This window comes from Luteimonas rhizosphaerae, from assembly GCF_002849595.1.
Classification (GTDB): Bacteria; Pseudomonadota; Gammaproteobacteria; order Xanthomonadales; family Xanthomonadaceae; genus Luteimonas; species Luteimonas cellulosilyticus.
This window is the reverse complement of record NZ_NRQR01000020.1, coordinates 110,878-225,661: the sequence shown is the minus strand read 5'-3', so window position 1 is coordinate 225,661 and position 114,784 is coordinate 110,878. Positions and strand designations below refer to the sequence as shown.

Genomic DNA, 114,784 nt, shown 5'->3' with positions numbered 1-114,784 from the left:
CGAGCAGCCCCAGCGCCAGCAGCAGGGCCAGCATCCAGGGCCGCGATCGGATCGGATTCATCGTGCACCTCCCCAGCGCAGTTCGACATCGAAGGCGATGCGTTGCTCGCGTGCGCCGTCGTAGACCGGGCGCGACCAGGCGACGCCGTATTCGAGTTCGTGGCCGTCGCGGCGCCACAGATGGCGATACCCCAGCGACGGCACCCAGTGCATCGCCTGGCCGCGCTGCCAGTACGGACCGGCGGCGATCTGGACCCGCTGCTGGAACGCGGTCTCGTAGCGACGCCAGGTGATGTGGTCGGCGCGCAGGCCGAGCGTCGCCGACGCGTCGCGTTCGGGATTGAAATACGCCGTCCGGTCGCCCTGCGAGGCGCGGCCTGCGTACACCGATGCCAGCCCGTCGATCATCAGGTGCGGCCGGCTGAGCAGGCGGCGCGTCGCATCGATGCCGAGCTGGTCGCGGCGGTTGCCGTCCTCGTAGCGCAGCCGTGCGACGCGCGCGTCGATGCCGACGGTGTCGCTCGGCGTCCACGCGGCCGACAGCGTCAGGCTGTCGGCGGTGATGCCGAGCCGGCGTGCCTGCAGCGACGCCTGTGGATCGAGGCGCGCGACCGCCGCGCCGATGCGCCAGGCGTCGGAGGCGCGCCAGTCGCCAGCGACGGTCCACGCGATCGCGCCCCGGTCGTCGGCATCGCTGACGCGTGAGACGGTCGCCGATGCGCCGAGCCGGTCGTGACGGTAATAGCCGCCGACGCCGACGCTGCGATAGCGGGTGCGCGCGGCCTGGGTGTCGGCGCCGAAATCCGCCCAGGTGTCCTGTGCCAGCACGCCGACGCGCCAGCGGTCGTCGAGCAGCGGCGACCGCACGTCGAGCGCATAGCCGCCATCGCGGCTGCCGAACGGCGACTGCGGGCTGCCGCCATCGCGCGCCCGGCTGCGCCCGCGGTTCGCCGACAGCGTGGCCTGCACGCCGCGGTGGCGGTCGAGCGCGTCTTCGATGCGCACGAGGCGCGGATCGTCGGGGTAGGTCGCATCGAGCACGGCGTAGGCATCGCGTGCGGCGTCGATGCGATCGAGCGCGGTCAACGCGCCGACCCGGCCGGCGAGCGCGTCGCGATCCTGCGGATCCGCGGTCAACGCCATTCCGTAGCGCTCCAGCGCGGCCGCGGGCCGGCGACGCCGCGCTTCCACCGCGCCGATCGCCGCCTGCAGGCCCGGGTTCGCCGGCCCGATGTGGCCCAGCGCCTGCAGCATCGCCTCGGCGCGGGCCTGGTCGTTGGCGTAGGAGTGCGCGAGCGCCAGATTCACGTCGGCGCTGTAGCGGTCCCAGTTCTCGTAACCGGTGCGGGCACCGGGCTGGCGCGGCCACGCCGGCTGCGACGCCGCCAGCGATTCGAACAGCGGCATCGCGAGGTCGAACCGCTCCTGCTCCATCCAGGCGTAGGCCAGCAGGATCCGCGCGTTGACGTCGTCGGGCTGGTGTTCGACCGCGGCCTCGAGCACCCGCGACGCGTCTTCCGGGCGGCGCAGCGCGAGCAGCGAATCGCCGACCGTGCCGAGGGCGTAGGCAGGCACGTCGATGCCCTCGGCCAGCAGTGCGTCGTAGCCGTCGACGACCTCCTGGTGGCGCTGCAGTCGGTTGAGCGCCGACAGTGCGTCGACCCGCAGGCGGGTGCGTTCCCAGTTGGTCTGGCGCGGCGACTCGCGCTGCAGGGTGCGCAGGGCCTCGAGCGCGGCCTCGGCTTCGTCGAGGCGCTGGGCCGGGGTTTCGGGTTCGACCCGACCCCAGCCGATCTGGCGGGCGATCGCGTCGCCCTCGATGCGTTCGATCTGGTGGGTCGCGAACAGATCCGGGCGCGCGGCGACGGCCTCCGCGGCGAGCATCGAGCTGCCGAGATCGGCCAGCGTCAGCGCGCGTAGGCGGTAGGCGTCGTCGTCGCCGGAGTCACGGGCGAGCCGCTGTTCCAGAGCCTGCAACGCGGCGGCATCGCGAATCGTGCGCGGCGCAGGTGGCGCCGCGTCGGACGCGGGCGTCTCAGCGGAATCGACGGGGCGCGTCTGCGCCGCGACGGGGGCGCACAGCACGGCGAGCAGGGACAAGGTCAGCGCATGCGTGCGCGGGCCGGCACAACAGGAGGAATAGGGCACGTAGGTCAGGCATCGAAAGAAGGGATGGAGCTGCGTCGAGGCCCGGAACGTGACACACGTCGCAAATCAGCGCGCGATGCTGCCGAAGCGGATGTCAATGCGAGGTCGCGATCGGCGCCCTTGTGAGCGCGTGAACCGGCCGATGGCGTGCTCGCCACCTGCTGGCGTGGGGGTGCGGGCCGCTGCGGCGGCGTTCGCAGCGTCGATGCCGCCCTTGGCGCGCATCTGCCCGAACATGAATGCCTGTTTCGATTCGGGCCGTCCGATCCTGCGTGCGCGCGGTTCCGCGGGGCGAGCGCGGCCGGAACCGCCGATCGGCCCGGATCCGCCCGGCAGGGCCGGCGCCGCAATCCCTACCAGGTGTCTTCCAGCCAGCGCGGCCGGCAGGCGAGCCACCCGCCGGCCAGCAGCACCGCGACGGCGACGACCAGCATCGCGAACGGCCAGTCCCAGCCGCCGCTGAGGTCGTGCAGCACGCCGAACAGCAGCGGGCCGAGGCAGCTGATCGCATAGCCCACGCCCTGCATGAAGCCCGACAGCGCCGCCGAGCCCGCGGGCGTGCGCGTGCGCAGGTTGATCATCGTCAGCGTCAGCGGGAACGTGCTCGGCCCCAGGCCCAGCAGCACGACCCACAGCACCGGCGCGGCCATCGGCGCGAGCAGCAGACCCGTGAAGGCGGTCAGGTGGCAGGCCGCGCAGGCCAGCACCAGCGGAAACGGATTGGCGATGCGGACCGCGAGTGCCGGCATGCCCAGCGCGCCGATCAGGCCGAGGGTCGAGAACAGCGCGACCATCGCACCACCGAACGCGGGCGTCGCGCCGGCTTCGGTCAGCAGCGTCGGCAGCCAGGTGAACATCGCGTAGGTGATCAGCGAGGTCATGCCGAACATCAGCGCCAGGCCCCAGGCGACCGGCGAGATCCAGACCCGGCCACGCACCACCGGCGCAGCGGGCGCGACATCGTCCCCCGGCGACGTCGCCGACCCGCGACGCGCGCGCAGCAGCAACCACAGCCAGGGCAACGCGGCGGCAATCGCGGTCAGCGACCAGACGCCGAGCGCCACGCGCCAGCCCGCCGAGCCAGCGAGCGGTACGGCGAGCAGCGCGGGCAGCATCGTGCCCAGCTGCAGCACGGTGATGTAGAGCGTGCTGATCGCACCGACCCGCCCGGGGAAATAGCGTTTGACCAGCGGCGGCAGCACCACGTTGCCGATGCCCATGCCGGCCAGTGCGACGCCCGACCCGAACATCAGCACGGCGACGCCGTCCGCGCTCGAGCGCAGCAGCAGGCCTGCCGCGGCCAGCGCCATCGCCAGCAGCGCGGTGCGTTCCAGACCGATGCGCCGGCCCAGCGCCGGCGTCGACACGCCGAACAGCGCGAACGCCGCGGTCGGCAGCATCCCCAGCACCCCGGCGGTCGCGGACCCGAAGCCGAACGTCGCGCCGAGCACGTCGAGCAGCGGCGTCAACGACGTCACCGCGGTGCGCAGGTTGAACGCCGACAACGCGATGCCCAGCAGCACCAGCACGCGCACGTGGCGCGGGAACGGAGAAGAAGGAGACGGAACGACGGACGACGACATCGCGATGGCGCACCAGCCAGTGCCGCGGAACGGGCACGGCGGACCAAAGAAAAAACCGGCCGTTGGGCCGGTTTTCGACTTCACGCACTGCAATTGCAGAGTGGTCGGGGAGACAGGATTCGAACCTGCGACCTCTACGTCCCGAACGTAGCGCTCTACCAGACTGAGCTACACCCCGACAGGTGAGCCGCGCATTCTACTGGTGCCCTCGCGGACGGGCAAGCATCCCGACGCATAAATTTTCGCGGCGGCGGAATCCGCCTGCATGCCGCCGTCGCTTGCGATAATGCCCGGCGGCGTCGCACGCATCGCGCCGCTTCCTTTCCGCCAGGCCACCCACGTCGCATGACCCAGCCGCCGCCAGCCGTGGACCAGACCGGTCCGCAGCGACGACACCACACGCGCTGGCTCGACGCGCAACTGCAGCCGTTCCGCGCGCGGCATCGCGTCGCGCAGGCGTGCACGGTGGCGGCGGGCCTGTTGTGGATTCCGCAGGCGGGTGCGATCGCCTGGTTGCTCGATGCGCTGCTGGTCGCGGGCGCGACGTGGCATGCGCCGGGTCCGCGCGGTGCCCTGCTGCTGCTCGGGGTGACGCTGCTGGTGCGCGTCGCACTCGGCTGGCTGGCGCAGCGCGCGGCCGCCGACGCCGCCGAGGCCACGCTCGCCCGCCTGCGCAGCGATCTGGCCCGCGCCGCGCTCGCGCGTGGGCCGCTGTGGCTACGCGGACAGCGCAGCGGCGGCCTTGTCGCCTTGTCGACCAGCCATGTCGATGCGGCCGGCGCGTACTACAGCGGCTTCCTGCTGGCGCGGGCGGAAGTGATGCTGGTGCCGGCCGCGATCCTGGTCGCGGTGTTCGCCGTCGACTGGGTCGTCGGCCTGGTGCTGCTGCTGACCGCGCCGCTGGCGCCGGTGTTCATGATGCTGATCGGCATGGGCGCCGAGACCGCCGGGCGTCGCCAGCTCGCCGCGTTGGCACGCGCGGGGGCGCACTTCACCGATCGCCTGCGCGGGCTGGACCTGATCCGCGTCTACGGGCGCGGCGACGCCGAACTGGCGCAGGTCACCGAGGCCGCCGACACGATCCGCGACCGCAGCCTCAAGGTGCTGCGCATCGCCTTCCTGTCGTCGGCGGTGCTGGAGTTCTTCGCTTCGGTCAGCGTCGCCATCGTCGCGATGTATTTCGGCTTCACCTACCTGGGGATGATCGACCTGCGCGGCGTGCCGTTCTCGCTCGCGACCGGCCTGTTCTGCCTGCTGCTGGCGCCGGAGTTCTACGCGCCGATGCGCCGTCTGGCCGCGCATTACCACGACCGCGCGAACGCGCTGGCCGCGGCGGCGGAGATCGAAGCGGCGCTCGACGGCCTGCCGGACACGGTGGCGGTCCGCATGGTCGAAGACGAGGCCGCGGAACCGGACGCGCGCGCCGCCAGCGTCACGCTCGACGACGTGACGCTGCGCTACCCCGGTGCTCGCGAGCCGGTGCTGTCCGGCCTCCGCCTGCAGATTCCCGCCGGCCAGCGCCTGGCGATCGTGGGCCCCAGTGGCGCCGGCAAAAGCACGCTGCTCGACGCGATGGCCGGCTGGCTCGCGCCGCAAGCGGGCACGCTGTCGATTCCGCCAGGTGCCCGCATCGCCGCGGCCGGCCAGCGTCCGTGGCTGTTCCAGGGCAGTCTCCTCGACAATCTGCGCATCGCCGATCCCGGCGCCAGCGACGCGCGCCTGCGCGAGATCGCCGACGTCGCGCAGATCACGGCCTTCGCCGCGCGTCTTCCCGAGGGGCTGGACACGCAGATCGGCGAGCGGGGCTTCGGTCTGTCCGGCGGCGAGGCGCGGCGCGTGGCGCTGGCCCGCGCGCTGCTGCGGCGGCCGGACCTGTTGCTGCTCGACGAGCCCACCGCCTTCCTCGATCCCGGCACCGAGGCCGCATTGCTGGCGGCGCTCGCGAACTTCCTGCCCGATTGCACCGTCGTCGTCGCCACGCATAGCCCGGCCGTGATGGCCTGGGCGGATGCGGTCTGGACCGTGCCGACGTCGCCGGGGCCGGAGGACGCCGCATGAACTTGCCGGCGGATCGCATCACCAGCACGCGCGCGCTGCTGCGCCGGCATCGCGGCCGGGTCGCGCTCGCCGTCGGCCTGCTGCTGGTGACGATGGCCGCGGGCCTGGGCCTGCTCGGCGTGTCGGGCGGCTTTCTCACGGCCGCGGCGCTGACCTTCGGCACGCTCGGCACGTTCAATTTCTTCACGCCGTCGGCCGGCATCCGCGGACTGACGCTGGCGCGCATCGTGTCGCGCTATCTGGAGAAGCTCGCCGGCCACGACACCATGCTGCGGATCGCGCGCGACCTGCGCACGTGGTTCTTCGCGCGCGCGTTGCGGCTCAGTCCCGGCCAGCTCGGCCGCCTGCGCACCGGCGATCTGCTGGCGCGACTGACCGGCGACATCGATGCCGTCGACGGCCTGCTGCTGCGCGCGACCGGGCCGCTGTTCGCGCTGATCGGCATCGGTGTGGTCGCGGTCGGCGCGGCGGTCTGGCTGCATCCGCCGACCGGGTCGTTCCTGGCCCTGGTCGGCATCGCCGCGGCCATCGCCGTGTCCTGGGTCGTCGCCCGCGGCCGCGCGGCGGCGGAGCATGCCCGCACGCAGCAGCGCGCCCAGCTGCGCGCGCGCCTGCACGAACTCTATGAAGGCCAGGCCGACCTGGTCGCGCTGGGCGCGGCGGGCGCGTGGCTCGACGCCGTCGCCGGCGACAGCCGCGTGCTGGGCGAGGCCGATCGTGTGCGTCGCCGCCAGCTGGCCGATGGCCAGGCCGTGCACGGCATCATCGCGGCCTGCGGCCTGCTCGGTGTGCTGTGGATCGCCGCCGGTGCCACCGCGGCCGGCACGCTGTCGGGTCCGCGCGCCGCCGCGCTGTTCTTCATGACCGTCGGACTGCTGGAACTGTGGGCCGCGGCCGGGCTCGCGTGGCAGGCGCTGCTGTCGGCGCGTGCGTCGATCGCGCGGCTCGACGCCGTCGCCGGCACCGAGCCGTCGGTGCGCGATCCCGACGCACCGGTCGCGGCACCGGCGCATGGCGACCTGGTGTTCGACGGCGTCGGCTTCGGCTGGGCCGACGGCGGCCGCACGTTGCTCGACGGGCTCGATTTCAGCCTCGCCGCCGGCGAACGCGTCGCGATCAGCGGCGACAGCGGCGCCGGCAAGTCCACGCTGTCGGCCCTGCTGTTGCGCAGCGCCGATCCGCGCGCGGGCGCGGTGACGTTCGGCGGCGTCGCGTTGCGGGCGATGCGCCAGCAGGACTGGCACGCGCGGATCGGCTGGTTGCCGCAGAACGCGCCGGTGTTCGCCGGCAGCGTGCGCGATAACCTCGCGTTCGGCGCGGCGGAGGCGGACGACGCCGCGCTGTGGGCGATGCTCGCGCGCGTGCGACTGAAGGGCTGGGCGGAGCGTATCGGCGGCCTGGAGGCCTGGGTCGGCGAGAACGGCGCGACGATGTCGGCCGGCCAGGCGCGCCGCCTGGCGTTGGCACGCGCGCTGCTGCGCGATGCGCCGCTGATCGTGCTCGACGAACCGACCGAAGGTCTGGACCACGACACTGCCGACGTCCTGTTGCGCGATCTGCCCGCGCTGCTCGACGGGCGCAGCCTGCTGCTGATCACCCACGGCGTGCTGCCGCCCGGCCTGGTGCATCGCCATCTGTGGTTGCGCGACGGGCGCCTGCACGCTGCGCCGCCGGGGTAGGACACGCCTGCGCGCGACGCTTTCCTACCGTGGATCTCGGGATTTTCTGTTGATTTCCAGACCGACCGGTCTCGAGAGCTGCGGGTCTGCACACATCGCGCGCGAGCGCGCTCCTGCAGGGCATCGGCGTGGCGCTTTTCGATCACCGTTCGAACGCGGGGTGCATCGGGGTCGCGCACCGCTGCGCTGACTGCTCGGGAGGCCTGCGTTCTCGTCGCCACGCACCGCCAGCGCCCCGTCGAGACGCGCGCTCGCCTCCCGTCCGGTCGCCTGGGTGCGGTCATCCCGCGTTGCGCAGCCGCCGCATCGGGACAGGGGTAGGGCGGCACACTAGAATGGCGGTCCCCAACCGCATCACCGAAGAGCCCGCCGCATGATCAAGCCCCGGACCCCGCCCGGCGTCATGGAACTGTTGCCCCGCGACCAGATCGCGTTCCAGCGCATGCTGGACACGATCCGCCGCACCTTCGAGGGCTTCGGCTTCCTGCCGATCGAGACGCCGGTGTTCGAGCTGTCGGACACGCTGCTGACCAAATCCGGCGGCGAGACCGAGCGGCAGGTGTACTTCGTGCAGTCGACCGGCGCGCTCGAGAAAGCCTCGGACGGCCTGCCGGAACTCGCGCTGCGCTTCGACCTCACCGTGCCGCTGGCGCGCTACGTCGCCGAGCACGAGCACGAGCTCGCGTTCCCGTTCCGCCGCTACCAGATGCAGCGCGTCTACCGCGGCGAACGCGCGCAGCGCGGCCGCTTCCGCGAGTTCTACCAGTGCGACATCGACGTCATCGGCAAGGACGCGCTGTCGCCGCGGTACGACGCCGAAGTGCCGGCGGTGATCAGCGCGGTCTTCGCCGCACTCGACATCGGCGAGTTCACGATCCAGCTCAACCATCGCAAGCTGCTGCGCGGCTACTTCGAAGGGCAGGGCATCGACGACACGCGCCAGATGACCGTGCTGCGCGAGATCGACAAGCTCGACAAGCGCGGCGAGGACGCGGTGCGCGCGACGCTGACCGGCGAGGACTTCGGCCTGAGCGACGAAGTCGCCGAGCGCCTGCTGGCGTTCTCGCGCGTGCGCTCGATCGGCCACGACGATGCGCTGTCGAAGCTCGACGCGCTCGGCGCCGGCACAGAGCTGTTCGAAGAGGGCCGCAACGAACTGCGCGACCTGCTCCACCAGCTGCGCGCGCTCGGCGTGCCGGAATCGCGCTACGCACTGAATCTCTCGATCGCGCGTGGTCTCGACTACTACACCGGCATGGTCTACGAGACGATCCTCGATGCGCATCCGCAGATCGGTTCGATCTGTTCGGGCGGCCGCTACGACAACCTCGCCAGCCACTACACCAAGTCCAAGCTGCCGGGCGTCGGCATCTCGATCGGCCTGACGCGGCTGTTCTGGCAGCTGCGCGAAGCCGGCCTGGTCGCGACCGCCGACAGCTCGGTCGACGTGCTGGTCACGCTGTTCGACGATGCCGGCCTGCCGCATGCGCTGGCGCTGTCGCAGCAGCTGCGCGCCGGCGGCCTCAACGTCGAGACCCAGCTCGAGCCGCGCAAGCTCGCCAAGCAGATGCAGTACGCCGATCGCGCCGGCATCCGCTTCGTCGTGATCCGCGGCGAGGACGAAGCCGCGAAGGGCGTCGTCGCGGTCAAGGACCTGCGCCGCGGCGAACAGTTCGAGGTCGCCGACGACGATCTCGCGCGCACCCTGCGCGTCGAACGCGAGCAGTGGCAGGCGATGCGGTGAGTACTCGGCCGCTCGCCATGGCGGCCATCGCATTGCCGGTCGCGGAGGCGGTCGGCGCCCGTGTCCAGCCCGGCGCCTCGCCTCACCGCGTGCAGTCCGCGCGCGTGACGCGTCTGGCCGGGCCGCCGTCGCGCTGCGGCCCGATCGCCGCCGCCCCGTCCGATCCCATATTCGTGGCGCGCCGCGCGCCGTCCCGCCACCGGTCCGTCGCAGCCACGCCGTCCTGCCGCGTGCGCCCGCCCATGACCTGCCAGGAGTCCACCCGATGAAACCGATTCTCCTCGATGGCCAGTCGCTGACGCGGCTGCAGCTGGTCGCGGTCGCCAATGGCGCCCAGGTCGCGCTCGACGAGACCGCGCTGCAGCGCGTCGCGCGCGCGGCCGAATTCCTCGCCGAGCAGGTGCGTCGCGAGGAGCCGATCTATGGCGTCTCGACCGGGTTCGGCAGCAATGCCGACCGCCTGCTGGGGGCGCATCCGCTGCGCGACGAACTGCCGGGCGCGCGTCCGTCGGGACGTTCGCTGCACGAGGAGCTGCAGGTCAACCTGATCGTGACCCACGCGGTCTGCGTCGGCGAGCCGCTGGCCGCGGACGTGGTGCGGGCAATGCTGTGCATCCGCATCAACACGCTGCTGAAGGGCCATTCCGGCATCCGCGTGCAGACGCTGCAGGCGCTGACCGACCTGCTGAACTCGGGCATCGTGCCGGTGGTGCCGGCGCTGGGTTCGGTCGGCGCATCGGGCGATCTGGCGCCGCTGTCGCACCTGGCGATCGTGCTGCTCGGCGGCGGTGAGGCCTTCGTCGACGGCCGCCGGATGCCGGGCGCCGACGCGCTGGCCCGGGCCGGGCTCACGGCGGTCTCGCTGTCGTACAAGGAGGGCCTGGCGCTGAACAACGGCACCGCCCAGATGCTGGCGACGGGCGTGCTGGCGCTGCACCGGCTCGACGCGCTGCTCGACACCGCCGACCTCGCCGCGGCGATGACCATCGATGCCTTCGCCGGACGGCTGGGTGCGTTCGACGAAGCCGTGCACGACCTGCGGCCGCATCCGGGCCAGGTGCAGGTCGCCGCGCATCTGCGCGAACTGCTCGCCGGCTCCACGCTGGCCGACATTCCCTATCACCTCGTACCGCGGTTCCGGCCCTGGCTGCCGTCGAGCTGGGACACCGCCGAATCGCAGGCGCTGCGCTTCGACATCGGCTGGGATTGGGTGCCGAGTGACCAGCGCCACGGCCGCGAAAAGTTCTACCAGCGCTTCAAACCCTTCCGCGGCGGCAAGAAGCACCAGCCGCAGGACAGCTACTCGCTGCGCTGCATCCCGCAGGTGCATGGCGCCGTGCGCGATGCGGTGGAGCAGGCCAAGCGCGTGTTCGAGATCGAGCTCAATGCCGTGACCGACAACCCGCTGGTCTTCCCCGACCGCGAGGCCGAGCACGTCGAGGAGCAGGTCATCTCCGCCGGCCATTTCCACGGCATGCCGCTGGCGCTGGCGATGAGCTACGTCAAGGCGGCGATCCCGGTGCTGGCCTCGATCTCCGAGCGGCGCCTCAACAAGCTGGTCGATCCGGCGACCAGCGACGGCCTGCCGGGCTTCCTGATCGGCAACGAGGACGCGACCGAATCGGGTTACATGATCGTGCAGTACACCGCCGCGGCGATCGTCAACGATCTCGCCACGCGCGCGCATCCGGCCAGCGTCTATTCGATTCCGACCAGCGCGAATGCGGAGGACCACGTGTCGATGGGCACCAACGAGGCGCGCCACGTGCTGTCGATGGTCGACGACGTCGGCAAGGTGCTGGCGCTGGAGATCTACACCGCCGCGCAGGCGCTGGACCTGCGCACGGACATGATCAACGCCGCGCGCGATCTCGCGCGGCGCGGCGATGCCGAAGCGCTGGCGGCGAAGGTGCAGGGCGGGCCGGCGTCGGACCGCCCGACCCGCGGCGCCTTCGTCGACGAGGTCGAAGCCCTGCGTGCGGAGCTGGCGCAGGCCGAGGCCTTCCATCCCGGCACGATCGTCGCCGCCGCGCACGCCCGCGTGCGTGAGGCGATTCCGTTTCTCGATCGCGATCGCGCGCTGGACGGCGAAGTGGCCGCCGCCGTGAAGCTCGTCGCCGACGGCGCGCTGCTCGGCGTGTTGCCGCGCTGGCAATGCGTCGACGCGCCGCCGCGGACGGCCGCATGAACCTGCCGCTGCACTTCGGCCTGCTGGGCGTGCTGGAAGCGGCGATGATCGCGCTGCTGGTCGGTGCGCTCTGCTACCTGCTGTTCCACTGGATCGGCGCGCGCAACCGCTGGGCACACGGCCCCGCGCTGGGCTGGGGCTGTCTGTCGGCACTGGTGGTGGCGACCGGCATCGATGCCTGGCACCTGTTCTACATGGGCGTGGTCAAGCTGGAATCGCCGGTCTACGCGCGTATCGCGTTGGCCAAGATCCACGATCCCGATTTCCTCGGCATGCGCGTCTTCATGTCGGCGACGGCCGCGCTGTGCGGCGTGGCGCTCGCGTGGATGGCGATGCAGGCGCGCCGCCGCACGGCGTGATCTGTTCGCGGTGCGCGACGCCTTCTGCAGGCGCGCGCTCGCGCGACGGAACGCGAGGGGCCGCCGCATCGCGCGCCAGCGCGCGCCGGCATGTCCTGCGGCGATTCGAAAACCGATGCGTGCGGCATGCCGCCGTACAGGCCCGGTCCCCGTCGAGGCGAACCGTGCTGCAGTCGCGATTACGGACCCGCCGCGCTGTCGCGCGTCAGCCTGCGCAGGAACACCGCCATCTCCTTCGCCGACTGCACGTCGCCGGCGCGCGTGGCCGCATCGATGCCGTGCGTCCAGGCCTCCGCCGCGGCGTCGACCTGCGACTGCGCGAGCAGGGCCTTGCCCAGCAGTTTCCACGCAGCCGAGTAGTCGGGCTGGTGCGCGACGGCCCGCTGCAGATGCGGAATCGCGGCGGCGGCATCGCCCGTTTGCAGGCAGGCATTTCCGAGCCCGAACCGCAGCAGCGCATCGTCGCGGCCGGCCGCCAGCATCGCTTCGAGTCGTGTACGCATGGGGCACCGGGTCCGGGATGGAGGGGCGAGGGTAGCGGACGTGCTGGCGGGCGGTCGCGGATAGGGTCGTCTCGCAAGCGCCTCGCCACCCGGAACGGCAACCGGGGCGTCCGCGCGCCGGGCGTCGCGATCGCGTCCGCTCCGTGTCGCGCCTGCCGCGAGCCCGCATCACTCGATCGTTCATCCCAAGGCTTGACCGGGCCGGCTCCGGGGCGTAGCGTATTAACGCGTTAATACATTGAAACACCGACCCCTGCTTCGAGCCCCGATGAAACAGCGCACCGAACCCCTGCCGGACCGTGATGCCAGTGCCTCCCTGCGGGCGCTGGCGGACGCGTTCGCGGGACTGCGCACGGCTGACGACGCGGTGCGGTTTCTCGAAGACCTGTGCACGCCGGCCGAACTCGAAGCGCTGGTCGACCGCTGGCGCGTGGTGCCGTTGCTGCAGCAGGGCGTCCCCTATCGCGAAATCCACGACCGCACCGGCGTCAGCGTCACGACGATCGGTCGCGTCGCCCGCACGCTCGATCGCGGCGCTGGCGGTTACGCCATCGCCGCCGCGTCCCTGGCCGGTTCCCCGGCGGCGCGCTCCCCCGATTCCCATTGAGGTCATCCCCATGAGTCCCGTCACCGGCGGCGCCACGCGCGACCGCCTGCGTATCGCCATCCAGAAATCCGGTCGCCTCAGCGAACCGGCCCGCGCCTTGCTCGCGTCCTGCGGCCTGTCGTGGCGCACCAGCCGCGACAAGCTGTTCTGCTACGGCGAGACGCTGCCCGTCGACCTGCTGCTGGTCCGCGACGACGACATTCCGGGCCTGCTGGCCGATGGTGTCTGCGATTACGGCATCGTCGGCCGCAACGTGCTCGAGGAGCAGGCCGCCGATCGCGCCCAGCGCGGCCTGCCGAAGGTCTCGAAGGAAGTGCGGCCGCTCGGCTTCGGCGGCTGCCGGCTCGACATCGCGATTCCCGAAGCCCAGATCTGGGAGGGGCCGCAGCAACTGCAGGGTGCGCGCATCGCGACCAGTTATCCCGGGCTGCTGCAGCAATGGCTCGATGCGGAAGGCGTGGCGGCGAGCATCGTCAACCTGTCGGGCTCGGTCGAAATCGCCCCGCGGCTCGGCCAGGCCGACGTGATCTGCGATCTGGTGTCCAGCGGCGCCACGCTGACCGCGAACCAGCTCAAGCCCGCGGTCACGCTGCTGCGCAGCGAGGCGGTGCTCGCCGGGCCGGTGCAGGGCTTCTCCGATGCGCGCGGCGAGCTCGCCTCGCTGCTGCTGCGCCGGCTCGACGGCGTGCTGCGGCTGCGCGACAGCCGCCTGCTGATGTTCCAGTCCACGCGCGCCGGCGTGGCGGCGTTGCTCAAACTGCTGCCCGACGCGGAACCGCCGACGCTGCTGCAGGTCGACGGCGCCGAGACCGTCGCGTTGCAGGTGCTGTGCCACGGCGAGATGACCTGGCAGCGGCTCGAAGACCTCAAGCAGGCCGGCGCCGCGGGCCTGATGGTGCTGCCGGTGGAGCGGATGCTGGCATGAGCGCGATCCGGACCGAAGCCCCCCTGACGCCGGTCATCGACTGGACGACATTGGACGACGCCGCGCAGCGCGACGTCCTGCAACGCCCGACCCAGGTCGTCGCCGAGCGCACCCGCCGTGCCGTGGCCGAGGTGCTCGACGCCGTCGCCACCCGCGGCGACGCTGCCCTGCGCGAGCTGACCGAACGCTTCGACGGCGTCGCGCTCGAGGCCTTCGAAGTCGAGGACGGCGAATTCGCCGCGGCCCAGACCGCCGTGCCCGCGCCACTGCGCGCGGCGATGGTCGCCGCGGCCGAGCGCATCCGCCGCTTCCACGCGGCCGGCATGACCGCCGGCTACGGCCTGGAAACCGCACCCGGCGTGTTCTGCGAGCGCGTGGTGCGCCCGATCCGCCGGGTCGGCCTGTACGTACCGGCCGGCAGCGCGCCGCTGCCGTCGACCGCGCTGATGCTCGGCGTACCGGCGCAACTGGCCGGCTGCGCGGAGGTGGTGCTGTGCACGCCGCCGCGCGCGGACGGCAGCGCCGATCCCTCGGTGCTGGTCGCCGCGCGCCTGACCGGCGTGCACCGCGTGTTCAAGCTCGGCGGCGCGCAGGCGATCGCGGCGATGGCCTTCGGCACCGATAGCGTGCCGGCCTGCGCCAAGCTGTTCGGTCCCGGCAACAGCTTCGTCACCGAGGCCAAGCAGCAGGTCGCCCGTACCGGCACGGTCGCGATCGACATGCCGGCGGGGCCGTCGGAAGTGCTGGTGATCGCCGACACGGGCGCGGATGCCGCCTTCGTCGCCGCGGATCTGCTGTCCCAGGCCGAACACGGCCCGGACTCGCAGGTGTTGCTGCTGTCGGATGCGCCGGCCCTGCTGGCCGATGTCGCGGTGGAACTCGAGCGCCAGCTGGCCGCGTTGCCGCGCGCCGACATCGCACGCCAGGCGCTCGCGCGCTCGCGGCTGATCCAGGTGCCGTCGCTCGACGTCGCGTTCCGGATCAGCAACCGCTATGCGCCCGAGCACCTGATCCTGGCCCTGCGCGCGCCGCGCGACTGGCTGGACCGGGTCGAGGCCGCGGGCTCGGTCTTCCTCGGCGACTGGACGCCCGAAGCGCTCGGCGACTACTGCAGCGGCACCAACCACGTGCTGCCGACCGGCGGCGCCGCGCACGCATGGAGCGGCGTCAGCGTGGCCAGCTTCCAGAATTTCGTCAGCGTGCAGAGCGCGACCCGCGACGGCATCCACGCGATCGGTCCGGACGCAGTGACCCTGGCGGACGCCGAAGGCCTCGGCGCGCATGCCAACGCGGTGACCCTGCGCCTGCGCAAGGCGGCCCCGTGAGCGACCCGGCCGACACTTCGGTGCTCGATCTGGTGCGCGAGGACCTGCGCGCGTTCGGCGGCTATGCCTCCGCGCGCACGAGCGGCCTCACGGGCGAGATCTGGCTCAACGCGAACGAAGCAGCATGGGGCAATCCGGGTGACCCGGACGCGCAGTGCCGCCGCTATCCCGAGCCGCAACCCGAAGCACTGCAGCGTCGCCTCGCCGCGCTGTACGGCGTCGCGCCCGAGCAGCTGCTGATCGGACGCGGCAGCGACGAGGCCATCGATCTGCTGGTGCGCGCGCTGTGCGTGCCGGGCCGCGATGCGGTGCTGGCGACGCCGCCGGTGTTCGGCATGTACGCGGTGAGCGCGCGCCTGCAGGGCGCGGCGCTGCGCGAGGTACCGCTGGTCGATGGCGATGCGGGTTTCGCGGTCGATCTCGATGCCGTGGTCCGGTCGTCGTCGTCGACGAGGCCTATGGTGAATTCTCCGACGCGCCGTCGGCGTCCACGCGGCTCGATGCGCTCGACAATCTCGTCGTGCTGCGCACGCTGTCGAAAGCGCACGCGCTCGCGGCGGCGCGCATCGGCGTGGCGATCGGCGATCCGGCCTTGATCGCGGTGCTGCGGCGCTGCCAGGCGCCGTATCCGGTGCCGACCCCGTGCGCGCGACTGGCGCTCGACGGACTGACCGACGCCGCGCTCGACGAGACCCGCGCCCGCACCGCGCTGGTGATCCGCGAACGCGACGCGCTGGCGCAGGCCTTGGCCGGCTTGCCGGTGGTCGCGCGCGTCTATCCCTCGCAGGGCAACTTCCTGCTGGTGCGTTTCCACGACGCCGACGCGGCGTTCGCGGCGCTGCTCGCGGCCGGCATCGTGGTGCGCGACCAGCGCGCCGCGCCGCAGCTCGGCGACGCGCTGCGCATTTCCCTGGGCACCCCGGCGCAGAACGCGGCCGTGGTGACCGCACTGCAGACGCTGGAGGCCGCGGCATGAGCGCCGGAACCCCGATCCTGTTCGTCGATCGCGACGGCACCCTCATCGAGGAGCCGGCCGATTTCCAGATCGACGCCTTCGACAAGCTGCGCTTCGTGCCCGACGTGATCCCCGCGCTGCTGCGGTTGCGCGATGCGGGCTTCGAGTTCGTCATCGTCACCAACCAGGACGGGCTCGGCACCGAGGGCTATCCGCGCGCGAGCTTCGACGGCCCCAACGACCTGATGCTGCGGATCTTCGAAAGCCAGGGCATCCGCTTCCGCGACGTGCTGGTCGACAGCAGCTGGCCGGCCGACAACGCGCCGACCCGCAAGCCGGCGCTCGGTCTCGTCATGCACTACCTGCGCGACCGCGGCATCGATCTCGACCGTTCGGCGATGGTCGGCGACCGCGATACCGACATCCAGTTCGCCGACAACCTCGGCATCCGCGGCTTCAAGCTGCGCACCGCGCAGTTCGGCGGCGACTGGGACTGGGCCGGCATCGCCCATGCGCTGTGCGATGCGCCGCGCCGCGCCACGGTGACGCGCAATACCAAGGAGACGAAGATCCGCATTGCGCTGGATCTCGACGCGGCCTCCGATGCCGAGGTGTCGACCGGGCTGCCGTTCTTCGATCACATGCTCGACCAGATCGGCAAGCACGGCGGTTTCGCGCTGTCGGTGCAGGCCGAGGGCGACCTGCACATCGACGAACACCACACGATCGAGGACGTCGGCATCGCGCTGGGCCAGGCGCTGCGCGAGGCGCTCGGCGACAAGCGCGGCATCGGTCGCTACGGGTTCACGCTGCCGATGGACGAGACCCTGGCGAGCGCTGCGCTGGATTTCAGCGGCCGTCCATACCTCGTGTTCGAAGGCAGCTTCCTCCGCGAGCGCGTCGGCGGCATGCCGACCGAACTCGTGCCGCATTTCTTCCGCTCGCTGTGCGACGCCGCCGGGTTGAATCTCAACCTCAAGGTCGAGGGCGACAACGACCACCACAAGGTCGAGGCCTGCTTCAAGGCGTTCGCGCGCGCGCTGCGACAGGCGATCCGCCGCGAGGGCAATGCGCTGCCGAGCACCAAGGGCATGCTGTGATGCGCGTCGTCATCGTCGATGCCGGCGGCGCCAATACCGGCTCCGTGCGCTACGCCTTCGACCGGCTCGGCATCGACGCCGCGCTGGTCACCGATGCGGCGGAGATCCGCGCCGCGGACCGGGTCATCCTGCCGGGCGTCGGCACCGCGGCCCAGGTGATGGCGCGGCTGCAGGCGCTCGACCTGGTTGATACGCTGCGCACGCTGCAGGCGCCGCTGCTCGGCATCTGCGTCGGCATGCAGCTGCTGTACGACGGTTCGGACGAAGGCGACGTCGCAGGGCTCGGCCTGTTGCCGGGGCGGGTGACGCGGCTCGCCGGCGCTGCCGGCCTGCGCGTGCCGCACATGGGCTGGAACACGCTGCGCGCCCTGCGGGCGAGCCCGCTGACCGACGGCATCGGCGTCGAGGACCGCGCGTACTTCGTGCACAGCTTCGCCGCGCCGGTGACCGACGACTGCGTGCTGGCCTGCGACCACGGCGTGCCGTTCGCGGCGGTCGTGCAGCGCGGGCGCGTCGCGGGCACGCAGTTCCACCCCGAGCGCTCGGCCGACGTCGGCGCGCGTCTGTTGCGCAATTTCCTGTCGCCCGGCTTTCTGGATCGCACCGCATGAGCACCTTCACCGCCTATCCGGCGATCGACATCCGTGACGGCCGCGTGGTCCGCCTCGCGCAGGGCGACTACGACCAGGAAACCCGCTACGGCGACGATCCGCTGGCACAGATCCAGGCCTATGCCGGCGATGGCGCGCAATGGCTGCATCTCGTCGATCTCGATGCGGCGCGTGCCGGCGGCTACACCCTCGCGCCGCTGCTCGCGCGCATTCGTGCGACCACGGCGCTGCAGGTGCAGACCGGCGGCGGTGTGCGCACCGACGACGACGTGTCCCGGATCCTCGACGCCGGCGCGGCGCGCGTCGTCGTCGGATCGCTCGCCGTGCGCGAGCCGGCCCGCGTGCTCGGCTGGCTCGACACCTTCGGGTCCGAGCGCATCACCGTGGCGCTGGACACGCGCCTCGATCGCGACGGCAGCTGGCGACTTCCCGTGCACGGCTGGACCGAAACGGCGGACGAGACCCTCGACACGCTGGCGCAGCTCTACGCGCGCGGCGGCCTGCGGCACCTGCTGAGCACCGACATCGCCCGCGACGGCATGCTGTCGGGGCCGAACCTCGCGCTGTACGCGCATCTGCGTGCGCTGGTGCCGGCGCTGCAGGTGCAGGCCTCGGGCGGCGTGCGCGATCTCGACGACGTCGTCGCCGCGAAGGCCCAGGGCTGCGCCGGCATCGTGCTCGGCCGCGCGCTGCTCGAAGGCCGGCTCTGTGTCGCGGAGGCGGTCGCATGCTGAGCCGGCGCCTGATTCCCTGCCTCGACGTGCGCGACGGCCGCGTGGTCAAGGGCGTGCGTTTCCGCGACCACGTCGACATGGGCGACATCGTCGAGCTCGCGCTGCGCTACCGCGACGCCGGCGCCGACGAGCTGGTGTTCTACGACATCTCGGCGAGTCCCCAGGGACGGTCGGTGGATCGCGGCTGGGTGGAGCGCGTGTCGCGGCTCATCGACATCCCGTTCTGCGTCGCCGGCGGCATCCGCGATGTCGAAACCGCGCGCGCGGTGCTGCATGCCGGCGCGGACAAGCTCTCGGTCAACACGCCGGCGCTGGAGCGGCCGACGCTGATCGGCGAGCTCGCCGACGCGTTCGGCGTGCAGTGCGTCGTCGTCGGCATCGATTCGATCCGCGAAGCCGACGGCGAATGGCGCGTGCGCAGCCACACCGGCGATCCCGACCGGACCCGCGAGCTGCCGGTGCGCACGCTCGACTGGATCGTCGAGGCGCAGCAGCGCGGCGCCGGCGAGATCGTGCTGAACTGCATGGACAGCGACGGCGTGCGCCGCGGCTACGACATCGCCCAGCTGGCGGCGGCGCGCGCGGTCTGCGACGTGCCGCTGATCGCATCCGGCGGCGCCGGTGCGCCCGAGCACTTCGCTGCGGCGTTCGCGGAGGCGGACGTCGACGGCGCACTCGCGGCCAGCGTGTTCCACAGCGGCGCGATCGCGATCCCCGACCTCAAGCGCGATCTCGCCGCCCGCGGCATCGCGGTGCGCCATGTCTGATGCAGGAATTCCGATGACCAACGCCTTCGATCCCTCCGCCCTCGACTGGGACAAGACCGGTGGCCTGCTGCCGGCCATCGTCCAGGACGCGACCACGCTGCGCGTGCTGATGCTCGGGTACATGGACCGTGAGGCCCTGGCGGAAACCCGGCGCAGCGGCCGCGTCACGTTCTTCAGCCGCAGCAAGCAGCGACTGTGGACCAAGGGCGAGCAATCCGGGCATTTCCTCGATCTCGTGTCGCTGCAGGGCGATTGCGACAGCGACAGCCTGCTGGTGCTCGCGCGGCCGAATGGTCCGACCTGTCACCTGCAGCGCGCCAGCTGCTTCGCCGATGCGCCGGGCAGCACGATCGCCGGGCTTGCGACCACCATCGCCACGCGCGCGGCCGAACGGCCCGAGGGCAGCTACACCACGCGCCTGTTCGACGGCGGCCTGCGCCGGATCGCGCAGAAGGTCGGCGAGGAGGGCGTCGAGACCGCGCTGGCCGGCGTGGTCGAGGACGACGATGCGCTGCTCGGCGAATCCGCCGACCTGGTCTACCACCTGCTCGTGCTGCTGCGCGCGCGCGGGCTGGGGCTGGACGCGCTGGAGCAGCGGCTGCGCGACCGCGAGGGCTGAGCGCGCCGGTCAGTGCAGGGACGGCTGGGCGATGCAGACCCGGTCGCGTCCCGTCGCCTTGGCCTGGTACAGCGCGCGGTCGGCGCAGGCGAGCGCCTGGTCGATCGCGGCCGCGTGCGCGGGAATCTGGTGCACGCCGATGCTGGCGGTGACCGCGATATCGAGCGGGCCCGACGGACACGGCGCCTCGGTCAGCGAGCGCCGGATCGCTTCGGCGATCGCGACCGCGCCGGCGAGATCCTGACCCGGCAGGGCGACGATGAACTCCTCACCGCCGAAGCGGGCCAGCAGCGCATCGACGGGGCGCACGGTGCGCCCGATCCGGCGCGCCGCCCAGCGCAGGCAATCGTCGCCGGCGAGATGCCCGTGGGCATCGTTGATCGACTTGAAGTGGTCGAGGTCGATCATCAGCAGCGACAGCGGCTTGCCACTGGCGCGCGCGTCCTCGACGAGCTGGCCGAAGGCCTCGTGGAACCAGGCGCGGTTGTAGAGGCCGGTCAGCCCGTCGCGGCGGCTGGAATCGCGCAGGCGGCCGTGCGCTTCCTCCAGCTGCAGCAGCGTGCTGCGGACCTCCTGGGTGCGCTGCGCGACCTTGCGTTCCAGCCGCTGGTTGGCGTCGTCGACGATGCGCTGGTTCTCGTTGCGCAGCGCGGCATAGCGGTGGCCCAGGGCGATCGACAGCAACAGCATTTCCAGTGCGGAGCCGATCTGCACGCCGTATTCGGTGACGAAGTTCTTCGGCAGCAGGCCGAAGGCGAGCAGGGTGAACACCGCCGTGCCGAGCAGGAACATCGACCACGCCAGCAGCAGCAGCTTGGCCGGCGCATAGCCCTGGCGCAGCACGTAGACGGTGGCGATGACGATGCCGGCGACGCCGGCCAGCACCGCGCGCGATGCGATCGGCGTCGACAGGCGCAGCGGCAGCCACAGCGACGCGATCGCGAACAGGATGAAGAACGCCATCAGCGCGAGCAGCAGCAGGTTGCCGCGCGGCCAGCGCCGCGGCAGTTCCAGGAAGGTGCGCGAGAACTGCAGCATCGCGATCAGCGCCAGGCAGATCGAGATCGGCACCGAATGGTCCGCCACCCACGCCGAGTGCGGCCACAGGTATTCGAAGCCGAACCCGTTAAGCGTGAACAGCACCAGCCCGAACGCGGTGATGTGGCACAGGTACCAGAAATAGCTGGCGTCGCGCAGCGACAGCCACAGCACCAGGTTGTAGAAGAACAGCGCCAGCAGGATGCCGTAGTACAACCCGATCGCCAGCTGCGCGTCGCGCGAGACTTCGGTGAACGCGTGCTGCGTGTACAGGTGCAGCGGCACCTGCATCGAACTCTGGCTCTCCACCCGCACCAGCACGTCGACCGGCGTGTCGCGCGGCAGGTCGAGCAGGAAGTTCGGATGGCGGTAGCGGATGTGGTCGCCGCCGGACTGGTGGACGGTGCGCCCGTCGGGATAGCGCACGTGCACGTCGACGCGGTCGCTGAGCGGATATTCCTGCACCAGCAGCCAGCGCGTCTCGTCGACGTTGCGGTTGACCAGGCGCGCGTGGAACCAGAACGCGCCGCGCTGGAAGCCGAAGGCATCGTTGCCGGCCGGCAACGGCGCGAAGCCGCCGGCCTCGACGCGTCGCCAGGCGGCGTCGACGTCGTCGGTGGCGGCCGGGTCGTGGTGGAAACGGACATCGGGCGACAGGGCGCGGTCGGCGATGTCGGCCGTCAGCTCGACGGTCTGCGACCACGCCAGCGACGGCAGCAGCCAGGCGAACGCCATCCAGGCCAACCAGCGCCAGGCGACGCGCCGCCAACGCCACGGGCGCGCCGCGCCCCGGGAATGCTTCATGCGGTCATGCCCCAATGTCCGTCTATTCCGCGCAATGGCGGCCGATCCTTCGGTCCCAGCGAACGCACGAAGCGTAGAGCAGCGGCCGCGTGAAATCACCTGCGGGCATAATCGGCGGCCCCGACCTGCCGGAGTGCGTCCCATGTCGCGATTGCGTCGCCTTCTCCCGCCGGTGCTCTTGGCCGCCGCAGGCGCGTTCGCGATGCCCGTACTGGCCTGCGACAGCGGCCGCGTCTTCGTCGATCGGGATGGCGACGCACGCGAGGAAGCCGGCGACGCGGGATTGGCGGGCGTCGTCGTCTCCGACGGCACGGGCCTCGTGCAGACCGATGCGGCAGGGCGCTACCGCGGATTGTCGGGCGAGGCCGGGATCGTGTTCGTGGTCAAGCCGCCGGGTTACCGCCTGCCGCGCGACGGGGCGCTGCCGGCGTTCTGGCGTGCGTCGCGGGCGTCCGGGCTCGAGACGCTGGTTTTCAGTGATCCCCAGACCACCAGCATCGAGGAAGTGGGGTACTACGACCGCGCCATCGTCGACGCGGCCGCGGGCGGTCCGCGCGCACGGCTGGGGCTGACGCTGGGTGACGTGACCAACGACGACCCGGCGCTGTACGCCGCGATCAACGCGGCGACTGCGCGGCTCGACACGCCGTGGCTGCACGCGCCCGGCAACCACGACCTCGATTTCGATGCATCCGGCGATCCCGCGTCGACCGCCTCCTATCGCCATGTCTTCGGCCCCGAGACCTACGCGTGGGAAGAGCCGCAGGCGTCGTTCCTCGTGCTCGACAACGTGGTCTACCAGCCGGGCGAACAGTCCGCTTACGTCGGTGGCCTGCGCGAGGACCAGTTCGCCTTCATCGAGGCGTATCTCGCGTCGGCGCGGCGCGACCGCCTGCTGGTGGTCGCCGCGCACGTGCCGTGGTTCGACACGGCCGAGGCGGGTCGCCCGCCGACGGTACGTGCCGCCGATCGCGCGCGCCTGTTCGCGCTACTCGCCGAGTTCCCGCAGGTGCTGCTGCTGACCGGCCATCGCCACACCCAGCAGCACGTGTTCCATGGCGCGGCGAGCGGCTGGCACGGCGCGACTCCGTTGCACGAATACAACGTCGGTGCGGCCAGCGGCGCGTTCTGGAGCGGCGCCAAGGATGCCGACGGCATTCCCGACGCGACGATGGCCGACGGCACGCCCCACGGATTCGCGCGGCTGCAGATCGACAGGGACGGCGCGTATCGCCTCGCCTGGCAGCCCGCGCGTTTGTCGCCGGACGATCCGTCGACGACGGCCGCGATGGCGCTGCATGCGCCGAAGGTCCTGCGCCGGGGCGCCTATCCGGCGTGGGGCGTCTACGCGAACGTCTACATGGGGCAGGCCGATACGCGGGTCGAGTTCCGCATCGACGAAGGCGAGTGGCAGCCCATGCGGCGCGTCGCACGTCCCGATCCGCGGCTGGTGCTGGAGAACGCGCGCGACGACCAGAGCGACCGCCTGCGCGGACGCGACCGCTCACCCGAGGCCGTGCCGTCGACGCATCTGTGGCGCGGCGCACTGGCGACGGAGCTGGAGACCGGCCCGCACCAGGTGGAGGTCCGCGCGTTCGATGCCTGGCATGGCGAGCAGCGTGCGCGGATCGGGTACCGGCTCGACGATTTCGACGAACCCACCAAGTGATCGCGGCCGCGTCGCCGGGCGACCACGCGCGCGGATCGTCTGCGGATGGCGACATCCGGAAAAAACAAAAGCCCGCGTTGGGCGGGCTCTGGAGTCGACCGGCTGGCGCGCGTCGGCTGGCGGGCGGTCGTGGCGCGTGCTGGCTGGCGTCGGCTTGCTGGCAGCGCCGGCGGATTCTAGCGAGCGCATCGGCGACGTGACGAAACGAGAATCAGTCTCGCGTGTCGACGTGTCGGTCATCGGTTCCCAGCAGCGTGCAGCGGCGCGCTGGCGCGCGAATCGCGCGGCGTCGAAGCGTCGGTTGCGCATCGATGCGCGGAGATACGTGCCCGAGGGCAGTCCTGCCGTCGACGGCCAGCACCACCGCAATGCAATCGAGAACCCGTTCGCGCCAGACGCGGATCGCCCATCGCAGCGGCCCCCGGATCCCCAGTGGATGCCGGCACGTCTTCCGGATGAAACGCGGACGCCGCCATCAGACGCCCGGATGCCGCCACCGGAACCTCAAGGCGAGACCGGATACGGATATACCGCCGGTGGCAACTCGGGATACGTGGCCTGCAGGCGCGCGAGTGTCGGGGCGATGCGATCGCCGAGGTCGAGACGCGGCATCGAGCGCGGGAAGTCGAGCTTGCGCTCGCGGCGCTTGATTGCCCGCGTCGCCAGTGCATAAGCGCCGGCAAAGCCCGGGTCGGCGTTGAGGCCGTCCAGCAGCCAGGCCTGGCCGAAGAAGGTGATCGTCGCATCGCTGCCGCAACCGAACGAGGGGCGATCCTCGCGCGCCGCGGTGATGACCAGTGTGTCGGGCGAGCGCAGTGCCGGGATGAAGCCGCCGGCGTAGCACGCCGACAGCACCACGACCCGGTTAACGATGCCGGCATCGTCGAGCGCGTCGCGCAGCTGCGTCGGCGTGAGGGCTTCGTCGACCAGTGGCGGCAATCGGACGACGAGCTCGTGCGTCTCCGTGCCGTGCATCGTCATGTACAGCAGCAGCACGTCGCGGTCGGGATCCATGCGCGCCGCCAGTGCCGCCAGCGCGTGCCGCAGGTTGGCGGCCGTCGCCAACGGGGCGGGCGCGGCGTCGAGACTGTCGACATGGTTGACCAGGGGCAGGGCCCGCTGCGCGGCGCCCAGACGCGGCGCGACGTGTTCGACCAGGAAGCGCACCTCGTTGCGGAACACGTCCTCGGTGCTGTCGCCGGCCATGCCGACGATGTACAGCGCGGGCGTGCCGCCCGTCTGCGCCGGCATCGCGGCCACAGCGGCGTCGATCAGGGCGCGATCGCGCAGCGCCATCGCCCCGGCGAGCGCGCCGACGTCGAGCTTGGCGGTCTTCCCGGGCGCGGCCAGCGCCGGCGCGGCGAGGCACAGCAGCAGCGCACACAGCCATCCACGCGCGGTGCGGCGGGACGGCATCACGCGCGGCGCCATGTCAGGCGTCCAGTGTGATCTGGTCGAAGCGGACGACGCGCGGGTGGCCGTTGGCCGCGGCGGCGTCGCGCGGTTCGGGATAGTCCTCGCGCCGGTCGACGAGCACGGTGCGCAGCCCCGATGCGCGCGCGGCATCGAGTTCCTCGACCACGTCCGACAGGAACACGATGTCGGCCGGCGCCACGCCGAGCAACGCGGCGATGCGGGCGTAACTCGCGGCCTCGCGCTTGCCGCCGACTTCGGTGTCGAAGAACGCCGAGAACAGGCCGGTGAGATCGCCGGCATCGGTGTGGCCGAACAGCAGTTTCTGCGCCGCGACCGACCCGGACGAGTAGACCGCGATGCGTTCGCCGGCCGCATGCCAGCGCCGCAGCGCATCGGCGGCGTCGGGATACAGGTGCGCGGTGAAATCGGCATCCTCGTAACCGGCCTGCCAGATCAGTCCCTGCAGCGCTTTCAGCGCGGTGTGCTTGCGATCGGCGTCGATCCAGCCCTGCAGCGTTTCGACAATGACGGCGTCGTCGCAGATGCCGCCGTTCTCGACCGCCACCGCATCGAGCCAGCGCCGCACCTCGGGATCCTGGCCGTGCTCGGCGACGAACGCCGGCAATTGGCGCCGCGCGTAGGGGAACAGCACGTCCTTGACGAACGAGATGCTGCTCGTGGTGCCTTCGATGTCAGTCAGGATCATCTGCGCGTCAGCCGATGTCGGGGCGGGAAAGTGTAAGGCGTCGGCTGTCGCGCCGCCCCGCCTGCCGGCCGACGGCGAGCGCGCCGGGGAACAGAGGGTCGCTTTGACGCCGCTAGTCCGGCAAACGCGGGACTGACGGCGCGAACAGCACGCGGCCACACGGAGCGTGGCGCCGAAACAACGGCAGTCTTCGCAGCGCCCTCAGCGTGAACCGGGCTCGTAGCGCGGAAATTTCTGTGCGATGTCGGAGCCGGTGAAATGGCCGATCCAGCCGTCGGGCTGCTCGAAGAAGCGGATCGCGACGAAGCGCGGCTCGCTGCCCATGTCGAACCAGTGAGTCGTGCCGTCGGGCACGCCGATCAGGTCGTCCTTGACGCATTCGATCTCGTAGACCTTGCCCTCGACATGCAGGGTGAACAGGCCCGAGCCGTCGACGAAGAAACGGACTTCGTCTTCGTTGTGGTAGTGCTCTTCGAGGAACTTCTTGCGCAGTTCCTCGCGATTGGGATTGTCCGGCGCGATGCTGATCACATCGACGGTATTGAACCCGCGCTCGGCGCTGATGCGGTCGATGTCGCCCTTGTAGGCGGCCAGCACCTCGTCGGGCGTGGCGCCCGCGGCGACCGGACGGGTCGCCTTCCAGCGTTCGAAGGTGACGCCGATCGTCTGCAGTTCGCGGGCGATCGCGTCGCCGTCGCGGCTGTCGAACAGCGGCGTGTCGGGGGCGGTGTCGGCGAAGACGCGGAGACGGCTCATGGCGGTCGGCTCGTGGGGAAACGGGACGAGCAGCCTAGCAGGCAGGCACGGCGCCGATGTGGACCGCAGCGGAACGCAGGCGTTCCATCCGTGGTCCGGTCAGGCGCGGGCGCCCAGCCGGCGCAGTTCGAGCTCGCAATGCAGCAGGAACTCGAACGCCTCGAGATGGCGACGCGCCTCGGCCATGTCGCGGCCCCAGGCGTAGAGCCCGTGGCCATCGATCAGGTAGCCCCACATCGGCTGCGAATCGAGCAGCGCGTCGACCTGTGCGGCCAGCGTCGGCATGTCCTGGCTGTTGGGCAGCACCGGCACGTCGACGGCGATCTCGTGCGTGCTGTTGCCGGCGAAGGCCTTCAGCAGCTCGTAACCCTCCAGCCGCACGTGACCGGCGCCGGCGAACAGGCGCGAGGCGATCGTCTGGGTCGGCGAATGCGTGTGCAGGATGCAGCCGATCTCCGGATACCGCCGGTAGAGCTGCGTGTGCAGCAGCGTCTCCGCCGAGGGCCGGCGGTCGCTGCCGACGGCCTGACCGTCGAAGTCGACGACCATGATGTCGTCTTCCTTCAGGCGGCCCTTGTCGCGGCCGGACACGGTGATCGCGGCATGCTGCGCATCGAGCCGGCGCGAGAAATTGCTGCTCGTCGCGGGCGTCCAGCCGGCCTGGGCCAGCTCGCGGATGTTGACGATGAGTTCGCCGGCGAGCTCGCGCAGGCGGTGGATGTCGTAGGGCGGGGGCGGGGCGGCGGTCATGCGGCAAGTCTAGCGCGAGGCGACGGCGGGTTCGTTGCGCCGCGCCCGCGGGTCACGCGGCCGGCGGCTCGTCGCGGCGGCGCGAGAAACCGCGGTACGCCGCCCAGGCCAGCAGCGCGACGATCATCGCGCCGACCAGGATGTCGGTATCGGTCGACCACGCCAGCAGGCCGCAGGCCACCAGCGCGCCCATGCCCAGGGCCCGGTCGCTGCCGGTCGGGCGGCGGTGTCGGGTGCCGAGCAGCAGGCTCAGGCCGGCGGCGACGTAAGCCATGACGACCAGGGTCACGACCATCTCGATGATCGTGCCGAACTGCTCGCCGACCGTCGGCGCCTGGGTCAGGATCGCGATGCCGGTCATCGACAGGGCGATGATGAAGAGGCCCCAGCCCGCGGAACCATTGGCGCGCATGCGCCCGAACACGGCAGGCAGGAAGCCGCGCTGCGCCGCGCGCGCACCCGACTCGCCGGTGACCAGCATCCAGCCGCCGAGCGTGCCGGTGGCTTTCAGCGCGGCCGCGGCCGCGATCAGCGGAATCGCCCAGGGCCCGAACATCTGCCCGGCGACGAGCGCGAACGGCGCACTCGATGCGGCCATCTCGGCGGCCGGGACGATGCCCATCATCAGCACCGACGAAACGAGGTAGACCACGCCCGCGATCAGGATGCCGCCGAGCGTGGCGATCGGCACGTTGCGGTTGGGATTACGCACGATGCCCGCGACCATCGCGCCGGTCTCGAGGCCGACGAAGGCCCAGAACACCGACGCCAGCGCGCCGAAGACCACGGCGGTGTCGGAGTTCCCGCTGACGTTCCAGCCGTCGCGGTAGATGTCGGCCGACCACCGGCAGCAGGCCGAAGATCACGCACATCGACTGGAACCGTGCGATCGAGCGCGGGCCCAGCAGGTTCAGCGCGAACATCAGCCAGATCAACACGATCTGGCCCACCAGGCGCACGCCGCCGCCATCGTCGATCGGCAGCAGGATCACCAGATAGCCGAACGCCGCGACCGCGATCGCGTTGTTGCCCATCCAGGACGAGATCCAGTAAAGCGTCGTCGCCAGGAACCCCATGTCGCGCCCGAGCGCCGGCCGTACGTAGTCGTCCGGCGAATTGAGATCGGGGTACTGCCGTGCGAGACGCGCGAACGCGCCGCCGAGGATCACCGCGAGGATGGTGCCGAGCAGCCACGAGAACGCGGTGACGCCGCCGACATTGGCCAGCGACGCGGGCAGCAGGAAGAATCCCGAGCCGATCATGTTGTTGGCGACGACGAAGGTCGCCAGCACGGGGCCGATCTTCTTGGCGGAGGCGGTCATGGTCGAATTCCGTGGACGCGCGGCGCACCGCGCAATGCACACGGCCCGCGGGAAGCGGGCCGTGCGGAGACGCGGATCAGCGCGGCAGTTGCTGCCGCAGCTTGCTGTGCTTGTAGCCGTAGAGGAAGTAGATCGTGAAGCCGATGATCGTCCAGGCCAGCAGCACCATCCAGTTCAGCAGCGGCATCGTCGCGACGAGGCCGAGGCAGGCCGCGACGCCGAGGCTGCCCACGACGAACACCGCCGGCACCCGGAACGGGCGATGCAGGTCCGGCTGGGTGCGACGCAGCACCATCACGCCGAGGCAGACGGTCGCGAACGCGACCAGCGTGCCCATCGACACCACGTCGCCGAGCAGCTGGATCGGCAGGAACGCCGCCATGATCGCCGCGACGAACGCGACCAGTACCGTGCCCTTGTGCGGGGTGCGGAAGCGGGTGTGGATCGCGCTGAAGAAACGCGGCAGCAGGCCGTCCTGCGCCATCGAGAAGAAGATGCGCGGCTGGCCCATCAGCATGACCAGGATCACCGTGGTCAGGCCGGCGATCGCGCCGATCTCGACCAGGGTCTTCAGCCAGCCCAACGCGGGAAATGCCTCCAGCGCGGTCGCGACCGGCTTCGCGGTGCCCAGCACGGTGTAGGGCACCATGCCGGTCAGCACCGCGGAGACGGCGATATAGATCAGCGTGCACAGCGCCAGCGAGCCGAGAATGCCGATCGGCATGTCGCGCTGCGGGTTCTTGACCTCCTGGGCCGCGGTGGAAACCGCGTCGAAGCCGATGTAGGCGAAGAACACGATCGAGGCGCCGCGCAGCACGCCTTCCCAGCCGAAGCGGTCGCCGCCCTGGTTTTCCGGCACGAACGGCAGCCAGTTCTGGGTATCGACGTACTGCGCGCCGAAGCCCAGCAGCAGCAGGATCACCAGCACCTTGATCGAGACGATGATCGCGTTGGCGGTCGCCGACTGGGTGATGCCGACGTAGCAGAGCACGCCGACCGCGGCGATGATCAGCACCGCCGGCAGATTGAACAGCGCGCCGGTGGTGACGAACTTGCCGAACTCGCACACGCCGGCCTGGGCCGCTTCGTGGGTGCAGAAGTTGATCGGTGCCTGGGTCAGCGCCGCGGGCAGGTGCATGCCGAAACTCTCGAGGAAACTGACGGTGTAGCCGGACCAGCCGACCGCGACCGTGGACGCCGCGAACAGGTATTCGAGCACCAGGCTCCAGCCGACGAACCAGGCCAGCGCCTCGCCGAGCGTCGCGTACGTGTAGCTGTAGGCGCTGCCGGAGGCCGGGATCATCGCCGCGAATTCCGCGTAGCACAGGCCCGCCATCGCGCAGGCGAACCCGGCGATGACGAAGCTCAGCATGATCGCCGGGCCGGCATGGTTGGCCGCCGCGGTCCCGGTGATGACGAAGATGCCCGCGCCGATGACCGCGCCGAGCCCCAGCATCACCAGATGCTTGGCGGTCAGCGTGCGCTTGAAGCCGACTTCGCCGCCGAGGCTGCCTTCGACCGGCTCGCCCGCATCCACATGCGGTTGCGCCGCGATCGGCTTGGTAATCATCAGGTTCTTGAACATCGGACTCCCCGGTTGTGCTGGCGGCGCCGCGCTGCGGACAGCGCGACCACGTGACGATCTGCGACGCAGACCGGAACGGTAACCGCCGTACCTTGCCAAACGCAGCGTTCCGGCACAAGCAACGGGGACACCGCTTGTGCGCCATGCGCCGAACACCGATGCTGCGCGCTCCGCCGTGACGCGATGCAGCAAACGATGTCGAACGCGCCAACCGAAACCGAAGTCCAGACGACCGCACTCGCCGGTGCCTTCGCCGGTTACCGCCAGTGGTATCCCGAAGAGGCGGCGACGGTCGACCTGTTCGACGCACTGCTCGGCGATGCCGAGGATCCGTTCCTGCGCACACGCCTGGCCGGGCATTTCACCGCATCGGCGCTGGTCATCAGCGGCGACGGCCAGCGCACGCTGCTGACTCATCACCGCAAGCTGGGGCTGTGGCTGCAGCCCGGTGGCCACGCCGACGGCGACCGCGATCTCGCGCGCGTGGCGCTGCGCGAGACCGAGGAAGAAACCGGGCTGCGCGAGGTGCACGTGGCGCCGACGGTCTTCGATCTCGACCGGCACTGGATTCCCGAGCACAAGGGCGTGCCGGCGCACTGGCACTACGACGTGCGCTACGTGGTCCATGCGGGCGAGGACGAGACGTTCGTCGTCAGCGAGGAGTCACACGCGCTGGCGTGGCGGTCGCTCGCCGAGATCGTGGACGGAGAAGGCTACGACGCCTCACTCCGGCGCATGGCGCGCAAGTGGCGCGCGCGCGCGACGGCCTGACGCGGCACACCTTCCGGCCGCCGCAATCGCCTGTAGGACCGCGCTGGCGCGCGACCGGACCGCCGGCGCATGCCGGTCGGGCCAGCGGATGTGCGGACGAGCGCGGCAGCACATGCAGTCCGCACGAGCGCGCTCCTGTATTCAAACCCTGGACGCAGGCGGGGCGCTGCACTGAATCGCCACCTTCACGTCGCACGCGCGGCGGCGTATTGCGCAACCCGCGTCCGCTGCTGCGATCCTGCTCTCAGTAAAGAACCCGCGTGCGCAGCGTGCCGTCGATACTCGCCAGCTCGGCGCGCAGGTGGGTGGCCTGTTCTTGTCCGCATCCGTGCGCAGGTACTGCCCGTCGATGTTGATCCGCTCGCGCGAGATCACTTCGTTGATCCGCGACAGCACGCCGGGCACGTTGCGGTGCAGGTGCAGGATGCGGCGGCTGCCGAGGTGCTCGGGCAGGGTCACTTCCGGGAAATTGACTGCCGACAGCGTGCTGCCGTTGTCGCTGTAGCGGACCAGCTTGGCTGCGACCTCGATGCCGATATTGTCCTGCGCCTCCAGCGTGCTGCCGCCGACGTGCGGGGTCAGCAGCACGTTGTCGTGCGCCAGCAGCGGCGATTCGAACGCGTCGTCGTTGCCCTTGGGCTCGACCGGGAACACGTCGATCGCCGCGCCGCCGATCTGGCCCGAGCGGAGCGCGGCATCGAGCGCATCGATGTCAACGACGCTGCCGCGGGCGGCATTGATCAGGTGCGCGCCGGGTTTCATCGCCGCGAGTTCGGCGGCGCCGAACATCCGGTGTGTCGCCGGCGTTTCCGGCACGTGCAGGGTGATCACGTCGCTGCGCGCCAGCAGGTCCTCGAGGCTCACGGCGCTGCGCGCATTGCCGAGCGACAGCTTGGTCTCGATGTCGTGGAACAGCACCTGCATGCCCAGCGATTCGGCCAGCACGCCGACCTGGGTGCCGATGTGGCCGTAGCCGACGATGCCCAGGGTCTTGCCCCGCGCCTCGTGGCTGCCGAGCGCCGACTTGCTCCAGCCGCCGCGATGGCATTCGGCGTTCTTCTGCGGAATCCCGCGCAGCAGCATGATCGCCTCGGCAACGACCAGCTCGGCCACGCTTCGGGTGTTGGAGTAGGGCGCATTGAACACGGGAATGCCGGCGCGTTCCGCGGCCTCGACGTCGACCTGGTTGGTGCCGATGCAGAAGCAGCCGATCGCCATCAGCCGGCGCGCGTCGGCCAGCACCTCGGCGCTCAGCTGGGTGCGCGAGCGGATGCCGATGATGTGCGCCTCGGCGATGCGCTGCCGGAGTTCGTCCTCGGGCAGGGACTTGGCGTGCAGGTCGATCTGCGAATAGCCGGCGGCCCGGAAGGTGTCGACGGCGCTCTGGCTGACGCCTTCGAGCAGCAGCACGCGGATGTCCCGCTTCGGAAACGAGGTCTTGTGCATCACGGACTCGGTCGGGGAATTCGGCCCGGAAACCCGCACGGAAACGCGGCTGCCGGTGGGCCGGCCATGGTGACAGAATCGCGGCACCGCTGTCGTGGCACGGCGCTGGACGGCACCGGACGCGGCTGGCAGGCTGGCCGTCCCCCGTTTCCCTGGTTGCCGCCCGCATGTCCGAACCGACCGCGTCCGATCCGCGCATCGCCAGCCTGCAGGCCGCGGTGCCGGCGCTGCAGCTCAAGACCGACGCGGCGGATCTGGCGCACTACGGTGTCGACTGGACCCGGCGCTGGACGCCCGCGCCGCTGGCGATCGCCCTGCCGGCCGATGTCGAGGAAGTGCAGGCCGTGATGCGCTGGGCGCACGACAACGCCGTGGCGGTGGTGCCGTCGGGCGGGCGCACGGGCCTGTCGGGCGGCGCGGTCGCGGCCGATGGCGAGCTGGTGCTCAGCCTGCAGCGGATGCAGCGGGTGCTGGATTTCGATCCGGTCGACCGGCTGCTGACCGTCCAGGCCGGCATCGCGCTGGAAGCGGTGCAGGGCGCCGCACGCGAGCACGCGCTGCAGTATCCGGTCGACTTCGCGGCACGTGGCTCGTGCTCGATCGGCGGCAACATCGCGACGAACGCCGGCGGCATCCGGGTGCTGCGCTACGGCAACACGCGCGAGTGGGTCGCCGGCGTCAAGCTGGTGACCGGCACCGGCGAGCTGCTCGACCTCAACCGCGGCCTGGTCAAGAACTCCAGCGGCTACGACCTGCGGCACCTCGCGGTGGCGTCGGAGGGCACGCTCGGTGTCATCGTCGAAGCGACGCTGAAGCTCGCCGAGCCGCCGCCGCAGACCAGCGTGATGCTGCTCGCGCTGCCCTCGTTCGAGGTGCTGATGCAGGTGTTCACGACGCTGCGGACGCGCCTGCGGCTGGAGGCGTTCGAGTTCTTCACGGATCGCGCGCTGCACCACGTGCTGGCCCACGGCGCGCAGGCGCCGTTCGACGCGACGTATCCGTATTACGTCGTCGCCGAATTCGCCAGCGGCGACGAGGCGCAGGAAGTGCAGGTGCTGGCCGCGTTCGAGCACTGCACCGAGCAGGGCTGGGTCGAAGACGGCGTCATCAGCCACAGCGACGCCCAGGCCGCACAGCTGTGGCGACTGCGCGAAGGCATCACCGAGAGCCTGGCGCCGCACGTGCCGTACAAGAACGACGTCTCGGTGCGGATCTCGGCGATGCCGGCGTTCCTGGCCGAAACCCAGGCGCTGCTGGCGCGCGAGTATCCGCAGTTCGAGGTCGTCTGGTTCGGCCACATCGGCGACGGCAACCTGCACATCAACGTGCTCAAGCCCGCCAACATGGCGAACGCGGATTTCGTCGTCGAATGCGAGCGCGTGACCAAGCTGCTCGCGGCGACGCTGCAGGCGCACGGCGGCAGCATCTCGGCCGAGCACGGCATCGGCCTGGTCAAGAAGCCGTATCTGCGCTCGACCCGCAGCGACGGCGAGATCGCGGTGATGCGCGGCATCAAGGCGGCGCTCGATCCGGCCGGCATCCTCAATCCCGGCAAGGTCTTCGACTGACCGCAGGTTCAGCCGCCTGCAATCCGGCGGCGCTAGAGTGTCCGCACCTTCCCGCTTCCCGGACCACCGCCCATGCTGCTCCGTCTCGCTTCCGTCCTCCTGCTGAGCGGCCTGTCCGCGACGGCGTTCGCCGGCAGTTTCGCCGGCACCAGCGCGGGCGCCTCGTCCGGTGGCTCGTCGGCCTCGTCGGGCAGCAGCTCGGGCGACGACAAGGTGGTGCTGCAGGCACGCGAGGACGCCGCCGGGTTCGTCGCCAGCGACGGCCGCATCCGCGGCGCGCGCCTGGAAGCGGCGTTGCGCCATCTGCGCGAGACCCGGGCGTCCGCGCGCGACGCGTCGGATCTGGCCCTCGCGCAGGCGATCCTGGCGCGTTGATCCGGTCGGCGCGCCTGTTGCCGCGCGCCGCGTTCCTCCTGGCGGCCTGGCTGCTGGCGCCGCTCGCGTCGGCGGCAGGCTGGACGGTCGTGCAGCAGGTCGAGGGTGCAACGCTGACGCCAGCCGAGTCGGCCCGCGCCGATGCGGCCGTGTCCGAGGTGCTGGCGCGCCTGCCGCCCGCGTGGCGCGACGCCACGCACCTGGATGTCGTCCTCGACTGGCGTGACGATCTGCCGGCCGATGTGCACGGGCGTACGTTGGGACCGCACCTGCGTCTGCGTCGCGGCTTGCTGGCCGGCGACACGCAGGCACGGCCGCTGCAGGCCGCGCTGCTGCACGAACTGGCGCATCGCTACGACCGCTCGCCCCATGGCGGCCTGTCGCGCGAGCCGCGCCTGCTCGATCTCGCCGGTTGGCCGCAGCAGCCGTTGCGTCTGGGCATGCGCGTGCGCGAGAACGCGATGCGCGACCGCAGTCCCGACGCGTACGAGCGGACGTCGCCGGCCGAATTCGTCGCGGTCAATCTCGAGCATTTCCTGCTCGACGCCGAATACGCCTGCCGCCGGCCCGCGCTGCACGCCCATTTCGCCGCGCACTTCGACTGGGCGCCGCCGCAGGCGACCTGCGCGCCGGAACTGCCGTTCGTCCAGGCGGAGCCGGCAGCGGATGCCTCTCCGTTGCTCGCGCTCGATCCAGCGCGCGTCTATGCCGTCGATTATCTGCTGGCCGAGGGCAATACGCGGCCGATGAGCCGTTGGGGTCACAGCATGCTCCGGCTGGTGCTCTGCGCGCCGGGCCGCGCGCCCGGTCCCGACTGCCGGCTCGACCTCGCGCATCACCGTGTGTTGTCGTTCCGCGCCTTCGTCGACGACGTGCAGATCTCCAGCCTGCGCGGACTGACCGGGCGCTATCCCTCGCGCCTGTTCGTGCTGCCGCTCGACCAGGTGATCGACGACTACACGCGGATCGAGCTGCGCGGCCTGCAGTCGATCCCGCTGCAGCTGTCGCCGCACGAGATCGCATCATTGCTGACCCAGGCCGCGCACCTGCACTGGAGTTACGACGGCCGCTACTATTTCATCGGCAACAACTGCGCGGTCGAGACCTGGAAGCTGCTGCAGACCGGCGTGCCGCGTCTGTCCGATGCGCGGCTGCGCAGCATCACGCCGACCGGCCTGCTGCGGAAACTCGTGCGCAGCGGCGATGCGGACCCGGCCGTGCTCGATCGCGAGGATGCGGTGCGCGCCGGCTATTACTTCCCGTCCGCGGATGCGGAGTACCAGGCGCTGCTCGACATCGCACGCGCGGCGCAGCCGCTGCCCGTCACGCGCGTCGACGACTGGCTGGATCTGTCGCCCGACGCACGCGCGCCCTGGCTCGCGGACGCGCAGTTGCGCGATGGCGCGGCGCTGCTGGTGCTCGAACATGCGGCGCGACGACGGGAAGAGCTGCGCCTTCGTGACGTGCTGAAGCGCCAGCTGCTCGATCCGCGACAGTCGGGAGACGCCGCGCCTGCAGTCGCGACCCTGCGGGCGCTGCTGGCGGCAGGCGATGGTCTCAGCCGGCCGGCCCAGCTGCTCGATGGCGGTTATGGACTGCCGTATGCGGCGGAACGGTCGGCGCTGCAGCACGACGTGCAAGCAGGTGCCGCGACGCTGCGCGGCCTGCGTGGTCGCCTCGAAGACGAGGCCCGGTCCGCATTGTCACCCGACGCGCAGGCGCGGATCGTGGGGTTGGACCGGAACGTGGAGATGCTCGGATCGCGCCTGCGGGCGCTGCATCAGGCGGCGGGCGGCTTGCAGCTGGAATGATCGCGCGCACGCGCGCCTCTGGCGACTGCGCGTCGAAGCGCTCTTGCAGGCGCGTGCTGGCGCGCGATGCGATTGGGTGCAGACGGAAGCGTCGCGCGCGAGCGCGATCCGATGGAGCATGCCGTACGCCAGTGCGCGCCTGCAGGGAGCGCCGGCGCCGATCGCAGTCGCGCTGCGGCCTGACGCTGCGTCACGAGGCGCCCGCGCCACCAGACCCGTGGGGCGCGTGCCCCGCACCCGTCGCGCCACGTGCGGGAGCGCGCTCCCGCGCGAGCGCTCGATCCGTCGCCCACGTGGTCGCGCGCAAGCGCACTCCTGCAGGGCGAGCGGTCGCCGCCGTCGCCCTCGGCGGATCTCAGTCCGCGCGACCGCCGAATTCACCGGTCGTCGTGTTGACCCACACGCGCTCGCCGTTGGTGATGTACTCGGGGACCTGGATCTCGATGCCGGTGCTCAGCGTCGCCGGCTTCGGGCGCTTGGTGGCGGTGCCGCCCTTGAGTTCGGGCGGCGTGTCGACGACCTCCAGCACCACGCTCTGCGGCAGCTGCAGGCCGACCGGGGCGTCGTCGATGATCTGCACGAAGCAGCCGGTCAGGCCGTCGGTGATGTAGCCGGCGCCGTCGCCGACGACGTTCGCGTCCAGGGTGTACTGGGTGAAATCCTCGTCGTCCATGAACACGAACGCATCGCCGTCCTTGTACGAGAAGCTCGCCTGGCGGCGGGCGAGGTCGACCTCGCGCAGTTCGTCGTCGCCGTCAAAGCTCGCGTCGGTCTTGTTGCCGCCCGGCACGCTGTACATCGTGAAACGGAAGCGCACGTTGCCGCCGCGGCCCTGCGGCGAGCTGCGCTCGATGTCGCGCACCTGGTACACGCCACCGTTGTGTTCGAGCACGTTTCCTTTCTTGACGTCGTAGGCTTTCATCGTTGTCCGCTGCTGGAGGTGGGAGACGCGTCGGCGCTGGCGCCGGCGTCGGGATTGCGCAGGTAGAGGCGCAGGTTGGGGTAGTCGATGACCGCGCCAGCGCGTTCGAGGACATCCGCGCCGACGACGCCATCGACCGGGGCCTCGCCGCGCCGGGCGAACGCCGCGTTGACGTGGTCGAGCGCGAGGAAGTGCACGGTGAACGCGTCGTCGCGGTAGTCGCCGATGCGCAGGCGGCTGCGGGGCAGGGTGCCGATGGCGAGATTGCCGCCGCCTGCACCCGTGGCCTGGCCGCCGGACGTCACCCGGCGACCGTCGTCGAAACGCGACTGCGCGGCGCGGTCGATGACGGTGCGGCCGGCGCCGGTGTCGAGGATGAAGGTGCCGGGCACGTCGTTGACGCGGACGTCGATCGTGAGATGCGCGTCGCCGTGCCGGGTCATGCGCACCGCCTGGTAACCGCCGGCCTCGAGCGCGGCGGCGACTTCGGCCGGCACCGCGGCACCCACCGCTGCCGGCAAGCATGCCAGCAGCAGGGCGACCAGCGCAGCCGGCAGCAGGGCCCGCGACGACACGCCGCCGGCCTTACTTCGGCGCGAGGCGCACCGCGCCATCGAGGCGGATGGTTTCGCCGTTGAGGTAGCGGTTGCCGAGGATGTAGGCGACCAGGTCGGCGAATTCCTCGGGCCGGCCCAGGCGCGACGGGAACGGGATCGAGGCCGACAGCGACTGCTGCACCTCGTCCGGCATGCCGTCGACCATCGGCGTCCAGAAGATGCCGGGCGCGACGGTGTTGACGCGGATGCCGAAGCGCGCGAGCTCGCGTGCCATCGGCAGGGTCATGCCGACCACGCCACCCTTGGACGCCGAATACGCGGCCTGGCCGATCTGGCCCTCGTAGGCGGCGACCGATGCGGTGTGGATGATGACGCCGCGCTCGCCGTCGTCGCCGGCGGTGTTGTGCTGCATCACCGCGGCGGCGGCCTTGGCGACGTTGAAGCTGCCGACCAGGTTGACCATGACGGTGCTGCTGAAGGTCGACAGCGGCATCGGCGCCTCGCGGCCGAGCACGCGGCCGGCGCCGAGGATGCCCGCGCAGTTGATCGCGGCGTTGAGACCGCCGAGGAAGCCCTGCGCGGCCTCGACGTTCGCGGCGACGCCGGTCTCGTCGGTGACGTCGGTGCGGAAGAACCGCGCGTGCCCGGCGCCCAGCTTGGCGACGGCGGTCGCGCCCTTGTCGTCGTTGACGTCGAACAGGGCGACCTTGCCGCCGGCGGCGACGATCTGCTGGGCGACGGCGAAGCCGAGGCCGGAGACGCCGCCGGTGACGATGGCGCGGACGGATGCGAGGTTCATGCGCGGACCTGGAAACGGAAAGGCCGCAGTTTAACCGGCAGGGCGGGGCCGCCGGCAGGGCGCGTTCAGTCGCCGGCCTCGTGCCGCAGGCGCCGCGCGAACTCGTCGGGTGGCAGGCCGGGCGCGAACAGGAAGCCCTGGCCCACCGGCACGCCGAGATCGAGCAGGAAGCGACGTTGCGCTTCCGATTCGATGCCTTCGGCGACCAGGCCCAGCCCCAGGCTCCGGGCGATGCCGGCGACCGCCTGGCAGACCGCGACGTCCGAACGGTTGTCCGGCACGCCGCCGAGGAACAGCTGGCTCAGCTTGAGGCCGTGGATCGGCAGCCGCCGCAGATAGTTCAGCGCGCTGTAGCCTTCGCCGAAATCGTCGATGCTCAGCTGCACGCCCAGATCGCGCAGCGCGGCGAACGTGCGCAGGGTGTCGGGCGCGTCCTCGATCAGCACGCGTTCGGTGAACTCCAGTTCCAGCGCGGTGCCCGGCAGGTCGAAGTCGGCGAGCGTGCTGCGGACCAGTTCGGCCAGGTCTTCGCCGAGCAGCTGGCGGTAGGACACGTTGACGGCGACGCGGACGATGCCGAGGCCGTCGTCGCGCCAGGCCGCGACCTGGCGGCAGGCCGCGCGCAGCACCCAGCCGCCGATGCGGACGATGTCGCCGGTGGTCTCGGCGTGGTCGATGAAGTGGTCGGGTCGCATCTCGCCCAGCTGGCGGTGGTGCCAGCGGATCAGGGCCTCGGCGGCGATCGTGCGGCCCCGGCGCAGGTCGACCTGCGGCTGGTAGACCAGATGGAATTCGTCGTTGTCGATCGCGCGGCGCAGGTGCGTCTCCACCCGCAGGCGGTCCTGCTGCGATTGCGCCAGCGCCGGCGAGAACGCCTGCCAGCCGTTGCGCGTGCGGCGCTTGCTGTCGTACATCGCCGCGTCGGCGTTCTGGATCAGCAACTGCGGCCGGTCGCCGTCGTCGGGGGCGCACGCGATGCCGATGCTGGCGGTGATCGCGAACTCCTCGGCATCGAACCGGAAACCGTCGCCGAACGCGGCGAGGATCGCGTTGGCGACCCGCTCGGCGTTGTCGCCGCCGCGTCGGCCGGCGTCGCAGACGACGAGGAATTCGTCGCCGCCGAACCGGGCGATCACGCCTTCGCCGCCGACCGCCTGGCGGATGCGGTGCGCGGCCGAGATCAGCAGCTCGTCGCCGGCGTTGTGGCCCAGCGCATCGTTGACGATCTTGAACCGGTCGAGGTCGATGTACAGCACCGCGACCCGGTCGCGCGCCGGCCCGGCCATGCGGGCCTCGAGCTCGGTCAGGATCGCATCCCGGTTCAGCAGGCCGGTCAGCGGATCGGTGCGGGCCTGCACGCGCAGGATCTCCTCGTCGTGCTTGCTGCGGGCGATGTCCTGCAGGGTGCCGGTCAGCCGCGAGCCCGCGGGATCGCCATGGCGCAGGCCGCCGATCGCACGCACCCAGAAGCCGGTACCGTCGACGCGTACGCCCTGCAGTTCGATGTCGAACGCGACGCCCTCGTGCAGCGCCGCGTCGAGGGCGTCGCGCAGGCGTGGGCAGTCGCGCGCATGCAGGGTGTCGACCAGTGCGGCCATCGTCGCCGGCGGTGCGTCCTGGTCGAGGATGCGGATCGATTCGGCGGTCAGGTACAGCGCGTCGGAGGCGCCGTCGAGCTCCCAGCCGCCGATGTGGGCGAGCGCCTGCACGCGGTCGAACATCGTGCTGTCGCGCTTGAGCGCGGTGACGTCGCTGAACAGCGACAGCACCTGGTGCGGGCGGTCGCCGCCGGCCGGAAACTGCGGCACCGCGGACACCGACAGCCAGTAGAGCTGGCGTCGCGTGCGGTGATAGAGGCCGAGCAGGGTGCTCTCGACGACGCGGCCGCTGGCCAGCGCCTGCACCGCCGGAATCTCGTCGACCGGCATCTCGGTGCCGTCCTCGCGGATCACCACCCACTCGCCGAGCCGCGCGGCATCGCCCAGCGACGTGCCCTGGCGGATGCCCAGCAACCGCAGCGCCGCCGAATTGCCGTAGACGAAACGCCCCGCGGTGTCGTGGATCGCGACGCCCCGGTCCATGACCTCCATCAGCTCGCGGTAGCGGACCTCGGCCTCGCGTCGACGGCTCAGGTCGCGCGCAACCGCGACCAGGCACGGCCGGCCTTCGTGCTCAAAGCCGGCGCTGTGCACCTCGACCGGGAAGCGCGAACCGTCGCCGCGCATGTTGGTGACTTCGATGACGTAGGTCTCGCCGCGTTCGACCGCGCTCCAGACCGGCGCCAGATGGTCGCGCGGCAGGTCCGGATTCAAAACTTCGATCGGCTGGCCGACGATGTCCTCGCGCCGCCGCCGGTAGGCCTGCAGGCCGGCGCGGTTGAGATCGAGCACCACGCCGTCGGCATCGAGCACGCTGACCGGGTCCGGCACCGCGTCGAACAGCGCGTGGTAGCGCAGGCGCGCGGCCTGGGCGTCGGAACGGGCCGCACGCAGCGCATCGCGCGCGCGCCGCAGCAGCATGCGCGCGGCCGCCGGCAGGGCGGGATCGTCGATGGCGTCGTCGAGGCTCTCGAGCAACGGCGGGCAACGCTCCGGGGAATCCAGGAGGGTGGCCTCGCCGCTGCCCGGATCCTGCGTCATCCGCGGGCGGCCAGCGCCTGTCCCGCCTTGCTGCCGGTCCGGCGTCCGAGGCGCGCCGCCAGCCAGTTGCCCGTGTCGGCCAGGCGCTCGAGATCGACCCCGGTGTGCACGCCCATGCCCTGCAGCATGTAGACCACGTCCTCGGTCGCGACGTTGCCGCTGGCGCCTGGTGCGTAGGGACAACCGCCGGCGCCGGCGACCGCCGCGTCGACCACGCGCACGCCTTCTTCCAGGCAGGCCAGCACGTTGGCCAGCGCCTGGCCCCAGGTGTCGTGGAAATGCACCGCGAGCGCGGTCATCGGGATCTCGTCGGCGACCGCGCGCAGCATCGCGCGCGCCTTCGCAGGCGTGCCGACGCCGATCGTGTCCCCCAGCGAGATTTCATAACACCCCATGTCGTGCAGCGAACGCGCAACGCGGACCACATCGGCCAGCGGCACCTCGCCCTGGTAGGGGCAGCCCAGCACCGTCGACACGTAGCCGCGGACCCGCACGCCGTCCGCGCGCGCCTGGTCCAGGACCGGCGCGAAGCGTTCCAGTGACTCGTCGATGCCGGCGTTGATGTTCTTGCGGTTGAAGGCCTCGGACGCGGCCGTGAACACCGCGATCTCCGTCACCCCGACGGCGCGCGCGCGCGCGTAGCCGGTGGCGTTGGGCACCAGCACCGGATAGGCGATCCCGGGTCGGCGGGCGATGCCGGCGTAGACGTCGCCGGCGTCGGCCAGCTGCGGCACCCACTTCGGGCTGACGAAGCTCGTCGCTTCGATCGTGCGCAGCCCGGTGGCCGACAGGCGGTCGATCAGCGCGATCTTGTCGGCCGTCGGAACCAGCGCCTTCTCGTTCTGCAGGCCGTCGCGCGGCCCGACCTCGACGATGCGCACGTCGACGGGCGGGGCGGCGGTTTCGGTCGCACTCATGCCAGCACCACCAGCACGGCGTCGCCGTCGACGAACTCGCCCTCGGTCGCGCGCAGCTCGGCGCCCGTGCCGGCGCGCGGCGATTTCAGCGCCATTTCCATCTTCATCGCTTCGAGGATCAGCAGTTCCTGGCCCGCCTCGACGGCGTCGCCGGCCGCGACCCGCCAGGCGACCACGCGACCGGGCATCGGCGCCCGCACGCGATCGTCGGACGCGGCATCGGCGCCGCTGCCGCGGTGATCGTCCTCGACCCGCTGCAGCGTGAGGCGATGCGCGCCGTCGTGCACGGTGATGTCGTGCGCGCCGGCGACGACCGCCAGCCGCTGCCCGCGTCCGTCGATCCGCGCCGAGAGCACGTCGTCCGCCCAGCGCGCCCCTTCGACGAGGACGGCCGTGTCGCCATCGTCGATGCGCCAGTCCCGGCCTTGCGGCGTCGCCTGCACGTCGATGCGCACGCCGCGATGCGCGAAGGCGAGGGTGCGGGTCGCCGGTGCGCCGAGGCGCCAGCCGTCCGGCGTGGCCCAGGGCGAACCCGGATCGTTGCCGGCGCTCGTCTCGCGCTGCCGGCGCGCGGCATCGTCGAGGAGCGCGGCGACGGCGGCCGCCGCCAGCAGGCGGACATCGGCGCCGTGCGCCGCGTCGTCCTGCACAGGGGCCGGCACGAACTCGTCGAGGTGCCGGTCAAGATACCCGGTATCAATCGTCGCCCCGACGATCGCCGGATGCCGCACCAGACGCTCGAGGAAGGTGATGTTCGATTTCGGCCCGACGATCGCGCACTGCGCCAGCGCCTCGCGCAGCCGCGCCAGTGCGGCGGGGCGGTCGGCGTCGTGGACGATCAGCTTGGCGATCATCGGGTCGTAGAAGATCGTCACCGCGTCACCTTCGACGACGCCCGAATCGACGCGCACGTGCGCGGACGGCGGCGGCAGGCGCAGCGTCTCCAGCGTGCCGGAGCCGGGCAGGAACCCGGCCTCGGGATCTTCGGCGTACAGGCGCACTTCGATCGCGTGGCCGATCCGCGGCACGTCGGCCTGGACCAGCGGCAACGCGTCGTCCGCGGCGATCCGCAGCTGCCATTCGACGAGATCGAGCCCGGTCGTCAGTTCCGTGACCGGATGCTCGACCTGCAGCCGGGTGTTGATCTCCATGAAGAAGAACTCGCCCGACGGCGCGACGATGAACTCGACCGTGCCGGCGTTGGCGTAGTCGATCGCGCGCGCAGCCAGCACCGCGGCCTCGCCCATCGCCGCGCGCAGCGCGGGCGTCAGGAACGGCGACGGCGATTCCTCGAACACCTTCTGGTAGCGCCGCTGCGCCGAGCACTCGCGCTCGTTGAGATGGATCGCGCCGCCGTGGCGGTCGCCGAAGACCTGGATCTCGATGTGCCGCGGCGATTCGATGTAACGCTCGAGCAGCACGCGATCGCGGCCGAAGGCGTTCTTCGCCTCGCGCTGGCAGCTTTCGAGATTCGGCAGGAAATCCTCCAGCGAACGGACCACGCGCATGCCCTTGCCGCCGCCGCCGTGCGCGGCCTTGATCATCAGCGGGAAGCCGATGCGCGCGGCCTCGTCAGCCAGGCGCTGCGGCGCCTGGTCCTCGCCGGTGTAGCCCGGCACGACCGGCACGCCGGCCGCGGCCATCAGGTCCTTGGCGCCGGCCTTGCTGCCCATCTTGCGCATCGACGCCGACGACGGTCCGATGAAGGTCAGGCCGGCGGCCTCGACCGCGTCGGCGAAGTCCGCGTTCTCGCTGAGGAAGCCGTAGCCGGGATGGATCGCCTGCGCGCCGGAGTCGCGTGCGACCTCCAGGATCGCGTCGCCGCGCAGGTAGGAATCCTGCGGGCGCGGGCCGCCGATCGGATAGGCCGCATCGGCCAGGCGCACATGCTGGGCATCGGCATCGGCCTCGGAGAACACGGCCACGGTGCGGACGCCGAGGCGGCGCGCGGTGCGGATGATCCGGCAGGCGATCTCGCCGCGGTTGGCGATCAGGAGGGTGTCGAACATCGGGCGATGCGTCCGGTTGCGAAGCAGAAAAGGAGATGACGTGGTGGCGATCCGTCAGTCGGGCACGACCCAGGCGGGCGCGCGCTTGTCGAGGAACGCCGTCAGGCCTTCCTGGCCTTCGGGCGAGACGCGCAGGGCGGCGATCAGACGGGCGTTGGCCTGGTCCAGCTGGTCGCGGTCGGACGTCGCCACCACGTCGCGCACCAGGCGTTTGGCGCCGGCGGCGGCCGCCGGCCCGGCCTTGAGGAGCAGCGCGATCTGGCGCTCGACGGCGGCGTCGAGCGCGTCGGACTCGACCACCTCGTGCAGCAGGCCGAGGCGCAGCGCCTGGGCGGCGTCGAAGCGTTCGGCGGTCGCGAAATAGCGCCGTGCGTGGCGGGCCCCGATCGCGGCGACGACGTACGGCGCGATCGTCGCCGGCAACAGGCCCAGCCGGGCCTCGGTCAGGCCGAACGTCGCGCCCGGCACGCCGATCGCGATGTCGCAGCAGGCGACGAGGCCCACGCCGCCGCCGAAGGCCGCGCCCTGGACGCGCGCGATGGTCGGCATCGGCAATTCGTCGAGGGTGCGCATCAGGCGGGCGAGGGCGAGGGCGTCGGTGCGGTTGTCGGCCTCGCTGGCGGCGGCCATGCCGCGCATCCAGTTGAGGTCGGCGCCGGCCGAGAACGACGCCCCTTCGGCTTCCAGCACGACCACGCGGACCGTCGCATCGCCCGCGAGGTCGTCGAGCGCCGCCGTCAGCGCCGCGATCAGGGCGGCGTCGAAGGCGTTGTGCAGCGCCGGCCGCGCCAGGCGCAGGCGCAGCACCGCGCCTTGGCGGTCGAGGACGAGGGCATCGGACATGGGCGGCACCGGCGGAACGGAACAGGCCGGCATGATAACGAGTCGCCGCAAACCGCCATGTCGCAGCGCGGCGCGGGTGTAAAATGCGAACCATTCCCATTGCAAGCCTGCGCCCGTGAATCTCTGCCAGTTGTCGCGCCGCACCCCGGCCCATGTCGATGCCATCGAAGACCGCGGCGACGGCGACACCATCGCGCGTCGCCTGCGCGAGCTGGGCTTCGTGCCGGGCGAGCCGGTCGAGGTCGTCGCGGCGGGTCCGTTCGGCGGCGATCCGCTGCTGGTGCAGGTCGGCTTCACCCGGTTCGCGCTGCGTCGCAGCGAGGCCGAGCGCGTCAAGGTCAGCGTCGGAGCGGTCGCATGAGCGCGCAGGCGATGCCGCGCTTCGCGCTGGTCGGCAGTCCCAACGCCGGCAAGACCGCGCTGTTCAACCTGCTGACCGGCAGCCGGCAGAAGGTCGCCAACTACGCCGGCGTGACCGTGGAGCGCAAGGAAGGCCGGATGCGTGGTCCCGGCGGCGAGAGCTGGGCACTGCTGGACCTGCCGGGCGCCTACAGCCTGCAGCCGGCGAGCCTGGACGAGGCGATCACCCGCGACCTGTGCCGCGGCTTCTATCCCGGCGAGCCGGCGCCAGACGTGCTGGTCTGCGTGGTCGACGCGACCAATCTGCGGCTGCACCTGCGCTTCGTGCTGGAACTGCGCGCGCTGGGCCGGCCGATGGTGGTGGCCCTGAACATGGCCGACGCCGCGCGCCGCCGCGGCATCGCGATCGACGTGCCGGTGCTCGCGGCGCACCTGGGCGTGCCGGTGGTGGAGACCGTCGCGGTACGACGCGATGGCGCGCGTGAGCTGCTGGCGACGCTCGCGGCCACCGTCGCCCACGCGCCGGGTCCGCCGCCCGTGTCGCCCGAAGGCAGCGATCTGCATGCCGAGACCCGCGCGCTGCTGGCCGCCGCGGTGACGATGCCGCGCCGCACCGCGCGCATCGACGACGTGCTCGACCGATGGCTGCTGCATCCGGTGTTCGGACTGGTGGCGCTGGCGCTGATCATGTTCCTGATCTTCCAGGCGGTGTACGCCTGGGCGACGCCGATGATGGACCTGATCGACGCGGGCGCCGGCGCGCTCGGCGGCTGGGTCACCGACACGCTGCCGCCGGGCCCCCTGACCAGCCTGCTGGCCGACGGCGTCATCGCCGGGCTCGGCGGCGTGGTGATCTTCCTGCCGCAGATCCTGATCCTCTTCCTCTTCATCCTCGCGCTGGAGGAGTCGGGCTACCTGCCGCGCGCGGCCTTCCTGCTCGATCGTGCGATGAAGGGCGCGGGTCTGTCGGGCCGCTCGTTCATCCCGCTGCTGTCGAGTTTCGCCTGCGCGATTCCCGGGATCATGGCCACGCGCTCGATCCAGGATCCGCGCGACCGCATCGCGACGATCATGGTCGCCCCGCTGATGACCTGCTCGGCGCGTCTGCCCGTCTACGCGCTGCTGATCGGCGCCTTCATTCCGCAGCAGCAGGTGTGGGGCGTGCTGAACCTGCAGGGGCTGGTGCTGTTCGCGCTGTACCTGGCCGGCATCCTCAGCGCGCTGGCGGTGTCCTACGTGATGAAGAAGTGGCGCCGCGACAAGCGCGAGCACGCGCTGCTGTTGGAACTGCCGTCCTATCGCGTGCCGCATCCGCGCGACCTGCTGATCGGCCTGTACGAGCGCGCGATGATCTTCCTCAAGCGGGTCGGCGGCATCATCCTCGCGCTGACCGTGCTGCTGTGGTTCCTGCTGTCGTTCCCAGCGCCGCCGGCCGACGCCACCGGCGCCGCGCTCGAATACCGCTTCGGTGGTCGCATCGGTCACGCGCTCGCGGTGCTGTTCGCGCCGGTCGGCTTCAACTGGCAGATCTGCATCGCGCTGATCCCGGGCCTGGCGGCGCGCGAGGTCGCGGTTGCGTCGCTAGCGACGGTCTACGCGCTGTCGGCCGCCAGCGACGACGCGGCAGCGCAGGCGCTGACGCCGATCATCAGCGACGGCTGGTCGCTGGCGACGGCGCTGTCGCTGCTCGTGTGGTTCATCTATGCGCCGCAGTGCATCTCGACGTGGGCGACGATCAAGCGCGAGACCAACTCCTGGACGCTGATGGCGGTCAATGCGGGCTATCTGTTCGCGCTGGCCTATCTCGCGTCGCTGGTGACCTACCAGCTGGCCGTCGCCTTGGGCGCGGGCTGAGATGACCTCCGGGCTTCTCCTGCAGTACGTCGTCGTCGCGGCCGCGGTGCTGCTCAGCGCCTGGATCGTGCTCAAGAAGCAGGCCCCGCAGCTCGCACGCCGGTTGCGGATCGCCTTGGCGCTGCCGCTGCTGCGCGAGCAGCGGCCGGGCTGGGTACGCGCGCTGGGCCGGCGCATCGCGCCCGCACCACGCGCGGTGGACGCGTGCGGCAGTTGCGGAAGTTGCGAGCCGCGCTGATCCGCGGGATCGCCACGGCCCATCGCAGGCGGGGAACGGCTCATGCCGGGCGACCACGTGGCACCCCAGGGGTGCGGCGGTCGCGGTGCTCGCACGGGCCGGGTGCCGACGTCCCGACGCATCCGGCCGGGCTCCGTTCGAACCGAACAGCGTCAGTGGCGGCCGCGGCTCACCGGTGAGCGCGTCGGCCGGCGCACGTCGCTGGTCGGCGTGACCTCGACGCTGAGATTGAAGGTGCGCTCGTCGCCGACCAGCAGGGCACCGACCCCGATGACCTGCCGGTTGATCTCCTTGCCGTCCGCGTCGCGGATGACCAGCACGACCGAGTATTCCCAGGCTCCGCCCTCGGACGGGTGCCGGATGCAGCCCTCGACCTGCAGGGCCGTCGTGGGCGCCTCGCGCTGGACCGCATTGCGGGCCAGGATCGGCGAGACCGGGCCGCTGTCCAGGCGCAGGTAATGCTGGCACGACGGACAACGCGCCGCGCTTTCCAGGATGGTCGTCTTGCAGTGCGGGCAGGTGCGCGTGGCACCTGCCGCACCGGGCCGGCTGCTCACGGTCAGGCGGCGTCGGTCGTCTTATCGCTGGTGGTCTTGCCGGTCGCGCCGGTCTTGACCTCGCCCCAGCCGCACTCGACGTGGCCGCGGATCTTGGAGCCGGCCGACACGGTCAGCGAGCCCGCCTTGAGGTCGCCGGTCAGCACCGCCGAATCGCGCAGCTCGACCAGCGAGGCGGATTCGATGTTGCCTTCCAGTTCGCCCGACACCAGCACCTTCTTCGCGCGGACGCCGCCGTTGAGCTTGGCGCCTTCCTCGATCGTGAGGTTGCCCTGCACGTTGACGTCGCCCTGAAACTTGCCCGCGCTGCGGACGTCGCCGGTGCCCTCGATCTTGCCTTCGATGGTCAGGTCGGCCGCGATCACCGATTCCTTCGCCACGGCATCCTTGGCGACGGGTTCCACGTTCTGGCGCGCGACCGGCTGCGGTGCGGGCTGCGCGGGCGTCGAGAAATCGGCGATCGCCGGGGTGGGCTCGCGCGCCGGTGCGGGCGACGGCGGGAGATCGTTGGCGAAGCTGGGGGAATCTTTCTTGGCGGTGCCGGACTGCGGGAAAATGGCCATGTCGCGCATTACCTCGTGGGAACGGAGTCGAAAGGGGACCTGCGCCGGGGGAGGCGCGTCCGGTGCGCCAGGTGTGCGCCGCCGGGATTTCGAGACTAGCACGCAGCCATGGCGGCCCGACTGTGACCGCGACAGCGGAACCGTGAACCCGGCCAATGACTTGCCGCACCCTTGCCATGTAACGCCGCAGGTCGACCGGCGGCGACCGTATGGCTACATCCGGAACACGCCGAACTTCGCCGGCGGGATCGGCGCGTTCAGCGACGCCGCGATGCCCAGGCCCAGCACGCGGCGGGTATCGGCCGGGTCGATGATGCCGTCGTCCCACAGCCGCGCGGTCGCATACCAGGGGCTTCCCTGGGATTCGTACTGCTCGCGCACCGGCGCCTTGAACGCCTCTTCCTCGTCCGCGCTCCAGCTGCCACCCTTGGCCTCGATCCCGTCGCGACGCACGGTCGTCAGCACGCTCGCGGCCTGCTCGCCGCCCATGACGCTGATGCGCGCGTTCGGCCACATCCACAGGAAGCGCGCGCCGTAGGCGCGGCCACACATCGCGTAGTTGCCGGCGCCGAAGCTGCCGCCGATGACGACGGTGAACTTGGGCACGCTGGAGCACGCCACCGCGGTGACCATCTTCGCGCCGTCGCGGGCGATGCCGGCGTTCTCGTACTTGCGGCCGACCATGAAGCCGGTGATGTTCTGCAGGAACACCAGTGGGATGCCGCGCTGGTTGCACAGCTCGATGAAGTGCGCGCCCTTGAGCGCGCTCTCCGAAAACAGGATGCCGTTGTTGGCGACGATGCCGACCGGATACCCGTGGATGTGCGCGAAGCCGGTGACCAGGGTCTTGCCGTAGCGCGCCTTGAACTCGTCGAACACGCTGCCGTCGACGAGCCGCGCGATGACTTCGCGGATGTCGAAGGGACGGCGCGTGTCCTTCGGCACGATGCCGTAGAGCTCCTCGCGTGCATACAGCGGCTCGCGCGGTGCGCGCACCGCGACCGGCAGGGTCTTGCGGCGGTTGCAGTGGCCGACGATGTCGCGCGCGATCTGCAGCGCGTGGTGGTCGTCCTCGGCGAAATGATCGGCGACACCGGACACGCTGGTGTGCACGTCGGCGCCGCCCAGGGTTTCGGCATCGACGACTTCGCCGGTCGCCGCCTTCACCAGCGGCGGTCCGCCGAGGAAGATCGTGCCCTGTTCCTTGACGATGATCGATTCGTCGCACATCGCCGGCACGTAGGCGCCACCGGCGGTGCAGCTGCCCATGACGACGGCGATCTGCGGAATGTTCTCCGCGCTCATCCGCGCCTGGTTGTAGAAGATCCGGCCGAAGTGTTCCTTGTCCGGAAACACCTCGTCCTGCAGCGGCAGGAATGCGCCGCCGGAATCGACGAGGTAGACGCAGGGCAGGTGGTTCTCGCGGGCGATTTCCTGCGCGCGCAGATGCTTCTTCACGGTCATCGGGAAATAGGTGCCGCCCTTGACCGTCGCATCGTTGGCGACGACGACGACCTCCTGTTCCATGACGCGGCCGATGCCCGCGACGACGCCCGCGGCGGGCGCCGCGCCGTCGTACATGTCCTCGGCGGCGAGCGGCGCGATCTCGAGGAACGGCGAACCGGGATCGAGCAGGGCGGTGATGCGGTCGCGCGCGAGCAGCTTGCCGCGCGCGGTGTGCTTGGCGCGGGCCGCTTCGCCGCCGCCGAGGGCGGCCTGCGCCAGGCGACGGTGGAGCTCGTCGGTGAGCGCGCGATGGTAGGCCGCGTTGTCGACGAAATCCTGCGATCGGGGATCGAGCTGCGAAGTCAGTGCCGGCATCCGGATTCCGCCTGGGAGATAAGGCCGACAAGGATACGGAAGGTGCGCGCCGCGCGCAGGATGCCGCCGCGGCAGGTGCGGCGAACGGGGACGCCTCGAGATGACGCTCGCCCGAAGAGGAGGCTGGTACCGAAAAAGTAGGCGCGCGTCGGCGCGCGACCGGGGGCGTCGCAACCGGTCGTCGCGCGCCAGCGCTCGTACAGACGGAAGCGGTGATATCGACGCGGGATGCTCGCTCCGTCGCACGTTCGCTCGCCTCGAGCGGTGCGCGCACGCCACGGGCGGCGTCGCCCGGATGCGCGCCGCCAAGAAAAAGCCCGCCAGTGGCGGGCTTCTTCTGAACTGCAGGAAGCGGGGCGCCCTCAGCGCTCGGCTTCTTCCTCGACGCGCTCGCCGGTGTTCTCGATCGCTTCGCCCGCGTTCTGCGTCGCGCGGCCGGCGGCGGCAGCGGCGTCGCTTGCGGCAGCGTCCGCGCGCGCAGCGGCTTCTGCAGCGGCGACTTCGGCTTCGCGCACGGCTTCCGAGGTGCTGGCGGCAGCGGCGTCGGCACCTTCGGCAATCGCGGCGCCGGTGGCGGAGCCGGCGTTCGAGATCGCGGCGCCCGCGTTGTCGGCCGCAGCGGCGGCTTCGGCGCGCTCCTGCTCGGCGTTGTCCTGGTTGCCACAGGCGGCGAGGGCCAGCATGGCGGCGGTGGCGGCAGTCATCAGCTTGAGGTTCATGCGGTGGATCTCCTGGTCCGGTGGGGTTGGAAAGGCCGTGGATGCGGAATCGTCCCGGCCCGAAAAAAAGAAAGTCGCCGTAAACGGCGACTTTCCAGTTTCATGCGACGGCCGAAGCCGGCGATGAATTACGGCGTGACTTCTTCAGCCGCGTCAGCAGCGTCTTCCGCCTTCTCTTCCGCATGGTCAGCGGCGTCGGCAGCGTGCTCGGCAGCGTCGTCGGTGCCGGCAGCGGTCGCGTCGGCAGCGGCGTCGGCAGCGGCGTCAGCAGCAGCGGCGGCGTCGTCAGCGGCGGTCTGCGCGGTCGCGGCAACGGCCGGATCCTGCGTCTCGTTGGCAGCAGCCTGTGCATCGGCAGCGGCGTCAGCAGCGCCCTGAGCCGACTGGTCAGCCTGTTCAGCGTTGCTGCAAGCAGCCAGTGCAACACCCAGTGCCAGGGCAAGCAGTGCCTTGTTGATCGTCATGATTTCTTCCTCGTCTGAAAGTTGGGCAACGCGCTATTGCGCGCCGGTGACATGATGACAACCCGCTGACAGGAGTCAAGCGGGGGTGCGTGGTTTTTTCGTAAAAAACACGTTAACCGAAGTTCACGCCATTTCTACGGCAATTGCGGTCGCTTCGCCGCCACCTATGCACAAAGTCGCGATTCCGCGCTTCGCGCCGCGCGCCTGGAGCGCGTGCAGGAGGGTCACGATGAGCCGCGCGCCGCTGGCGCCGATGGGATGGCCGAGCGCCAGTGCACCCCCATTCACGTTCAGACGGTCGTGCGGGATGCCCAGATCCTTCATCGGCGCCATCGCGACATTGGCGAACGCTTCGTTGACTTCGAACAGGTCGACGTCCTCGACCTTCCAGCCGGCCTTGTCGAGGACGTTCTGGATCGCGGTGACCGGCGCGGTGGTGAACCATTCCGGCGCCTGCGAGTGGCGGGCATGGGCGACGATGCGCGCCAGCGGCGTCAGGCCGCGTGCCGTGGCTTCGTCGGACGAGGTCAACACGAGTGCGGCGGCGCCGTCGGAGATGCTCGAGGAGCTGGCCGCGGTCAGCACGCCGTCCTTGCCGAAGGCCGCGCGCAGCGTGGGGATCTTCTCGACCTGGATCTTGCCGGGCGCCTCGTCGGTGTCGAACGTGGCGTCGCCCTTGCGGGTCTTGACCGTGACCGGGGCGATCTCGTTCTTGAATGCGCCGCTGTCGATCGCCCGCTTCGCACGGGTCGCGCTTTCGACGGCATAGGCGTCGAGGTCTTCGCGCGTGAAGCCGTACTTGTGGCTGGCGATGTCGCCGAATACGCCCATCGACTTGCCGTCGTCGGGATTGGTCAGGCCGTCCCACGCCATGTGGTCGAGGAATTCGGCGGTGCCGTAGCGGATGCCGGTGCGCGAACCGTTGAGCAGGTGCGGGGCATTGGTCATCGACTCCATGCCGCCGGCGACGACGACCTTGGCGGTGCCCGCCTTGATCAGGTCGTGGCCGTACATCACCGCCTGCATGCCCGAGCCGCAGACCTTGTTGATCGTCACGCAGCCGGCGCCATCGGGGATGCCCGCGGCGCGCGACGCCTGGCGGGCGGGCGCCTGGCCCAGGCCGGCCGGCAGCACGCAGCCGAGGATGGTCTCGTCGACCTGGTCGGCGGCGATGCCGGCGTGTTCAAGGGCGGCGGTGATCGCGGTCGCGCCGAGCGTCGGCGTCGGCACGCCGGTGAACTGGCCGAGCATGGAACCGATGGCGGTGCGCTTGGCACCGACGATGACGATGTCAGTCATGGGAGGAACACTCCGGAAGGGGGAACTCGCAAGCACCCGATTATCGCATCGCCGCCGGACGAAGTCCCGGCGCCGGCCGTGTCGCCCGGCAAGGTGGGCGTCGCGGGCCGCTGTCATGGCGGCGGTCTGCGATTGCGGGTATAGATGCGACGGACAGGGGATCGAGGCGCGTGCCGGGCATGCGCCGCCAGAAGGGGCTCGTGATGTCGGATCAGTGGAACTCGCCGCGCAAGTCGCGCGGAGTGCGTCGTACGTCTCTCGCGGCCGCGCTGGCCCTGGCGCTCGCGGCCTGCGGCGGGGGCGGGTCGAGCGGCGGTCTGGTGGTGCCGGATCCGCCGCCACCGCCGCCCATCGTCACGCCGCCACAGCCGCCGCCGACGGTGGTGCAGCCGCCCAATCCGGCCTACAGCGGCCATCTCGCCGACACCAACACGTATGCCGCGCACCAGGCCGGCTTCACCGGGCGGGGCGTGCGCATCGGCTTCCTCGACAGCGGCGTGACCCGGGACCATCCCGCCTTGCGCGATCGCGTCGTCGCCAACCTGACGTACGTCGGACCCGGCAACAACCTGTCGGTCGACGATGCCGACGGCCACGGCACGGCGGTCGCGCAGACCGCGGCGGGCCGCCCCTTCGGGACGTGGCCGGGCGGCATCGCCCAGAACGCGGAGATCGTCTCGGCGCGGATCATCAGTGACACGCCACCCGACGACGACGGCTCCGGCGGCGGCAACGAGATCGACGGGCCGCTGGGCCTGACCGCGATCCACCGCGACCTGATCAACCGCAACGTGCGGGTCATGAACAATTCGTGGGGCGGCCTGTACTGGACCGACCTCGACGTCACCGCGCAGATCGCCGCCGAGTACCGGCCCTTCATCGCCTCGCACGGCGGGCTGGTCGTGTTCGCGTCCGGCAATTCCGAATTTGCGAATCCGTCCGACGTCGCGGCGCTGCCGAGCAAGGCGGGCAGCGGCGGCACCCTGCCGGCGGCCGACCTCGAGCGCGGCTGGCTCACCGTCTCGGCGCTGGCCACCGACAGCACCACGCAGCTCGCCGGCTATTCCAATGCCTGCGGCGTCGCCATGCGTTACTGCCTCGTGGCGCCCGGCACCGTGGTCGTGACCGGCACCGACGACGAACCGGACGCGCCGACGTATTTCCGCTATTCCGGAACGTCGCTCGCGGCGCCGCTGGTGTCGGGCGCCGCGGCGCTGGTGTGGGAGGCGTTCCCGTATTTCGACAACGATCTGGTCCGCCAGACGCTGCTCGGCACCGCGACCGACCTCGGCGCGCCGGGGGTCGACGCGGTGTTCGGATATGGCCGGCTCGATGTCGGCAAAGCGGTCCGCGGTCCGGCCCGGTTCGACTGGGGCGACGTGACCGCGAACTTGAGCAACGGCACGTCGGTGTGGGGCAACGACATCGCCGGCGCGGGCGGGCTGGTCAAGCGCGGCGCCGGCACGCTGCGCCTCGACGGCACCGCGGCGTTCGCCGGCGCGACGCGCGCGGAAGGCGGCACGCTGGTGTTCGCAGGGTCGATTCCCGCGGCCGCGACGGTCGCGGCCGGCGCCACGCTGCAGTTGCGCGGCGCGCGGGTCGGCGGCGACCTGCTCAACCGCGGCACGTTCTCGGTTGCGGGCAACGGGCTGGGGCGCAGCATCGACGGCGATTTCGAGCAGGCCGCGGGGGCCCGGCTGGCCTGGCAGGTGGGCTCGCCGCTGCAGGTTGCCGGCACCGCCGCGCTGGCCGGCGAGCTGCAGGTGACCGGCATCGCCAGCGGTTACGTGCGCAGCGCGCAGGAAACCGTCGTCACCGCCGCCGGTGGGCTCAGCGGCAGCTTCGGCAGCGTGACCCAGGGCCCGGGCGTGCTCCTGACCGCGACGCCGGGTTACGACGCGACGCGCGCGTGGCTCGACATCAGCCGCCTCGATGTCACCGCGGCCGCCGCCTCGTTCGCCGGCTTCACCGCGCAGACGGCCGGCTCGGCGCAACGCATCGAGGACGCCTTCCAGCAGATCGACGGGCAGGCGACGGTCGATGGCGGCCCGATCGCCGACGGCATGATCCGCGTCGCCGGCGATCTGCAACGCCTGCAGACCGGTGCGCAGGCCGTGGCGGCGCTCGACAGCCTGTCCGGCGCGCTGCACCGCGATGCGATGGGGACCACGCTGGAACAGCTGGACATGACCCGGCGCACGCTCGCAGGCCGGGTCGGCGCGCTCGCCGCGCGCGACGCACAGGCGGGCGTCTGGCAGGAAGCATTCGGGCAGGGCGGCGTCGGCGGATTCGCGGGCGGCGATGTGTCGATCGATGGCTGGAGCATCGGCCGCGACCAGCTGCTCGGCAACGGCGTGGTCGCGGGCTTCGCGTTCGGCGAACTGCATGGCGACGGCCGGCGCCTCGCGGGCGCGGATCGTAGTCGCGACCGGCAGACGCAGGCCCAGCTGTATCTCGGCCGCGCGCTGGGCAATGGCTATCTCATGGCCCAGGTCGGGACCGGCCGGTTCGATCGCGACCTGCAGCGCACCGTGTTCGCGGGTGCCGACTGGCAGGGCGTCTCGACGCGCTACGCCGGCCGCACGGCGAGCGCGGCGGCCGAGGCGGGGTATCGGCTGCGCGTCGGCCGCGGCGAGATCGCGCCGTATGTCGGCGCGGATCACCTGCGCCTGCACAGTGACGGGTTCGACGAACGCGGCGGCAATGGCTTCGGCCTGCGCAGCGACGGCTGGGACGCCACGCGCACGCAGGCGCTGGCGGGTCTGCGCGCGCGGTACGACCTCGGCGGATTCGTGCTGCACGGCTACGGCGAATGGCAGCAGACGCTGTCGGCCAGCGGGTTCGATCTGCAGGCGCGCTTCACCGGCATCGACGCCTGGGCACCGATCGCGGGCCTGTCGCCCGCGCGATCGGGCGGCATCGCGGGCGTCGGCGTCGACGCGTGGCTGTCGCCACGCACGCGGATGATGTTCGGCCTCGACCAGCGCTTCGGCCCGCGCGGCCGGGACCGGCTGGTGTCGTGGCAGTTCGTGCAGGGGTTCTGAGCCGATCGCCGGCCCTGGCCACTGCTTGCCGGTAAGGCACCGCGCCTGCGTGCAGCCCCTGTAGGAGCGCGCTCGCGCGCGAAAGACGTTCGCGTGGTGCGGCGGGTCGCGCGGCAGCGCGCTCCTACAGAAGAGCAGCACGCTGCCGCGGCCTGCATCTGCCCCATGCCGCCAGGCCGCCGCCTGTAGGAGCGCGCTCGCGCGCGAAAGGCGCATCGAGTGGAAAGTCAGGTCGCGCGCCAACGCGCGCCTACAGGGCGGGGCGTCGTTGCCTGATGTCGATATGACGCCGCACTACGGACGATGGGCGCATGTCGATTTCCGTTTCCTCACCAGGCCATCGCGCACTGCGGCGTGGTCGGATCTCGTTGCCGGGTCACGTCTAACTGGTGACCGTGTCGACGCCGGGGCGCCAGGCGTTATTCCGCGAATGCGCGTCGGGTTACGCGGCGTGTCGCGCGTTGGCCGACGCCGTCGAGCAGATCGACACACGACTGCTGGCGTGGGTCCTGATGCCGGATCACGCGCACTGGCTGCTGCAGTTGGGGCCCGAGGAATCGCCAGATCGCGTGGTCGCGCGGATGAAGGCGTCGGTGACCCGGTCCATGCATGCAAGCAGCAGGCAGCGGCGACATCTGGGCGCGCGGCTTCCATGATCGTGCGATGCGACGGGACGAGAATCTGCGCGCGGCGGCGCGGTACGTCGTCTTCAACCCGGTGCGCGCCGGGCTGGTGGCACGGGTTGGGGATTACCGTTCTGGGATGCCATCTGGTTGCGCGATGCTAACGCAGGGATGTGAGCTGCAAGCACGCATCGGCGTGCGAATGCCCGAAGAACGGCGTCGCGACGATCCAGTTGAAGGCAACGTGTTGTGTAGGAGCGCGTTTACGCGCGACAGGTGCGCCAGGAAAGCGCGTTCGCGCGCGAGCGCGCTCCTACAGGGGCTGTTGCATGGGCGGGGTGATGCGCACGCGTCCGATCGGCTTTGGCCGTCGAGGAGATCCAGCCGATCAGAACGACGGCAATGCGGGATCTGATCGAACGCGAGGCCTTTGCAGGAGCGCGTTCACGCGCGACAGGGGCGCCAGGAAAGAGCGTCGCGCGCGAGCGCGCTCCTAACAGGGTAACTGTCGTTCCGGCGCGCCGATGCGAATGTGCCACTCGCCCGATCAGCTCTTGCCGTCGAACAGCTCGCGGCCGATCAGCATGCGGCGGATCTCGTTGGTGCCGGCGCCGATCTCGTAGAGCTTGGCGTCGCGCAGGATGCGGCCGGTCGGGTACTCGTTGATGTAGCCGTTGCCGCCGAGGGTCTGGATCGCTTCGAGCGCGACGCGGACCGCGGCTTCCGATGCGTGCAGCAGACAGCTGGCGGCGTCGACGCGCGAGCTGTGGCCGGCATCGTAGTCGCGCGCGACGGTGTAGGCGAAGGCGCGGCTGGACTGCAGCGACGTGTACATGTCGGCGATCTTGGCCTGCATGATGCCGAAGGTGCCGATGGCCACGTCGAACTGCTTACGCTCGCGCACGTAGGGCAGGGAGATGTCGAGCGCGGCCTGCATCAGGCCCAGCGGGCCGCCGGTCAGCACCAGGCGCTCGGTGTTGAGGCCGCGCATCAGCACGCGCACGCCCTGGTGGACCTCGCCCAGCACGTTCTCGGCCGGAATCTCGCAGTCCTCGAACACCAGCTCGCAGGTGTTGGAGCCGCGCATGCCCAGCTTGTCGAGCTTCTGCGCGGTGGAGAATCCCTTCATGCCCTTCTCGACGAGGAAGGCGGTCATGCACTTCGAACCGGCCTCCTTGCCCGCCGTGCGCATGTAGACGATCAGCACGTCGGCCTCGGGGCCGTTGGTGATCCACATCTTGTTGCCGTTGGCGATCCACGTGTCGCCGCGCAGTTCCGCGCGGCACGCCATCGAACCGACGACATCGGAACCCGCGCCGGGCTCGCTCATCGCCAGCGCACCCTTCCATTCGCCGCTGCACAGCTTCGGCAGGTACTTCTGCCGCTGTTCTTCGTTGGCGTTGGCGTAGAGATTGGCGACGCAGAGATTGGAATGCGCGCCGTAACTGAGGCCGACCGAGCCGGACGCGCGCGAGATTTCCTCCATCGCGACCAGGTGCGCGAGATAGCCCATCTCGCTGCCGCCGTATTCGCCGGGCACGGTCATGCCGAGCAGGCCCAGCTCGCCGAGCTTCGGCCACAGGTCCTGCGGGAACGCGTTGTCGTGATCGATCGCCTCGGCACGCGGGGCGATTTCGGCCTCGGCGAACCGGCGGACGGCGTCGCGCAAGGAGTCGAGGTGGTCGCACATTGTAGGCCAGTCGTCGGGCGCGCCGGTCCCGCGCGCACCCGACGGCGTGGCCAGGCGCGTCAGTGCGCCGCGTAGTGGATCAGCGGGCGCGCATTGAGCGGCTGCACCTTGCGGTTGTTATGGCTGTAGCGGGCGTTGAAGCCGGCGATCTGGTCCGCCGACAGCGTCACCGGCGTGTCCAGCACGTACCACTCGACGTTCTCCGTCAGCGGCGGGGTGGTCAGCGAGCCGAGATAGTGGTGATAGCTCTTGTCGCGCGGCAGCATGATCGCGATGTCCTCGCGCTCGATCTCGCCCTCGCGGGCATCGCCGAGCGCGTCCAGCACTTCGCCGGCGAGTTTGTTGGGGGCGCCTTCGCGGTACATCACGCCGACCACGGCGAGACGGCCGTCCTTCGCCTTGAACACGAAATGGCCTTCGAGCGGAAACGACTCGCCGTCGACCGTGTGTTCGCTGGCCGCGTGGAAGTGGAACTGCATCAGTTCGAAATGGCGGCCGCGGATCAGCGCGTCCGGCCCGTGCGCTTCCACCTCGACCGCATGGCCGTTGTCGACGACGCGCAATGCCGCCTCGGTGTCGCGCAGCTCGATCGCCTGGGCTTCTTCCATGTCGCCATCGGTCGCGACGCCGTGCTGGATGTCGATCGGCGACTGGCCCAGCGAGGCCGGGTACTGCCAGGTCTCCTGGCGGTCGTAGTCGTATTCCTGCGCGAGACCCAGCGTGGGCGCGAGCAGGGTCGCGACAGCCAGCGCGAGCAGACGGGAACGGGATGGACGCATCGGGACTCTCCTCGTGGGCACCGTCGCGGATCGGCGGCGCGTCAGCCTACACCGGCCCCGGCGGGGCCCGGTGTGCACGCCGCGATGCCGCCAGACCCCGCAAACCGCGTCGCCGCCATGAAAAACGCCGCCCGGAGGCGGCGTGTTCCATCGCACGTTCGACGTGGCTCAGCTGCCGCGCACGCGACCCTGGAAACGCGGCTGCACCCGGCCCAGCGGCAGCTTCAGCTTGCCCATGATGTCGATGCGCTCCTCGGCCAGGCGATCGGCCGCGCGGTAGGTCGGAATGCCATCGCGTTCGGCGATCTCGAAGATGCGCGTGAGGTTGTGGTAGAGCGTCCGCATCATGCGCATCGCGCGCTCGCGGTTGTAGCCGTCGATCTCCAGCGACACGTTCATCACGCCGCCCGCGTTGACCGCGTAGTCGGGCGCGTAGAGGATGCCGCGCTTCTCGACTTCGTCGCCGATCTCGTTGTTGGCCAGCTGGTTGTTGGCCGCGCCGCAGATGATCTTCGCCTTCAGGCGGGGCAGGGTCTTCTCGTTGACGGTGCCGCCGAGCGCGCACGGCGAGTACACGTCGACGTCGACGTCGTAGATCTCGTCCAGGCCCACGGCGATCGCGCCGTATTCGTCGACGGCGCGCGCCACGCGGTCCTTGTTGATGTCGGTCACGTAGATCTTCGCGCCGCGCTCCTTCAGCAGCTTGACGAACTCGATGCCGACGTGGCCCAGGCCCTGCACGGCGTAGCTGTAGTTGCCGACTTCCTCGTTGCCGAACTTGCGGTTCAGCGCGGCCAGCAGGCCCTGCATCGTGCCGTAGGCGGTGAACGGCGACGGATCGCCCGAGCCGCCGTGCACCTGGTGCACGCCGGTGACGAACTGGGTTTCGCGGTAGACGAATTCCATGTCGTTGACGTCGATGCCGACGTCCTCGGCGGTGATGTAGCGGCCGCCCAGCGATTCGACGAACTGGCCGAACGCGCGGAACAGGCCCTCGGACTTGTCCGTCGCCGGGTCGCCGATGATGACGGCCTTGCCGCCGCCAATGTTCAGGCCCGCGACCGCGTTCTTGTAGGTCATGCCGCGCGACAGGCGCAGCACGTCGTTGAGCGCTTCCTGTTCCGACGCGTACGGCCACATGCGCGTGCCGCCGAGCGCAGGGCCCAGCACGGTGTTGTGGATCGCGATGATCGCCTTCAGACCCACGTCCTTGTTGTGGCAGAACACGATCTGCTCATGGCCGTAGGTATCGAGGTGTTCGAAAATCATGACAAAGCTCCGTCACGGGCGAAGGCCCGGCGCGTGTGGTGGCAGGAAGGCGGCAAGGAGGCTGGGGCGGGAGGTCGTCGGGACCGCGGTGCCGGCAGGGCCGCTGGCGTGAAGCGCGGCATTTTACGCCCCTCGCCGCGGAATTGGTTGAAGACGCAACCAACGCCGGAAACCCGCTGCCCGCTCAATGGCTTAACGCGCTGAATACGGTTTGTGTGTGGCGGCGAAACGGTGCTGCGCCGCATCAATGCGCGATGTCCACCGCTGCACCGTTCAGAGCTGGGATTCGATCGGCAGCCAGCGCAGCACGGTCGCCATGCCGCGCTGGGTGGCGGTGCTGTCGGGTTCCTTCGCGACGACCGTCGGCGGCGTCGTCGTGCGGTCCAGCCAGCGCAGCTCGCCTGCGCTGTTGCGGTAGACCCAGTAGCTCATGCCCGGCGCGATCAGGTGCTGGTATTCCGAGAACAGCGCCGCGCCCAGCGCCGGATCGTCGAACAGCAGCCCCATTTCCGTGTTGAGGTTGATCGAGCGCGGATCCATGTTGAACGAGCCGATGAACCCGCGGCGGCCATCGACCAGGAAGGCCTTGGTGTGCAGGCTCGCGCCGCTGCTGCCGAACAGGCTGCTTTCGGCCTTGGCATCGGCCTGGCTGCGGATCTCGTACAGGCGCACGTCGGCCTCGAGCAGCGGCACGCGGTAGCGCGCATAGCCGCCGTGCACGGCCAGCACGTCGTTGGCCGCGAGCGAATTGGTCACCACCGCGACCTGCACCTTGCGGTCGCGCGACAGGCCCGACAGCCACTCGGTGCCGTCGGTGCCGGGCACGAAATAGGGCGAGATCAGCAACGCCGAGCGCTGCGCGGAATCGATCGTCTCGAACAGCTCCGGCACCAGCAAATCCTCGCCGGTGTCGTCGCGCCATTTGGCCGGCGGGTCGGACACGATGCGCAGCGAATCGGTCCAGAACGGCGACAGTTCCCCGGTCGCATAGCGGCGCACGCTGGCCGACATGTCGACGGCGTCCAGATAGCGGCGCGCTTCCGGGCTTTCCGCTTCTTCCTGGATCTGCGCCAGCATGTCGCGGATCGTGGTCTTCGGCTTGCGGTTGAGGCCGGCGATCGGCACGACTGCCTCGCTGTTCCAGAACCTGTCGAAGATGCGGCTGGCGTCGACGACCGTCGGGCCGAACACCATCACGTCCAGGTCGTGGAAATTGGTGTCCTCGGCCGCGCTGAAATATTCGACGCCGATGTTGCGGCCGCCGACCACGGCCACGCGGCCATCGGCGATCCACGCCTTGTTGTGCATGCGGTGGTTGATGCCCCAGGCGCGCTGCACCATCTCCAGCACGCGCATCACGCCGCTGCGGTTGCGGAACGGGTTGTAGACGCGCAGCTCGATGTTGGGGTGCGAATCGAGCGTCAGCAGCGTCGCGTCCATCGTGCCGATGCCCATGTCGTCGAGCAGCATGCGCACGCGCACGCCGCGCTCGGCGGCTTCCCAGGCTTCGTTGGCCAGCATGCGGCCGGTCAGGTCGTCGTGCCAGATGTAGTACTGCAGGTCGAGGCTGCGGCCGGCCTGGCGCGCGGACAGTGCCCGCGCCGCGTAGGCGTCGATGCCGTCGGGCAGCAGGATCGCGCCGGTCTGGCCGGGATGGCGCGCCAGCAGCGGCGCCAGCTCGCGGTCCAGTGGGGTCGCGTCCGCTTCGACCGACAGCGCGTAGCTCGGCAGGCCGGTGGCCGGCGGCATCAGGTGATCGGCGAGGAACACGCTGCTCACCGCCATGACCAGCAGCGTGAACACGCCCCAGCCGAGGATTTTCTTGACCCGCTTCTTCATGGTGCCCCTGGATGCCATGCCCCGCGCCGGGCGCGGGCCGGGCGCAAGCATCGCAGAATCGCCGGCGCCGCGGGCGGGCGCGGTGTCTCACGCCGCGACATCGTCCGGGTGCAGACTCGGCACCGGGGGATCCACCGGTTGTCCGGCGCACGGCGCCGGGCGCGTTGAGGCACAGCGACAGGAGATCCCCATGGCCAGGAAGAAGACCAACGGACACGCGCCCGCCCGCGTGTCGCGCCTGCTGGACGCGCGGCCCGATACCGCCGATTTCCGCGACCGCATGTTCGATCCCACCCTCGTCGACGTGCCCGCGGAGATGCCGCTGTCGCGCTTCACCGCGCTGCGCGTGCCGGTGCTCGACCAGGGCGGCGAGGGCGCCTGCACCGCGTTCGGCCTGGCGACCGTCGCCCACACCCTGCTGCGCCGGCGCACGCCCGACGCGGTCCGCGCGCGCGTCAGCACGCGGATGCTCTACGACATGGCCCGCCGCTACGACGAGTGGGAAGGCGAGGACTACGACGGCTCGAGCTGCCGCGGCGCGATGAAGGGCTGGCATCGCCACGGCGTCTGCGCCGAGGACTGCTGGCCGGCGACCGGCGGCCCGCTCGACCAGCTCTACACCGAGGAACGCGCACGCGCCGCGCAGGAACATCCGCTCGGCGCCTATTACCGCGTCAACCACAAGGACCTGGTCGCGATGCACGCGGCGTTTTCCGAAGTCGGCGTGCTGTACGCGTCCAGCGCCGTGCACGACGACTGGCTGGACCCGCCCGCCGACGGCGTCATTCCGTGGAACGAACAACCCGTCAGTGGCTACCACGCCTACGCCATCGTCGGTTACGACCGCGACGGCTTCTGGCTCCAGAACTCCTGGGGCACGCGCTGGGGCCGCAAGGGCTTCGGTTACGTCAGCTACGACGAGTGGCTGCAGCGCGGTACCGACGTGTGGGTCGCGCGGCTCGCGGTGCCGGTGCGGCTGCAGCGTGTGCAGGGCGCGGCCGCCAGCAATTCCGCGCTGGCGCGCCAGTCGAACGGCTATTCGCAGGCCGACCTGCGGCCGCACGTCGTCAGCCTCGGCAACGACGGCCGGCTGCGCGGCACCGGCCGGTTCGGCCTGGACCAGAACGACCTGCGCAACCTGGTGCGCGAGGATCTGCCGCGCATCACCCGCGACTGGCCGGTCAAGCGCGTGATGCTCTACGCCCACGGCGGCCTGGTGCCCGAACAGGCCGCGATCCAGCGCGTCGCCGACCTGCGCGAGCTGATGCTGCCGCAGCAGGTCTACCCGCTGTGCTTCGTCTGGAAGACCGATTTCTGGAGCACGCTCGGCAACCTGTTGCGCGATGCCGTGCGCCCGCGCAGCGAAGGCCTGATGGACAAGGCCAAGGGCCTGCTGCTCGACCGCATCGACGACACCGTCGAACCGCTGGCCCGCGCGCTCGGCGGCCGCGCGCTCTGGGAAGAGATGAAGGAGAACGCGCGCCTGGCGACGACCGCCATCGAACGCCGCGGCGACACGCTGACCGAAGCCGGCGGCGCCGCGCACGTCGCGCGGCTGCTGGGCGAGTGGATGCGCGCCGATCCGACCGTCGAGCTGCACCTTGTCGGCCACAGCGCCGGCTCGGCCCTGCTCGCGCCGCTGGCCCAGTTGCTGACCGCCAACGGCGTGGTGCCCGGCGGCCCGGCGGCCGGCATGCAGGGCATCGGCACGACGATCGCCAGCCTCAACCTGTGGGCGCCGGCGATGACGATGACGCTGTTCGAGCAGACCTTCGCGCCGGCACTGGCCGAGGGCCGCATCGGGCACGGCGCGCTGTTCACGCTGACCGATCGCGCCGAACAGGACGACCACTGCGCCCGCGTCTACAACAAGTCGCTGCTGTACCTCGTCGCCCACGCGTTCGAGGAGAAGGCCCGCAGCTGGGTCCGCGCCGACCAGCGCCACGGCACGCCGCTGCTGGGCATGGCGCGCTTCATCGAAGCCAACGGCGGCATCCGCGACCTGCTGGCGACCGGCCGGCTCGACTGGATCCAGGCCCCGGTGCCCGAACCGCCGGCGCATGCCGCCAACGGCAGCACCGCGACCACGCACGGCGCCTTCGACGACGACCCCGACACGCTGCAGGCCACGCTGTGCCGGATCCTCGGCGAGCGCAGCACCGGCGCCCCGGTGCGCATCCACCGGTCGGAATCCGGACTGCAGGACTGCCGTCTGCGCCTGCGCGAGGCGCTGGACACGCCGGCCGGGCGGTGAGCCCGGGGTGCGACCGGGTCAGCGGGACCGAGCTGAAATGCGGGGTGCCGGTAGACGCCGGGAAAGGGTGGCGCCACACCGGTTTGAAAATACGAACGTTCGTGCTATTTATCCCCGCATGACCCCTGTGCCCGCCACCAGCAAAGGCTGCGCGACCCGCGAGATGATCGTCGAGCGCGCCTATGCCATCGCCTCGCGCCAGGGCCTCGAAGGCCTGTCGATCGGCGATCTGGCCGGCGCCGCCGGCATGTCCAAGAGCGGGGTCTTCGCCCATTTCGGCTCGCGCGAGGACCTGCAGCTCAGCGTGCTCGACTGGACCGCCGCTCGCTTCGCCGAGGTGGTCGTCGCGCCGGCGCTGGCCCGGCCGCGTGGCCTGCCGCGCCTGCGCGCAATCGCCGAGGGCTGGTTCCAGTGGGTGCTGGACAACCCCGACGGCTGCGTGATGCTCGGCGCGGCCAACGAATACGACGCGCGCCCCGGCGCGTTGCGCGAGCGCACCGTGCGCTGGCTGCAGCACTGGCGCCAGCAACTGGCGAAGGCCATCGGCATGTGCGTCGACGCCGGCGAGCTGGCCCCGTCGACCGATCCCATGCTGCTCGCCTTCGAGATCTTCGCCGTCACCGAGGGGCTGCACACCGCCCGCCTGTACGACCCCGACCACGCGCGCCAGCTCGCGCTGCGGTCGCTCGACCGGTTGCTCGCGTCCTATGGCGCCGGCAACGGCCCCGCATCCGGGCCCGCGTCCAACCCGTCTCCCACCGCCTGATCCCCTGGAACCCGCCATGGCCACCGCCGCCGCGTCCTCAAATAGCACGACCGTTCGAAACCATGCCGGGCTCGCGCTGCTGCGCTGGCGCTTCCGGCTGGGCAGCTGGCTGGCGCCCGCGGGCACGCTGCACCGTGCGTTCGACCTCTTCGGCACGCCGATGCCGGCCTCGCGCGAACGTGCCCGCAATGCCGACACCGGCGGCGCGCGCATCCATCGCCTGCCGCTCGGTCGCGAGCAGCTGACCGTCTACACCTGGGGCGATCCCGACACCCAGCCCTGCGTGCTGCTGGCCCACGGCTGGTCGAGCTACGGCCTGCGCTTCCTGCCGTGGGTGGCGCCGCTGCAGCGCGCCGGCTATGCGGTCGTCGCGTTCGACCAGACGGCGCATGGCCGCAGCAGCGGCCGCCGCGCCAACCTGCCGATGTTCGTCGCGGGCGTGCAGGCCGTGGCCGCGCACCTGGGCCCGCTCGCGGGCGTGGTCGGGCATTCGCTGGGCGGCGCGGCCGTGGCCATCGCGCTCAGCCGTGGCCTGCAGGCCGAGCGGGCCATCCTGCTGGCACCCGCGGCCGATCCCGTCGACGCCGCCCGTCGTTTCGCCGGCGTCATCGGCCTGGCCCAGCACCTGACCCGGCGGATCTTCGACGACTACGAGGCGATGACCGCGCAGTCGGTCGCCGACCTGCAGGCCCACGCCACCGCCCCGCGCATCGCCCGCCCGGCGCTGGTGGTGCACGACCTGGAAGACCGCGACGTGCCCTGGGCCGAGGGCGAACGCTACGCGCGCTACTGGCCGCAGGCGCACCTGCTCAGCACCACCGGCCTGGGCCATCACCGCATCGCCAACGATGCGGGCGTCGTCGCCGATGCGATCGCCTTCCTGCAGGGCGATACCGTCGGCCAGCGTGTGGTCTCCACCGGCGCGCTGCCGTTCGGGGTCTGCTGACCGCCAGAGGCGTACGCGTTCCACGAAGCGCGCGCGGCCCTGAAGGAGCGCGCTCGCGCGCGAGAGCGTTCCCTCGCGAAGGCGTTCCCTCGCCAATGCGCTAATGGGCATCCAATGCAGGCACGCCGCCAGGCTGGTCGTGCCGTCCGCGGCCGCCAGCGAGACCGACTGCCCGCGTAACGGCCCGCCATCCGCACAGCCTGACCCGTGCCCGCCTCGAAGTTCCTCGCGACGGGCCCTCGCGCGCGAGCGCGCTCCTACAAGCGCGCGGATCGGCCGACCTTCAAACAAAGCGACTGGGCTGCTCTGTAGGAGCGTGCTCGCGCGCGAACGCCTGGCCGCAGCCCGCCAGCGCGCCTCAGGGCGCCTCGAGCGATGCCTGCAAGGCCGTCGCCAGCGCCGCATCGCCGCTGACCAGATCGGTCCAGCGCAGCACCAGTCCCTTGCGCTTGCCCTTGGGCACCAGCTTCAGCCCGTCGGGATCGAGGGTCAGCGAGTAGACCGCGTCGCCGATGCGCACTTCGCGCTTGAGGGGCTTGTCGAGTGGCGTCATCGGGATGCTCGTCCGGGCGGAATGCGAAGGTTGCGCCCTGCGGTGTCGACGGCGGGCAAGGGCGGGCGCGCTCGCCATTGGTACCGCGGCCTTGCGTGCGGTCTTCTGCAGCCCCGGACCCGCATCGACACCCCTCGAGCGGAGCGTCGCGCGCGAGCGCGCTCCTGCGAGGGAGGGCAGGTGACAGCGGCGCCGGGTTCTGGGGGAATGTTGGCGTCAGGAGGCGATCGCGTCAGGTGCGCGATGGGTCTCAGGCCGCGATGGTGTCCAGGCGAAGCGCGTCTCGGAGGGCCGGGCCCCTGCATCACCGCCTCGGCTTGGAACCTCTACTCCCGCCTGCGGGACGACGTGCCCTCGGGGGAGAGGGGCAGGGGTGAGGGCGCTCTCGGCGCTCACTGCGCTCGAATGCGCGTCGCCCCCGGCACCCATCGCGCGCAAGCGCGCTCCTGCAGGGCGCATCTTCCGGTCGTGGGTTGGCATCGTTCGGAAGGCTCGCAGCGCGCCGTACACAGCATCATCGCCATCGCGCCTGCTGCGTCGCAACATGCTTCCGCCCGAAACCGCATGACCCCGCGCCGCTACAATCGCGGCATCTTTTCGCATTCCCAGGAGCGCGCCATGAGCACGCCTGCCAACCAGCTGCCCGACCGCCAGACCGACACCGCGCCGCTGCGCTTCGTCACCGCCGCCAGCCTGTTCGACGGCCACGACGCGGCCATCAACATCATGCGCCGGCTCATCCAGTCGCAGGGCGCGGAGGTCATCCACCTGGGCCACAACCGCAGCGTCGAGGACGTGGTGCGCGCCGCCCTGCAGGAAGACGCCGACGGCATTGCCCTGTCGAGCTACCAGGGCGGCCATGTCGAGTACTTCAAGTACATGGTCGACATGCTGAAAGAGCGCGGCGCCGGCCACATCCGCGTCTTCGGCGGCGGTGGCGGTACGATCACGCCCGAGGAAATCCGCGAGCTGCAGGGCTACGGCGTCGAGCGTATCTACCATCCCAACGACGGCATGAAGATGGGGCTGGTCGAGATGATCGAGGACGTCGTCCGCCGCGCCGGCGAGGCGCGCGATGCGACCGTCCGCGTCGAGACCGGCAACGCGCCCGGCATCGACGACGAGATCGGCATCGGCCGGGTGCTGTCGGGCATCGAGGCCGGCCGCATCACCGACGGCGAACTCGCCAAGCTGCGCAAGACCTGGCAATTGGCCGGCGGCAAGACGCCCGTCATCGGCATCACCGGCACCGGCGGCGCGGGCAAGTCCTCGGTGACCGACGAACTGCTCAACCGCTTCCTCGCCAGCTTCCCGCAGATGCGCATCGCGGTGATCTCGGTCGATCCCACGCGTCGGCGCAGCGGTGGCGCGCTGCTGGGCGATCGCATCCGCATGAATTCGCTGCGCAGCCATCGCGTCTACATGCGCTCGATGGCCACGCGTCGCCAGAACGTTGCCACCAATGCGGTGCTCAAGGACTGCATCGGCTTCCTCAAGAGCCTCGCCTACGACCTCGTCATCGTCGAGACCGCCGGTATCGGCCAGTCGGATTCGGAGATCGTCGATCTCGTCGATTTCCCGATGTACGTCATGACCAGCGACTACGGCGCGGCCAGCCAGCTCGAGAAGATCGACATGATCGATTACGCCGAGCTGATCGTGCTCAACAAGTACGACAAGCGCGGCGCCGAGGACGCGCTGCGCGACATCCGCAAGCAGTGGAAGCGCAACCGCGTCGCGTTCCAGACCGCCGATGCCGACGTGCCGGTGTATCCCACGATCGCCAGCCAGTTCAACGATCCCGGCGTGACCTGGATGTTCGACAACCTGTGCCGCCTGCTGCGCGAGAAGACCGGCGCCGGTGCAGGCGCCGCCTCGGCCGCGACCGGAGCGCCGACCGGTGATGTCACACGCATCGCGGCCAAGGCCGCTCCTACAGAGGGGCGGGGCTGCAATTTCCAGCCAAACCTCGACACCTCCCTCAAGGAACCGCGCGCCACCGTGCTGATCCCCGGCGCGCGCGTGCGCTACCTCGCCGAGATCGCCGAATCCGGCCGCCGCATCAACACCGACATCGAGCGCCAGGCCGAAGCCGCCGACCGCGCCCAGGCCATGTGGCAGGCGCTGCAGGAACTCGAAGATCCGCAGCTGCCGAAGGCGCTGGATCTCTACCACTCCGACGACATCGCGCCCGAGCGCAGTGCCGGCACCTCTCCCGCCAGCGGGACGACGCACCCTCGGGGTGGGGGTCGCAGCGCAGCTGCGGGTGAGGGTGCCGTCGTCGTCGACAGCCCATCCCCCGCAGTCCCTGCCGACCCCGTTCAAGCCGGCGTCGCGCCTGACCCCAGCACCGTCGCCCCCGCGGAGGCGGGGGCCCATGGACGTTCGGGCGGTGAGAGCGAAACGTCCATGGACTCCCGCCTGCGCGGGAGTGACGGCCGGAATGAGGCCTCCGGCAGGACCGTCGACCGCTCCCTCCTCACCCTGCGCCAGCGCTACAACGACGCCATCCAGGCCCTCAGCAGCGAATCGCTCAAGCTCCTGCGCGAATGGCCCCAGCGCTTGAAATCCATCACCGACGAGTTCACCGAGTACCAGGTGCGCGACAAGTCGATCAAGGTCGACAACTACCGCGACTCGCTGAGCCACCAGAAGATCCCCAAGATCGCCGCGCCCACCTACAAGAGCTGGGGCGAGCTGCTGACCTTCCTGGGCAAGGAAAACCTGCCGGGCAGCTATCCCTACACCGGCGGCGTGTACCCGTACCGCCGCACTGGCGAAGACCCGATCCGCATGTTCGCGGGCGAGGGCACGCCCGAGCGCACCAACCGCCGCTTCCATTACCTGTCCGTCGGCCAGCCGGCCGCGCGCCTGTCCACCGCCTTCGACAGCGTCACCCTGTACGGCGAAGACCCGGCGCCGCGCCCGGACATCTACGGCAAGATCGGCAACTCGGGCGTCAACATCCCCACGCTCGACGACATGAAGAAGCTCTATTCCGGCTTCGACCTGTGCGCGCCCACCACGTCGGTGTCGATGACGATCAACGGCCCCGCGCCGATGATCCTGGCGATGTTCATGAACTGCGCCATCGACCAGCAGATCGAGAAGTACCTCAAGGCGGACGACGCCCGCTGGAAGGAGGCGGAAAGCCGTCTCGCCAAACTCTTCGAAGGCCGCGAGCGCCCGAGTTACCACGGCGAACTGCCGCCCACAAATGACGGTCTGGGCCTGAGCCTGCTGGGCGTCTCCGGTGACCAGATGGTGGATGCCGACACCTATGCCGACATCAAGGCACGCACCCTCGCCACCGTGCGCGGCACCGTGCAGGCCGACATCCTCAAAGAAGACCAGGCCCAGAACACCTGCATCTTCAGCACCGAGTTCGCGCTGCGGATGATGGGCGACATCCAGCAGTATTTCGTCGACCGCAAGGTCCGCAATTTCTACTCGGTCAGCATCTCCGGCTATCACATCGCCGAAGCCGGTGCGAACCCGATCAGCCAGCTCGCCTTCACCCTGAGCAACGGCTTCACCATCGTCGAGTACTACCTCGCGCGCGGCATGCGCGTGGACGACTTCGCGCCCAACCTGTCGTTTTTCTTCTCCAACGGTATGGACCCCGAGTACACCGTCATCGGCCGCGTCGCCCGCCGCATCTGGGCACGCGCCATGCGCGAGCGCTACGGCGCCAACGAACGCAGCCAGATGATGAAGTACCACATCCAGACCAGCGGCCGGTCCCTGCACGCGCAGGAGATCCAGTTCAACGACATCCGCACCACCTTGCAGGCGCTCTACGCCCTGTTCGACAACTGCAACAGCCTGCACACCAACGCCTACGACGAAGCCATCACCACGCCGACGGAAGAGAGCGTGCGCCGCGCCGTCGCCATCCAGATGATCATCAACAAGGAAATGGGGCTCAACTTCATCGAGAACCCCTGGCAGGGCAGCTTCGCCGTCGACTACCTCACCGACATCGTGGAAGAGGCCGTTTACAAGGAATTCGAAGCCATCAGCGAGCGCGGCGGCGTGCTGGGCGCCATGGACACCATGTACCAGCGCGGCAAGATCCAGGAAGAGTCCATGTACTACGAGCACAAGAAGCACGACGGCTCGTTGCCCCTGGTAGGCGTGAACATGTTCCTGCCCAAGGAACACGCCGGCGAGATCGCGACCGAGATCGAACTGATCCGCAGCACCGAAGAAGAGAAGGGCCAGCAGATCGAGAACGTCCGCAATTGGCAGGAAGGCCGCAATGCCCTCGCGCCCAAGGGCGAGACCTCACACGCCCATCAGGCCGACGCCGACGAACAGGCACCGATGGTCCACGACGGGCATGGTCTGGCGTATCTTCAGAACGCGGCGCGGGAACGGCGCAATGTGTTTGAGGCGCTGATGGAAGCGGTCAAGACGCATAGCCTGGGGCAGATCAGCCATGCGTTGTATGACGTGGGTGGGGAATATCGGCGTAATATGTAGTTGTTTTCTTTCCGTAGACAAAGGAGGGGGTGTGTCCGATCTGATCGAGCGGCTGGAATATAGAATCGCAAGCTGCGGGAAAAGAAATCGACGAAACTATTACGCATCGTTTGCGATCCTCTTCTGTTCTGTGATTGCAAGTGCCGCTACGACGGTTGCTGTCTCAGTTGATCAAATGCCTAGGCCCGCGATTGCTGCACTCGCATCGTTGTCTGGAATCTTAATTCTTGTGAATACTACCTTTCGTTTCGAAGAGCGATCTCGCTGGTATTGGCGCAAGAGAACTATGTTGGAAGTCCTCTGTCGAAGATATCGTTATGAGGGTATGTCTGAGTCAGATATCTCTCAAAAATGGAACCAAATCGACGAAGAAATGTTCTTGGAATGGCCAGGTTTCGAGGCGAGTAATCCTATAGTGACGCCTAAGATTGAGAGGAAAACGGAGCAAAGTTAAGAGAGCGAGTTGGTTAGATGACTGGGAAGCCAGCCAACGATTGCGCAGTTGTCTCTTTCATGCCAGTGGAAGTAGACCCTGAACCCATGTCTTGGATCTACGTTGTCCTTTCCTTTGACGTGCTGGTCTAGTTTTACCGTTTCGTGTTTGTAGGGTGTCTGATATGCCCCGCTGTAGCGGCGATCCTCTACAGCATTTCCAACAGGTGATATCTCAAGTCCAAGTTTGGCAAATTCACTTCGAAATTCTCCGCCATTTATTCTGGCTGGCACGTAATATTCTGAAAGAAGCCAAAGTGTTCTATAGGCAAGCGGTATGTCGTCGAACACAGAGTTGCGTGCCGCGCGCAGAGCTTTGCCTGTAAGAATGACTCGGTCGCGAAGATTATCTGCGCACCATTCATCTAGATCATCCCAATTCTCGGGGAAAGTGGGTTCAGAAGGGCCTCCCTCTTCTCTGATCTGAGCTTCCAGCGAGAAAACGCGCGAGTCGAGGTAGTGAATTCTCGCTCTCATTCGATCTTGTTGGTCGCGCAGTGCGGATAGCTCGGAAATCAGGATATCTCGCTCTGATTGAAGGGAGCTGTTGTCCTCTTCGAGCAGCTCGATGTATTTCTTCTCTTCCAGTAGCTCATTTTTTACGGCGTCGATCGAGGTACTTTCAGTCGCTCTTTTCGAGGCATCTCTGACCTTCTCTCGCGCTTGTTCGATCTGGCGCCGCAGCGTCATCTCTCGAACTCGCTCAAAACTAGGTATTGCATCCTCACGTTCTAGCGCGCGAAGGGAGCTGTATGCAGATTCGCGAAGAAGTTGGCCTGTGAGAGCATTTAGTCCAAAGCCCTGCTCCGTCAGCTCTGTGGGGCTCCAAATCGGATGTCTACCAGGTTCGTCATCAGACGAGAAGTCAGGTCGAAACATACGTATAGCTGCGCCCGCCACCGCGAACTTTCGGCTCACGAGTTCGTTGAAGGGCCATGCCATCTCGCGGCTGAGTACCACCACCTTTGCCAATCCGCTCAACTTGCGCGAGAGGTCAGAAGGTCGCAAGAGGTTCTTTGATAACCCGTTCTTCGTGTAGGTCGAAATCACAACGAGAGGACGACTTCGCTTAGATGACTTAATCGAGCTGATTACAACTTGCAAGGATTTATGGTCATCTATTATTGTTGGTTCCGATCCAAAAACCGCACCTTCGTCGACATCTAGAATCCCTATTTCTCGAACAATGTCGCTAACAAGGCCCGGTATACTTGTGCTCGGCTCGCCGGTATCCTGGGGCGAGATAGCGGTTAGAGTGATGGTGATCGCGGGTGTGGGGGTAGCGTCAAGTAGCACCATCTCGACTCGCCATCGCCTTCCTGGCGTGCTCTTGTCAAGAGTCTCGGTCTGCATAGCCCATAGACCGTGTTCAATGGCATTAACTACGCTGGTGGTATGCCCAAATCTAGATTTGGCCTCAAAGCTGTCGTGCTGAACAGATTTTACATCGAAGCCTTTTTTTCTTAGCCAAGATAAAGCTACCTCGCGAGCGGAGTTGAATGAATTCTCGCGTGCCAGTCTACCTTCAACAGCTATTATCGGGGTCACTTGCCATGAGTGCTTTCGGCTAAGAGTTTCTTTAACTTCGCGTGCGGCGCCGTTAGCTAAAGGCGATCGGAAATTTGATTCCCTTCTCGTAACTGGCGTTCGCCCTGAGTAAGCAGCATGCGCTCTTTCGGAAGTGGCTTCCGATGTCGAAATTTCAAACGGTGTAATTGACTCGTGAAAAGCTGTAGTATCTTCCGAGATCTCCTTATCGGAAAGAGAAAATTTATCTTTAGATTCTTTCTCCGAGTCCTGGTCAGAATTTGAATTTTCTAAGCTTAATTTTATGCTGGCAGATAAGGGGGATTGTGTATGCTGCTCAAGGCTAGCGGTCGACTCGGTGTAATGAAGAAAATGGGATGAACTTGTCGCCGTTCGGCGGCGTATGATGTATGCCGCTTTGCGGGCTTTCATTTTCTCAATTTGATCTAGAAATCTTAGTGCTTGCCTCGCCACGCGGGGCATTTCTGCTGATTTGGAGGAATTTGCAGTTTTCAGGCAGAGATTTGCTTGGCTCTCCCATTTTGATAGATGCTCATCGGTAGGCGGCTTCGCATAAGAGACGCGATCGAACTCCTGTTCTAATTTCCTGAGTAGGGAGGCTAGCTCGCTCGCGGATTTGTAATCTACTCTCTGCGTGTCTTGGTGCATTGTCATGGTTGATCTGTGATGGCGTGCCGCCATCTTACCCGGGAAGGCTTCGTATTGGATAATGGTGCAAGGTTCACTTATCTAGCAGGATAACGGTGTCAGGTTCACCTATCTCGTAGGTCGCTAGGACGCTGCTGGGTAGAGAAGTGCGAGCGCCTGTGAGATGAGGTTGCGCCTGCTCGCAGAAATGACCTCATCGCCATAGGTGAACCAATCGCAGCCCTTGCCCATGGGCACCGATAACGGGGTCAGGTTCACTTATCTAGGATGACGCCGCGGGCTAACGGGGTCAGGTTCACTTACCCGCTCGGTCGCGAGTCAACCTCGTTTGCCGGGCTTGCAGGGGCGGTGAACCTGACCCGCTTGCGAGCCCGTAAGCGGCCCCGTGAACTAACGGGGTCAGGTTCACTTATCAGGATGACGCCGCGCGAGCGGCGACGTCCGCCAGTCAGGGGGGGCGCATGCGACAGGGGGGCGGGGGACCGGCTGGAGCATCTGCTCGCCGCGTACCGAATAACGGGGTCAGGTTCACTTATCTAGCGGCAATAACGGGGTCAGGTTCACTTATCTGGGATGACGCCCCGAGAGCGACGATATAGGCGAGTCAGGGGGGCGGCATGCGACGGCGATAACGGTGTCAAGTTCACTTATCTAGGATGACGCTGCGCAAGCGGCGACGTAGGCCAGTCAGGGGGACGGCATGCGACAGGGATTGAAGCGCGTGGCACATCGTCGGGACGATGCGCTGACAGGGTTGCGGTGGGACCGGCTGGAGCATCTGCTCGCCGCGTACTACCGGGAAGCGGGCTATCAGGTCGAGCACTTGGGGACGGGCGCATCGTCCGGCCGGTTCGATGGCGGTGTCGATCTGAAACTGCAACGCGAAGGTCGGGTCGTGCTGGTGCAGGTCAAGCACTGGAACGCCTACAAGGTGCCGCACAACGAGGTGCATCAGCTGATCGGGCTGATGGTCAATGCGCGCGCCGATGCCGCGATCCTCGTGACCAGCGGTGAATTCACCAAGGCCGCGATCGAGGCCGCGACCCGCAACGGGCTGGTGCAGCTGATTGACGGCAACGAACTCCGCGCAATGCTCGGCACACTGCCGGATGCGCCGTCGCCTGCAACGCGGAATGCCGACAGCCTGGCCGCTCAGGTGAGCGAACATCTGCTGCATGCGGCGATGAACCGCGCCTTACCGGCCGGCCGCAAAGCCGCGACCTCATGGGCCAAAGCTACCGCCACTACGCTCGTGCTGAAGGGCGTCGCCCTGGCCTTGATGCTGCTGATCGCCTATCAGGTGATCCAGTCGCTCAGCCGCAACTTTAATCAGAGTCTGCAGAACATCGGCAAGCCCGCTGCCGCCGCCGTCCAACGCCCCGCACCGCCGCCCCAGTTCGCCCAGCAACGTACCGAAGTGTCGACTACGCCTGCTGTCCCCAACTTCTGCATCGAACGCGATCGCGGCACCGGCGCCATCGTCGACCGCTGCGCTGAACATGCCGCACGGTCGAAGCCAACGCTCGTCGAAGTCCGCGAATCGCAGCGCCGAGCCGACGCGGCGATGGACGTGCTCAGACACTCGACGCCTGAGATGTAGCTTTGGATCGGGAAAGAACGTCCATCGATCAACTTCTGAAACGGAGATCAGCTATGCGCGTGCAACTGGCATCACCAATCATCAAGGAAACCACGACGGTCAAGGCGTCGCTTACGAAGTGCTTTCTGTTGCTAGCTGGGCTGATGGGCAGCGTTTCGTCAGTGTCGGCGCAGGAAGCCACGCCAGAGGCGCTCCAGCCTGAGATTGCGTCAGCCCAATCGAACGGCCGGATGATGTTCCTCCACGCTCGCGCGGTTGCCGCTGTACGGGCCGCGATGCAGGAAGACCGTGACATGCGCCGCGATCGTCGCATTGCGGGCGAGGTCACCGAAGGGAGAGACGGCAAGATCACGGTCACGGTCCTGGATGAAACTCCCGCCGCGCTGTACCGGGCGACGGTGCTGGCAGACGGGACAATCGAACTGCCGATCAATGTGTTGCCGTCTCCGGGGCAGTTGTCGACGCTAGAGGCCGGCGCAGCACAGGCGCGCGCTACAGCGTTGGCATTCGATACGCCGCGATGCGGCAAGCACTACGACACCATCACGTTTCCCACCAACGAAGCGGACCAGTGGGTCGTCTACCTCATGCCCAGGCCAGCGCGAGGCTCTGTACCGGTCGGCGGCGCGTTTCGTCTCGAAACTGTTGGTACGACGGTCACTGAAGGCCGCTCCTATACGAATACCTGCATCGCTATGGCTTCTAACCCAAAGTCGGAGGCGATGATCATCACGCATCTGCTCGATCCTGTACCGACGGAGGTGCACGTGTTCTGGAGTCTCTGGGAGGGCAAACCGTTTTTTGTGTCCACGGCCGAAGACGGGCTCTGGAAGATCGAGGAAGGGCGTATTTCACCGGTCGAGAACGAGGACTAACCGCTCGTCGCGCTCAAAAATGCGAATTGACAAACATGCGTAAGGACTAACGGTGCCAGGTTCACTTATCCCGCTTCGACGGTCGATGCGCGAGCCATGTGCCCGCAAAGCGGCGCGTCTTGGCTTCGACCATCGCGCGGAAGTCGTCACGGCCCCAGGCGCGTTGCTGTTGCAGGTACTGCCGGGTTTCATCGAGTTGCTGGTCGGGCAGCGCCTCGTCCAGCAGTCCACGCCAGATGGCTAAGCAATAACGGGGTCAGGTTCACTTATCCGTCCTGCTCGGTCGATGCGCAGGACGGACGCCCGAATGCGGGGTCAGGTTCACTTATCAGGATGACGCCGCGCGAGCGGCGACGTCGGCCAGTCAGGGGGGCGGCATGCGACAGGGGGGGCGGCTGGAGCATCTGCTCGCCGCGTACTGCCGGGAAACGGGCTGTCAGATTAAGCACGTGGGGTTCGGCACATCGGCCGCGGGGTCCGATCCTTGCAATAGCAGGGGACAGAGTGCAAATCTCGACTTAGCATGCCGCCAAGAAAGCGAGCGCAACGGACGCCATTCTGAGGCACCGCATGCGAGGTCTCGGTTGCAAGCCACGAGACCCACAAGCGCTCTTGGAATTCTCTAGGTGTTCTCTAACGCACAAATGGAGAGCGATGGAAATCTTTGAATTGGCGACAATTTACATATTCCTTGGCGGTGCGGTAGGAATGGTTTTAAGGTCACAAATCGCGCTATCGCTTAAACCCCTGAAAATTATCAGAAGCAAGAATATCTTTATTCGATATATTTCGAGATGTGCGATATTCAACGTCCACTTATTTCTATCTTTCTTGATTACGCCTGCAGCCATCTCGAGGTTGCTTGAGTACATGAAGGAAAGCGGGTGGCCTCAGGAGGATTTAAGGGTTATTTATCTACTTTCGTGCATACCTCTCGCGATTTTGCTTTACGTAATCGACTACAGGTTTATCGTGAAGATGGCGAATAGTGAATAACGGGGTCCAAGAGCGAGGTCATGTTCACTTATCCGTCTTGGTCGGTCAATGGTAGCGGCGCCAGGTTCACTTATTTCGCTTCGGCGGTCGATGCGCGGGCCGTGAAATAACGGGTTCAAGTTCACTCATCCGTCATGCGCGACTATTTTAGTTTGCGTGACTTAAATGATTTGCTCAAGCGGGCCGAGCTGGAAATGAGCCGTCACATGCGTAACTTCAAATCATTTGCGCATCGAAAGTTGGACGTCATGGAGATCGCGCTCTACCTCTATTTCGTGGCCGCTATCGCGATGGCCGTCTTCGGCATCGACCTGACCGGTCTTGTGAACGAAGCACTGCTCCCGGATCAAGCGAGGTTTCAGGCCATTTGTTCGCGGAATCCTGCCCTCGACTACATGCCAAGTTTGTTCTTCGGGATGCTTTTTCTATATGTGCCGGTACTCCTCGCAAATCTTGCATCGTTTCGGCGGCGCTTGACTTGGACCTCGCCCAGCATGACGCCTATGGAGCATTGGCGGCTGTCGTTGGCATGTTTGGTTTTGGGCGCGGGCGCACCGCTGATGCTGTTTCTGGCGCTTGCCGTCAGTCCGGCAACCAGTCTTCGGACCTCCGCATTTCTGGAATTCGCGTCGACTAGCGATCTAACTGTTGCAGCAGTTTTTTTTCTCACATTTTGGATATCCACGTTCCTTCTCGCTGGCGCTTATTTCAATGTCAAACTGGCGTTGTATTATCGGTAACCGGAATAACGGTGCCCGGAATAGCTGTGCCAGGTTCACTTATCTAGGATGACGCCGCCCGAGCCGCAACGTAGGCCAGTCGGGAAGGGAGGGTAACGATGCCAGGTTCACTTATCCCGCTTCGACGGCCGATGCGCGGGCCATAAAAAAGGGGTCAGGTTCCATTTCTGGAAGCCCGCGGCCTGCCTGCCGGTCGCACTTCGAGGGCGCGCCCGGTCAGCACCTCGATCTCCTTTCTGAAGCGGTCGCTACCCCACGGCTTCTGCTGCCGCGTGTGCAGCGCGAGGGCATCGCGCAGGTCATCGGGGATGCCCGCGGCGACTAGCTCGCGGTAGGACTGTTGGCGCGTTGCGTCCGTGGTGCCGAGTGCGGTCCATGCCGCGTGGGGACGCAAGCGCGGTTCATGCCGGCCCAGTGCGTTGGCGTGGTAGCTGCTCCAGGCGTAGTCGCCCGGCACGCGGCACATGGCGGCGCGCACAGGATTCAGTTCGATATAGCGATAGCAGGCGAGTACGTAGGCGTCGCTGTCGACCAGCGCCGACTTGAACCGGCCCTCCCAGAGGGTGCCGGTGCGCCGGTAGCGGGCGTTGAAGCATGCGACATAGCGCCGGCCGATGGCCTGCATCATTCTCGAAATGCCTCCGGCTTCTGCTGACGTCACGAGAAGATGCACGTGGTTGGTCATGAGCACGTAGGCGTGCACCTCACAAGCATGTTTGAGGGCGGCCTCGCCGAGTTCCTGGCGGTACTGCTGGTAATCCACGTCGAGCGCGAAGCATGGCTGGCGGTCATTGCCGCGCTGGACGATGTGCTGCGGGATGCCTGGCAGGTCGAGCCGGGTAAGTCGGGCCATGCGCGTGATCAGGGGCGGGCGGACCTCCAAGCTCGCCGGCGCTAAGCTCGTCGTCAGTCGGTGTTCTCCGAACAGTGGGCCGGAATTCAACCTGACCCCGTTTTCCCGTTTTCCAGTGGCCTGCGCCGGCGGGTCCGACCAGCAGACCCCGTTCCAGCAACACGTGCTGAAGGTTGCGTCTCTGCACGACAATGTCGGGATGAAGCGCGCGCCCGCTCCCGCACGTAAGGGTCTGGCGTGGCTCGATTGCCCAACTATCCCTGCGTCCTTTCTGATGCGTCGGCGTGCCAATCCTCCGTGTGCTTTTTTTTTGGGTGGCGAGTTCGGTCGGCGTATACCCGGTACAAGATCGCGTCATCTAATTAAAAACGTTCAAAATTAAGAAAAATTCGCGTAGGAAGGAGCCGCGAACAATTGTGAAAATAAACTCTCAGCGGCCAGTAATGACTGAATCAAGTGGTCTTAAAACAAGCACTTGGTTGTTGCCACGCCAATGCTAACTCCGATTGTCCGCAGTCAATAAAATTCTTTAACTCATGGCGTGCTGTTGACGAATTACCTGGATCGTGCTCGTATCGATTTGGGCCCTGCCCAATCTCTCTAGCTAAAAAAGGATATTCAAATGTCTCTTGGATTTTTAGCGTTTATTCTTGCCGGTAGCTCTTTCTTTGCTCCGGCTTCGACCCCGCCCGAAGATTCAGGTGAGTGCAATACCTATCTCCCAGTTTACTGCAGGCCAGCCTGATCTCATATTGCGCCACGGACGCTTAGTCCCGTGGCGCATTTACTCTTAGTCTAATACGGGCGCGACAGTATCGAGTGCGACGCGCTGTATGCCGCCATCAATGAAAAAAAAGGGGCGGAGAAATAAAGGGGCGGAGGTAATTGGTCCATCTCCAGCTTTACGCCCGTGAGCCGCGATGGTCGCCCTCGCGGCCTGGTCACTACGGGCCGGTTCAGCGCCTTGGCCATCATCAGCTGGAAGCGTGGATCACCCAGCGCCTTTCCCTGCGCCATGTAGATGCGGATGCGAGTGAGTTCATCGGGTGCAAGCAGTGCGTACAGCCACGTGCGATAGGCGTCCGCTCGGCGGGTACGGTCTGCGCCGAGCGCGGTGTAGATCGGATGCAGCGTCAGAAGTGCTGCCCAGATGCGGATGCACGCTGGTCCAGCGGTCGTCCTCGGGCTGCTCCACCATCGCGGCCCTGACTGGATTGAGTTCGATGTCGCGGTGATCGAAGCCGCGCGGCACACCTTCGACGCGCAGCACCCGGAGCGCGGCATCCACGATTGAGGGCGCGAGCGTGCCGACGTGTCCCTGGACCTTCGTTGGTTACTGCGGCATTTCGACATGCCCACCGAAGCCGAAGCGCATCGCCGACAGCAGCTGATCGCCGAAGGTGGTGTCGACGCGGCTGCGATAGCGGGCGAACAACGCGGCAGACAGCACGTAGGCGGGCACGGCCTCTTCCATCGCGGCGTCGATCGTCCACTGGCCTTCCCCGGAATCGGACACGTTCCCCGAGAACCCGGCAAGACGCGGGTCATCGGCGAGGGCCGATGCGCACAGGTCGAGCAGCCACGAGGAGATCACGCTGCCCCGCCGCCAGACTTCCGCCACCTCCGCCAGATCGATTTCGAACCGCTCCTCCTCGGGCAGCTTCTCCGATGCCTTGCCCTTGAGGATGTCGAAGCCCTCGGCGTAGGCCTGCATCAGGCCGTATTCGATGCCGTTGTGGACCATCTTGACGAAGTGGCCTGCGCCGGCGGGGCCCGCATGGATGTACCCGCGCTCGGACGGTTTGACGGGGCCGCTGCGGCTGGGGGTACGGCGCAACTCGCCATGGCCCGGTGCCAGCGTTTCGAAGATCGGATCGAGACGCTCGACCACCGCTTTTTCGCCGCCGATCATCATGCAGTAGCCGCGTTCCAGCCCCCAGACGCCGCCCGAGGTGCCGACATCGACATAGTGGAGGTGTTGCATGGCGCAGGCCTTGGCCCGGCGTATGTCGTCCTTGTAGAAGCTGTTGCCGCCATCGATGAAGATGTCGCCGGGCGCGGCAAGCGGAATCAGCGCCTCGATCGTGGACTCGGTGATGGCGCCCGCCGGCAGCATGATCCAGAAAACACGGGGCGCCTGCAGTCGGGCCGCCAGCGCGTCGAGCGACCTGGTGACTGCGATGCCTTCGTCCGCCAGCGCGCCGGTGGCCGCCGTGTTCTGGTCGAAGCCCACGACGTCGTGGCCGCCGCGCATCAAGCGACGCGCGATATTGCCGCCCATCCGGCCAAGGCCGATCACTCCGATCTGCATGGTGTCTGTCTCCCTCGAAAACGGTTCCTGGGTCGATTCGTCTGCAGCCGGGTGGATGCGGGCTGCGCTGCTGCAACGGTGCGCCGAGCGGGCACAGGCCGCAAGTCCGGGCGTCGCGCGCCGATGGATATCAGGCAGGTTGCTGCGGGCGGACGGATCGGGGTGGCAGTGCCGGATTCACTTCTTCAGACGTCGTGTGCGGTTGCTGGCAGTTCGTGGCCGCACCGCGACCCTGGAAGACCCGTTGCTGCGCGTGATCGCTCGCCAGCGACAGGCGGGCGATACGGCGCCGTCACTGCGACCGCCGCGTCGCCTCGTTCGGATGGGGGGCTGCGTGTGGGCCGGAACGCGGATCGCCAGGCGATGCAATCCGCTGGCTGGACCACATCGGATGCGGTGAGCCCCGACGTGCCCGGTCAACGCGCTGGTACTGGGACGCGGGCGCAGGTGCATCGACTCCGCGATCGCAGTCGACGCAGCGCTGCAGAGCTGCAGAGCTGGCGATCGTTTCCCCCCGGACCATGTGCGGAGGAACATCTGGCAGATCGATGCGGGGACGGTGGGGCATGCGCATGCTCGGGTACCGGGGCATCGGCCTCGCACTGGAGATCGACTGGCAACAGCAGGCGACGCGCGGCGTCATGGACGGATGCTTCGCACTCCGGCCCTGTCTTCGGGCCTTCCGATGGCGGTGGTGCGTCCTGATTGCCCCGATCCTTCTTTTCTCCGCCCTCAGCGCAGCAAGGCGGATTCCTCTTCCGTCGTCAGACCGACCAGCTGCCTGGACGCATCCCACAACCTGGCGGCGCGGGTTTCGTCATAGGACATCGTCGCCGAACGCGTCTCACCGAACGATCCGTCCTTGACCTGGAAGTACTTGCCGGACCCGTCCGCATAGGCCGGGTCAGTCGCCAGTCTGGCGAGCGACGCGCCCGAAACATCGAGGCGGCCCACCGTGAAGCCAGCGCGCTTCATCAGCCGCCTGGCGAAGGCGGTGCCGGCAATAAACCGCAGGGGCGGCGGTGCGCCGCGAAGGAAGGAGGTCCCTGAGACGGAGCCGGGATCGAAGGCGATGGAGGCGATCCCACGCCCGCGCCGTCGCAGCCGGCGGTGCAGCTCATAGGCGAACAGCATGACGCACAGCTTGGCGGTGGCGTAGCGCACGCCCGAGGAAAGCGGTGTTCCGCCATCCGCTCCGACCTTCGCGAGTGTCCAGGCGTCGGGTTCCACTGCGGGCCCCACGGCTTTCCCGTCACGGGTATCGGGGTCATGGGTCCCGCTGGCAGTGAACACGATTCGGCCATCCGCGGCCACACGGTCGATCAGCAGATTGACCAGCAGAAAATGCCCCATGTAATTGCCCGCGAACATTGCCTCGTATCCCTCCGGACTATGCAAGATTGGTCCGAAGCCACGTCCACCGGCGTTGCACAGGATGGCCTGGAGCGGGTCGATCTCCCCGGCCTCGATCAACGAGCGAAGCCCTGCTGCGGCCGTTTTGACCGAGGCCAGCGAAGACGTGTCGAGTGGCAGGGTGCGGACCGTCGTCCCGCTGGCCTGCCGGAGCTGGTTCGCCACGTCGGTCATGCGATCCGGGCTTCTGCCCGCAAGCACGATATGCCGATGCGGTTCCGCGACGAGCCGCTTGACGCATTCCAGTCCAATACCGCTGTGACCACCCGTGATCAGGATCGTTGGCATCGAGGTGTTTCCTTCTGCTGTTCAGTGCCGGCTCGTCAGAGCCGGCGTGTGGGGCAGACGACGTTATCGCTGCCCGACGACGAACTCAGTGGCGGAGAACGCCAGTTCACTCGCAGTTCGCGCCAACTGGGCACGCGACCTCGTCCGACGCTGTGCGCTCCCATCAGGTCGAAGCGTTGCGTCGCGTCCTGTTCGCCGGTGCCGAGTGCGGCGCCACGCTTGTGCGCTGACCAGATCCGGGCCGTGGTTCGCCAGTCAAGGGATCGCGTTTGGAGGGCAGACGATCGCGGCCGCGCCAGGCGATTGGAGCGCGCTGGGACGGGGGCGGCTCAGCAGCGAAGCACGCACCGGTTCACTCGCAGCGTGCGCCGCTCTCACCACGTTCCGGGTTGCTCGCGAGCGTATGGGCGGCGCCGCCCACGCCGTGGATCTCCCGCCAGCGACCGGGCGTCATGCGTTCCCAGTCCTTGAAGGCGCGGTAGAAGGAGTTCGTGTCCTGGTAGCCGAGAAGGTAGGCAATCTCTTCGATTTCCATCGAGGCATCGGCGAGCAGCTGATGCCCGAGCTCCTGGCGCGCTTCATGGAGAAGCGCACGAAAGGTCGAGCCCTCCTGCGTGACGCGTCGCTGCAATGTGCGCTCGCTCACGCCAAGCTCGCGCGCCACGTGGGCGATCTCCGGTCGGCCGCTCGCTAGGCCTCTCTTGAGAACGGCCTTGACCTGCGCGCGCACGGAGCTCTCGGCTTGAAGTTCGCTCAGCGCCGTGTTCAGCGCTGGCGTCAGCAGATCGAGAAGCTCCGGGTTGTGACCGGGAAAGGGGCGATCGACATCCGCCGACCTGAGGACGAGAACGTTGCCTGGCGCGCGATACCGGACCGGACAACCGAAGTAGGCCTGATGCACGTCGGGTGTGGGACCGGCCCGTGCGAAGTCCATACGGACAGGCGTCAGGTGTTGACCGATGCCGCGTCTCCCGATTTCAAGCAGCATGGCGAAGCTGACATCGGCGAGCAGGGGCGGAACAGGCTCGGTGGCGAAAGGCCACGCCTGGGTGATGAAGAAGTGCCCGTCCCGTTCCTCGAAGTGCAACTGGTCCGGCGCACACAACCGCTTGAACCGGGCAACTCTCGAGAGGGCATCGCGATAGTCGGCAGCGAGAGAGGCAGCGAGAAATGCCGGCTTGTGCCCCATCGTGCTGGTCGTCTCGACCAGTTGGATGCCGAACCCGGGGTCCGTCGTCAGGTCACCGATGGCCTTCCAGAGTGCAAAGAGCTGGGCCGTGGTGAGAATCGCCTGTTCCTGCAGGTGAAGCGTGGCGGGCAGCCGGGCCTGCCGCAGCACTGCGGCCGGCGGCAGGCCAAGCCGATCCAGCGTGAGCCAGACGGCCCGCCCCAACTTGCACTTGTCCACTGGCGCAACCTCGTCGCATCCCATTGCCGTTCACCGAGCACTGTGGCCGTTCGGGTCGAGAACGCCAAGCGCAAACGACGCCAGATCACCTGCAGCTTGCGCCATGCAACGGGCTGCTGCGGCGCCGGCCAGTCTAGGCCAGAGAAGCAATCACGGTGCCAGGTTCCGCGTGGGGCGGATCCGTGCCTGACAGCCGCGCGCCCTCAGCCGGTTCTGCATCCCCACTCGCAAAGCGGCATGAGCGCGCCTGAGAGCGTGAGGCCGAATGCCGTCGTGGTGTCGTCCATGCGCGGAGGCACGTCCTGCTAGCCGTGCCGAACGACGCCGTCGACTGTCTGAAGCTCGCGGAGCTGCTGGATCAGCACGTTCTCACTGATGCCTTCCACCAGTTGCTTGAAGTCGCCGACCCGTCGGAGACCATGCTGCAGGTGATACAGAAGCTTCGGCTTCCACGTTCCGCCCATCAAGGCGAGTGCGACATCGACGGAGTGACGGGGTGAGGCAGTGGACTGCCAGACAGATCGAGGCGGCGCAGGTGAGCCATTCGGGGCCGCGTGCTTCGAACGCGACGCGCGCATCGGTGGCATCCGCAGACGGCAGGCAGGTCGAACGATGGACGCGTCGGGGAAGTGAGCCTGACCCCGTTTGGCTCTCCTGTCCGAAAGACACAGCACAACACGTTCAGTCCAGCATCTAGGGGACGCCCTAGGTGCGTCATCAGGCAAATTTCACAGGTCGTCCACGTACTCCAATTTCGCCTGAAGACGCGCGGAATCCGCGGCAAAAACGCCGCTATATTCGGGCCTCCCCCGAAGCAGGAGAACTGGAATGTCGCTCATCCAACAGCATAACAAGACGGCACAAATGGTCGGCGTGGCGCTGGTCGCGGCCGTGGGGCTTGGTGGCTGCGCCACCTACAAGGACGACTTCGCACGCATCGACACGCGCCTGGACACCCTCGATACGCGGGTGCAGGGTGCGGCCCAGAGCGCGGAATCCGCCAACCAGTCCGCGACGCAGGCCAACCAGCGCCTGGATCAGATGGAACGTCGCGTCCAGCAGCTGGAAACGGCGCCGCGCCGCACGCCGCGCGGTTGATCTGATCGAACCGGGACCCGCTGGCCTGCCGGCCGCGGGTCCCGGTGTGTTACCCGTTTTTTCGAGGAGTGTTCCCATCGCCAGGTCCCCACACGCTGCGATGCGGGTCTTCCACGGTGCGCTGCTGCTTGCGTTGGCATCCGCCAGCGTCGGCGTGGCCATGGCCGAGGAGTCCGCGACGCAACCGGTCGCTTCGGTCGACCAGCTTCCGCCCGGGCAAGACGTATCCGACACGGTGATCGAGCTTGCGGGCTGGGTCATCGCCGCCGATGACAACCATGGCTATCCGTTCGCGGTGATCGACAAGGCCGCTGCACAGGTGCTGGTGTTCGGCGGCGACGGCAAGCTGCGGGGCGCAGCGCCCGGGCTGTTCGGGTCGGCAGTCGGCGACCATGCGGCGCCCGGCATCGCCGGTCTTGCGCTGCGCGAGATTCCGGGGCGGGATCGCACCACGCCTGCCGGTCGCTTCGTGGGGGGCTATGGACCCTCGATCGACGCCGGGCGTGTGTTATGGGTGGACTACGATTCGGCGGTGTCGCTGCACCCGACGGCAAGCGGCATTCCGGCCGAGCGACGCGACGAACGCCTGGCATCGCCGACGCCGGACGACAACCGTGTCACCCACGGTTGCATCAACGTCGCGACCGCGTTCTACGAGCAGGTCGTCCACTCGACGTTCGAGAACGGGGGCGTGTTCTACATCCTGCCGGACAAGGATTCGATGGCGGAGACCTTCCCGGAATTCGCGGAAAGCCGCGCCTCGGCGAAACGCGACGACTGATTCAAACGCGGTGCCCAGGGACATGCGCCTGGTGCTGTTCGAGAATGCGGGCCGGGTACGCGCTCTCGCGGAAACAACGGTGCCAGATTCACGTCCTGCGTCTGGCAGGGAATGCGCCAGGCGGGATCCGGCGGCGCATTGCGTCATGGCTTCGACCATCGCGCGGAAATCATCTCGACCCACGCCCCGTTGTTGCTGCGGGTACGCGCGAATCGCGGTGCGGCGTACACGGTCAGTGCGTCATCGAGCAGGTTGCCCCGTCGGCGTGGGCGCTCGGCAGATCGGGGTGCAGCGCCGGCCAGGCGATGTGACGCGTCAACAGTGACCCGCTGCGCGAGCCCAGATGGGCGGCGTAGCTGGCCCGCGCCATGCGGCCGGCTCATCTTGTGGGAACGCCTACGTTGGCAACGATGCCTAGCGCGGATCCGTGCCCAACACACGCGTGACCTCGGATCGGTTCTGCGTCCCCCACTCGCAAAGCGGCATGAGCGCGCGCACGAGCGTGAGGCCGAAAGCCGTCACGGTGTAGTCCACTCGCGGCGGCACTTCCTGGTAGTCGTGGCGGACGAGCACGCCGACGGTCTGGAGATCGCGGAGCTGCTGGATCAGCACTTTCTCACTGATGCCTTCCACCAGTCGCTTGAGGTCGCCGAACCGTCGGGGACCATGCTGCAGGTGGTACAGGATCATCGGCTTCCACTTTCCGCCCATTACGGCGAGTGCGATATCGAGACCGCATTCCGGCGTTTCACTGGCCAACACCGTCTCCTGGTTACCTTGAGGTAGGTACTATACAAGCGGTCTGCGCCCAGTAAGATTCTCGCGTCAAGAGAAATAGAAGCGGGACATGGGAAAACTCGACGGAAAAGTCGCAGTGATCACCGGGGCGAATAGCGGCATCGGATTGGCGAGCGCGATGCGCTTCGCGCAAGAGGGTGCGCGCGTGTTCACGACGGGCCGAAGGCAGGTGGAACTGGACAGGGCCGTGGCCGAGGTCGGTCACGGCGCGCAGGGTGTCCAAGGCGATGTCGCCACGATGTCGGACCTGGACCGGCTCTACGACATCGTGCGCCAGGACGCGGGCCGGATCGACGTCCTGTTCGCAAATGCGGGTGGCGGGGAGTTCGCCTCGCTGCCGGACATCACCGAGGCGCAGTACGAGCGCACCTTTTCGACGAACGTCAAGGGAACGCTGTTCACCGTGCAGAAGGCGCTGCCGCTTCTTGTGGATGGTGGCTCGATCATCCTGACGGGCTCCACCGCCGCGACGTCGGGCTCGCCCGCGTTCAGTGCCTATGGCGCCAGCAAGGCCGCGATCCGGAGTTTCGCCCGCCACTGGATCTTGGATCTCGCGCCGCGGCGCATTCGCGTGAATGTGCTCGTCCCAGGCGCGACCTCGACGCCCGGTCTGCACGCTCTGAATTCGAGCGACGAGGGAAAGCGTGCGTTCGTTGCCGCGATGGAGGCGCAGATCCCACTCGGTCGCATGGGGCGGCCCGACGAGACGGCGGCCGCTGCCCTGTTTCTCGCGTCCGACGACAGCAGTTTCGTCAATGGCAGCGAGCTCTTTGCCGATGGCGGACAGGCGCAGATCTAACGCGGCCGCGATGATGCGTCGGGATGTGCTGGAATTCCTCCCGGAATTTCAGCCGATTCAGACGCGGGTTTTGACTGGATCCAGCATTGCATCGATAGGCGCGAGCGATGCAGTTCCTTTTCTTCTTTACGGATGGCATGTCAGGTCTTCAGGAACAATCCGGATCCAGGTCGCGTCGAGAAATGCGCAGTCACTCTGTGGCGAACCCGTTTGAAGAATGAGCAGCGCCAGCATGGCCGGTGGACTGACGGCAATTGATGCTGGGAAACCAAACCTCACCAAGCTAAGGATGAAGCATATGACGACACTCCATCGCCGCTCGTTCCTGACCGGGCTCGCAGCGCTCGCGGCAATGCCTCTGGCGGGGCGGGTTCACGCGCAGGCGGCAACGCCTCGGACGAATGAAGCGGTCATCCGAGAGCTCTACCGGGTTGCGGAAGCCAAGAGCCTCGATCCGGACCGCTTCGTGTCCCTGTTTGCGGACGACGGCTACTTTCTCGACATGTCGTCTGGACAGCGCTGGGTCGGCCAGGCGGTTCGCGAGCCGGTCGTGGGGCTGATCTCGGCCTACCCCGACATGCATCGTGAACTGCTGCGTGTCTACTCGACTGCTCACGACGTGGTCGTGGTCGAGCTCAAGCTGCAAGGCACACATCGGGGCGATCTGCCCCTTCCGGATGGTGTCCTCCGCGCGACGGGCAAAACGTTCGACGCGCCGTGCTGCGATGTCTGGCAACTCAGGGATGGCAAGGTCACGTCGTTCCATTGCTACAACAACCTGGTCGCGACGCTGAGAAGCTGAGCAGGCGACTGCGTTTGCGCCGTGACATCTGGTCCGTCAGGTCAACCGGGGCCAGGCGTCACGGCGGAATGCATGGCGGGCATTGCACGGCTGACGGCGGAGCAGGGGTTTGGCTGGCAACGCTCGAATTCCCGCACGCAACGCGCTGTCCGACGGCATCGCGTGTCGGCGCCGCAACGGAAGGCGCTGCGTGGGATGCAGCGTGGTGGGGATTCAGCAGGCAGCGAAGCGCGCTCGGAGACGCGCGCGGTGTACGGTTCTGGCCTCGCATTCCGAGCTCACTCGCGCTGTCCATCCGGCGCCTCGATCACCGGCAGATGCAGCACGCTCGGATGCTCGGTGCTGTGATGGAGTCGCACCGTAGCCACCCGCGCATCCTGGAGCGTCTCGAAGCCGATCCGTCCGCCGCTGTTGAAGTTGCGCTGCAGTTCGGGCGTGTCCACCGGCGCGATCACCAGCCGCAGCCGGCTGCCTTGCTCCAGCTCCCGACACGTCCACGGGAACTGGTCGAAGCGCCAGGTGTCGACCGTGCCAGGGGTCGCGAACCGTTCGGACTCCATGCCGTGACGGAACCGCGCGCGCTTGAAGTCGCGGCCCAGCCAGCGGAGCTCGTTGCGCGGCGTGACCTGGTACACCTCGACCTGGACGTCGGTGTCCGGCACGTCGAGCTCGATACTGGCAGACAACGACATGCGTCCGCAGAGCGTCTGCGCCTTCGGCAGCGGATCGCTGTGAAAGAACAGCTGGCCGCCCTGGAGCGCGTCGCCGTGCCCGGTGTAGTCGAACTCGGCCATGGGCAGCGTGGCCGGGCGCTCGGGCGTGCGGTGCGGATCGAAGCGATAGACCGATGGCGGCTCCGCGCCGGCCGGCCCACGCTGCAGACGGCCGCTGCGGAACACGTCGTCGGCCGGCAGCCCGCCGCCGCTGAGCTGGAAGCTGAGGCTGTGCGGGGCCACGGCCTCCAAGCTCGGCGCAGACCGCCAAGCTTCGGCCCCCATCACGTAGTACGTCACGCGATCGGGCAGGGCGTCGGGCCTGGGCGCGCCGTCCAGCACGTGCCGGAACCAGTCGATCTGCAGTGCGTCGAGATCCAGCACGGCGGCCTGGTCGAACGTCAGGCCGCCCAGTTCTGCGGTGGGGTAACGGGTGCCCGCATGACTCCAGGGGCCGATCAGCAGCCAGTGGTTGGCGCGCCCGCGCGGGCTGGCGTGCGCGAGGTGTTCGTGGTGGAAGCGCAGTGTGCCGTCCTGGTCGCCGCCGAAATAGCCGGTGATGCTGAGCACGGGTGTTTCGATCGCCGCGTATTGGGCAGGGGTCGGGTTCATGGCCCGCCAGTAGGCGTCGTAGCCGGGATGCGCCAGCCAGCGAGTGAACGGCGCCTGCGGCGCGCCGCTGACGGCGGGCAGGTCCGCGAATGCGATCTCGCCGCGCCAGGCTCGCTCGAAGTGGCTCCGCCACAGTGTGGTGTCGGCGAACCACTGGCTGTTGCCGGCGCGACCGTCGACGTAAGCGAGCCAGGGCGCGATAAACCCCAGGAAAATGCCGCGCGGCTGCGGGAAGTCCCAGCCAGGGTAAGCCGACGCGGTGGGCGCGGCGGCATGGATCGCGCCGGGGTCCGCCGCCATGGCCTGCCACTGCATCGTGCCGCGGTAGGAGCCCCCCATCATCGTCACGCGGCCGTCCGACCATGGTCTGCCGGCGAGCCAGCGCGCCGCGTCAGCGCCGTCCGGCCCGCCGCCTTCCATCGGCCGGAATTCGCCTCCGGAGGTGCCGCGGCCGCGGCGATCGACGCTGGCGTAGGCGAAACCGGCGCGGACGAACTTCATCGCCCGGTTGTGGGTTTCGTCGGACAGATAGGGCGTGTGCTGCATGACCACCGTATGGCGGCCGTCGCCCGCGGGTCGCCAGATCCGTACTGCGAGTTCGGTGCCATCGCGTGTGGGGATGCGCACGTCCGACTCGATGATGACCGGTGTCGGATCGGGTGGCGTGGCCGCAAACGTCACCGGCAACGACAGTGCGAGCAGGACTGCACAGACGCATCGGGCTGCGCTCTGCCGCAGGTGACGAACGCCACGCAGCCAGGCCCGACCGCCGTCGTACGGCATGCCACCGCAGGCGATGCGCGGTTGCGTGGATGGCGTGGTTGTCTGGTGGATCGCTCGACGGACCATGGAATGCAACCTCGTGGGCTTGGTCTGCAGCATAGCCTCCGGACCGGGCGCCAGTCGGCGGGTGGCTGGACGTGAGGACACGTCGTCAAGGAAGTTGGCCTGCTCCCCATCGTGGACCCCGTTTGACGATGACATCGCGGCTGCAGCCTTGCGGCAGGGGGACCGTCGCTGTGGCCTCGGACAAGTGAACCGCGCACACTTCGGTGCACCGCTCGCCCTTCCGCGGAGCGCTCGTCCTTTCGTCTGGACCATGGCCTTCGAATTGTCGTGCTGCCAGGCCGCTGCAGTTGCAGGTCGTGTTGGGAACGTGAGCCCGACGCCAATGGCACATGCGTCCGGCCAATGCTTCGGTGGAGATCCGCTGATGTCGGAAGAGTCCCGCAGCAACAACCGTCGCACTGTCGCGGCGTACGAGCACTCCGCGCGTGAGTACGTGGCCACGGTGGCCGGCAGGCCATCGGCCAGTGGCGACGCGCTGCGACGACTCGCCGCGGCGGTTGCGCCCGGCGCGCGCGTGCTGGAGATCGGCTCGGGTCCGGGCTGGGATGCCGATGCGCTCGAGGCGCTGGGCATCGCGGTGCATCGCACCGACGTGACCGACGCCTTCTGCGCGCTGCAGGCGGCGCGCGGCAAGCGCTGCGATCGTCTCAACCTGCTGTCGGATCCGATCACCGCGCGCTACGGCGGCGCGATGATGCTCTGCGTGCTGCAGCATTTCGAGCGCGCGGAGCTGGGCGGGGCGCTGCGCACGCTGGTGGATGCACTGGACCCGGGCAGCCCGCTGCTGCTGATGTATCCGGAGGGCGATGGCGAGGACCAGGAGCCCGGCGCTGATGGCGACTATGTGGTGGTGCGATGGCCGCCGGCCGCGCTCGATGCGCATCTCGCGCAGGCCGGGTGCTGGGTCGCATGGGACGACACCATCGACGGGCGCGGCGGCCAGTGGCGCACGGTGCTGGCGCGGTAACTGGCTGCGCAATAACGGCGTCGGGTTCACGCATCCGCGGTAGCGCCATGTGCGGTGACGTCGCCGGGTCATGGTGCTGCAATGCACGCGCCTCGCAGCTTCGATCGAGCGACCGGTTGCTGAGGGTGCTCGCTGGACTGGATCGAACCCGGTGAGCGGAGCACGCGCACCGCGCTGGCTTTCGAATCGAGACAGTTGGACCCGTTCTGATGGTCTTCGTCCGCAGTTCGCTGCGCTTCTATCTCGTCTGGGCCTGCGCGTCCGTACAGGCGGATAGCCGCAGGCAGGCATCGCCGATATCGCGGCTGTCGCGCAGCATCGCTTCAAGCGCGGCTGCGGGCACCGCGGCACTGCACCAGTAGCCCTGGATCTGGTCGCACTGGTGGCTGGCCAGCAGCGCCGCCTGGCCTTCACATTCCACGCCTTCGGCGAGCACCCGCATGCGCAACTGGTGCGCCATGGTGATGATGGCGCGGGTGATCGAGACGTCGTCCGCCGGCGCGGTCACGTCGGGCACCAGCGAGCGGTCGATCTTGATCAGGTCCACCGGCAGCCGGCGCAGATAGCTCAGGCTGGAGTAGCCGGTGCCGAAGTCGTCGAGCGAGATCTCGACGCCCAGCGCCCGCAGCGCCTCGAGGTGTTGCACGGCCTGGTCGAAGTTGGCGATCAACATGCTTTCGGTGACTTCGACGCCGAGCAATCGTGGATCGAGGCCGGCGCTGGCGAGCATCTGCTCGATGCGGCGCGCGAGGTCGGGCTGCAGCAGCTGACGGGCCGACAGGTTGACGGCCACGCGCACCGGCGGCAGGCCGGCGCGCTGCCAGTCCGCCGCCTGCTCGATGGCGCGGCGCAGGACCCAGTCGCCGATGGGCACGATCAGGCCGGTTTCTTCGGCGATCGGAATGAAGCGGTCCGGCGGGATGCGGCCCAGCGTGGGGTGCTGCCAGCGCAGCAGGGCTTCGACACCGACGATGCGGCCCTGTGCCAGGTCGACCTGCGGCTGGTAGTGCAGTTCGAGCTGTTCGTCGCGCAGGGCCTGGCGCAGCGCGTTCTCCAATGCCAGGCGCTCCGGGTCGTAATCGTCCGGGGCGCCGGCGTAGACGTTGATCTGGTTGCGGCCCAGCCGCTTGGCGTGATGCAACGCGGCGTTGGCACGGCGCAACAGGGTCTCGGCGCGTTCGCCTTCGGCCGGTGTCATGGCCAGGCCGATGCTGCAGGTGACATGGATCTCGTGCCCGTCGATGTGCATCGGCCGGGCGATGCTCTCGAGCAGCGCATGGGCCAGGTGCGGCGCATCGTCCGGGCCGGCGGCCAGTACCACCACGAACTCGTCGTCGCCGCGCCGGGCCACCAGATCGATGTTGCGCACGGTCGAGGTCACGCGCTGTGCCACTTCTCGCAGCACCGCGTCGCCGACCGCCGTGCCGAGGCCGTCGTTGATGCGCTTGAAACGATCGAGCGCCAGGACCAGCACCGCGCTCTGCGTACCGGCCTGCAGCATCGCGTCCAGCCGTTCGAGCAGCAGTTGCCGGTTCGGCAGTCCGGTCAGTTCGTCGAACTGCAGCAGCTGGTGGATGCGGCGTTCGGCGGCGCGACGTTCGCGCAGGTCGTCCATGCAAACGTGGGCGAACGAGGTGTCGCCGCTGGTCACCAGGCTGATCGACACATCGACCGGAATCTCGTGGCCGTCGTGATGGTGCACGCTGGTCTCGAACCGCAGCGAGCCGCTGTCGGACAGGTCGTGCCAGCGCTGCAGCCACTGCGTGGCATCCACCTGGGTGTCGATGTCGGAGACGCGCAGCCGCAGCAGCGCGTCCCGCTCCAGGCCCAGCAGCCGGCAGGCCGCGGCGTTGGCGTCACGGAAGGCGCCGTCGGGCCCGACCTGCAGCAAGGCATCGTGGGCCTGTTCGACGGCGTGGCGGGTCAGCAGCAACTGGCGCTGCGCCTGGTCGCGTTCACTCACATCGCGCGCCGACGGAATCAGCCAGACCACCTGGCCGTCCACGTCGTAGAGCGGCAGCAGCGAGAAATCCATGGCCAGCGGGGGGCCGTTGTTCGTCGCGATGCGGACATCGAAGCGCGACGCCTCGCCCCGCGCCCCGTCGGCGAGCGCCAGCTGCAGCCGTTCTCGCGACTGCTCGCACGCCTGCCACCAGGGAGTGGTATCGAAGCGCTGGCCGAGCACCTGCTCGGGCGTACAGCCGACGGCGTGCAACGCGGCCTCGTTGGCGTAGTGCAGCCTGCCGTCGGTGTCGAGCAGGCCGGCAAAGATGCACGGGCCAAGCCGGTCGAGCACCTCGTGCAGTGCCATCTGCGGGCCGTGGGGCGTGCAGCTGCCCGCCATCCGCGTCGGCACGGCATCGCGATGCGGCTTCGTTGAGGACGGGGGCCTGGACATGCGCGCACTCTGCGCTGGCCTTCACGGCGCCAGTGCGCGCAGTTGCTCGTCTGCATCACCGGATCAGATCGGCGCGGCCGCCGACGCCTGGACACGCGGCGCTTCATCGACCAGCCGTGCCAGCGTGTGCATGGCGCGCTCGCGTGTCTCGTCCCAGCGCTGGCCGCAGGTGAGCCGGATGTGGTGCCGGAACTCACCGAGCGCGGAGAACATCGGCCCGGGCGCCAGGCTGATGCGCTCCGCCATCGCGGCCCGGTGCAGCGCCATCGCATCGACACCCGCAGGCAGCTCCACCCACACGAAGTAGCCGCCGGCCGGCCGCAGCACCCGCGTGCTGTCGGGAAACAGCCGGTTGACGGCGTCGAACAGGCTGTCGCGCTGCGCCTGCAGCGACGCGCGCAGGCCGCGCAGGTGGCGGTCGTAGCCACCTTCCTGCAGGTACTCGGCCAAGGCGGCCTGCACCGGAATCGAGCCCGACAGGGTGGTCATGAGCTTCAACCGTTCGACCTCACGCGTCAGCCGGCCGGGCGCGGCCCAGCCGACCCGGTAGCCCGGCGCCAGGCACTTCGAGAACGACGAACAGTGCAGCACCAGACCGCGACGGTCGAACGCCTTGGCCGGCAGCGGCGCGACATTGCCCGCGTAGAGCTCGGCGTAGACGTCGTCTTCGATCAGCGGCATGTCGTGGCGGGCGAGCAGTTCGACGAGGTCGCGCTTCTTCGCCTCCGGCATCAGGCTGCCCAGCGGGTTCTGGAAGTTCGTCATCAGCCAGCAGGCTTTCGGGCGATGGCGTTCGATCACCTCGGCGAGGCGGGCGAGGTCGATGCCTTCGTGCATGTCGGTCGGCACTTCGATGGCGCGCATGCCGAGACGCTGCAGCGCCATGTAGAACGTCGGCGATTCCACCACCACCGCATCACCCGGCCGCGCTACCGCGTGCAGGCACAGGGTCAGTGCCTCCATCGCGCCGTGGGTCAGCACGATCTCGTCCACAGGCACCTGCATGCCCTGGCGCAGGTAGCGCTTCGCGATCTCGCGCTTGAGCGGCAGATTGCCCGGGGGCAGGTCCTCGGCCATGCTCCACGGATCGAGCCGCCGGGTACTCGAGATCAACGCGCGGCGAAGGCGTTCGAGCGGATAGAGCGTGGGGCTCGGGAAGGCGGAGCCGAAGGGCACGACATCGCGTGCGCGCGCGGAACCGAGGCAGGCGTAGATCAGATCGTCGATCTCGACGGGCTGTGATCCCGACAGGGGCTCGGACGAGCGCGGTTCCGGCAGGCGCGCGCCGCCGGGCCGTGGCGCGACGAAATAGCCGGAGCGCGACGCGGCGCGTACCAGGCCGCGCGATTCGAGCAGGTAATAGGCCTGAAAGACGGTGCTCGGGCTCAATCCCCGGCTGGCACAGGCCTGGCGCACGGACGGCAGGCGATCACCGGGACGCAGCACGCCGGCCGCGATCTGTTGTTCCATCTCGCGCGCGAGCCGCGCGAACTTCGGGGCCGTGTCGCCTGGACGGTTACGCATGGCGCGTACTCCCCGATTCGGTTGGCTGGCGGCTCGGTGGCGTTTCGTTCCCGCGGTCCGTGGCGTGTGCCGTGCGCCACGGACATCGGCACACGCCTGCAACTTGCGCTGCGCAAATCCAATGCGACGATCCGGTTCCGGCTTTCGACAGACGCGATGACGTGCGTCAGGCGACCACGGCTCTCCGGATCGATTCGATCGTACGCCCTTTGTCTTCCGCCAGGGAACGTGTCCACGCCGCGGCATGCACGATGCGGCGCACTGGGACAGGGGCGTTCCATCGAACCGGCTGCAGTCGGTTGTTCCGGCGTGCGCAAAGCATCGTTTGCCTGCCGCTTCGGGGTGCTGGACAAGCCGAGGCGGGATGCCACTAGACTCCACCCATGACCGCCATCGACCAGACCAAGCTCGACCGCATCGTCGCCGACGCCCGGCGCAGCGCCGAGCAGCGCAACACCGGCTATCGCGAACGTGCGCTGACGATGTACCCATGGATCTGCGGCCGCTGCGCGCGTGAATTCACGCGCGCCAACCTGCGCGAACTGACGGTGCACCACCGCAACCACAACCACGACGACAACCCGGCCGACGGCAGCAACTGGGAGTTGTTGTGCGTGTACTGCCACGACAACGAGCACTCCCGCCAGCTCGACCACACCGGCGTCAGCGCTCGTCGTGCCGAGGACGCGCCTGCCGCGGCCACGTCGAGCCCGTTCGCCGATCTGAAGGCGCGGCTCGGGAAGCCCCGTACCTGACCCCGAAGGACACGCATGCGCATTCGAACAACACGTTTGTTACGCCGGTATTCGACCCGCATGGCCCGCGGGCTGGCGATCGCGACGGCGCTGCTCGTCGCAGCGTGTACGACGCCGGGCGACGCAGTCGGCAACGTTGCGGGCGAGGTCCGCACGACGGGCGTCATCGCATCCGTCGACACCCAGCCCTGGACCTACGACGGCAACGCCATCGTGCTGGTTAACACCGTCGACCACGGCCGCCTGCAGGTGCAGCTCCCGGCCCGCTGGAACCTGTGCCAGGCGGCGCCGGTGGATGTGGCGGCCTTGGCCGTCGGGATGCAGGTCGAAGTGGCGGGCGCCGCGTCGGGTGAGGGTGGCGTGGTGGTCTGTGCGGATCCTTCGCATCGCCTGGTGCCGGTGGGCGGCACCTGAGTCGCGAACGCGGGGCGCACTAGAAGTTCTCCACGATAAGGGTCCGGGTTCGGTGCGCGGCCGGGCCTGGGTTTCGCGGCAGCGTGGGCCAGACGCGGGGTCCCGGTGCCGATTACGCTTGGAAATGCCGGGCAGCTCCATTCCGGGGTTGCGTGGGCGTGCCCGCGCACGATCGAAGAGGCGTCCGGCTGCCGGGCGATCGAGGCGTGGTCGCGAACGGACTTGCACACAGGAACACGGCACATGTCGGAAAGTGCACGCCGACCCCGGTTTGGCTGCGCCGGTCTGGTTAGCCTTCCATACTTCCGAATCCAGGGGCGAACCCATGAGAGCCACCGTCGTCAGTCTCGTGACGCCGCATCTGCTGCGCGTCGTCGATCTCGCCAATGAAGCGCAGAAGGGCGTCAACGTGCACTTCCATCTGCACGATGCCGTGGCCAAGTCGATGGCGGAGCTGGCCGATCAGTACAACGCGTCCGCGCTGGCGGCGGCGTATGTCGAAGGGCTGGAACATGTGGCGGGCCAGGCCCCCAAGGCCCGGGCGGAATACGTCGGTGTGCTGCAAGCCGCGGCGGAGACCGCGCGTCGTCTCGGACGGGACTGACGGATCACACGGCCTCGCTCGAACCGGGCGCTGTGCCCGCCGTGCCGCGTGACGCGCGCTGCCGGTGCCGCCGCTCGCGTCATTCGCCATACCGTCGCTGGCAGACCTCGCACCAGAACGCCCGCCGTTTCGCCGCGCCCAGCTGCTTGCGATAACTGAGCGGCGCGCCGTCGCGGGGGCAGGTGGCCCTGGTGTGCACCTGGAAGTGCTTGCGCAGCACGAAGGCCTGCTTCCAGCGGTAGAAATCGAAGCTGTAGTCGCGCGCCTAGTCGACGAGTTCGGCCAGTTTGCGCGGCGGCAGGGCGCCGGCGCGGCTTTCGGGATGCACGCGGATACGGTGCAGGACTTCGTTCTTGATGATGTTGCCGACGCCGGCGAACAGATCCTGGTCGAGCAGGGCATCGGCCACCAGCGTCTCGGGCCGGGCGCGCAGCTTGCGGCGCGCGGCGGTCGCGTCCCAGGCATCGCCCATGACGTCGGCGGCCCAGTCGTAATGATCGTCGAGGTCGCCCTCGAGGAACGTCACCGAGCAGGCGTAGAAGTTCAGTACCTCGCCCTTGCTGAAGCCGAGCGACAGCCGCGGCGGCTTGTCCTTGCCCTCGTTGATGCGATAGCTGCCGAACAGCAGCAGATGGATGCGCACGCTGAAGCCCTTGAGCTCCAGCAGCACGTGTTTGCCCCAGCTGCGCACCGCCAGCAGCGTCCTGTTGCGCAGCCGGTCGATGTCCTGCTTGGAGTTGCCCGACACACGCAGCACCTTGCGCCCGGCGAACCGCGACGCGGCCTCGCGCAGGATGACGATGGAAGGACCTTCGGGCATGGCCGAAGCATCGCGGCGGCGCGATGAGGCGCGCGTCAACAACGAGGCTGCTCAGGCATCCGGCGGCTACGATGTGCAGCGGCCCCGGGGTCGGGCTGGATTGCCGGGCCATGCCTGAGCACGCGTGCACGTTATCGTTTAGCCGCCAAAGGAGGGATCACGTATGCGTCGCCAGGTGTTGCCACGTGACCTCGGGTTCGAGGTCCAGCCGGGCGACGAATCCTCCTTGTTCAGGTGGTTCCTCGCCAGCTTCCTGTTCGGTAATCGCATCTCGCAGACCATCGCGGCTGAGACCTGGCGCGTCATCGTGGACGTACACGGCCGCAACACGGTCCGCAAGCTCGGTGCCTGTAGCCACGCCCAGTTGGTGCGGATGCTCGGTGAGGGCGGCTATGGGCGCTATGACGAGTCGACTGCGATCCGGCTGTCGCTGCTGTGCCGCACGTTGATTGAAGATCATGACGGGCGCATCACGTGCATTGCCGAGGTATCCCAAAACCGCGAGGCGTTCGAGCGGCGCCTGCTCGCGTTCAAGGGCGTGGGGCCTGTGACGCTGGGCATCTTCATGCGCGAAGCGGGACCGGCCCTGTTCGGCCCGGGGTAGCCTGCGTAGCGGCAGCTCCGGAATTACGGTATCGAGGACACTCAACCTGCTTGGACGTCCGACAGTCGGGTCGCGCGGTTGCGGAGCGTCGGGTCATGGGCTTCACCCAACGCGCGAGCATCATCGCGGCCCTGCACATGTCCGTAGGGGTATTGCCGGATCTCGTCGAGGCGCTACTCGGTGCGTGCTCTACGTCATGTAAGGGCGTGCTCAGGATCGATATCGAGCGTGGACATAGCGGGGGCGTCAGTACAGAGCTGGCGCGCTGTTTAAGATAGCGTCTCTGGGCGCGGTAAGACGAGGACGTGGGTGATCCGGTCGTCAACCACAGTGAGCTGGATGTAACTCTGGCAGGGCAGCAGGCAGCGTTCTTCGACGCCTTGTCGACTTCGAAGATCCCCGCGGCACCAAGGCCATCCTCGTCCGCTTCAAACGATGCGCCGGCCGGAGCACGCCGACTAGCCCGCGCCGCGAGCTCCACCTGCTGCAGCCGCGAGACTGTTCGCCGGCGCACAGCAGCGGGTGAGACCACCTCCCGGCCCGAAGTCGACACAGTCCTGCAGGCTCCGAGGCGGTGCACTGTCAGAAATTGCCGCGAACTTGCGGTGGACAGGAGAAGTGATACGTCCCAAAGGCTAAATCCTGCCTAGCAACGTCCGATTGACTCCTAGAGCCGGCCCCAAACGGGACTTGTACGACCGCTCACTAGCCGGCACGCTGGCCAGAACAAGAGTCGAATTTCCTGCGCAGCGCCACACAGTGTTGTCTCCAGTATGCGAGGCTCAGATGCAGCAATTCCGATATACATTTCTACTGGTTCTCACTGCGTTATCGGCATGTCAGCCGGCGCTGGATTCTGGCGCGCAGCAATCCAAAGCGGCGCTGCCGGTCGATGTGCAACGCGCCACAAGCGAGTCGGCTGGTTCCGAACGAGGTAGTCGGGGAGCTCCACCGCATGCCTTGCCCACGAGTTACGCCTCCGCTCGTATGGGCCTGCTGGATGCTGGATGGCTCCCGCTGCGCGACCCGGAGTGCTGGACCAATGTCGGCGGAACGGAGGAGGTGTGCGACGTGCTTCCCGAGACGGAAGCTTGCAGCAGCGACGGGCACTGCATCATGCACTTCGGCCACGCCGGTCAGGCGAAGATCTTGCGGGTGACCACCTATGGCGATTGGTCCGGGTGGAACCTCGCGGGTGCCGACGGGTTGCAGGTTAAGTCATCGCAGGAGGTGCTCTCGACGGCCGCGCAGCCGCTCGCTTGCCCGGCGTCCACATTCGACGAGTTTTTGTCGGTGTTCGCCGCCAACGAGGCCACCCGGGTGGCATTCACCGTTCCTCTGGTGCGTGTGGTCGAGTTGAACTCGAACAACGAGGGCGACTTTCCGCGCGAGGTGCTAGTGCGCAACGGCGCATATACGGGTTTCAACGTTCGCTACGAGGGTGGCGCGTTCCACTACGTGGACGCTGGGGGAAAAGTCGATTCGACGCCTTTGCTGCTCGACGTGAAGCCTGAAGACAACACGTACCTCGTGCGTTATCGCTACGGCATGTCCGAGGGCAATTCGTATGTCTTCGAAGCGTACGAAGGATGCTGGCGGCTGGCTGCCGACCCGGAGCCGCCGGCACCGTAGCCCATTCCAGTTTCGACTTCACGCGGAGTCTCAGGAGCCAGGACATGCCGCAATACACCATCACTGAGAGCGTCGGTAATCGCGTCGAGCGGGTGCGCAGCTTCGAGGATCTCGAGAGGCACTACCCCAGTTCGGGACGCGAGCCCGGGCGCGACTACGGGCGATCGCTACGCACGGCAGGTCGAAAATTTCATCGACGCAGGGGCATGGATCGCATTGAAGCGCGAGGCCCTTGATTTTCTCGACAGCCGAACCGTCCGTCCGATGGGGGGCTAAACTGCGTCGCGCGTGCAAGCGCGTATACGAGATCTGACGCCTTGGCAGGGTCTGATAGATCGCGAGCAAGCTAGTGCGTTGGAGGCCGGACTGGCGGTTGCCGTGGCATCAGACGCCGTGGACCAGACTCGCGCCAACGCTTACGGCCAGTACCTGCTCGTCGTAACGTAGGCGGATTCGAACAGGCGGGCCGCCACTATCAATTCACCAGACCGTCGTGCGGAACGGCTACTGGGGCGATCCGGTGTTCGAGGTGGCGAATCTGGGTCGGTACGCACGCACGGGGTCCAGCGATGCCTGCGCCTCGTGTGGGCGTGCTGGCTCACGTTCTCGCGCACGCCTTCACCTTGCCACGGCGCTTCACCGGACACCACGCGCCCTGGCGCTAGGCTCCATCACGCCGCACTGTCGCGGACGACCGGAGCCCCCCATGCGCCAGATCCCATCGTTCGCGGTCTTCGGCCTGCTGCTGGGTGTCGGCACGGCCTGTTCCCAACCGCCGTCCGCGCCGTTGGCGGTCGCCCCGGCCACGGCGCAGACGGATGTGGACGCCGCGATCTACGCGTCCGTGCGGCGGAGCGCGGACGGCATCGGCAAGACCTATCAGGGGCGCGAGATCTCGACGGTGATGGGCTGGCAGGGCGCGGCGTGGCTGGAGCGGGAAGAACGCGAGCGCGAGGAACGCGGCAGCGTCCTGCTGCAGGAACTGGCCTTGACGCCGGGCTTGGACGTCGCCGATGTGGGGGCGGGAACGGGCTACCACGCACGCCGCATTGCACCGCTGGTTGCGCCCGGCGGCATGGTCTACGCGGTCGACGTGCAACCGCAGATGGTGGCGATGCTCACGCAGGCGGCAGCGCAGCCGGGACTCGACAACCTGATGCCGGTGCAGGCGAGCGCGACCGACCCGGGACTCGCGCCCGATTCGGTGGACCTCGCGCTGATGGTCGACGTCTACCACGAACTGGAATACCCGCACGAAGTGCTCGGCGCGCTGGTGCGTGCGTTGCGACCCGGCGGGCGCCTGGTCTTCGTCGAGTACCGCGCCGAGGACGACGACGTGCCGATCAAGCCGCTGCACAAGATGAGCGAGGCGCAGATCCGCAAGGAAGCCGCGCTGCATCCACTGGAGTGGGAGCGTACCGCCGACAGCTTGCCGTGGCAGCACGTGGTGGTGTTCCGCAAGCGCTGAGCGCGCCAGGTCCCGCGTTGCGTGGCCTGATCGATGCGCACCACCAACGCCTGTCGTCTCCAGGCAATCGGAAGATCCGGGTTTTCCCGACGTGCGCCACCCTGGATCAGACAAGGGTGGCGGGGCGCGTCATGCCGTCAATCCAGGGGCTGCCGCGTCGGTCCGGGGCGCGTCCGCACGGTGCTGTCGAGAAGCAGGGAGAGCCGGTCGGGCACATGATGCAAGCGTTCGAGATGGGGATAGCGAAGGCCGCCGCGATAGTCCACGACGCCCGTGGACCTCACGCCGTCCACTTCGTAGTCCAGCGACAGCGTGGTCGCGTCCGCAGCCTCGATTGCCGCGTGGAGCCGGTCCAGCGAGAACGCGTCGCCATCGACCGTCAGCAGCGTCGCGCCTGGCACGAGGCCGGCATGGAACGCGGGGCCTTCCCAGGCAACGGATCGCACGCGTCCTGCCTGCGTGACCGTCATTCCGACCGAGTGCGTGAGATCGCTCGCGCCCAGTTCGGCCTCGTGCTGCCGGAAGGTCTCGCTGGGGTTCGGACTGAACGCAAGAGACCAGCCCGCGCGCGCCAGGCCGTCCTGCACGACGGGCGCGTCTGCATCCAGCCTGTCGTCGAGGTAGGCCGCCCAGTCCATCGGGACCAGTCGGGTGAGTGCCGCGCAGAGGTCTTCGAAACTGTACGTCTCGACCGTCCCATGCGCACCGACATCGAAGAAATCGCGCGCAAAGTCGTCCAGTCCGACCCGGCCTGCCGAGCGCTCGCGCAGCGTCATGTCGACATCCAGCCAGAGCAGGACGCCTTCGGTGTAGTAGTCCTTCCGGCGTTGCCAGTCGGGCCAGACCGTGGACCGCCCCGACATGTAGAGGGGGTCGTGGACGGTGTCGCGGAGCGGCTTCCATGCGCGCCCGGATCTGGCCGCGACGTCTGCGGCATCGAGCGCGAGCTTGTCGAGCGTTTCGGCCCGTGTTCGCATCCCGCTGCGGGCGGCGAGGACGCGGCCCCAGAACTCGGTCTGGCCCTCGTAGACCCACAGCAGGCTGTTCCGGACCGGCACATTGAGCGTCGGGGCCCAGAGATCCTCGGGCTGCCGCGCGCGGCCATTCCAGGCATGCACGTACTCGTGCGCGATCAGGTCCAGATTGTTCAGCTGCCCGGACCAGATCTCGGCCGAGCCTGCGTGCTCCACCCCTCCCACCGGAAAGGCGTCGCTCAAGACGACGATTGCGTGGAACGCGCGATCCGGCGCGGGGCCGAACAGGGCGGATGTCTCGGCGACCATCCGGCGCAGCGCGGCAATGTGTTCCGGCTCGACGGTGAGCCCGTCGGGCGCGTCGGGAATCAGGTCGAGCCAGACGGGGGACTGACCGTGCACGCCGATCGGAATGCGTCGTCGATAACGCGATGCGAAGACGGGCGTGTCGGACAGCGTTTCCAGGGATGTCGGGCTGAAACTCGCGACGTTTCCCTGCACAGCATCCAGCGCCAATGCCGTGGTCAGCATCAGTCCCTCCGGGAAACGCGCCCTCGCACGCACGGGAATGTTGCGGGCGAACCAGCCGGCCGGGTAGAGCAGCGCCTTGTGCCACTGAAGCACGACCATGTCCGGGCGCATGGCCGTATCGGCGGGACGCGTGACGTACTGGAATTCGATCTCGAGGGCGGTCGCGCCGTCCGGCACGTCGATATGGAAGGCATGCGGGTCGAGCGCGTCACGACGCCACGCCAGCCGGGTGGCGCCGGCCCGGATCACGAGTCCCGCCAGGTTGGCGGCCGACACCGTCCTGGCGTGGCTGGCCGGCTCCCACTCCGGATACAGCAAGGTGACTGCCCCGGTGCTCTGGACCGGAATCACCTGGCGCACGCGGAAGAGGCGATGCGGGACATCCGTCGCATCCACCTCGAGCAGGATCTCGCCAGCGAAGGGCCGATCCTGCGGCGTCGCGACCGCATTGACGTACGGCATCGGCTGCGGCGGTTTCACCATGGCATGCGCTGGGCCGAGCATCAGCAGCAGCCAGACGAGGGCGTGCCACGGCGTCGTGCTGCGCGTCCTTTTTTTTGACGTCATGAAGCAGGGCCCTGTCGCGCTATGCCGGAGTCGAGGCGACATGCTAGCCACGCTTGGACGATGTGTCTACTAGAGACAGATTGTAAATTCGCCGGTGAATCCTTACGCTGTCCGCACACATCAGGAATGACAGCGAATGCCGAAGCGTCACGGTGGCGAACTCGATCTGGCGGCGTACGAATCCGTCGCGGATGCGATCGCGGCGCTGTTCCGCCCGCACGTGGAAGTGGTCATCCACGACCTGTCCACGTTGAAGATCGCGCACATCGCCAATCCGCTGTCCGGAAGGCGAGCGGGTGACAGTTCCGCCGACGACCGGTTTCCCGAGACGACACTGGAGCAGGCGGTGATCGGGCCCTACCGCATGACCAGCCGCGCCGGCCGCAATCTCCGCTCCGTCACCGCGGTTCTGCGCGACCGCCAGGGCAGCCCCCGCGGGATGATGTGCATCAACTTCGACGTGTCGCTGCTGGAGAACGTGCAGGCGAGCCTGGCCTCGCTGGCGTTTCTGCCAGGATTCGCGGAGCCGCGCACCTTCTTCCATGACACGTGGCGGCAGACGCTGGAGCAGATCGTCCAGACCTACGAGGCCGAGGTCGGAGTTCCCGTGACCTCCCTGGATGCCGCCGGCAGGACGATCCTCGTCCAGCGGATCGACGAGGCGAGGATTCTGGATGTCCGGAATGCGGCGCCGGCAGTCGCGGCCCGGCTCGGCATCTCGCGCGCGTCGCTCTACAAGTATCTGAAGAACGCACGGTGAGCCGAACGCTGAAAAAGCGGCCCGAGGGGGCGGCGCTGTCCGGTGCCGGCGGGAGCTGATCTGCGTCGCACACAGCGGACAGCTGGCCCGCGACGCGCGGGATCCCGGGCACTTCGGACTGGCGATGCGTGCGAGCACAGGGCCGCGCCTGCAGGCGGTCGGCCGTGTGGCCGCGCGGCGCGACGCAGCCCCCGGCCCACGATGCGATGATCCAACGGCCGGCAGTCCTTTTGCCATTTTCGAGGCTCCCCCATGTCCGAACGCATCCTGGTTTTCTACGGCTCCTACCGGTCCGACCGCATGGGCATCCGCCTGGCCGACTACTGCGTGCGCACGCTGCAGGCGCGCGGCATCGACGCCGAACTGGTCGATGCCAAGGCGGTCGATCTGCCGATGCTGGACCGCATGTACAAGGAATATCCGCAAGGACAGGCGCCCGCCGCGATGGAGGTGCTTGCAGGCAAGATCCGCGATGCCGATGGCTTCGTGTTCGTCACCGGCGAATACAACTGGGGCGTGCAGCCGGGTCTGAAGAACCTCACCGATCATTTCCTGGAGGAGTGGTTCTGGCGTCCTGCCGGCGTGGTCAGCTATTCGGCCGGGCGCCTGGCCGGTGCGCGCGCCAGCGTCGCCTGGCACGGCACGCTGTCGGAAATGGGCATGGTGGTGATCTCCAGCTCGGTCAACGTCGGGCCGATCGGCAAGACGCTCGATGCGCAGGGCCAGCCCATCGACGAGGCCGGCAGATCGCTCGAGAAGAGTTTCGCCCGCTTCGCCGACGATCTGACCTGGTGGACCGAGGCCGCGCGCGTGCAGAAGGCGCGCCGGGCGCCACCCTACTGAGTCGGGGTCGGGACGTGATTCACCTGTCCGGTGCGATCCAGCAGGAGTCGGTGCGGCATCGGCATGCCCGGCGCTGCGTCGGGCAACGTCACGGCACGGGCCGTGCGTCCCCGCGCCAATGAGGAATCGCGACATGTCCGACCGGACGCGCCGTCCTGCCGTGCCACGCCCCTGGCGCGGGCGGCTGCCTGCCGCGACGGTCGCGGGGGTCGCCACCGTGGCCCAGGCCGTCTGGGCCTCGCCGGTTGCGCGGTCCGCGGCGGAGTGGGGCGCCACGCCACTGGTCTATCTGTCGCTGCTCTGCCTGGTCGCGCTGGTGTCGACGCGCGCCCTGCTGGCGTTGCTCCCGCGCCGCCTGGGTCCGGCGGCGCAGGCCTACGCGATCGTCCTGTGGATGCTCGGGTACTGGCTGCTGCTGGCCTATGTCGATTTCTCGGTGCGTGTGGCGGCCTGGAGCACATACGACACCTCGTCGATCCTGCTGCATGTGCTCCGGGCGTCCGCGCTGCCGATCGCGGTCTGCGCGGGCGCGCTTCTGCTGGTGCTGCCGCGCGTGCTGGAGCGAGGCGGGCGCTAGCCGCCGCGCCGTCGTGCACCCACGACCGGGGCGACGGATCGCACCCCGCGCGGGCGTTCCAGGCCTGCGCCGGCACCGGCGCTCAAGCCCGGCGAAGTGGCGCCGATACCGGTCGGACTGTTCCGCCGGATGGATCCACCGCTCATGTACCTGATCATTGGTGCCGTCGTCGTCATCGCCAGCATGATCGGCGGCTTCATGATGGTGGGCGGCAAGCTGCTGACGCTGTGGCATCCCAACGAGATCATCGTGATCTGCGGCTGTGCGCTGGGCGCGTACGTGATCGCCACGCCGCCCAAGGTGATGAAGAGCGCGCTGCAGACCATGGTCGCGCTGTTCAAGGGGCCGGAGATGCTGATGAAGATGCGGCGCGACGGCACGATGGCGATCGAGGACCACATCGAGAATCCCGGCAACAGCACGATCTTCCAGAAGTATCCGAAGATCGCCGCCGACAATCATCTGCTGACCTTCATCACCGACTGCATGCGGTTGATCGTGGGCGGCAGCATGAGCCCGCACGAGCTGGAATCGCTGCTCGAATACGAGCTCGAAACGCATCACCAGGAAGCGCTGGAACCCGCGCATTCGGTGCAGAAGGTGGCCGATGCGCTGCCGGGCTTCGGCATCGTCGCTGCCGTGCTCGGCATCATCCTCACGATGTCCATCGTCGGCAGTGCGCCCGCGGCGGAGATCGGCGCGAAGGTCGCGTCGGCGCTGGTCGGCACCTTCCTCGGCATCTTCCTGGCGTACGGCTTCGTCGGGCCGATGGCGACGGCGATGGAGAACCGCGCGCACGAGGAGGGCAAGGCCTTCGAGGTGGTGAAGATGGCGCTGGTGGCCTCGCTGCGCGGCTATCCGCCGTCGGTGGCGATCGAGTTCGCGCGCAAGCTGCTGTTCTCCGACGTGCGCCCGAGCTTCCAGGACCTGGAAGCCGACCTCAAGACCGCCAAGGGCTGACGGGCGCGCCATGAGCGAGGCCCTGCAACCGATCATCATCGTCCGCAAGAAGAAGCGCGGCGGTAGCGCCCACCACGGCGGCGCGTGGAAGGTGGCGTACGCCGACTTCGTCACTGCGATGATGGCGTTCTTCATGGTGATGTGGCTGGTGGCGACGATGCCGCAGGAACAACTGGGCGGCATCTCCGAATACTTCCAGAACCCGAGCGCGGTCGCGGGACGGTCCGCGGTGATGGCGCCAGGCGCCCAGGGGCCCGGCGGCGCGGGCGATGCCCCGATCAAGATGTTCGACCATCTGCGGAATCCACCGGGCGCGGGCCCCGATGTCGACGCGGCCGCCGACAGCAGCGCCACCGAGCGCGCGCAGGATGCGCAGGACCGGGAGCAGCTCGAAGCGCTGCAGCGCGCGCTGGAGAAAGCGGTGGCGAGCAGTCAGGCGCTCGCTCCGTTCAAGGACCAGCTGCTGATCGACATCACGCCGGAGGGGTTGCGGATCCAGATCGTGGATACCCACAACCGGCCGATGTTCGACCTGGGCTCGCCGAATCTGAAGACCTACACCACCAGCATCCTCGTCGAGCTGGCGACCTACCTCAACCAGGTCGAGAACCGCGTGGCGATCTCCGGGCACACCGACAACACGCCGTTCACCGGCGCCGGCGGCCTCAGCAACTGGGAACTGTCCACGCAGCGTGCCAACGCGGCGCGTCGCGCCCTGGTGGCGGGCGGGCTCGAGGACGCCAAGCTGTCACGCATCGTGGGGCTGGCGTCGTCGGTGCCCTTCGACAAGACCGACGAAGCGAATCCCATCAACCGCCGCATCAGCATCGTGGTCCTGAGCAGCGCCGCCGAGCGCGTCGCGGCGCGCAGCGACGACGCGGTGGCGACGGTCGCCGAGGCCGCGACCGACAAGACCTGAAACCGGCGCGATGCCGGTGGCGCCTCGCACGCGCGCGACTCGCCGATCCGCTCGCGGCGGATGCCGCGGCTCAGTTGAGGACGTCGAGCAACTCGACCTCGAACACCAGCGACGCGCCGGGCGGGATCGCATTGCCGGCACCATCGGCGCCGTAGCCGAGGAAGGCCGGGATGTACAGCTCGCGCCTGCCGCCGGGGCGCATGCCGGCCACGCCCTCGTCCCAGCCGCGGATGACGCGGCCGGCGCCGAGTTCGAACTCGAAGGGCTGGCCGCGATCGACCGAACTGTCGAACTTCGCGCCGCGCTTGCCGGGAGCGTTCTGGTCGTAGAGCCAACCGGTGTAGTGCACGCTGACCGTGTCGCCGGCGACCGCGGGAGCGCCTTCGCCCGTGGTCACGTCGATGCGCTGCAGGTCCTCCACGTCACCGCCGGTATAGGGCGGCGGTCCACCGCAGGCGGCGAGCAGCAGCAACGACAGCAGGGCGACAAGGCGGCGCGGGCGATCGGTCATGGGAAAGGCGCGTTGGACGGAGCCGACAGGATAGCCGTGTCGGTATCGCCGGGCGGGCGGGGACAGGCAGCGCGCGAACGGCGTCGGGCGTATCGGTGGCCGGTGCGCGGGACTGGCGAGGTCGAGGCGCCGCGCTGCCCCGCGGCCTCGACCGTCGCGCGGACGTCGGGTGATGTCCACGCGCACCGTGGCGCGCGCAACACGGCCGCGTTCGTCGTCTTCCGTCTTCCGTCCGGCGGCGTTCGTCGCGATGCCTTCGCCGCCGATCATCCCGGGACCAGCACCAGAGCGGCGATGACCAACGCTGCGGCGGCGGTCAGCAGAATCGGCACCCAACGTCTGACCGCGGCCCGCGGCGGCGAGACCGCCTCGGGCTCCGCGGCGCGGAGCGTCTGCTGCGACACGTCCAGGCCCGGTGCGATCAGCAGGAAGCCCGCGGCATCGACGCGGAGCTCGTCGCCCGGGCTCAGGAATCCCTGCTGCACGCGCTTGCCGTTGATGTAGGTGCCGTTGGACGAGTCCAGATCGTCGACCGACAGGCCGTCGCCGACCGGCTTGACCACGGCATGGCGGCGGGAGATCTCGTCGGCGGGCACGGTGATGTCGCACTCCGGCGCACGGCCGATGACCACCGGACCGGCCACCGGAAAGACCTTGCCCGACACCGCGCCGGACACGCCGCGCAGAACGAACCGCGGCATTGCCATGCGCACGCGGGTGGCGCCGATGTCGTCGTCGCTGCCGTCGGCCACGCGCGGCGCCGATGCGCTCGGTGCGGACTCGACCGGGGCGAACGTCGCCACGATGTCGCCGAAGTCGATCTGGTCGCCGCTGCGCAGCGCCATGAGGTCGGACACGGGCTTGCCGTTGAGCGACACCGGTCCGCCGCTTTGGGGCACCTGCACGTTGGCACCGGCGCCGGTGACATGGATCTCGCAGTGGAGCGGGCGGATGCCGGGGCCGGTGAGGACCACGGCGCTCCCCGGCGTCGAGCCGATCCGGTTGACGCCTGCGCTCAGCAGGACCTGGCCATGCTCGCCATTGGGAAACACCAGCTTCATCTTCGCCCCCTGCGAAATCGGTGAGGGCTGAGCGCCGACATCCGCGCGTATTCTAGCCAGCGCCGGCGGGCGCATTCGCGTCCGCGGCACCGTTTTTTTCGCGTTTCCCCAAGTGCTCCACGCTGTGCACGATCCGGCGGAACGCGGGCTGCAGCTTTCCCCGCCGCGGCCGCTAACGTACCGGTGGTGCCGATGGCGCCCGACCGCGTGTCCTCATGCGGCCCTGACGCGGAAGCTGCTATGCGGCGTCAGGGATTCACACAAACGGGGGAAGTCCGATGTCCAAGGTTCTGGGTCTGCCGGTCGCCGTCTGGCTGGCCTGCGTTGCGTGGCCGCTGGCCGCGTCCGACCTGCACGTGGCGCTGGTGAAGGGCGTGGCGGGCAGTGTCAGCATCGTCCAGGCCAACGCCACGCGCACGGCGGAAGCGGGCACGCAGCTGCGTGTCTCCGACCGCATCGTCACCGCGCCGGGCGCGACGGCGTCGATCGTGTTCCGCGACGGCACGATGCTCACCGTCGGCGGCGGCGCGGATGTGCACGTGCGCGACTACGTCTTCGAGCCGAAGGCGGGCCGCTACGCGTTCTCGCTCTACATGGGCCAGGGCTCGGCGATCTACGAGTCCGGCAAGATCGGTCGGCTGGCGCCGGAGTCGGTCAAGGTGGAAACGCCGCAGGCCACGGTCGGCGTACGCGGGACCCGCTTCCTGATCGAAGCGGGCTGATCGTGGCGACGGTCCGAGGGTGCGCGGGATGGCGTGCGGTCGCGCTGCTGTCGCTGGCCGCGCTGCTGTCGGCCTGTTCCGCCGCGCCGACCCGGGTGACGCTGCTGCCCGACCAGGACGGGCGCGTCGGCGCGGTGCTGGTCGGCAATGCGTACGGGCAGCAACGGCTCGACCAGGCCTATGGCCGCGTCGAGGCCGACGCGACGACCGCGCCCACGCTGGCGAGGTCGGACACGCGCGAGGCCTTCGAGACGCGCCACCGGGCGCTGCTGGATGCGCAACCCGAGCCGCCGCTGAGCTTCGTGCTGAATTTCCTGTTCGACAGCATGGAGCTCACGCCCGAATCCAGGCAGAAGCTGCCCGAGGTGCTGGCGGCGGTGCGCGGCCGCTTGCCGACCGAGGTGACGGTCTTCGGATATGCAGATTCCGCCGGCGCGCCCGCTTACAACCTGTCGTTGTCGGCCGAACGCGCGCGGGCCGTCGCGGCAATGTTGCGGAAGATCGATCCGGCGTTGCCCGTGCAGATGGACTGGTTCGGCGACAAGTCGCCGCTGGTGCCGACGGCGCCGGGCGTGCCCGAGCCGCGCAACCGGCGCGCGGAAATCCTGATCCTGTGACGGCGGCGGTCATGCGGCCCCGGCGCCACGTCACGCACGCCAGATGTCCGGGTTAGGCCTGCCCGCGCCGCCGCCCGGCGCGGCGGTCGTTCCTCGCCGGCGTCAGGGCGTGCTGTTGCTGGTGGCCGGCGTGCTGATCGCGCTGGTCATCGGTCTCGGTGGCATGCTGCGGGTCGCGCCGATCGCGCGTCTCGACAACGCCGTGCTCGACGGGCTGATGCGGGCCACCGCCGATGGCGTGCCGGCGTCCGACACCGTCGTCGTCGACATCGACGACGTGAGCCTGTCGGCGGTCGGCCAGTGGCCCTGGCCGCGCTACCGGCTCGCGGCGCTGGTCGAACGCATCGCGGCCGAGCGGCCCGCCGCCATCGCGCTGGACATTCTCCTGCCCGAGGCGGATCGCGCGTCGCTGGCGGATATCCGGAAGACCTTCCAGCGCGATTTCGGCATCGACGTGGCGATCACCGGCGTACCGGACGGCCTGCTGGACAACGACGGCTACCTGGGCCACGCGATGGCGCAGGCCGATGTGGTCGGGGCGCGCTATTTCTATTTCGACCACGCCACCGGCGAGACCGCGCCGGCGCGTCCCGGCGTGGGGTTCGACGGCGCGCTGGACGCGCTGGACCTCGACCGCGCGCACGGCGTGCTCGACAACGTCGGGTCGATCGCATCGCAGACCCGGGTCAGCGGGTTCGTGAACATGGGCGTCGACGATGACGGCGTGCTGCGGCGCCTGCCGCTGCTCGTCGAATATCGCGGCGTGCTGCAGCCGAGCCTCGCGCTGGCGACGACGATGCGGGCGCTGGACGTGTCGTCCGGGCGCGTGGTCGCCGGTCGCGATGGCGCATCACTCGTGATCGGACCGCACGTGGTGCCGGTCGATCGCCGGGGACACGCGCTGCTGCGTTTCGACGGCCCGCCGGCGCGCTATCCCAGCGTCGCGGCGGTGGACGTGCTGGCCGGGCGGCATGTGGCGCAGGACCTGCGCGGCAAGGTGGTCGTCATCGGCTCGTCGGCGGTGGGGCTCAGCGACCGGCACCGGACGGCGATGAGTCCGGTGTTCTCCGGCGCGAAGGTGCAATCGGCGCTGGTGCAGAACATCCTCGACGGCCGCACGCTGCGCACGCCGGAGTGGGGCGGCCTCGCGGCGCTGGTGCTCGGCGTGCTGGTCGCGGCGATGCAGGGCGGTCTGCTGGTGGCGCGGCGCAGTCTGTGGACGGTGGGCGCGACCACACTGGCTGTCGTGCTGGCATTGGGCGCGCTGGCGTTCGCGGGCATTGCGTATCAGGGTCTGGTGCTGCCGGTCGCGGCCCCCGCGCTGGTCGCAGTGACCGTGCTGCTGGCGGCCTTCGCAACCCGGTACGTGCTGCAGCAGCGCCATGCGCGACGCTGGCGCAAGCAGCTCGAAAACGCGCGGCAGGTCACGATCGAATCGATGTCGGCGGTCGCCGAAACGCGCGATCCCGAGACCGGCGCACACATCAAGCGCACCCAGCACTACGTGCGCGCCATCGCCCGGCGCCTGCGCGATACCGGCCAGTACGCCGACATCCTGACCGACGAGCACATCGACCTGCTGTTCCTGTCGGCGCCGCTGCACGACATCGGCAAGGTCGGCGTGCCCGACCACATCCTGCTCAAGCCGGGCCCGCTCACCCAGGAGGAATGGGTGGTCATGCGCCGGCATGCGGAGTTCGGCCGGACGATCATCCTCAGCACCTCCCGGCACATCGAGGGCGACAACTTCCTGTCCGTCGCCGCCGAGATCGCCGCGACCCATCACGAGAAGTGGGACGGGTCGGGCTATCCGGCCGGCCTGCAGGGCCAGGCGATTCCGCTGTCGGGCCGGATCATGGCCGTCGCCGACATCTACGATGCGCTGGTCAACCGCCGCTGCTACAAGCCCCCGTTTCCGCACGCGCAGGCGATGGCGATGATGCGCCAGCTGCGCGGGACGACGTTCGACCCCGTGGTGCTCGATGCCTTCTTCGCGATCGAAGACGAGATCATCCGCATCGCCGGCGCCTTCCGCGACGAGGAAGTTGCTGCCGCGGCGGGCAGGCCGGACGACGGGGCAGGTGACGTCGCGGATCATCCGGTGCCGACGGGCATCGCGCCGGACGCGCATGTCGAGCACCAGCGCGGGTAACCCTTCGAAACAGGCGCTGCAACGCTGTGCAGGTGCTGATCGCCACACCGCCTCCAGGTTCTGAGCGGCCTTCAAGAACCGCCACGATGCGGAGCGCCCGCGCAGGCTTGGCGCGTTACGCCACGCGCCTTCATCCGTCCTGATGCGTTTCCAGATAACCCGCCACGTCGTTATGGGAGATGGCGAGCAACATGTCGTAAAGCGTGTCCTCGACACGGCGCGACATCGCGCCCGCCACCACCGGGTTGTCTCCGTACTCGGCCTGGATGCCTTCATCGACCATCGTGGCAAGCTCCTGCAATCCGGCCTCGATCTCCTCGGGCGAGCCGGACATCACCTGGGTGAGATAATCCTGCAGTCCCGACTCGATCTGGGAGTCGCTCAAGCCTTCCACCGTGCCGTAAAGATCGAACAGAAAGTCGCCGAATCGACCCGCGGGAACAAGACTGCCGACGGTGACCACCGTATCGAGGATGCGCAGGATCCCGTCGACACGTGCCTCGTTCGATTCGAGATTCCCCAGGAACGGCAGCGCCTGGGCGATCAGCAGGGAGGGCGAGAGGATTTCGAGACGTCCGAGGGCGGCCTGCGCATCGACGGACTCGGGATCGGCACCGACGACGTCGGCCTGCGTCTGGGTGTAGGCGTCGAGTTTCGCCGCGACCGCCTCGCCGAACAGGTTGTCCGGATTGAATGCGGTCACGCCGAGCAGGAAGCCCAATCGTCGGCTGTCGTCTGCTGCGTACTGGCCGGCATTCTCGTACCCGTCGGTGAGGTCATTGAAGATCGCGTCCGAGTGGCTGATCAGCAAGCGCGACAGCGCTTCGGTGCGCGGGTCCGAGATCCGCTGGGAGAAGACATCGTTCTCGGCGAAATACGCAGGGTTGTCGCCGGCCCAATTGGCCATTTCGACGGCGAGGCCGGTACCGCCACTGCCGGATTCGGCCACCGCGATGATGAGGCCGCCCAGCGCATCCGGTGAGCCTGCGGCATAGCCGACGGCATCCTTGTCGGCCAGCAGTTCCCGGATGTGTTGGCGTTCGACGGCGGTTCGATCGGGCGACGAATACGCCGAATAGAGGGCCTGTCTGCTCAGCGCATCCCCACCCAGTCCGGCGATCACGTTGTTCGCCCAGCCGGTCACAGTGGAATCGGTCCCGTGCGATGCGCTGTAGCGATCGGCGCCCGCCAGTATGTCCATTGCCATGCCAGCCATTGCATCCTCGAAATCCTGCATGGCCTGACTGTTGGATGCGCCGAAGAGCATCTGCGCGCCGCGTTCTTCGGCGGGGCCGAACGAGGCCAGTCCCATGCCGAACACGCCGAACAGTTCGTCCCCGCTGAGCGAGCCTTCCGCGTGCTTGGCGGCGATCGCATCGCCCAGGAGCGTCAGGCCGCTGGCGGGATACCCGCTGCCCTCCAGCTCCGAAATCGCGCCGGTATTGACGATGCTGGTCCAGTCTTCCGGCTCGCGCCGCTGGAGTTCGTCGAGGATTGCCTGCGCGTCTTCGGGCGAGCAGCAGTTGGCCAGCTCATCGAGAAGAACACGCGTCGCCTCGCCTCGGCCATAGGAGTCGATGACGTTGTCGACCGCCTGATTGACATCGACGGAGCCGCAGGTCTGGGACGTCGACGAGGGACCGCCGGCATCTGGGATGAGCTGGATGCTGTGCATGGCGTTGTTCCGAGCGTGTGCAGATGGAGACATGCTTGCAGCAGTCCGGGTGGCGCAACAGATGGGGTGATCCCTAGTGGGACCGTCGAGGTCGGCGCCGCGCTGCCGCGTTTGCACCAGGTAGGCAGCCGAAACGTCGACGTCGAGGCAGCGTTTCGTTTCGCCTGGGTTTTCAGGGGGCGTCGGGGGCGCAGGCGCAATGCATTGCACAGCTGCGGCTGGAAACTGCAAGGCAGGACGGCGCGCCGCCTCGCGCGTCCGGGCTGGTCTGGGCCCCTGGGACGTTGGAATCGCAACCGGCCTGACGACACGACGCGCGCCTCGGCCACCCACGGACTCGCTGCTAGGATCGGCGCTTCCCACATCGACGGAGG

At 68.7% G+C, this 114,784-nt stretch carries 95 protein-coding genes, 1 tRNA gene and 3 pseudogenes (1 of these 99 cut by a window edge); 51 read left to right on the top strand and 48 right to left on the bottom strand.

The annotated features are described in order from the left end of the window. The 5 genes from pgaB to CJ022_RS10500 all read right to left on the bottom strand — a co-directional run. Positions 1-61, bottom strand: the 5' end (the start) of a protein-coding gene (pgaB, locus tag CJ022_RS10515) for a poly-beta-1,6-N-acetyl-D-glucosamine N-deacetylase PgaB (RefSeq protein ID WP_101926590.1). It extends 1,835 nt beyond the left edge of the window; 61 of the gene's 1,896 nt are visible here — the first part of the coding sequence; it begins with the start codon at positions 59-61; the stop codon falls past the left edge of the window. Beyond that, positions 58-2,148 (bottom strand): poly-beta-1,6 N-acetyl-D-glucosamine export porin PgaA, encoded by a 2,091-nt coding sequence (gene pgaA / locus CJ022_RS10510; protein WP_233198700.1) that lies wholly within the window; start codon positions 2,146-2,148, stop codon positions 58-60. The genes pgaB and pgaA overlap by 4 nt, the downstream gene beginning before the upstream one ends. A 66-nt stretch (positions 2,149-2,214) precedes the next feature. After that, positions 2,215-2,385: a hypothetical protein gene (locus CJ022_RS17080; protein WP_158238401.1), complete on the bottom strand. Its 171-nt coding sequence runs from the start codon at positions 2,383-2,385 to the stop codon at positions 2,215-2,217. Positions 2,386-2,501: 116 nt separating this feature from the next. Beyond that, positions 2,502-3,731, bottom strand: coding sequence for an MFS transporter (locus CJ022_RS10505; protein ID WP_101926589.1), 1,230 nt, complete (start codon positions 3,729-3,731; stop codon positions 2,502-2,504). Positions 3,732-3,832: 101 nt separating this feature from the next. Beyond that, positions 3,833-3,909, bottom strand: a tRNA-Pro gene (locus tag CJ022_RS10500). A 167-nt stretch (positions 3,910-4,076) separates the two neighbouring features. Here CJ022_RS10500 and cydD point away from each other — a divergent pair. The 5 genes from cydD to CJ022_RS10470 all read left to right on the top strand — a co-directional run bounded on the left by cydD (position 4,077) and on the right by CJ022_RS10470 (position 11,759). After that, on the top strand, positions 4,077-5,789 hold the full coding sequence (gene cydD, locus CJ022_RS10495) for a thiol reductant ABC exporter subunit CydD (RefSeq protein ID WP_101926588.1): 1,713 nt from the start codon (positions 4,077-4,079) through the stop codon (positions 5,787-5,789). Continuing rightward, a complete protein-coding gene (gene cydC / locus CJ022_RS10490; protein WP_101926587.1) occupies positions 5,786-7,468 on the top strand; it encodes a thiol reductant ABC exporter subunit CydC in 1,683 nt (560 codons plus the stop codon). The genes cydD and cydC overlap by 4 nt, the downstream gene beginning before the upstream one ends. Before the next feature lie 373 nt (positions 7,469-7,841). After that, positions 7,842-9,212, top strand: coding sequence for a histidine--tRNA ligase (gene hisS / locus CJ022_RS10485; RefSeq protein ID WP_101926586.1), 1,371 nt, complete (start codon positions 7,842-7,844; stop codon positions 9,210-9,212). A gap of 265 nt (positions 9,213-9,477) precedes the next feature. Continuing rightward, the gene (locus CJ022_RS10475; RefSeq protein ID WP_101926584.1) at positions 9,478-11,400 is read left to right on the top strand and encodes an HAL/PAL/TAL family ammonia-lyase; all 1,923 of its coding nucleotides are present in this window, start codon (positions 9,478-9,480) and stop codon (positions 11,398-11,400) included. Next, a complete protein-coding gene (locus CJ022_RS10470) occupies positions 11,397-11,759 on the top strand; it encodes a hypothetical protein (protein WP_101926695.1) in 363 nt (120 codons plus the stop codon). The genes CJ022_RS10475 and CJ022_RS10470 overlap by 4 nt, the downstream gene beginning before the upstream one ends. Before the next feature lie 179 nt (positions 11,760-11,938). Here CJ022_RS10470 and CJ022_RS10465 read toward each other — a convergent pair whose 3' ends face one another. Further along, positions 11,939-12,262 (bottom strand): tetratricopeptide repeat protein, encoded by a 324-nt coding sequence (locus CJ022_RS10465; RefSeq protein ID WP_101926583.1) that lies wholly within the window; start codon positions 12,260-12,262, stop codon positions 11,939-11,941. A 268-nt stretch (positions 12,263-12,530) separates the two neighbouring features. Here CJ022_RS10465 and CJ022_RS10460 point away from each other — a divergent pair, with 268 nt between their 5' ends. From CJ022_RS10460 to hisIE, 9 genes and pseudogenes are all read left to right on the top strand, one after another. Then, the gene (locus tag CJ022_RS10460; RefSeq protein ID WP_101926582.1) at positions 12,531-12,869 is read left to right on the top strand and encodes a YerC/YecD family TrpR-related protein; all 339 of its coding nucleotides are present in this window, start codon (positions 12,531-12,533) and stop codon (positions 12,867-12,869) included. 10 nt (positions 12,870-12,879) lie between these two features. Continuing rightward, complete coding sequence (hisG, locus tag CJ022_RS10455; protein ID WP_101926581.1) at positions 12,880-13,794, top strand: ATP phosphoribosyltransferase; 915 nt, start codon at positions 12,880-12,882, stop codon at positions 13,792-13,794. Beyond that, positions 13,791-15,119, top strand: coding sequence for a histidinol dehydrogenase (gene hisD / locus CJ022_RS10450; RefSeq protein WP_101926580.1), 1,329 nt, complete (start codon positions 13,791-13,793; stop codon positions 15,117-15,119). The genes hisG and hisD overlap by 4 nt, the downstream gene beginning before the upstream one ends. Next, positions 15,116-16,095 (top strand): annotated as a pseudogene (locus tag CJ022_RS10445) (aminotransferase class I/II-fold pyridoxal phosphate-dependent enzyme). The gene hisD and the pseudogene CJ022_RS10445 overlap by 4 nt, the downstream one beginning before the upstream one ends. Next, positions 16,092-17,174: a bifunctional histidinol-phosphatase/imidazoleglycerol-phosphate dehydratase HisB gene (gene hisB, locus CJ022_RS10440; protein ID WP_101926579.1), complete on the top strand. Its 1,083-nt coding sequence runs from the start codon at positions 16,092-16,094 to the stop codon at positions 17,172-17,174. The pseudogene CJ022_RS10445 and the gene hisB overlap by 4 nt, the downstream one beginning before the upstream one ends. After that, positions 17,174-17,785, top strand: a complete 612-nt coding sequence (gene hisH / locus CJ022_RS10435; RefSeq protein ID WP_425490790.1) for an imidazole glycerol phosphate synthase subunit HisH — start codon at positions 17,174-17,176, stop codon at positions 17,783-17,785. The genes hisB and hisH overlap by 1 nt, the downstream gene beginning before the upstream one ends. Further along, positions 17,782-18,519, top strand: coding sequence for a 1-(5-phosphoribosyl)-5-[(5-phosphoribosylamino)methylideneamino]imidazole-4-carboxamide isomerase (gene hisA / locus CJ022_RS10430; RefSeq protein WP_101926577.1), 738 nt, complete (start codon positions 17,782-17,784; stop codon positions 18,517-18,519). Before hisH ends, hisA begins: the two co-directional genes overlap by 4 nt. After that, positions 18,513-19,286: an imidazole glycerol phosphate synthase subunit HisF gene (gene hisF, locus CJ022_RS10425; protein ID WP_101926576.1), complete on the top strand. Its 774-nt coding sequence runs from the start codon at positions 18,513-18,515 to the stop codon at positions 19,284-19,286. The genes hisA and hisF overlap by 7 nt, the downstream gene beginning before the upstream one ends. A 13-nt stretch (positions 19,287-19,299) precedes the next feature. Then, on the top strand, positions 19,300-19,905 hold the full coding sequence (gene hisIE, locus CJ022_RS10420; protein WP_101926575.1) for a bifunctional phosphoribosyl-AMP cyclohydrolase/phosphoribosyl-ATP diphosphatase HisIE: 606 nt from the start codon (positions 19,300-19,302) through the stop codon (positions 19,903-19,905). Between the two features lie 9 nt (positions 19,906-19,914). Here hisIE and CJ022_RS10415 read toward each other — a convergent pair whose 3' ends face one another. Beyond that, the gene (locus tag CJ022_RS10415; RefSeq protein WP_158238400.1) at positions 19,915-21,747 is read right to left on the bottom strand and encodes a sensor domain-containing diguanylate cyclase; all 1,833 of its coding nucleotides are present in this window, start codon (positions 21,745-21,747) and stop codon (positions 19,915-19,917) included. 142 nt (positions 21,748-21,889) lie between these two features. On the opposite strand from CJ022_RS10415, the gene CJ022_RS10410 reads away from it, so the two are divergent. Next, positions 21,890-23,416, top strand: a complete 1,527-nt coding sequence (locus tag CJ022_RS10410; protein ID WP_101926573.1) for a calcineurin-like phosphoesterase C-terminal domain-containing protein — start codon at positions 21,890-21,892, stop codon at positions 23,414-23,416. Positions 23,417-23,920: 504 nt separating this feature from the next. Here CJ022_RS10410 and CJ022_RS10405 read toward each other — a convergent pair. From CJ022_RS10405 to CJ022_RS10375, 7 genes are all read right to left on the bottom strand, one after another. Beyond that, entirely contained in the window at positions 23,921-24,847 is a 927-nt protein-coding gene (locus tag CJ022_RS10405; protein WP_101926572.1) for a C13 family peptidase, read from the bottom strand. 1 nt (position 24,848) lies between these two features. Continuing rightward, positions 24,849-25,538 (bottom strand): acireductone synthase, encoded by a 690-nt coding sequence (gene mtnC / locus CJ022_RS10400; RefSeq protein ID WP_101926571.1) that lies wholly within the window; start codon positions 25,536-25,538, stop codon positions 24,849-24,851. Between the two features lie 201 nt (positions 25,539-25,739). After that, complete coding sequence (locus CJ022_RS10395) at positions 25,740-26,294, bottom strand: 1,2-dihydroxy-3-keto-5-methylthiopentene dioxygenase (protein ID WP_101926570.1); 555 nt, start codon at positions 26,292-26,294, stop codon at positions 25,740-25,742. 99 nt (positions 26,295-26,393) lie between these two features. Beyond that, complete coding sequence (locus CJ022_RS10390) at positions 26,394-27,044, bottom strand: methylthioribulose 1-phosphate dehydratase (protein ID WP_101926569.1); 651 nt, start codon at positions 27,042-27,044, stop codon at positions 26,394-26,396. Between the two features lie 52 nt (positions 27,045-27,096). Continuing rightward, positions 27,097-27,831 (bottom strand): amino acid permease, encoded by a 735-nt coding sequence (locus tag CJ022_RS17650; protein WP_158238399.1) that lies wholly within the window; start codon positions 27,829-27,831, stop codon positions 27,097-27,099. Next, positions 27,749-28,366, bottom strand: coding sequence for an amino acid permease (locus tag CJ022_RS17645; RefSeq protein WP_101926567.1), 618 nt, complete (start codon positions 28,364-28,366; stop codon positions 27,749-27,751). The genes CJ022_RS17650 and CJ022_RS17645 overlap by 83 nt, the downstream gene beginning before the upstream one ends. A gap of 76 nt (positions 28,367-28,442) precedes the next feature. Then, a complete protein-coding gene (locus tag CJ022_RS10375; RefSeq protein WP_101926566.1) occupies positions 28,443-29,951 on the bottom strand; it encodes an amino acid permease in 1,509 nt (502 codons plus the stop codon). 195 nt (positions 29,952-30,146) lie between these two features. Between CJ022_RS10375 and CJ022_RS10370 the strand changes: the two genes are divergently transcribed. Then, the gene (locus CJ022_RS10370) at positions 30,147-30,722 is read left to right on the top strand and encodes an NUDIX hydrolase (protein WP_101926694.1); all 576 of its coding nucleotides are present in this window, start codon (positions 30,147-30,149) and stop codon (positions 30,720-30,722) included. 244 nt (positions 30,723-30,966) lie between these two features. Here the strand turns inward: CJ022_RS10370 and serA are convergent. Next, positions 30,967-32,168, bottom strand: a pseudogene (serA, locus tag CJ022_RS10365) (phosphoglycerate dehydrogenase). A 167-nt stretch (positions 32,169-32,335) separates the two neighbouring features. Here serA and CJ022_RS10360 point away from each other — a divergent pair. The 3 genes from CJ022_RS10360 (at position 32,336) to CJ022_RS10350 (ending at position 35,922) form a co-directional block, all read left to right on the top strand. Further along, positions 32,336-33,736, top strand: coding sequence for an FAD-binding oxidoreductase (locus tag CJ022_RS10360; protein WP_101926564.1), 1,401 nt, complete (start codon positions 32,336-32,338; stop codon positions 33,734-33,736). 72 nt (positions 33,737-33,808) lie between these two features. Next, positions 33,809-34,111: a DUF2388 domain-containing protein gene (locus CJ022_RS10355; protein ID WP_101926563.1), complete on the top strand. Its 303-nt coding sequence runs from the start codon at positions 33,809-33,811 to the stop codon at positions 34,109-34,111. After that, positions 34,108-35,922, top strand: coding sequence for a DUF7844 domain-containing protein (locus CJ022_RS10350; RefSeq protein WP_233198698.1), 1,815 nt, complete (start codon positions 34,108-34,110; stop codon positions 35,920-35,922). Before CJ022_RS10355 ends, CJ022_RS10350 begins: the two co-directional genes overlap by 4 nt. A gap of 355 nt (positions 35,923-36,277) precedes the next feature. Here the strand turns inward: CJ022_RS10350 and yeiP are convergent, their stop codons facing one another. The 7 genes from yeiP to CJ022_RS10315 form a co-directional block, all read right to left on the bottom strand. Then, positions 36,278-36,844 (bottom strand): elongation factor P-like protein YeiP, encoded by a 567-nt coding sequence (gene yeiP, locus CJ022_RS10345; protein WP_101926562.1) that lies wholly within the window; start codon positions 36,842-36,844, stop codon positions 36,278-36,280. Then, complete coding sequence (locus tag CJ022_RS10340) at positions 36,841-37,419, bottom strand: retropepsin-like aspartic protease (RefSeq protein WP_158238398.1); 579 nt, start codon at positions 37,417-37,419, stop codon at positions 36,841-36,843. Before CJ022_RS10340 ends, yeiP begins: the two co-directional genes overlap by 4 nt. Positions 37,420-37,429: 10 nt before the next feature. Beyond that, the gene (locus CJ022_RS10335; protein WP_101926560.1) at positions 37,430-38,200 is read right to left on the bottom strand and encodes an SDR family oxidoreductase; all 771 of its coding nucleotides are present in this window, start codon (positions 38,198-38,200) and stop codon (positions 37,430-37,432) included. Between the two features lie 65 nt (positions 38,201-38,265). Beyond that, positions 38,266-40,839 carry a sensor domain-containing protein gene (locus CJ022_RS10330; RefSeq protein ID WP_101926559.1) on the bottom strand — a complete coding sequence of 858 codons (2,574 nt, stop codon included), beginning with the start codon at positions 40,837-40,839 and terminating at the stop codon, positions 38,266-38,268. After that, on the bottom strand, positions 40,836-41,756 hold the full coding sequence (locus CJ022_RS10325) for a hydroxymethylglutaryl-CoA lyase (protein WP_101926558.1): 921 nt from the start codon (positions 41,754-41,756) through the stop codon (positions 40,836-40,838). The genes CJ022_RS10330 and CJ022_RS10325 overlap by 4 nt, the downstream gene beginning before the upstream one ends. Next, entirely contained in the window at positions 41,753-43,765 is a 2,013-nt protein-coding gene (locus CJ022_RS10320) for an acetyl/propionyl/methylcrotonyl-CoA carboxylase subunit alpha (RefSeq protein ID WP_101926557.1), read from the bottom strand. The genes CJ022_RS10325 and CJ022_RS10320 overlap by 4 nt, the downstream gene beginning before the upstream one ends. A gap of 54 nt (positions 43,766-43,819) precedes the next feature. After that, a complete protein-coding gene (locus CJ022_RS10315; protein ID WP_101926556.1) occupies positions 43,820-44,608 on the bottom strand; it encodes an enoyl-CoA hydratase-related protein in 789 nt (262 codons plus the stop codon). A gap of 115 nt (positions 44,609-44,723) precedes the next feature. Here CJ022_RS10315 and CJ022_RS10310 point away from each other — a divergent pair, with 115 nt between their 5' ends. The 3 genes from CJ022_RS10310 to CJ022_RS10300 are packed head-to-tail and all read left to right on the top strand — an operon-like array spanning position 44,724 to position 47,060. After that, complete coding sequence (locus tag CJ022_RS10310) at positions 44,724-44,969, top strand: FeoA family protein (protein ID WP_101926555.1); 246 nt, start codon at positions 44,724-44,726, stop codon at positions 44,967-44,969. After that, positions 44,966-46,822 carry a ferrous iron transporter B gene (gene feoB / locus CJ022_RS10305; protein WP_101926554.1) on the top strand — a complete coding sequence of 619 codons (1,857 nt, stop codon included), beginning with the start codon at positions 44,966-44,968 and terminating at the stop codon, positions 46,820-46,822. Before CJ022_RS10310 ends, feoB begins: the two co-directional genes overlap by 4 nt. Before the next feature lies 1 nt (position 46,823). After that, positions 46,824-47,060, top strand: coding sequence for a DUF6587 family protein (locus CJ022_RS10300; RefSeq protein WP_101926553.1), 237 nt, complete (start codon positions 46,824-46,826; stop codon positions 47,058-47,060). A gap of 152 nt (positions 47,061-47,212) precedes the next feature. On the opposite strand, the gene CJ022_RS10295 is transcribed toward CJ022_RS10300, so the two are convergent. The 6 genes from CJ022_RS10295 to CJ022_RS10270 all read right to left on the bottom strand — a co-directional run bounded on the left by CJ022_RS10295 (position 47,213) and on the right by CJ022_RS10270 (position 52,483). Beyond that, positions 47,213-47,617 carry a hypothetical protein gene (locus tag CJ022_RS10295; protein WP_425490787.1) on the bottom strand — a complete coding sequence of 135 codons (405 nt, stop codon included), beginning with the start codon at positions 47,615-47,617 and terminating at the stop codon, positions 47,213-47,215. Between the two features lie 2 nt (positions 47,618-47,619). Then, complete coding sequence (locus tag CJ022_RS10290) at positions 47,620-48,180, bottom strand: bactofilin family protein (RefSeq protein ID WP_101926692.1); 561 nt, start codon at positions 48,178-48,180, stop codon at positions 47,620-47,622. 213 nt (positions 48,181-48,393) lie between these two features. Continuing rightward, positions 48,394-50,001 carry a carboxyl transferase domain-containing protein gene (locus CJ022_RS10285; RefSeq protein WP_101926551.1) on the bottom strand — a complete coding sequence of 536 codons (1,608 nt, stop codon included), beginning with the start codon at positions 49,999-50,001 and terminating at the stop codon, positions 48,394-48,396. A gap of 362 nt (positions 50,002-50,363) precedes the next feature. Continuing rightward, complete coding sequence (locus tag CJ022_RS10280) at positions 50,364-50,720, bottom strand: hypothetical protein (RefSeq protein WP_101926550.1); 357 nt, start codon at positions 50,718-50,720, stop codon at positions 50,364-50,366. Positions 50,721-50,848: 128 nt separating this feature from the next. Next, entirely contained in the window at positions 50,849-51,184 is a 336-nt protein-coding gene (locus tag CJ022_RS10275) for a hypothetical protein (protein WP_101926549.1), read from the bottom strand. Between the two features lie 123 nt (positions 51,185-51,307). Beyond that, positions 51,308-52,483, bottom strand: coding sequence for a thiolase family protein (locus tag CJ022_RS10270; RefSeq protein WP_101926548.1), 1,176 nt, complete (start codon positions 52,481-52,483; stop codon positions 51,308-51,310). A 242-nt stretch (positions 52,484-52,725) separates the two neighbouring features. Here CJ022_RS10270 and CJ022_RS10265 point away from each other — a divergent pair, with 242 nt between their 5' ends. Together CJ022_RS10265 and CJ022_RS17715 are read left to right on the top strand one after the other, a co-directional pair. Continuing rightward, complete coding sequence (locus CJ022_RS10265; protein ID WP_458351494.1) at positions 52,726-55,527, top strand: S8 family serine peptidase; 2,802 nt, start codon at positions 52,726-52,728, stop codon at positions 55,525-55,527. Between the two features lie 389 nt (positions 55,528-55,916). Further along, entirely contained in the window at positions 55,917-56,183 is a 267-nt protein-coding gene (locus CJ022_RS17715) for a transposase (protein ID WP_343125141.1), read from the top strand. Between the two features lie 514 nt (positions 56,184-56,697). On the opposite strand, the gene CJ022_RS10255 is transcribed toward CJ022_RS17715, so the two are convergent. The 4 genes from CJ022_RS10255 to CJ022_RS10240 form a co-directional block, all read right to left on the bottom strand. Next, positions 56,698-57,840, bottom strand: a complete 1,143-nt coding sequence (locus tag CJ022_RS10255; protein WP_101926547.1) for an acyl-CoA dehydrogenase family protein — start codon at positions 57,838-57,840, stop codon at positions 56,698-56,700. A 59-nt stretch (positions 57,841-57,899) separates the two neighbouring features. Then, positions 57,900-58,619, bottom strand: coding sequence for a carbonic anhydrase (locus CJ022_RS10250; RefSeq protein WP_101926546.1), 720 nt, complete (start codon positions 58,617-58,619; stop codon positions 57,900-57,902). 168 nt (positions 58,620-58,787) lie between these two features. Next, entirely contained in the window at positions 58,788-59,888 is a 1,101-nt protein-coding gene (locus CJ022_RS10245) for a Glu/Leu/Phe/Val dehydrogenase dimerization domain-containing protein (RefSeq protein WP_101926545.1), read from the bottom strand. Between the two features lie 273 nt (positions 59,889-60,161). Beyond that, the gene (locus tag CJ022_RS10240) at positions 60,162-61,727 is read right to left on the bottom strand and encodes a phospholipase D family protein (RefSeq protein ID WP_233198694.1); all 1,566 of its coding nucleotides are present in this window, start codon (positions 61,725-61,727) and stop codon (positions 60,162-60,164) included. 190 nt (positions 61,728-61,917) lie between these two features. Here CJ022_RS10240 and CJ022_RS10235 point away from each other — a divergent pair, with 190 nt between their 5' ends. The 3 genes from CJ022_RS10235 to CJ022_RS10225 all read left to right on the top strand — a co-directional run bounded on the left by CJ022_RS10235 (position 61,918) and on the right by CJ022_RS10225 (position 65,693). Further along, positions 61,918-63,981 carry a C1 family peptidase gene (locus CJ022_RS10235; protein ID WP_101926543.1) on the top strand — a complete coding sequence of 688 codons (2,064 nt, stop codon included), beginning with the start codon at positions 61,918-61,920 and terminating at the stop codon, positions 63,979-63,981. 118 nt (positions 63,982-64,099) lie between these two features. Beyond that, positions 64,100-64,747, top strand: coding sequence for a TetR/AcrR family transcriptional regulator (locus CJ022_RS10230; RefSeq protein WP_101926542.1), 648 nt, complete (start codon positions 64,100-64,102; stop codon positions 64,745-64,747). A 16-nt stretch (positions 64,748-64,763) separates the two neighbouring features. Next, a complete protein-coding gene (locus CJ022_RS10225; RefSeq protein ID WP_101926541.1) occupies positions 64,764-65,693 on the top strand; it encodes an alpha/beta hydrolase in 930 nt (309 codons plus the stop codon). A 358-nt stretch (positions 65,694-66,051) separates the two neighbouring features. Here CJ022_RS10225 and CJ022_RS10220 read toward each other — a convergent pair whose 3' ends face one another. Further along, complete coding sequence (locus CJ022_RS10220) at positions 66,052-66,246, bottom strand: hypothetical protein (protein ID WP_101926540.1); 195 nt, start codon at positions 66,244-66,246, stop codon at positions 66,052-66,054. 618 nt (positions 66,247-66,864) lie between these two features. Between CJ022_RS10220 and CJ022_RS10215 the strand changes: the two genes are divergently transcribed. Beyond that, on the top strand, positions 66,865-70,731 hold the full coding sequence (locus CJ022_RS10215; protein ID WP_101926690.1) for a methylmalonyl-CoA mutase family protein: 3,867 nt from the start codon (positions 66,865-66,867) through the stop codon (positions 70,729-70,731). A 450-nt stretch (positions 70,732-71,181) separates the two neighbouring features. On the opposite strand, the gene CJ022_RS16775 is transcribed toward CJ022_RS10215, so the two are convergent. Then, the gene (locus CJ022_RS16775; RefSeq protein WP_143703935.1) at positions 71,182-73,425 is read right to left on the bottom strand and encodes a hypothetical protein; all 2,244 of its coding nucleotides are present in this window, start codon (positions 73,423-73,425) and stop codon (positions 71,182-71,184) included. Between the two features lie 694 nt (positions 73,426-74,119). Between CJ022_RS16775 and CJ022_RS10210 the strand changes: the two genes are divergently transcribed. From CJ022_RS10210 to CJ022_RS10200, 3 genes are all read left to right on the top strand, one after another. Next, complete coding sequence (locus CJ022_RS10210) at positions 74,120-75,019, top strand: restriction endonuclease (protein WP_101926539.1); 900 nt, start codon at positions 74,120-74,122, stop codon at positions 75,017-75,019. Between the two features lie 53 nt (positions 75,020-75,072). Continuing rightward, positions 75,073-75,894, top strand: a complete 822-nt coding sequence (locus CJ022_RS10205) for a hypothetical protein (protein ID WP_101926538.1) — start codon at positions 75,073-75,075, stop codon at positions 75,892-75,894. A 1,130-nt stretch (positions 75,895-77,024) separates the two neighbouring features. Next, entirely contained in the window at positions 77,025-77,630 is a 606-nt protein-coding gene (locus CJ022_RS10200; RefSeq protein WP_101926537.1) for a hypothetical protein, read from the top strand. A gap of 154 nt (positions 77,631-77,784) precedes the next feature. Here CJ022_RS10200 and CJ022_RS10195 read toward each other — a convergent pair whose 3' ends face one another. After that, positions 77,785-78,483, bottom strand: coding sequence for a transposase (locus CJ022_RS10195; protein ID WP_101926536.1), 699 nt, complete (start codon positions 78,481-78,483; stop codon positions 77,785-77,787). A gap of 1,156 nt (positions 78,484-79,639) precedes the next feature. Here CJ022_RS10195 and CJ022_RS17075 point away from each other — a divergent pair. Continuing rightward, on the top strand, positions 79,640-79,777 hold the full coding sequence (locus CJ022_RS17075; RefSeq protein ID WP_158238397.1) for a hypothetical protein: 138 nt from the start codon (positions 79,640-79,642) through the stop codon (positions 79,775-79,777). Positions 79,778-79,816: 39 nt separating this feature from the next. Here CJ022_RS17075 and gnd read toward each other — a convergent pair whose 3' ends face one another. From gnd to CJ022_RS17780, 4 genes are all read right to left on the bottom strand, one after another. Then, complete coding sequence (gnd, locus tag CJ022_RS10185; protein ID WP_143703934.1) at positions 79,817-80,923, bottom strand: phosphogluconate dehydrogenase (NAD(+)-dependent, decarboxylating); 1,107 nt, start codon at positions 80,921-80,923, stop codon at positions 79,817-79,819. A gap of 603 nt (positions 80,924-81,526) precedes the next feature. Beyond that, positions 81,527-82,495 (bottom strand): SDR family NAD(P)-dependent oxidoreductase, encoded by a 969-nt coding sequence (locus tag CJ022_RS10180; RefSeq protein ID WP_101926534.1) that lies wholly within the window; start codon positions 82,493-82,495, stop codon positions 81,527-81,529. Between the two features lie 352 nt (positions 82,496-82,847). Further along, positions 82,848-83,903 carry an AraC family transcriptional regulator gene (locus CJ022_RS10175; protein WP_199171498.1) on the bottom strand — a complete coding sequence of 352 codons (1,056 nt, stop codon included), beginning with the start codon at positions 83,901-83,903 and terminating at the stop codon, positions 82,848-82,850. Between the two features lie 305 nt (positions 83,904-84,208). Further along, complete coding sequence (locus CJ022_RS17780; RefSeq protein ID WP_201289088.1) at positions 84,209-84,367, bottom strand: winged helix-turn-helix transcriptional regulator; 159 nt, start codon at positions 84,365-84,367, stop codon at positions 84,209-84,211. Positions 84,368-84,731: 364 nt separating this feature from the next. Between CJ022_RS17780 and CJ022_RS10165 the strand changes: the two genes are divergently transcribed. Continuing rightward, positions 84,732-85,001: a hypothetical protein gene (locus CJ022_RS10165; RefSeq protein ID WP_101926532.1), complete on the top strand. Its 270-nt coding sequence runs from the start codon at positions 84,732-84,734 to the stop codon at positions 84,999-85,001. A gap of 100 nt (positions 85,002-85,101) precedes the next feature. Further along, a complete protein-coding gene (locus CJ022_RS10160; RefSeq protein ID WP_343125140.1) occupies positions 85,102-85,782 on the top strand; it encodes a hypothetical protein in 681 nt (226 codons plus the stop codon). A 414-nt stretch (positions 85,783-86,196) separates the two neighbouring features. Here the strand turns inward: CJ022_RS10160 and CJ022_RS10155 are convergent, their stop codons facing one another. Then, the gene (locus tag CJ022_RS10155) at positions 86,197-86,541 is read right to left on the bottom strand and encodes a winged helix-turn-helix transcriptional regulator (RefSeq protein WP_199171494.1); all 345 of its coding nucleotides are present in this window, start codon (positions 86,539-86,541) and stop codon (positions 86,197-86,199) included. 88 nt (positions 86,542-86,629) lie between these two features. On the opposite strand from CJ022_RS10155, the gene CJ022_RS10150 reads away from it, so the two are divergent. Then, positions 86,630-87,379, top strand: a complete 750-nt coding sequence (locus CJ022_RS10150; protein WP_101926530.1) for an SDR family NAD(P)-dependent oxidoreductase — start codon at positions 86,630-86,632, stop codon at positions 87,377-87,379. Positions 87,380-87,677: 298 nt separating this feature from the next. After that, a complete protein-coding gene (locus CJ022_RS10145) occupies positions 87,678-88,181 on the top strand; it encodes a nuclear transport factor 2 family protein (protein WP_233198692.1) in 504 nt (167 codons plus the stop codon). Between the two features lie 278 nt (positions 88,182-88,459). On the opposite strand, the gene CJ022_RS10140 is transcribed toward CJ022_RS10145, so the two are convergent. After that, positions 88,460-90,388: a CocE/NonD family hydrolase gene (locus CJ022_RS10140; RefSeq protein WP_158238396.1), complete on the bottom strand. Its 1,929-nt coding sequence runs from the start codon at positions 90,386-90,388 to the stop codon at positions 88,460-88,462. 331 nt (positions 90,389-90,719) lie between these two features. On the opposite strand from CJ022_RS10140, the gene CJ022_RS10135 reads away from it, so the two are divergent. Beyond that, entirely contained in the window at positions 90,720-91,322 is a 603-nt protein-coding gene (locus CJ022_RS10135) for a class I SAM-dependent methyltransferase (RefSeq protein ID WP_158238395.1), read from the top strand. A 238-nt stretch (positions 91,323-91,560) separates the two neighbouring features. Here the strand turns inward: CJ022_RS10135 and CJ022_RS10130 are convergent, their stop codons facing one another. After that, the gene (locus tag CJ022_RS10130; RefSeq protein WP_101926527.1) at positions 91,561-93,720 is read right to left on the bottom strand and encodes a putative bifunctional diguanylate cyclase/phosphodiesterase; all 2,160 of its coding nucleotides are present in this window, start codon (positions 93,718-93,720) and stop codon (positions 91,561-91,563) included. A 63-nt stretch (positions 93,721-93,783) separates the two neighbouring features. Further along, entirely contained in the window at positions 93,784-95,244 is a 1,461-nt protein-coding gene (locus CJ022_RS10125) for an aminotransferase-like domain-containing protein (RefSeq protein ID WP_101926526.1), read from the bottom strand. 383 nt (positions 95,245-95,627) lie between these two features. Between CJ022_RS10125 and CJ022_RS10120 the strand changes: the two genes are divergently transcribed. The 3 genes from CJ022_RS10120 to CJ022_RS10110 all read left to right on the top strand — a co-directional run bounded on the left by CJ022_RS10120 (position 95,628) and on the right by CJ022_RS10110 (position 97,017). Next, the gene (locus CJ022_RS10120) at positions 95,628-95,999 is read left to right on the top strand and encodes a YajD family HNH nuclease (protein ID WP_101926525.1); all 372 of its coding nucleotides are present in this window, start codon (positions 95,628-95,630) and stop codon (positions 95,997-95,999) included. Positions 96,000-96,059: 60 nt separating this feature from the next. Then, positions 96,060-96,413, top strand: a complete 354-nt coding sequence (locus tag CJ022_RS10115) for a hypothetical protein (RefSeq protein ID WP_101926524.1) — start codon at positions 96,060-96,062, stop codon at positions 96,411-96,413. Positions 96,414-96,738: 325 nt separating this feature from the next. After that, positions 96,739-97,017 carry a hypothetical protein gene (locus tag CJ022_RS10110; RefSeq protein ID WP_101926523.1) on the top strand — a complete coding sequence of 93 codons (279 nt, stop codon included), beginning with the start codon at positions 96,739-96,741 and terminating at the stop codon, positions 97,015-97,017. Between the two features lie 79 nt (positions 97,018-97,096). On the opposite strand, the pseudogene CJ022_RS10105 reads toward CJ022_RS10110, so the two are convergent. Next, a pseudogene (locus CJ022_RS10105) lies at positions 97,097-97,837 on the bottom strand (DNA-formamidopyrimidine glycosylase family protein). 163 nt (positions 97,838-98,000) lie between these two features. Between CJ022_RS10105 and CJ022_RS10100 the strand changes: the two are divergent. The 3 genes from CJ022_RS10100 to CJ022_RS10090 all read left to right on the top strand — a co-directional run bounded on the left by CJ022_RS10100 (position 98,001) and on the right by CJ022_RS10090 (position 101,541). Further along, positions 98,001-98,441, top strand: coding sequence for a DNA methylase (locus CJ022_RS10100; protein WP_101926522.1), 441 nt, complete (start codon positions 98,001-98,003; stop codon positions 98,439-98,441). Between the two features lie 987 nt (positions 98,442-99,428). Then, the gene (locus tag CJ022_RS10095) at positions 99,429-100,073 is read left to right on the top strand and encodes a hypothetical protein (protein ID WP_101926521.1); all 645 of its coding nucleotides are present in this window, start codon (positions 99,429-99,431) and stop codon (positions 100,071-100,073) included. Between the two features lie 706 nt (positions 100,074-100,779). Further along, complete coding sequence (locus CJ022_RS10090) at positions 100,780-101,541, top strand: class I SAM-dependent methyltransferase (protein WP_101926520.1); 762 nt, start codon at positions 100,780-100,782, stop codon at positions 101,539-101,541. Positions 101,542-101,678: 137 nt separating this feature from the next. On the opposite strand, the gene CJ022_RS10085 is transcribed toward CJ022_RS10090, so the two are convergent. Further along, positions 101,679-103,613, bottom strand: coding sequence for a M61 family metallopeptidase (locus tag CJ022_RS10085; protein WP_158238394.1), 1,935 nt, complete (start codon positions 103,611-103,613; stop codon positions 101,679-101,681). A 136-nt stretch (positions 103,614-103,749) separates the two neighbouring features. Between CJ022_RS10085 and CJ022_RS10080 the strand changes: the two genes are divergently transcribed. From CJ022_RS10080 to motB, 5 genes are all read left to right on the top strand, one after another. Next, positions 103,750-104,373, top strand: a complete 624-nt coding sequence (locus tag CJ022_RS10080) for a helix-turn-helix transcriptional regulator (protein WP_101926518.1) — start codon at positions 103,750-103,752, stop codon at positions 104,371-104,373. A 252-nt stretch (positions 104,374-104,625) separates the two neighbouring features. After that, on the top strand, positions 104,626-105,216 hold the full coding sequence (locus CJ022_RS10075) for an NADPH-dependent FMN reductase (RefSeq protein WP_101926517.1): 591 nt from the start codon (positions 104,626-104,628) through the stop codon (positions 105,214-105,216). Between the two features lie 133 nt (positions 105,217-105,349). After that, positions 105,350-105,793, top strand: a complete 444-nt coding sequence (locus tag CJ022_RS10070) for a hypothetical protein (RefSeq protein WP_101926516.1) — start codon at positions 105,350-105,352, stop codon at positions 105,791-105,793. A gap of 144 nt (positions 105,794-105,937) precedes the next feature. Then, positions 105,938-106,753: a flagellar motor stator protein MotA gene (motA, locus tag CJ022_RS10065; RefSeq protein ID WP_101926687.1), complete on the top strand. Its 816-nt coding sequence runs from the start codon at positions 105,938-105,940 to the stop codon at positions 106,751-106,753. Positions 106,754-106,763: 10 nt separating this feature from the next. Beyond that, the gene (gene motB, locus CJ022_RS10060) at positions 106,764-107,672 is read left to right on the top strand and encodes a flagellar motor protein MotB (protein WP_101926515.1); all 909 of its coding nucleotides are present in this window, start codon (positions 106,764-106,766) and stop codon (positions 107,670-107,672) included. A 70-nt stretch (positions 107,673-107,742) separates the two neighbouring features. On the opposite strand, the gene CJ022_RS10055 is transcribed toward motB, so the two are convergent. Then, positions 107,743-108,183 carry an FKBP-type peptidyl-prolyl cis-trans isomerase gene (locus tag CJ022_RS10055; protein ID WP_101926514.1) on the bottom strand — a complete coding sequence of 147 codons (441 nt, stop codon included), beginning with the start codon at positions 108,181-108,183 and terminating at the stop codon, positions 107,743-107,745. 266 nt (positions 108,184-108,449) lie between these two features. Further along, on the bottom strand, positions 108,450-109,319 hold the full coding sequence (locus tag CJ022_RS10050; protein ID WP_101926513.1) for an FHA domain-containing protein: 870 nt from the start codon (positions 109,317-109,319) through the stop codon (positions 108,450-108,452). Between the two features lie 203 nt (positions 109,320-109,522). On the opposite strand from CJ022_RS10050, the gene CJ022_RS10045 reads away from it, so the two are divergent. From CJ022_RS10045 to CJ022_RS10035, 3 genes are read left to right on the top strand one after another with little or no spacing between them, the layout of a single operon-like run. Next, complete coding sequence (locus CJ022_RS10045) at positions 109,523-109,966, top strand: FecR family protein (RefSeq protein ID WP_101926512.1); 444 nt, start codon at positions 109,523-109,525, stop codon at positions 109,964-109,966. 2 nt (positions 109,967-109,968) lie between these two features. Further along, entirely contained in the window at positions 109,969-110,583 is a 615-nt protein-coding gene (locus CJ022_RS10040; RefSeq protein WP_199171492.1) for an OmpA family protein, read from the top strand. 43 nt (positions 110,584-110,626) lie between these two features. Continuing rightward, positions 110,627-112,735, top strand: a complete 2,109-nt coding sequence (locus CJ022_RS10035) for a CHASE2 domain-containing protein (protein WP_101926511.1) — start codon at positions 110,627-110,629, stop codon at positions 112,733-112,735. A 130-nt stretch (positions 112,736-112,865) separates the two neighbouring features. Here the strand turns inward: CJ022_RS10035 and CJ022_RS10030 are convergent, their stop codons facing one another. Beyond that, complete coding sequence (locus tag CJ022_RS10030; RefSeq protein WP_101926510.1) at positions 112,866-114,410, bottom strand: hypothetical protein; 1,545 nt, start codon at positions 114,408-114,410, stop codon at positions 112,866-112,868. Between the last annotated feature and the right edge of the window lie 374 nt (positions 114,411-114,784).

Coding starts and splice junctions, on each gene's coding strand:
- CJ022_RS17080 (WP_158238401.1), bottom strand. CDS start 2,385: ATGTTCGGGCAGATGCGCGCCAAGGGCGGCATCGACGCTGCGAACGCC.
- CJ022_RS10505 (WP_101926589.1), bottom strand. CDS start 3,731: ATGTCGTCGTCCGTCGTTCCGTCTCCTTCTTCTCCGTTCCCGCGCCAC.
- cydD (WP_101926588.1), top strand. CDS start 4,077: ATGACCCAGCCGCCGCCAGCCGTGGACCAGACCGGTCCGCAGCGACGA.
- cydC (WP_101926587.1), top strand. CDS start 5,786: ATGAACTTGCCGGCGGATCGCATCACCAGCACGCGCGCGCTGCTGCGC.
- hisS (WP_101926586.1), top strand. CDS start 7,842: ATGATCAAGCCCCGGACCCCGCCCGGCGTCATGGAACTGTTGCCCCGC.
- CJ022_RS10475 (WP_101926584.1), top strand. CDS start 9,478: ATGAAACCGATTCTCCTCGATGGCCAGTCGCTGACGCGGCTGCAGCTG.
- CJ022_RS10470 (WP_101926695.1), top strand. CDS start 11,397: ATGAACCTGCCGCTGCACTTCGGCCTGCTGGGCGTGCTGGAAGCGGCG.
- CJ022_RS10465 (WP_101926583.1), bottom strand. CDS start 12,262: ATGCGTACACGACTCGAAGCGATGCTGGCGGCCGGCCGCGACGATGCG.
- CJ022_RS10460 (WP_101926582.1), top strand. CDS start 12,531: ATGAAACAGCGCACCGAACCCCTGCCGGACCGTGATGCCAGTGCCTCC.
- hisG (WP_101926581.1), top strand. CDS start 12,880: ATGAGTCCCGTCACCGGCGGCGCCACGCGCGACCGCCTGCGTATCGCC.
- hisD (WP_101926580.1), top strand. CDS start 13,791: ATGAGCGCGATCCGGACCGAAGCCCCCCTGACGCCGGTCATCGACTGG.
- hisB (WP_101926579.1), top strand. CDS start 16,092: ATGAGCGCCGGAACCCCGATCCTGTTCGTCGATCGCGACGGCACCCTC.
- hisH (WP_425490790.1), top strand. CDS start 17,174: ATGCGCGTCGTCATCGTCGATGCCGGCGGCGCCAATACCGGCTCCGTG.
- hisA (WP_101926577.1), top strand. CDS start 17,782: ATGAGCACCTTCACCGCCTATCCGGCGATCGACATCCGTGACGGCCGC.
- hisF (WP_101926576.1), top strand. CDS start 18,513: ATGCTGAGCCGGCGCCTGATTCCCTGCCTCGACGTGCGCGACGGCCGC.
- hisIE (WP_101926575.1), top strand. CDS start 19,300: ATGACCAACGCCTTCGATCCCTCCGCCCTCGACTGGGACAAGACCGGT.
- CJ022_RS10415 (WP_158238400.1), bottom strand. CDS start 21,747: ATGAAGCATTCCCGGGGCGCGGCGCGCCCGTGGCGTTGGCGGCGCGTC.
- CJ022_RS10410 (WP_101926573.1), top strand. CDS start 21,890: ATGTCGCGATTGCGTCGCCTTCTCCCGCCGGTGCTCTTGGCCGCCGCA.
- CJ022_RS10405 (WP_101926572.1), bottom strand. CDS start 24,847: ATGGCGCCGCGCGTGATGCCGTCCCGCCGCACCGCGCGTGGATGGCTG.
- mtnC (WP_101926571.1), bottom strand. CDS start 25,538: ATGATCCTGACTGACATCGAAGGCACCACGAGCAGCATCTCGTTCGTC.
- CJ022_RS10395 (WP_101926570.1), bottom strand. CDS start 26,294: ATGAGCCGTCTCCGCGTCTTCGCCGACACCGCCCCCGACACGCCGCTG.
- CJ022_RS10390 (WP_101926569.1), bottom strand. CDS start 27,044: ATGACCGCCGCCCCGCCCCCGCCCTACGACATCCACCGCCTGCGCGAG.
- CJ022_RS17645 (WP_101926567.1), bottom strand. CDS start 28,366: ATGACCGCCTCCGCCAAGAAGATCGGCCCCGTGCTGGCGACCTTCGTC.
- CJ022_RS10375 (WP_101926566.1), bottom strand. CDS start 29,951: ATGTTCAAGAACCTGATGATTACCAAGCCGATCGCGGCGCAACCGCAT.
- CJ022_RS10370 (WP_101926694.1), top strand. CDS start 30,147: ATGTCGAACGCGCCAACCGAAACCGAAGTCCAGACGACCGCACTCGCC.
- CJ022_RS10360 (WP_101926564.1), top strand. CDS start 32,336: ATGTCCGAACCGACCGCGTCCGATCCGCGCATCGCCAGCCTGCAGGCC.
- CJ022_RS10355 (WP_101926563.1), top strand. CDS start 33,809: ATGCTGCTCCGTCTCGCTTCCGTCCTCCTGCTGAGCGGCCTGTCCGCG.
- yeiP (WP_101926562.1), bottom strand. CDS start 36,844: ATGAAAGCCTACGACGTCAAGAAAGGAAACGTGCTCGAACACAACGGT.
- CJ022_RS10335 (WP_101926560.1), bottom strand. CDS start 38,200: ATGAACCTCGCATCCGTCCGCGCCATCGTCACCGGCGGCGTCTCCGGC.
- CJ022_RS10330 (WP_101926559.1), bottom strand. CDS start 40,839: ATGACGCAGGATCCGGGCAGCGGCGAGGCCACCCTCCTGGATTCCCCG.
- CJ022_RS10325 (WP_101926558.1), bottom strand. CDS start 41,756: ATGAGTGCGACCGAAACCGCCGCCCCGCCCGTCGACGTGCGCATCGTC.
- CJ022_RS10320 (WP_101926557.1), bottom strand. CDS start 43,765: ATGTTCGACACCCTCCTGATCGCCAACCGCGGCGAGATCGCCTGCCGG.
- CJ022_RS10315 (WP_101926556.1), bottom strand. CDS start 44,608: ATGTCCGATGCCCTCGTCCTCGACCGCCAAGGCGCGGTGCTGCGCCTG.
- feoB (WP_101926554.1), top strand. CDS start 44,966: ATGAGCGCGCAGGCGATGCCGCGCTTCGCGCTGGTCGGCAGTCCCAAC.
- CJ022_RS10300 (WP_101926553.1), top strand. CDS start 46,824: ATGACCTCCGGGCTTCTCCTGCAGTACGTCGTCGTCGCGGCCGCGGTG.
- CJ022_RS10290 (WP_101926692.1), bottom strand. CDS start 48,180: ATGGCCATTTTCCCGCAGTCCGGCACCGCCAAGAAAGATTCCCCCAGC.
- CJ022_RS10285 (WP_101926551.1), bottom strand. CDS start 50,001: ATGCCGGCACTGACTTCGCAGCTCGATCCCCGATCGCAGGATTTCGTC.
- CJ022_RS10280 (WP_101926550.1), bottom strand. CDS start 50,720: ATGAACCTCAAGCTGATGACTGCCGCCACCGCCGCCATGCTGGCCCTC.
- CJ022_RS10275 (WP_101926549.1), bottom strand. CDS start 51,184: ATGACGATCAACAAGGCACTGCTTGCCCTGGCACTGGGTGTTGCACTG.
- CJ022_RS10270 (WP_101926548.1), bottom strand. CDS start 52,483: ATGACTGACATCGTCATCGTCGGTGCCAAGCGCACCGCCATCGGTTCC.
- CJ022_RS10255 (WP_101926547.1), bottom strand. CDS start 57,840: ATGTGCGACCACCTCGACTCCTTGCGCGACGCCGTCCGCCGGTTCGCC.
- CJ022_RS10250 (WP_101926546.1), bottom strand. CDS start 58,619: ATGCGTCCATCCCGTTCCCGTCTGCTCGCGCTGGCTGTCGCGACCCTG.
- CJ022_RS10245 (WP_101926545.1), bottom strand. CDS start 59,888: ATGATTTTCGAACACCTCGATACCTACGGCCATGAGCAGATCGTGTTC.
- CJ022_RS10240 (WP_233198694.1), bottom strand. CDS start 61,727: ATGAAGAAGCGGGTCAAGAAAATCCTCGGCTGGGGCGTGTTCACGCTG.
- CJ022_RS10235 (WP_101926543.1), top strand. CDS start 61,918: ATGGCCAGGAAGAAGACCAACGGACACGCGCCCGCCCGCGTGTCGCGC.
- CJ022_RS10230 (WP_101926542.1), top strand. CDS start 64,100: ATGACCCCTGTGCCCGCCACCAGCAAAGGCTGCGCGACCCGCGAGATG.
- CJ022_RS10225 (WP_101926541.1), top strand. CDS start 64,764: ATGGCCACCGCCGCCGCGTCCTCAAATAGCACGACCGTTCGAAACCAT.
- CJ022_RS10220 (WP_101926540.1), bottom strand. CDS start 66,246: ATGACGCCACTCGACAAGCCCCTCAAGCGCGAAGTGCGCATCGGCGAC.
- CJ022_RS10215 (WP_101926690.1), top strand. CDS start 66,865: ATGAGCACGCCTGCCAACCAGCTGCCCGACCGCCAGACCGACACCGCG.
- CJ022_RS16775 (WP_143703935.1), bottom strand. CDS start 73,425: ATGACAATGCACCAAGACACGCAGAGAGTAGATTACAAATCCGCGAGC.
- CJ022_RS10210 (WP_101926539.1), top strand. CDS start 74,120: ATGCGACAGGGATTGAAGCGCGTGGCACATCGTCGGGACGATGCGCTG.
- CJ022_RS10205 (WP_101926538.1), top strand. CDS start 75,073: ATGCGCGTGCAACTGGCATCACCAATCATCAAGGAAACCACGACGGTC.
- CJ022_RS10200 (WP_101926537.1), top strand. CDS start 77,025: ATGCGCGACTATTTTAGTTTGCGTGACTTAAATGATTTGCTCAAGCGG.
- CJ022_RS10195 (WP_101926536.1), bottom strand. CDS start 78,483: ATGGCCCGACTTACCCGGCTCGACCTGCCAGGCATCCCGCAGCACATC.
- CJ022_RS17075 (WP_158238397.1), top strand. CDS start 79,640: ATGCACGCTGGTCCAGCGGTCGTCCTCGGGCTGCTCCACCATCGCGGC.
- CJ022_RS10180 (WP_101926534.1), bottom strand. CDS start 82,495: ATGCCAACGATCCTGATCACGGGTGGTCACAGCGGTATTGGACTGGAA.
- CJ022_RS17780 (WP_201289088.1), bottom strand. CDS start 84,367: ATGGGCGGAACGTGGAAGCCGAAGCTTCTGTATCACCTGCAGCATGGT.
- CJ022_RS10165 (WP_101926532.1), top strand. CDS start 84,732: ATGTCGCTCATCCAACAGCATAACAAGACGGCACAAATGGTCGGCGTG.
- CJ022_RS10160 (WP_343125140.1), top strand. CDS start 85,102: ATGCGGGTCTTCCACGGTGCGCTGCTGCTTGCGTTGGCATCCGCCAGC.
- CJ022_RS10150 (WP_101926530.1), top strand. CDS start 86,630: ATGGGAAAACTCGACGGAAAAGTCGCAGTGATCACCGGGGCGAATAGC.
- CJ022_RS10145 (WP_233198692.1), top strand. CDS start 87,678: ATGACGACACTCCATCGCCGCTCGTTCCTGACCGGGCTCGCAGCGCTC.
- CJ022_RS10140 (WP_158238396.1), bottom strand. CDS start 90,388: ATGCTGCAGACCAAGCCCACGAGGTTGCATTCCATGGTCCGTCGAGCG.
- CJ022_RS10135 (WP_158238395.1), top strand. CDS start 90,720: ATGTCGGAAGAGTCCCGCAGCAACAACCGTCGCACTGTCGCGGCGTAC.
- CJ022_RS10130 (WP_101926527.1), bottom strand. CDS start 93,720: ATGTCCAGGCCCCCGTCCTCAACGAAGCCGCATCGCGATGCCGTGCCG.
- CJ022_RS10125 (WP_101926526.1), bottom strand. CDS start 95,244: ATGCGTAACCGTCCAGGCGACACGGCCCCGAAGTTCGCGCGGCTCGCG.
- CJ022_RS10120 (WP_101926525.1), top strand. CDS start 95,628: ATGACCGCCATCGACCAGACCAAGCTCGACCGCATCGTCGCCGACGCC.
- CJ022_RS10115 (WP_101926524.1), top strand. CDS start 96,060: ATGGCCCGCGGGCTGGCGATCGCGACGGCGCTGCTCGTCGCAGCGTGT.
- CJ022_RS10110 (WP_101926523.1), top strand. CDS start 96,739: ATGAGAGCCACCGTCGTCAGTCTCGTGACGCCGCATCTGCTGCGCGTC.
- CJ022_RS10100 (WP_101926522.1), top strand. CDS start 98,001: ATGCGTCGCCAGGTGTTGCCACGTGACCTCGGGTTCGAGGTCCAGCCG.
- CJ022_RS10095 (WP_101926521.1), top strand. CDS start 99,429: ATGGGCCTGCTGGATGCTGGATGGCTCCCGCTGCGCGACCCGGAGTGC.
- CJ022_RS10090 (WP_101926520.1), top strand. CDS start 100,780: ATGCGCCAGATCCCATCGTTCGCGGTCTTCGGCCTGCTGCTGGGTGTC.
- CJ022_RS10085 (WP_158238394.1), bottom strand. CDS start 103,613: ATGACGTCAAAAAAAAGGACGCGCAGCACGACGCCGTGGCACGCCCTC.
- CJ022_RS10080 (WP_101926518.1), top strand. CDS start 103,750: ATGCCGAAGCGTCACGGTGGCGAACTCGATCTGGCGGCGTACGAATCC.
- CJ022_RS10075 (WP_101926517.1), top strand. CDS start 104,626: ATGTCCGAACGCATCCTGGTTTTCTACGGCTCCTACCGGTCCGACCGC.
- CJ022_RS10070 (WP_101926516.1), top strand. CDS start 105,350: ATGTCCGACCGGACGCGCCGTCCTGCCGTGCCACGCCCCTGGCGCGGG.
- motA (WP_101926687.1), top strand. CDS start 105,938: ATGTACCTGATCATTGGTGCCGTCGTCGTCATCGCCAGCATGATCGGC.
- motB (WP_101926515.1), top strand. CDS start 106,764: ATGAGCGAGGCCCTGCAACCGATCATCATCGTCCGCAAGAAGAAGCGC.
- CJ022_RS10055 (WP_101926514.1), bottom strand. CDS start 108,183: ATGACCGATCGCCCGCGCCGCCTTGTCGCCCTGCTGTCGTTGCTGCTG.
- CJ022_RS10050 (WP_101926513.1), bottom strand. CDS start 109,319: ATGCGCCCGCCGGCGCTGGCTAGAATACGCGCGGATGTCGGCGCTCAG.
- CJ022_RS10045 (WP_101926512.1), top strand. CDS start 109,523: ATGTCCAAGGTTCTGGGTCTGCCGGTCGCCGTCTGGCTGGCCTGCGTT.
- CJ022_RS10035 (WP_101926511.1), top strand. CDS start 110,627: ATGTCCGGGTTAGGCCTGCCCGCGCCGCCGCCCGGCGCGGCGGTCGTT.
- CJ022_RS10030 (WP_101926510.1), bottom strand. CDS start 114,410: ATGCACAGCATCCAGCTCATCCCAGATGCCGGCGGTCCCTCGTCGACG.